The following is a 115,343-nucleotide window of genomic DNA, read 5'->3' as shown; positions in this document are numbered from 1 at the left end:
TTTGACCACGCAGCAACAACGCCCCAGCCTGCAGCGCCGGCACCTGAACCGGTTACAGCTGCACCTTCAATAGCAGCTGCCCCGCCTGTGCAGGAAGAGCCAAAAAGGGATGAATTAACGGAAAAACTCAAAAAGCTTCGCACTTTGTTCGACCAGGGCCTTATATCGCAGGATGAATACAACGCCAAGAAACTGGAGTTGCTGAGCGATCTTTAATAACTACTGTCCTACCAACCTGTCATCAAACCTGAACGGGGCTTTATTGATGATCTTCACTTTGGCTGCCTTTGGATGCAGCGGGTTCATCAGGTAATTGAATTCCTCGGGCACCAGTGCCGAAGGCACTTTTAGCAGCAAATACTCATTCCTTTGCAAAAATGAATTGCCTATTTGTTTCACAATATGCTGTTCCGGGTATTCATTCCAGTTATCGGGCAATATATTTTCAGGTATGTCCAAAAAATCGTCAGGAGCCTCGATAGTCAGCATCAAAAAGTCATCCGGTATATTCGTTGCTACAAAATGAGCTAAAGATTCCAGCACAGCCAATGATCGGGACGACGCCAGGTATACCATGGGTTTGCCTTCGCTGTTCCAGCGCCCGCCATATAAACGCGCACCATTACCGCTAAGGTCATCAGCATATTTGGCATTGGTTATACGGTAAAGGATCATCAGGCAAAAATACCGTGCTCGATACGGCCCAACTCTTTAAAAACCATATCGAAGCCAACGGACGAATCCAAAAGAGAAACGGGTGTTTCACCCTTGAAGACATGAAGCGGGGTTTTCATCCAGGTTTTAAATTTATCAAGCGAGCCGAATACTTCCTCGCCGCGTGTATACAGGCGGGCAAGCTCAACAGCTTTTTCAGCGTATTCGGTTTTGATAATGGCATTATCATCGTAACGCTGCAAAGTGCGTTCAGAAATGTGCATAATATCCGCAAACTCCTGAATGGTAAGGGATATCCGCTTGGCTAAAGACAAAAGTAAATGCTTGGGCAAGCCACTGCGGGTAAGCTGCAGCATGTCGAAATCAGTCATCGCGGCAACCTGTTTGGCATTACTGCCGAACAGGTTATTGAATAAACTTCCACTGCTTTTAGTTACATACAGAGCCATTGGCTCGTTAACGTAAATTTCCGGATTATGTTTCTCTTCGTACGACATTTATCCAAAAATAATTACATTTTGTCTAAAATCCAAATTATTCCCCGACAATTAAAAAATAATTCTTCTTCCCTTTTTGAGCGACAAGGAATTTGCCGCCTACCAGGTTATCGGCGGTGTAAGTATCATCCGGCGAGGCCACTTTGCTTTTGTTGATAGCTACCCCTCCCCCCTGTATCATTTTCCGGGCTTCGCCTTTTGACGGAAACACTGCGGTATTTACCGCCAGCAGGTCAGTAATATTGACCCCTTGCTTTAGTTCTGTCAACGAAACTTTAAAATTGGGCACACCCTCAAATATCCCCAGTACTTCAGCCTCACTTAACTCCCCAAGAAATTCGATACCGGTATTACCAAACAAAAAATCGGATGACTGCACGGCTTTATTGTATTCCGTTTCGCCATGGGTGCGTATGGTAATATCCCTTGCTAAAGCTTTCTGCAAAGCACGCTGATGCGGTGCCAATGCGTGTTCGGCTTCTAAAGCCTCTATCGCTTCGCGGTCGAACAAAGTAAATATGCGGATATATGATTTTGCATCCTCGTCGCTGGTATTGAGCCAAAACTGGTAAAACTTATACGGCGACGTCTTCTCTGGGTCCAACCATATATTTCCCCCTTCGGTTTTACCAAATTTGGAACCGTCCGCTTTTTTTATCAATTGAGTAGTTAAAGCAAAAGCCTCACCCCCGTCCTTACGGCGTATCAGTTCGGTACCGGTCACAATATTGCCCCACTGATCCGAACCTCCCATTTGCAGCACACAATTGTTATGCTTCCATAAATAGTAAAAATCGTAGCCCTGCACCAATTGGTAAGTAAACTCCGTGAATGACATTCCGGTATCGCCGCTAATACGGTTTTTCACCGAATCCTTGGCCATCATATAATTTACCGTGATATGTTTGCCCACATCGCGTATGAAATTCAGAAAAGTATAATTCTTAAACCAATCGTAATTGTTCACCATCTGGGCGCTGTTGGCGCCGCGGTCAAAATCAAGAAATTTCTCCAGTTGCTTCTGGATGCCCTGCAGGTTATGCTGCAAAACATCTTCAGATAATAAATTACGCTCGGCCGATTTACCCGACGGGTCGCCCACCATACCGGTTGCGCCGCCAACCAGCGCAAACGGCTTATGCCCGGCACGCTGAAAATGTATCAATGTCATTATCTGCGCCAGGCTGCCAACATGCAGCGAATCTGCCGTCGGGTCAAAACCGATATAGCCAGAGGCCATACCTGTATTCAGTAATTCTTCAGTTCCGGGCATAATATCGTGCAGCATACCCCGCCAGCGTAGTTCTTCAACAAAATTCATTTATCTAATTCTAAAAAGCGCAAAGATATACGAAAATCGGCGTAATCGTTCTTAATAAACCGTGTAATCATTCCATCAAATCGGTGTAATCATTGTATAAAATCGGCGCAATCAAAAAAAAACTGCGTATCTTGAAAAATAAAACTATCCGGAAGTGAACATATATGAATTTTCTATCGCATTTTTATTTCGACCGGGACACCACGAACTGTTACCATACACTGGGAACAGTATTGCCCGATCTTTTGAAAAATGCGGATAAAACGATCGTCATCCACCCCGAAAAACTTGTCCATCCGGATACCCAGATAAACGACATTATACTTGGCTGGCGCAAACACCTCCTGGTCGACCGTTTTTTTCATTCTTCTGTTTTTTTTATCACACGCTCAAGCGAGCTTAGAAAATTGCTGACCCCGGCTGTCCAAGGCTCACCGGTAAAACCTTTTTTCCTCGGGCACATCGCCCTGGAGTTAATACTGGATAATTTACTTTTGACCACCGATAAAGTATCCGTCGACGATTTTTACAGCCATCTCCGCTCCTGCCACCTGGATACTATAAAAGAGTTCCTCAACTTTTCTGGTCTTGCAGAAACGGCCAAATTTTTCCGCTTTTATGATAACTTCAAAAAAAGCCGATACCTGGAAACCTATGCCGATACCCAGCAGATATCATACGCCCTTAAACGTATCTGCATGCGTATCTGGAACGATCCTTTTACAATAGAACACGAAGGGCGGATGAATGCGGTATTATCAGCTTATCGCGATGGCTTGCAGCATAATTTTATGTCGATATTTAAGGAGATAGATTTAAAGCTGAAGGCCGAAAGCTAAAGACAAAAACCTGCAATCGGTGTAATCTTCTTACCCCCATCGGTAAAATCATCTCAATAAAAACCGTGCAATCCTCATCAAAATGCTTCAAAGCCAGTATTTAACATTAAAATATTTTTTATTACAATAAAATATATCCGTACCTTTGCAGTCCCAATTGCATTGGGAAAAGGAGAAAATTTATTTTGGCAAAAAAACAAGAAGCAGAAAAAGAATTAAAAGCTAAGGAAGCAGAACTCGATGTAGTTACCGCGACCAAGGAAAAAGAGAACATTGAATCAGAAGCTGATTCATTGTCGATCGAAGAGATCAAATCAAAAATTGCAGCCGCCGCAGAAGATTTCGACTGGGACGCTGACGACAAAAAATTCGGTAATTATAATGATGCCGACCGCGAAAAATTCGAGAAAATGTATGATGGAACTTTCAGTTCTATCAACAAAGGCGAGATCATCAGCGGCATTGTTGTAAGTATCAACAGTAAAGATGTGGTATTGAATATCGGCTTTAAATCCGACGGTTTGGTATCTGTGTCTGAATTCCGTGATACACCTGATCTGAAGATCGGTGATTCGGTTGAGGTTTTTGTTGAATCGCAGGAAGATGCTAACGGACAGTTGGTACTTTCGCGTAAACGTGCAAAAACCCAGAAATCATGGGAAAGAATAAATAGTGCATTGGATAACGACGAAATTATCACCGGTTTTGTTAAGAGCAGGACCAAAGGTGGTTTGATCGTAGATATAATGGGCGTTGAAGCCTTTTTACCAGGCTCGCAAATTGATATCAAACCTATCAGGGATTACGATATCTATGTGGGCAAAACAATGGAATTCAAAGTTGTTAAGATCAACCACGAGTTTAAAAACGTAGTGGTATCGCACAAAGTGCTGATCGAAGACGATTTGGAAAACCAAAAAACCGAGATCGTGGCCAAACTCGAAAAAGGCCAGGTATTGGAAGGTACCGTTAAGAACATTACCGACTTTGGCGTATTCATCGACCTTGGTGGTGTTGACGGCTTACTACACATCACCGATATTTCATGGGGCCGTATCGAGCATCCGCGCGAAGTATTGTCGCTTGATCAGAAGATCAACGTGGTTGTACTCGACTTTGATGACGAGAAAAAACGTATCGCCCTTGGCTTGAAACAATTGACCCCGCACCCTTGGCAGTCGCTTGACGAAAACATCCAGGTGGGTTCAAAAGTTAAAGGCAAAATTGTTACCGTTGCCGATTACGGCGCGTTCCTCGAGATCATCCCGGGTGTTGAAGGTTTGATCCACGTATCAGAAATGTCGTGGTCTCAAAACTTGCGCAACCCGCAGGAATTCCTGAAAGTTGGCGACGAGGTTGAAGCACAGGTATTGACACTGGACCGCGACGAGCGCAAAATGTCACTGGGTATCAAACAACTGACTCCCGATCCATGGCAGAATGCTGCTGATAAATATGCAGTAGGCACCAAGCACGTTGCCACAGTTAAAAACATGACCAACTTTGGCGTGTTTGTTGAACTGGAAGACGGCATCGACGGCTTGATCCACATCTCTGACCTTTCATGGTCCAAGAAAGTAAATCACCCTAACGAGTTCACCAAAGTTGGTGAGAAATTAGACGTGGTTGTACTTGAACTGGATGTTGAGAACCGCAAGCTTAGCCTGGGTCACAAACAACTGGAAGAAAACCCATGGGATACTTTCGAAACTATCTTCACCCTGGATTCTATCCACGAAGGTACCGTATTGAAAGTAACCGATAAAGGTGCAGTTGTTGCTTTGCCTTACGGTGTTGAAGGTTTTGCCCCTACCAAACACATTGTGAAAGAAGATGGCAAGAGCCTTAAAGCTGAAGAAGCTGCCGAATTCAAGATCATTGAGTTTAACAAGGAAAGCAAACGCATCGTAATTTCACATGCACGTATCTGGGAAGAAGCCCGTAACGAGGTTAGGAACCAGGAGAACGACAGCCGCAAGAAAGAAGCAAAAGCTACTGTAAACGCGGTTAAGAAAGTGAAAGACTCGGTTGAGAAATCTACTTTAGGCGACCTGAGCGTGCTTGCCCAGCTGAAAGAACAGATGGAAGGCGCTGAAAGCAAGGCCAAAAAGAAGAAATCAGAAGAAGAAGCCAAATAAGCTTAAATAAATTAAATCCTTTAAGCCCTGCCCGGAAACGAGCGGGGCTTTTTAGTAGTTTTACTTTTAATATGGCCGGGGAAACTAATATCAATTCTTTATTAAAAAACATGACCCCTAAACTGAATGAGGGTGAATATGTTTTTTGCGCTGTGGCATCACTGGCTGAGATAAAACCCGAAGATATAATAGGACTATTCAGAGAGGCTGAGACTATAACCGTTATCCTCAACAGGCATACAGCGGACCGGCTTAATTTAATTTATTCATACACTGCTGCATGGATAACGCTGGCCGTTCATTCGTCGCTTGAAGCTGTTGGACTAACAGCCGCGGTTTCGGCAGCGCTGGCCGAAAATGCAATAAGTTGCAATATGGTCGCAGCTTATCATCATGATCATATCTTTGTAGCCCATGCCGACGCCGGCAAGGCTTTAAAAGTACTGGAGCAGTTATCGGCCGATGTTGAATAAATGAAACTATTATACGCCGCACCCTACATATCTTGCAGCAGCAAAGTCAGTGCCACTCTTCCATCTTGTAGGGAGGCACATCTAAGCATTGGGCTTTTCAAATTGAAGTAGTCTATCTTGGTCTACGTGTCTCAAAAATTCAACTGCAATGACGCCCAAATTTTCAAAATTCCTTTTTACATCATCCAGTGTCATTTTATTAACGCTGCTATACCTATTTGCATCACTTCCACTTAAACCATCATCTTCCCAATAGCAAACCATACAAATATCATATTCACTTCTCGTGGGCAATGTCTTATACCCACAGCAAGGGCAAGATATTAATTGGGGACTTTTACCAATTATTTCAATATCAAGCCTTAAGTAATTTGACATCAAAGCCTTTAAATAATCATTATGATACAAATTAAATTCAGATTCGACGTACTTTCTGCCATAATAATTGGAGATATCCTCTGATAATTTTCTGTCGATTCCTGATTCCGCTAAAGCATTTTCAATCATTCGTTCCCTTTCTTCCGCGGAAGAATTGAGGAACTTAAGAAAAGATAATAAAACTATCGCCTCTTTCCTTTTTAATTTCATTTAATTTTGCGTTTACAATTCCGCAGTCGCTTTCCGGCACGAGACAACGCACGCCTCGTCGTCAGCTTCCCCACTGACGACAGTCCCTACTTCAACTCCGGAAACCGCCCCATATCAAAAACACTTTTCTCCGCTACAGTCTTTTCAACGTCCTGCCATTTGCGGGGCGCATCGCCTGATAACAGTATCCCGTGGTCTTTACCTATCTGAACATCGTCCTCGATACGCACGCCAATGTTCCACCATTTTTTATCACAATCGCTGCCGGCAGGGATATAAATACCCGGCTCAACGGTTATCACCATATTCTCTTTTAACGGCCCACCGTATGCACCTTTATCATGAACGTCCAGCCCCAGGTGGTGCGAAACGCCATGCGGGTAGTACTTGCCTACATCTTTCGCATCCTTGATCAATCCTAATTTTATCAGCCCGGCTGAAAGCACTTCCCTGGTTTTTACTTCCAGGTCACTGTAAGGCACACCGTCCCTGCACAATTTAAAAACCTCTTCCTGCGCATCGTACACCAGTTGGTAAATGGCTTTTTGCTCTTCCGTAAACTTGCCGTTGGCAGGGAAAGTCCGGGTCACATCGGCCGAATAGCCGTGATATTCCGCACCTACATCCATCAGTACCAGTTGGTTTTTTACCTGGGTGGCATTATTTTCTTCGTAATGCAGGATACAGCCGTTCGCTCCTGCCCCTACTATCGGCGGATAACCCTCATCCTCTGCACCGTAATGTTTATGCACATAAAGCATAATGCCCTCCAGTTCTGTCTCAGACATTTGTGGTTTTACTGCACGCATGGCTTCAGCATGGGCAAGGCTGGATATTTTGACGGTCTTCCGCATCAGATCCATCTCTTCAGCAGTTTTCACACCCCGCAGTTCGTTCGTAAAGTCACTGTAACCGGTCACTCCGCCAAATTGTTCGCTGTATTTCGCCTTAAATGCAACCAGCGAAACCGAATCATGCTTACTGATAACCGACTGTAACAACTCGTTATTCTTAAAATCAGGGTCATCCTGTTTTCCCTTCGCATAAAAATCCAGTATCCTGTCGATATTTCGTGGCGAACCGTATTTGGCAATTATCCCTAAAGTTTGTGATACCCCCGGCGCGATACTCTGTACTTCGGCCTTAGCCCTGAAAGCATCGAAAAGTGGCTTCATATTACCTTCATCAATTGGGAAATTATCATAAAACAATTTATACTTTTTTAAGTCGACCGCGTATTTGGCAAACTCTTCGCTGTTATAAACTTTAGCAAAACCCAGTTGATTTTTTACACCTTCCACGCCCAATCGCCTGCCTGTCCACTGTTCCCGCCGCGGATCACGGCTTTGCACAAAGAATAATTCATTATAATCTCCGTCGGCTCCATGCTGCATTTCTTTAAAAATAAGCAGCACAGCGCTGGTCTCCTTGTACCCCGAAAAATAATACAGATCGGGATTAGGGTGATAGACATAATTCACATCATTTGAAAATACCCGCTCGGGATAAGCAAATACCACAGCCACCGAGTTGGCAGGCATCAGTTTGCGCAGCGCATCCCTGCGCCCGGCATGGAACTCTTTTGTAAGGTAGTCTTTTGGCAGGCTCTCCGCCGCATTCTCCTGCGAAAAGCATTGAACAGAGGCCATACAGGCAATTATTGCCGCAAACAGCGCTTTATGGATAAATTTCATTGTGATGTATGATTAGTTTTATTAAGGTAAATATATCAGCTAATTGCCGTATTTGATGCAGAAAAAATTGAAAGGTGAGTTTACCCTATCGTATGTATTTCTGAATTTCGAATGTTCGATTTCGAATTTACCTTAACCATTGTGCAGCAAACAATCTCAAATCTCCTATCTAAAATCTCACATCTAAACTATATCTTTGCCCAAATCCACCCAACGATGCAAAACCTCACGCTGCTCGACGGTCCGAAGTTCCAGATAACCATACAGCGTTTATGTCGCCAGCTTATTGAAAATCATGACGATTTTTCAAACACCGTATTAATAGGCACACAACCGCGTGGTATTTACCTTGCCCGGCGCGTTGCCGAAGAATTACGCAAAATATTACCCGGCAAAACCATTTTGCAAGGCGATATGGATGTCACTTTTTACCGCGACGACTTCCGCCGTGGCGAAAAACAGCTGGTGCCTAATCAAACAAGAATTGATTTCATAATTGAAGGTAAAAAAGTGATACTGGTTGACGATGTGTTGTGGACAGGCCGCACCATTCGTGCAGCCATGGACGGCATGCTTTATTTCGGCCGGCCGGAAAAAGTGGAATTGCTGGTGCTGGTAGACAGGCGGTATTCGAGGCACCTGCCTATTGAAGCAGACTATGTCGGCATCGAGGTGGACTCTATCGCATCACAAAAAGTAGTAGTAAGCTGGAATGAAACCGACGGGGAGGATAAAATTGTCTTAGTATCAGAAAGTAAGTGAATTTGAATATCGAATATCGAACACCGAATATCGAATGATGAAGTTTTATAACAATGAAAGATAATAAGTACGATTTAGAAGAAAGACTGATAGATTTTGCAATTATAGTATCTGACATTGTCGATAATTTACCCGGCACAAGACTTGGAAACTACATAGGAGGCCAATTGGTGAGATCGGGGTGTTCGCCATCTTTAAACTATGGAGAGGCGCAATCTGCAGAATCAAGAAATGATTTCATCCACAAAATGAAAATCATACTAAAGGAATTGCGCGAGTCACTTATCTCTATAAAAATCATCGAAAGAAAAAATTTGCACGATATAGATAAAGTATTGACTGCCAAAGACGAGTGTAATCAACTGATAGCGATTTTCGTCAAAAGCATTGAAACTGCAAAAAAGAATAACTTGAAGTAACTTAATGAAATTTTGAACGCCGGCTAAATAATAAAGCGGTACTTCATTATTCGACATTCGATATTCGGTGTTCGATATTAATAGACGGTGTTTAACATTCAAAGAATATAATATGGCAAAATTAAGCACAAGGCACTTATTAGGCATCAAAGATTTAAATCGTCAAGATATTGAACTGATTTTCGAAACCGCGGATGAGTTCAAGTCGGTATTAAACCGCCCGATAAAAAAGGTGCCTTCGCTGCGTGATGTGACTATCGCCAATATCTTCTTCGAAAACTCGACCCGCACACGCTTATCTTTTGAACTGGCCGAAAAGCGCCTGTCTGCTGATGTGGTAAACTTTGCTGCGTCGTCATCGTCCGTAAGTAAAGGCGAAACGCTGATCGATACAGTAAATAACATCCTGGCCATGAAGGTAGATATGGTGGTAATGCGCCACCCCTATGCAGGCGCAGGAATATTCCTCTCAAAGCACGTCAGGGCACAAATAGTAAATGCAGGTGACGGCGCACATGAGCACCCAACCCAGGCGCTGCTGGATGCTTTTTCTATCCGTGAGAAATACGGCGATGTTGCCGGCAGAAAGGTGGCCATTGTAGGCGATATCCTCCACTCGCGTGTTGCGCTTTCGAACATACTTTGTTTGAAACAATTAGGCGCCGAAGTTATGGTTTGCGGACCGACAACCCTGATACCAAAATATATAGGCGCACTGGGTGTTAAAGTTGAACACGAGCTGCTGAAGGCCCTGAACTGGTGCGATGTGGCCAATATGCTGCGTATACAATTAGAGCGCCAGGACATCAAATATTTCCCTTCGCTACGCGAATACAGCATGCTCTACGGTTTAAACAAGCAAATACTCGACTCACTGGATAAAGAGATAACCATTATGCACCCGGGCCCTATCAACCGGGGCGTTGAAATTACCAGCGACGTTGCCGACAGCAAGCAATCCATCATCCTCGACCAGGTTGAAAACGGCGTGGCCATACGTATGGCGGTATTGTACCTGCTGGCGGGGCAAACACAATAAAAAATGAACAAGATTTTAAAATTCGTCATGAATAACTTGCTATCGATAGCTGTTGTTCTTGGCGTATGTTCATTTATACATGATGCATTGCTTCATTTCAGGAACGATTTCACGTTGACTAAATATTCAGGAGCATTTATCGTATTAACTGCTATTTACACCAGGTATAAAGATTATGCACTGTTTTCCGGCAAAAAGAAAAAAACGGTCCTTAATAAAACAGGCGTTTTTGTTTCCTTATTTCACCCGTTTACTGGTTGATTAGTATCTTTATGCTATGAATCTCGACCTTTTTAAATTATTTTGGAGACATGCTTATAAAGGACTGATTATATATTTCAGTATCTCTCTCTTACTTTCTTATTTTGTTGCCTGGTACTGGATAGTAATATTTCTAATCGATGTAATAATCTCTTTATTTCGTTTCCCGGAAAGACTTAAACAGATCAAAAAATTAAAGGCCAAAGGGCTCACCCAACAAGATATTATCAATATTGAATTTACCAAAAAGTGGGGAGAGACAAGGAGTTACGGTATATGGCGATATTGCATCAGGGACGGCGGCATTATTACCGGAGCCGGTTTTTCCCTGGCATCAAGCCTGGTATTTGCTGTATGTTTTTCATCGCTCTTCTGGAAAATCTTGTCTGAACCGGGCAGTATGTTTGCCTATATTGGATATTCTTATCTTTCCGGTATTATTACGGGGATTATTTTATTTAGAATTTTGTGGGTTTTTAAAGAAAAAAGATTTGCCCGGTTGACCGATCCTCTGAGCACTGATTTTATATCAAATAAAATTTCGTTTGATGACCTGATATGATAAAAATTCAAATTGCTGTTTTGCTTACACTGTTTTCTGGGTTAGCTGCATCGGCCCAAAGCGTTCAGCAGTATAAAACAGATTCTGTATTTAATCTTGTAAAAAAATATTTTAACGCCAAACAGCCGGATTCTATTTACGCTTTTGCCGGCGAAAAATTCCGGGAGGCGCTAACTCCTGACGCCTTTCGGTACGTTTGTACCAGCCAATTGTTCCCGCTCGGCCAGATAAAAAACTCCTCGCTGATCGCCTTCGTCAATAATAAAGATGCCCGCTACAAACTTACATTTGATTCCATGGCCCTGCAGCTTTGGATGAATCTGGATGACAAGGGCAAGATCGGGCTCTTCCTTTTTCAGCCTTACAAAGAGGAAGCCGGTAACAAGCCAAAACCGGTTGCAACTACCAACCTGATGAGAAATCAAACCGACAAAAAGGTTGATTCGGCCGTAAGGCCATACATCCAGAAAACCAACACGGTTGGCCTGAGCATCGGCATACTACGCAATGGGGCGATCACTACCTATAACTACGGCGAAACAAAATGGGGGAACAACCAATTGCCCGGTGCGAATACTTTATTCGAGATCGGGTCCATCACCAAAACTTTCACCGCGACTTTGCTGGCTTATTATGCAAACGAGGGAAAAGTTAAATTGGACGACCCGATAACCAGATACCTTCCCGACTCGGTATCGGTCAACCCGGAACTGAAAGGGATCACGCTGCAAATGCTGAGCAACCACTCCTCGGGTTTGCCCCGGCTGCCCGATAATTTGGATAACCACGATCTTGACCCGCTGAACCCGTACAAGGACTACGAAAAGCAACACCTGTTCACCTACCTGAAAACCTGTAAGCTGGCGGGCAAACCGGGCGAGAAATATGCGTATTCTAACTTAGGAGTTGGGCTGCTTGGGACCATATTGGAGCAGGTTAGCGGCAAGACTTTTGAGCAAATGGTTGAAGAATTGATCTGTAAGCCACTTGGCATGAATAGCACCGCACAGCATCTTACCCTCGCGCTTAAACAACGATTTGTTGCTGTGTACAACGAAAACGGCAAGGAAACCCCTGCCTGGGATTTTGGCATATTGGCCCCATGCGGATCGCTGCGGTCAACTGTTACTGATCTGCTCATCTACGCCAAAGCAAACATGACGGCAGCAAATACCAGGTTATCCAAAGCGTTTGAATTAACACATAAGGTTACGTTTGATAAGGATATTAAACTCGGCCTTGGCTGGCATATTATCAATATAGGTGGGGCAGAATATTATTTTCACAATGGCGGCACTTATGGTTGCAGCAGCTTTTTGGTTTTCAATCCGGAAGGGAAGCTGGCTGTGGTGGTGCTTTCAAATTCAGGGGCAAGTATTGACGCCGTTGGAGGAGAGATCGTTAAAAGTCTGCAATAATATTTCGATCCGGGTACTTTGGTTCAGTAATCATCGTTTGAGTTCTATGCCTTTCAAATATTTCCCGGCTATTTTAGTTCTATTATCCATCAGCATCATTGCAGGGGCACAACAAGCGGCTAAACCCTTTCCCCAGCATGTTCCGTATCACAAAGGGGTAATTAAACCAAATCATATTTCACAGCAGCGATTAGACGGGCTTGCACTCGATTTTTACAGGCAGTGGAAGCAACGCTACATTAAAACAGGTTGCAATACCAATGAATATTATGTGTGGTTCGAGCGAAAAGGCGAAAAACAATGTGTGTCCGAGGGTCAGGGTTACGGTATGATCATTACTGCTCTTATGGCAGGCGCCGACCCTTCTGCAAAGGCAACTTACGATGGTCTCTTTAATTATTACAAGGCACACCGCAACAATCACCATTACCTGATGGCCTGGGCGCAAAATAAAAGCTGCCGCGACATTGACCAAAGTTCGGCCACCGACGGCGACATGGATATTGCCTATTCCTTGTTGCTGGCCAATAAACAATGGGGAAGCAAGGGCGCCATTAACTATCTGAAGGAGGCCCGATGGATGATCAATGCAATAATGAGGTACGAGATCAACCCAAACACCTGGTCGGTGAAGTTAAGTGATGCAGTTGAGTATGACAGTAAGGATTACTTCGATATGCGCTCATCCGATTTTATGCCGGCAAACTATAAGGCTTTTGAAATAGCGACAGGCGACGCCCGATGGAAAAATGTTGTCAATGGTAATTATAATTTATTTGCTTACATGGCGCAAACGTATAGTGCCGACGCGGGACTGATACCTGACTTTATCATCAACATCAACAAGAAAGCCGAACCGGCTAAACCGCATTTCCTTGAATCAAAATACGACGGTTATTACAACTACAATGCCTGCCGCGTACCCTGGCGCATAGCTACGGATTACCTTTTGACAGGCGACCCAAGGGGCAAAGCCATCAACGACAAGATAAACCACTGGATACGCGAGACCACAAGCGGCAACCCGGATAATATTTCGGCAGGATATACTTTAGCAGGGAACGATATCAAGGGCCGGTATTTTGAAGCACTCAGCTTTATCGGTCCGTTTGCGGTTTCTGCAATGGTGGATAAAAAGAACCAGCAATGGTTAAATGCCGTTTGGGATTACCTGGTACATTTTAAGTTGAAAGATTATGATTATTACGATAATAGCATCAAATTATTGGATATGATCATCCTGTCCGGAAATTACTGGGAGCCCCGTTAAGGCAACCTGCTTAGGATTGTTCGAGCTTTTTTACCACATCCAGCCCGCTAGACAGGGCGGCCTCCACAGTACCCATAGCCGGACCTTCGTACAAATATTCACCGGCAAAGTAGACGACATTTTCAACAGGCTGTTCTAATACTTTGCGTGCTGTACGGGAGTTTACCATATCATAAGCATACGAGCCACAAGTGAACGGGTCGGTGGTCCAATTCACAATTTTCCAGGAAACAAGTTCGTTTTCCAGGTCTGCCGGCTTACGTTTGAAAATATTAGCGAGCGACCTGATGCCCAAACGCAAAAATTCAATTTCCGACAGATCCTTCCTTCTTTCAGCAGGCGGCCCGCCCAGCCAGCCGGTAATTACAGTGGAATGGGCTGGATATTGTGTCCACCAGGTGGGGATATCCTCCTCTGATAAAACAAATCCTAAATGAGCAGCTTCGCTTGTTTCCCAAAACCGGTCCTTAAATTGAAACAACAGCTTTACAATTGCCCCAAACCCTATTTGCTTTAAGGCTTCCGTATGCGCATCGATCCCAGGGCTAAATGTGATCGCGTCGTTGTGCAACACGCCCAGCGGTAATGCGATGATCAATTTAGCAGCGCTATATTTTTTCCCATCCGTCGTCAACACTTCAGCTGTACCGTTACCCCATCTTATTTCTTTCACAGCGGCGTTCAACAATATTTTCGCGCCATTCGTTTTACTGTCATCCGCCAGGAAATCCATTAACTTCCCGTACCCGCCCGTTATGCGGTATTGAGCCCCTTCATCCTCATTTTCCCATTCCTCGCGCAAGGCAAAGGTGCTTGCCATAAACGGGTCGGCTGTGTCATAGCCCGAAACGTACCTGCTTACCGAATCCCTTAATGCCGCATATTTATCACCGCTAAAATTATCCTGAAGAAAATTCCCTATACTCACATCATGATCCAGGTGGCTTAACTTCTCCATTACCTTATCCCAGCCATCTATGTCCCACGCTCCTTTGACAAGTTTCCCGTTGCCGTAATGCCACATTTCCCCTTCTGCCGAAATATACTCGATACCTGCTTTTTTTAGCAAATGCAAAGTAACCGGCAGGTTACCGTGTACAAATTCGGCCCCGAGCTCGGCATGTTTAAAGAAAGACACATCACTTATGGTATGAATGCGGCCGCCTATCCTATCCCGCGCCTCCAGCACAGTCACCTTTTTGCCGGCTTTTGACAACGCATAAGCCGCCACCAGGCCCGAGGCACCCGCGCCGACAACGATCACATCAGCATTTTTCATATAAGCGGCAAGTTAAGCGGTATTTAGCTTGATAATATCTTTTAAATGCAAAAGGCCCCGGTCAAACCGGGGCCCTGTTACCAGAGATGACCGTTTGATCGCTATTTTGTTTTAACCAATGAATTGATGGTTTGTTTCTCAATGTTCCAGCCTTCTACAACAATCGCAGGTGTATTACTTCCCAACTTAACTGCCGGTGCGCTTACCGAGACTGTTATATCACCGTGTGGGGCCAGTGTGAAATAATTTGAACTCCAGTAAGCCGGCATCACTTCCTCTCCGTTAACCATGAGCTGCGGCCGTACAAAGAACGCCAGCTTATCCGAATTATTTGTGACCTGCAATATCCACTTATCTTCATTTTTCCCTTTTGACGCGCCCAAAACTTTGACGGAGACTTTCGCATCGGGCATATTGTTCAAAGCTTTCAGATCGTTGCCCGGCGATAGCCAATAGCAATTATGGGAAACTGCTTTCCCGGCCTTATCCTTTAGATCCATCACCACGAAAACCATTTCGTTTATGCCCTGCATGGCTTCTTTTAGCGGCATGATCTGTTTTGTTCCGGCCGAATCGAGCTTCACACCACCAGCATTAAATGTTTTGAGCAGTTTGCTATCTGCATTATAGATAGAGACGGTCGCTCTCAGATCGGCTGTCGGATGATGGTATCTGTTGATTACCGCCACAGTTGAATCGTCCTGGTTAAACTGCATATGAACCGGCTCGCATGCGTTTTGCATGGCATAATATCCGGCATTCGGCTCCAGGTACCAGTCATATATCTGCCATACAACGCTCGGGAGCGCGGCATTCAACTTCCACAACATTACGCCACCCGTTTCATTAAGCTTGTGACCGGCGGCCTCAAATATGCCCTGGTAGCCAACGTAATTCATCAGTTGCATTTTGTCCGAAAAGTTCACCATGGTCGCAGGCTGGCCATAGCGTTTTACCATTTCTTCGATATATTTATCGTATTGTGCCGCTCCTGTTGCCGCATCGTGGTAACCCCACGAATTATTGAGCGGAAACGGCAATTTGGTGTCCCATACCAGGTTAGGTATTACTTTGGCCAAAGTATTATAAGGCGGTTGCGAGGGTATGCCGGTTTCGTCCTTAAATACCCAATCACGACCGGCATCGGCTAAACGGTAATATATTTTAGGATCGCGCCAGGCGTATGGTCCGCCACTGTAAACTCCCGAAGGCATATTGTCCGGGTAAGAACCCTCCCACCCCTGCGGCAGTTTGGCGAAACCCGATGAACTCGGAATAAATGGCCGTGTACCATCAAGATTGATAATATTATTGCGCATTGCATCATACAGCTCCCTCCGTGCATGCCCCTCGTTGCCACCTGTCCAAACTAACAGGCTTGGGTGGTTTCGTATGCGGTAAATGGTGCTCACCACATTAGTAACGAACACATTTCCCTCAAGCGGCCAGTCCGGCGATCCTTTGAATTCGCCCTGGGTATCACCGGTTACCCAAAAATCCGACCATACCATCAGGCCATATCTATCTGCGGCGTTCCAGAAGGCATCGGGAGGCGTAACACCTCCACCCCAGATACGGACGAGGTTTACGTTGGCATTGCGGCACAAATGCATCTCATAATCGTACCTGGCCGAATCGCGGTTTACCATCATATCGGGTACCCACGCGCCGCCGTCAAGGTGCACGCGTTTGCCATTAACATAAAAGTCGCGGCGGACAAAGCCCTTTACTGTGGTCGTTTTTGAGCCGACCGTCCGCACTCCGAAAACAAAAGAAGTATCGTCAGCTACCGACCCATCCCTGTTCACATATTGCAGGCGGACTCGGTACAGGTTCGCCCGTCCGTAGTTGTTCGGCCACCATAGATGCGGATTGCTAAAAAGCTTATTTAATTTAACCCCTTTCGATTCATGGCCCCCCACATTTACATCTTCAGTGTATTGTACCGGGGCGGCACCTGTGAAATTTTCGGGAGCGATGTTGATCCTCAATTTACCGGCTTCAGCACGGGCGCTGTGATTGGCTAAAGTAAGATTCAGTTTCAGGTTAGCAACCGACGTATCGGGCAATTTGGGTAACTCAGTTATCAGTTGAGGGCGGCTGATGGTTACCGCGCTTGTCGTTCTCAAAAAAACGGGCTGCCAAATTCCCATATTCCGGTCGCGCACGGGCGGTATCCAATCCCAGCCTGCGGAACAAAGCATAGTAACATTTTTACCTATATCACCAGTGGGGCCGCCGTTCTCATAAAAAGGGCCCAGCGCCTGTAATTGCTCCTTGGATGGATAACCGGGGTAATCAAGCGGATATATTTTGACAGCAAGCGCATTTTCTGCACCTGCCTTTATTTCACTGCTGACATCCAGGTTATGTTCGGCGAACATGCCTGCCATTTGGGCCGAGTCGGCTATCAGCTTACCATTTAGCCAAACGGCTGCCCGGTAATTGATTCCCTTGAATATCAGCTGAAAATAATGCCCTTTATCAGTAGCTGGCACTTTAAAAGTGGTGCGGTACCAATAGGGTTTTTTCCACGGATTAGGCTCATTGGGCAAATAACTGTATTGTTCCAGGTTGTATTCTTTATTGAACTGATCCGACGCATCGGGTATCAGCATGTTGTTCAGGCCCTGGTATGGATCAGGATAAATATGATTCGCGACAAGACCTGTCAGTACCGTCGAGGGTACTTTTACCGGGAACCAGTAAACGCGGGAATGATATGCAGGGTTGGATATTTCGCTACCCGGCTCTTTTACCAGGGCCGATGATTGCAGATCGAAGTTTGTCAGTTTCACTTGTTTGACCACTCCGTTCTGCGCAAGGGCATGACTGGTAAAGATCAAACTAATTGTGAACAGGAAAGCCGGGATACATACAAGTCTTTTCATCAGTATAATATGGTTTGTAAAACTACTTAACAAACAGGCCTGGCAAATTGTACTAATTTACCCTTTTGTTATACTATTTTTTAGAACTGAGCGGGCTGGTGAAATCATCACAAAAGCTTTACATAAAGTCTTTCTCAAAAAACAAGTTCAGCGACCCTCAATCGGCACTTTCCGCCCTGGTAATAAAGTTTTTACACGATACGGCGCCTTAACTTCAGGCCACCGGGTTTACATTCGTTTACCCTTAATCAAATACTGCTGATGTGTCTTAAATGAATAATCGCAAATCATTGCTTATTTGTCCTGTTTTCAATTTACCACCGGTACATCAACTCAAATGTCTTATTTATCCCTCAAAAAGGGCTCTTTATCTACATAATATGGGCGTACGTCTATCGGTAAAAATTAAAAACTAAAAAAGCAGTTATTTTACTGCACAAGCAACTAACCGTGTTAATATGATGTAGATGTTATAACAGACAACACATCACCCTCTGCCGCCTATGTCCAAAACTAAACTTATATTATGTGTAGCTGTCCTTATTCCAATGGTTATCGCCTTGTCCGAATGTTTAAACACAAAAAAAAATGCGGACCCTCGGGGCGAAAATTATGCAGGATCGGCAACATGTGTAAGTTGTCATAAAAGTATTTACGATTCGTACCTGCATACGGCCCATTTTATTGCGTCACAACCGGCAGATTCAAATACTATCCAGGGCAGTTTCGTTAAATGGGAAAACGAGCTGGCATTTAACCTGCATACCAAAGTTGTTTTGGATAAACGTAAAAGCGGGTATTACCAAATAACTTACCGGGATCAAAAAAAAGGTGAGTCGGGCCGGTTTGATATTGTTTTTGGGGGTATAAAAGGGCAGACTTATGCTTACTGGCTTGCCAACGAATTATTTCAATTACCGGTATCATACGTTAGCAATGCTCACAAATGGATCAACAGTCCGGGGTATCAGAATACTGAGCCCGACTTTGAACGGATGATCACCTCCCAATGCCTGGGATGCCATATGTCCTACGCCAAAGTGGAGCCCGGTAAACTTCCTTTATTTGTGCAAAATCCCGAAGGCTTCGACAGGAATACAATAATTTACAATATCGATTGTGAAAGGTGCCACGGCCCGGCGGCGCAGCACGTGAAATTTCAAACCGAAAACCCGGATATAAAAGAGGCAAAGTACATCGCCACTTACAAATCGCTTACCCGGGAACAAAAGATAAGTATGTGTGCGGTGTGCCATTCAGGCGCAAACAATGTTATGTTAAAACCGACATTTACTTTTAAGCCTGGCGATACTTTGAGCAAGTTTATGAAGATATTGCCGTCAAATTTGTCCTCTAACTACAAAAATATAGACGTTCATGGCGACCAGGCCGGTATGCTTGCGACCAGCAAATGTTATATAAGCACAAATATGAGTTGTGCTACGTGCCACAATACCCACGAGAACGAACGGGATAACGTAACATTATTTGCTGCCCGTTGCATTAACTGCCACAACACCGGCAAAGACCATATTGGTAAATTAAGCGATCAGTTGGATGCCCCCACGATAGCCAAAAATTGCATCGCGTGTCACATGCCCGCCTTTGCCTCAAAACTGATCGTAGCCGGAAAATCAGGCGCCATGGTTCACACACATCATATTGCGGTTTATCCCGGGGAGACGCAAAAGATATTGGACTATTTGAAGGTGACTGCCAACGGCACCCGTTAAAAAACATTTTCGGAGCCGATCGGGAAAAAATTTCCTAAAATGCCGAGGTACCTGAACTTTATCATATGTGTATTTCGGGGCGAATCGATGTGATCGCCAAAATTCGAGTATAGCGAGAATATAAAGAAATTGGCATCCCTCCCCGCAGGATCATTATCCCGATTTTCGTGTAAATATGACTTAAATTCACGCAAACCGGGATTAGTCACTACCAGTAGCAGCAAGGGGATTGCCACCACATAAACAATAGTCCTTCTCATTGTAATTAGGTTACTACACGAATATAGTAATATTCGTGTTACAATTACAAGAAGAAAATTTCCATCGCGTAGCGACGATAATAATGGCAGACAGGTGGCGCTTTCCTATTTCCGGGTATGATTTTCAAGAACAATGAAAGGCAGATGCTGGTCCCAGGATGGTTTAACATCTTCTATCATAAATCCATTTGAATAATTACCCAGTACGATATCCAATTTGCCATCATGGTTCATATCCGCCGCTTCCAGGGTCATCCAGCGCCCGTATTTATTCACAGGTATAGCGTGAGGCTTAAAATTCATTGGCTTATCCTGCTCAAAATAGATAAAACTTTCTGCCGGGTTATTTTTAAAGTCTGCAAAAAAAGCAACTGTAGCTAAATCGATATCTCCGTCACCATCAAAATCGGCTGCAACTACTTTTGTACACCCATTGATGGGGTAAAAGTAAGATCGCTTTAATTTCCAGTCACCTTCGTTGGTGTAGATATATAAACCGTGGTAAGGTTTAAAGATCCGCGAATTGTGATAATTATAACCGCATGCAAGTACCAGGTCAGGCTTGCCATCATGGTTCATGTCGGCCAGTTGAAAGCTGTTACAATCATAAGCCGGCGGAAGCTCCAGAATAACCTTGGTTGTAAACCCTCCTTTTTGATCGTTTAAAAACATCCATACGCCTTCATCCCCTCTTCCGAATAAAACCATCAGGTCAGGCCAGCCATCATTATTAAAGTCTCCGACAATACCTTGTGCCGCACCTGCTTTATCCGAGATTGTGTTTTGCGTAAACGTATGATCGGCGTTCTGTTTCAATAAATAAACGCCGCCGATAGCATTGCCCTGCCCTAAGATCACCCAATCTGCCAGGCCATCTTTGTTAAAATCGCCTCCAATGGTTTGCACCGGCCTGGCCAGGTCCGACTGAACCAGTGATGGTTCGATGTTGGTCTTTTTTGAATCCAGGTCAACTTTCATTACCCTGCCGTCAGGAAAGTCCATCGGCATTATCTGGCCCACACATGAGAAAATTCCCTGGCGAACGCCATTTTCAGTAGCGAAAGCAGCATCCAGGGCCGCCGAGGGAAGGTCGGCTACCGTACGGCTTTTAAGGTTTGCGTCCCATTCGTATAGCTTTGTTGTAATGACATCGCTGGTGTATAATTTATTTGTGGACGGATCTACAGCGGTCAAAGTAGTATATGCGATATTCTTCGGGGCCTCTGGCTTTCTCAGGCTGAATCCTACCCAATCGCTAACCAACGGTGCGGGCTTGTTGGCAGCATGTAGTTCCGTTGGGGCCGCTTTAACGTAATATGCTACTATCATCTGCCATTCGGGTAATGAAATACCACTGGTGTCGGGCGCCTTTTTATAATAATCGATACCATAAGTCGATAATCCCAGGTAATGCGACATAGCAGGCAATGTATGGAACTTCCACACATCTTTTGTCAGCGCATCCGGTTGAACTGCCTGGTGGCATTTGGTGCAATATTTTTGAGCCAGCATCTTACCATCGGCTAAGGTGTCCCCTGTTGGTTTATAAAGGTTGGTCGTATTATTCTTGCAGCTGTTAAATAGCATGCTGCCCGTTATAAGGAAAACAAAAAGCAGCAGGTAAATTGTATATAGCCCTGTTTTGTTAAGTTTCATAATTAATATCGGGAATATTATCAGTTATTGAGTTTTAGTTTTTGCCAAATGAGTTCCCCTACCTGTTTACCTTGTTTGGCCCCCAGCAGCGAACTGTTCAGGTAGTGTATGCCGCCATAGAACCGGCTCATTGCCGTCTCGTCCGAGGCCTTGATGAACGATTTGAAGTCCCGCTGCAGGCCGATGTATTTCAGGTCGCTGGTGTCATGAAAAGCATAGTTGTCGCCAAATTCATGCGTCAGTACCACTGCCGATGCTGCTGATATGGTGCTGTGCCCTGCCGTGTATTCCGGGAAGGGCGGGGTTTGCAGCAGCGGCAGCCAGTTGTGGTCCACCTTTTCGTTGATCACCGTTACCGGCCTTACATAGGCATAGGTGTATTTTACTTCCCAGCAGGTGATGAACGATTCGAACAGGGCGATCGAGGTCAGGGCATAGGCCTGGGCCGTTTTGGTGGCGCTGGCCTTGCTTTGCCTGCACGCTATCGTGGTGATGCCGATCCAGTGGCCTCCCGGGGTGATCTTCTTGTCGGCAAACATCATGTGCCCGTTGTGCATTACCACAAAGGGGTTATCGTCCCAGTAACGGGCTATCGTTTCCTGTTCTTTGGTCAGGTGTTTGTTGGTGTCGTAAACCTGTTTGGCCTGTTTAAAGAAGGCGCTTGTCGTATCCTCGCTGTAGGGCGGCGGCGGTGGCGGCATCAGTATTTTGGATGATTCGACCAGCAGCGGGTGCATATCGCCCCAGCAGTATTCTACCCCATCCATATAATCGGGTGGTGTGGGGCGCCATTTGCCCGGGCTGTTGCTGCCCAGGTATTTGGGTTTGCCACGGGTTTGGGGGTAATCGTCCTTCATGGCCCGTTTCAGTACCGTGTTGCCGATCTGTTCGCCCAGCTGCATCGAATTGGTATAGGTGGAATCGGGCAGGGCGTCTTTATATTCTCCGTATACCTTGTCCTCGTATCTTTTCAGCGTATCGATGGAGAAGGTGACCTTATGAGCAACGGTGAAAAAGGCTTTAGTGGCTGCCAGCACATAGTTGTAGCTTTTGCCTTTCTGTGGTTCGGGCATTTTCTCAAAGTCGCGCAACTGTGCGGTGATCGAGGCCAGTTTCGGGTCGGCATAACGCATGGCTTCGTAGCTGGCCAGGTTGGTATAGCCGTAAATCCGGCTGGCTACAGGCGGGGTGAATACATCGTAGATGATCACCTGTGTCAGCGCATCTTCATTGGCATGCAAAACATCGGCATCCGGCGGTAAGGTGCTCTTGCGGGTGCAGGAACTGAGGAGCAATACGAAAGCAGCAGCTAAAATCAGGTTTAAACGTTTCATTTTCTTAATCAATTAAGAGGAATATTTCTTGAATGACCATCGTTATCGGTTACGGTTACCGATGCCATTGAGCTATCAATGCTGAGGTACCTGCCCGACTGGGACAAGAAAGAATCACCGTAATAAAACTCCTGCCTTGCTGTCTTGCCATTCTTATATTTGATAATAGCGAACATATCCATCGGCTGTAATTTTACTATATGTACGGCTCTTTTTAATTCAAATATCTTCATCGGCCCCCTGTTTTGACTTGCCGCAAGCAGGTAATCGCCTTTTGCCCCCATTACCTTAACAAGGGCCTTCCCGTTTGCAGGAATATAAATACCGCTTTGCATAATAGTAAGCGGTTTAAATGCGCCTTTACCATCCCCTTTCAGCATCAGCCCATTCAAGGCATCATAACGGCCGGTAGTAAGTTCTGTACCATAATCATTACCATTCATTACGACATCCAGGTTACCATCGCCATCAAAGTCGTCTACAACCATGCCGCATAACTCCGAAGTCTGCGCCTCCAGCGGCAATGGTATCATAGTAAACTTTCCATTTCCGTCATTTCGCAGGTAAACCGACTCCTGTATATTCGCTTTCAAACGCAATGCACCCTTGCGCATGTCAGGTGGCAACACATCGTCCATCGTAGCCGTGGCAAACGATTTATAGTTCTGATATTTTGTGCGCATCATCAGCACCTGTTTTATAATGTCGTCCCGTGTGTGCACCGGAAACTCCTTCATTTCGCCGTTTTCATCTTTTAAAAACACTGATGGAAATGCATCATAACTTCCGTTATTATCAAAATCTTTCGCCGTAATATAAGCGGGGTACTGGTCGCTTGCCGTGAAGAATGTATTGAGGCCGGTATTACCAACTATATAGTCGATATCACCATCATGATCGAAATCGCCTGCTGCAATGGTGTTCCACCAGCCCAATTTATTTTCAATACCAGTATTAGCAGTTACATTTTTAAAGACACCATGGTCGTTTTTCAGAAAGGTTACCGGCATCCATTCTCCGGCCAGGATCAGATCGGGCCAACCGTCGTTATCGAAATCGGTGAATTCCGCATCGCAAACAAGTCCGACATTAACCAGACTCTTTGCGACAGAGGGGGTAACATCGGTAAACTTTGCATGACCGTCTTTGCTGTCATTACGAAGAATAAAGCTGGAAACAGGCTTTGGATAATTCCACGGATCAACCCTGCCGGATACGAACAGATCAAGCTTTCCGTCCTTATTGTAATCAACCGCGCGCACACACAACTTACTTGTAAAGTTTTTGGGCAATGCATCAGTGGCTTCGGTAAAGTTGCCTTTTCCGTCGTTGATGTAAAGCCTGTCCTGGTAAGGGGGCGAACCGGGCTGGTTTTCGTATCCCCCGCTGGCAACATACAGATCAGCCTTTCCGTCTCCATTTGCATCAAACAGGATCAGTCCTTCGTCCTTGAAATCATCACCAGGCTTAATTTGACCAGATGCCAATAAATTTCGTTGTGTGAATTTGCCATCAGCGCCTTGCAAAAATAATTGGGATGGGTGCTTCGAGGTCCCGCCGACAATTATATCGTCCAAACCATTACCGTCGACGTCTCCCACGGCCAGGCCCGGTGAATATTCTGATAGTTTATGAGGTAACAACTTCTGGATATTAAAATCGATAACATCTTCGTCCTCATGTATATAATTAACCCCAAGCATTCGGGTCACTTCGCTAAACAATGTCTTTTTGTCGATTGCCGGCTGTGTGAAGGTATATGGTTCACTGGCATCCTTTATGCTTACCTGTAACACCTGGTCGGCTTTCACGTTTCTTAGAACCTGTTTTTTCCAGTTCTGCCAGCGTATCACTACCGAATCGATAGCCGTAACATTACCCAGACCAAAATGAGCTATATTCTGAATAGTTGAGAGGTATCCCCTGAACGGGGTGTTTTCATATACCTGGTGTTTGCCGTGGTCATAATAAATGTCGGCCCACGCACCAATGCCATCCCTGTTGTTGGGCCCGCCGGCGAACTTGATATGAAGGTAATGACTGGTATTCGGATCCTTCTCGCGCGACGTATTTTTATAGATCATGGCCTCATCATTGGTATTATTGATGATAACATCCATGTCGCCGTCATTATCCAGGTCGGCATAAACCGCGCCGTTTGAAAATGAAGGCGTTCCCAATCCCCAACTTTTTGTTACATCGTTAAATTGAAGATGACCTGTATTTTTGAAGGCAAAATTTGATATTTTAACTACCGGTATCTGGTCCAGCACCTGCTTTTTACTGGCGATAAAATAAGACTGTGCCCTGAAATTCATAAAATCATGGTCCGTAACATCGCGCGGGTAACCATTTGTAATGATAAGGTCGCGATAGCCGTCATTATCAAAATCGGTCAATAACGGCCCCCAGCTCCAATCGGTTTGTGAAACACCGGCCATGAAAGAAATATCGCTGAAAGCCGGATCTCCGATCGAATCATTTTGCCCCATGCGCGGCCCCTGGTTTATCTGGAGGACGTTACGCGAATACTGGTACTGGTATCCATACCGGTCCATGTTCTGAAAAGCCTGGTAATTATTGGGGCTCATAAACATCTTCTTCCTGTAATTATCGCCCGGGTTCATATCCAGCTCCACAACATCGGCAAGGCCGTCGTTGTTAATATCTTCGATATCCTGCCCCATGGAGCTTAGCGACGTGTGCTTAAAATATTCTTTCGACTTGTCGGTAAACGTACCGTCGTGGTTGTTGATGTAGAGTATATTGTCTGGCAGGAAGTCATTGGTCACATAGATATCCTTCCATCCATCACGGTTAATATCTACCGTACTGGCAGCATGACCAAAACCTTCGATAAGGATACCGGCTTGTTTGGAAACATCATGAAATACCGGGTGCTTCAAAACCGGGTCCCAGTCATTGCGGTAAAGATGCCCGGTACTGTGCCCGGTACCATCTTTTATAATTGGTTTAAACAAGCTTACATTATCCGTCGACTCCGCATCGTTAACGGCCAGGTACATATCCAGGTCGCCATCATTATCATAATCAAAAAAAGACGCCATGGTTGAATAAAGATTAATATTCAAACCGTATTCTTTAGCCATTTCCTTAAAATGCGGAACGCCATTTTTATCGGGCCCTTGATTGATGTAAAGAAGGTTGAGCCGTTTTGTGGAATCGCTTAATAAAGTATTGCATACATATATATCAGGCCAGCCATCATTATTGATGTCAACCACCGAAACGCCCCGTCCCCATCCTCCTTTACCGCCAACACCGGCCTCAGTAGTAACATCTTTGAATTGCATATCGCCTTCATTGATATACAGCTTGTTTGAAACGGCATTACCGGCAAAATAAATATCCTGCAGGCCGTCGCCGTTAAAATCACCTACGCCTACACCTCCGCCATTATAGATGTTTAATTTATCAAGCGGGTTTATCGTGTCGTTCTCGACAATAAGATTATTAAAAGTTACACCTGAATGTGATGAAGATATCTTTTTGAATAATGTATTATTCTTGCAAGAAAACAGAAAAACAGGCGCGAGTAAATAAAAAAGATAGGAACGGTATCTCATTAAGAAATGTAAATATTGGTCAGTTAAAACTACAAAAAAAAGGGGAGGAGATAAAATCTCTTCCCCTTTTTTTAACACCCGATATAAATCACGGATAATTTGGATTTTGTTTTAAAGCACCTTGCTCTGAGCTGATTTCACTTGTCGGAATAGGATAGATCTCATTCCTTCCTGCGGTAAAGGTTGCATTCTTTAATACTGTGTTTGCAAAGAACGCTGTTGGGTAGGCTGTATTTTTTGCGATATATGCATTTAATACTCCGGCCATATAACCCGCAGGCTCAGGACCACCGTATAAGCCGTCATAACGTTGCAGGTCAAAGAAACGTTTCCCTTCCATTGCAAGTTCCAGTCTTCTTTCAAACCATACGGCCTGACGGGCAAATTCTTTTGAACCCGTTGCGATTTGAGTTGTATATAAACCAATTTTGTAGTTTGCTGCATTCTGAGAGTTGTCTACAATTGGTTTGCCTGCATCGCCGCCGGTGTAACCGGTCAAACGACCTTTTACCCAGTTCTCAGGATGATCAGCCATACGCGAGCGTACCATATTTACATAAGTTTGTGCCTGTAGTTGGCTACCAACCTCAACCTCGCATTCAGCAGCCCATAACAACACTTCCGAAAAACGGATCATGTTAAAGTTCATAGCTGACGCCTGGCCAGGGGCCCAACCACCATAAGACTGGCTCGCTGTAGCAGCCTGGCTTTGTTTGTAGACATTTTTCATGTTGATATACGGACCAGCATCGCCCTGGGCACGAGCCCAGCTTGCACCCGGCATAATACCGTAATCAAGGAAAGGGATACCTCTTCTACCTGCTGTCCAATCCAAACGTGGGTCAACAGGGGTGGTTTGATCTGGCATGTATGTAGCATCCTCTGATAAAACACCCTGGTCTGACTTTAACGGGGTCGTGTCAAAATTACCCATGCTGCCATCGGCATTTATTAACGGAAGCCCGGTAACGGCATCAACCTTAAATGCGTCAACCATGGTGAACGAAGGCTGATAGAAACCGCAACATCCGGTAGGACCTGCTGCCGGCCAGTTAAGTACGTCGCCGGGGTTACCGTTTGCTCCGCTTGAACCATCATTCACTGCCATCTGGATAGCGAAAACTGCTTCCGGACCATTTTTCATGTTGGCATTAAAGTTATCATTGAAGTTGGCGTTTAAAGCATATTTTACGCCAGCATTTGTTTTACCATTGTTTATCACATCTGTCAATGCAGTTTTCGCTGCGGCGTAATTGTGATCAAACATATATGCCTCACCTAAAAATGCTTCGGCAGCATATTTATTAGCACGGCCGGCCTGAGCTTGAGTTTCAGGCAAATCAGCAACAGCAGCGGCAAAGTCGGCTTCTATCTTATCCCATATAGGGCCTGGGTTACCAACATTATAGTTACCGGCTGAATAAGTTACCGATTCGTCAACATAAGGAACATTCCTGAATATTTTTGCTAATTCAAGGTTCATTACGCCGCGGATAAATTTAGCTTCGGCGGTTGCCTCTTTAGCATACTCAGCGCTAACTGAACCGTCCTGTACTAAAGGAAGCTCGCGGATAACGTCATTTGCACGCTGTACGCCTGCCAAACAAACCGTCCATTTTTCCAAAACATAGTGGTTTGAACCGTCAACGCTGTGGTTCATGATCTGAGCAGCATCGGGCTGGTCAGTTGCGTTTGATCCCTTGTTAGCGTCGTCAGAAGCAATGCCTCCAAAATGCCAGTTACTTGGCGAAGCGCCCCATGTACCACCTACAGTAATGTTGGAGTTCATCTCCAGGGTAGCATAGGCGCCAATCAGTAAACCGTCCACACCGGCTTTGGTTGCCAGAACCGAAGGGCTTAGCTGGTTTACCACCGGCTGGTTCAGTAATTTCTTACAGGAATAAGACACCGTAAGAAAGACCAATGCAGCCGGGATAATAAATTTAAACATTGAATTTTTCATAATTTAAAATTTTAAAATCCTATATAATTATATCTTTTTTTTAGAATGTTAAACTAACACCTACTATATATTGCCTTTGGTTGCTAGGGTAGTTACCATAATCAATACCAAAATCATTCGCACCACCAGCTGCAGGAAGCTCAGGATCCAAGCCCTTATATTTGGTAATAGTGAAAGGATTGGTTGCCTGCACATATAAGCGCAATTTGTTAACACCTACTGCTTTTATCAGCTTTGGATCAAATGTATAACCTATTTGAGCAACCCTAACTTTCAGGAACGATCCTGAAGATACGTAAAACGAACTGGTTTGGGTTGAGCCCATTGTATTGGTATAAGTTGCAATTGGCAATATCGGGTTAGTTACACCCGGAGCACCGTATGATTTTGTCAACAGGTCGTTCGATTTTGCACCATTAAACGATCCGTAGAAATCGGTCCAGTACAAAGTGTAGTTGTATACATCGTTGCCATAAGAACCGTACAACACAGCTGAGAAATCCCATTGCTTGTATGTTGCACCCAGGTTGATACCGTAAGTAAAATCGGCATTAGGGTTACCAATGAAAGTACGGTCAGCATCGGTGATCTGGCCATCGCCATTTACGTCAACATATTTGAATGAACCTTCTGCAGCGCCTGCATATTTAGGCACATTGGCATTGGTTATATCAGCAGCACTATAGAACCCGTTGGTTTTAAATCCATAGAAGGCACCAATTGGGTGGCCTGGTTGCTGGCGAACGATCGGCAGCACACGTGTGCCTGCTTCGTCCTGGAACGCTTTAGGCATACTAACAACCTTGTTTTTGTAAGCGGTAATGTTAGCACCAACGTTAAACCTAAAATCGTTACCAACATTGCCATGATAAGCAACGGCCAGGTCAATACCTTTGTTCTCAACGTTACCATTGTTAACTGAAGGCGGGTTTGAACTTGGTGCGCCCAAAGTACCCGGTAATGATGCTGGGAACAATAGACCGCTAACGGTTTTCTTATAAATATCAAGTGTTACTTCCAAATGATGGAACAATGATGCATCCAAACCAAAGTTTAAGGTTTTATCCTTTTCCCAGCTTGTTTTTTCGTTACCGTCAAATGATGCAAAGAAACCCTGTGAAGTTACACCGGCTCCATTGATGGCATAATAACCATTGCCCGGATCAGAACCATAAGCATTGTAACCATTGGCACCACCGGAGTTAAAGTCGCTACCGGCAACACCATAACTGGCGCGGATCTTCATGTCATCAATCCAGGTCACTGATTTCAGGAAGTCTTCCTGGGATATTCTCCAGGCCAGTGAAAGCGCAGGGAATGTACCCCACTGATGGCCGGGATAAAACTTCGAAGAACCATCACGACGTACTACAGCGCTAACATAATATTTACTGTTGTAGTTATAATCGAGTGTAGCAAAAAAGGATTGAATAACTTCCGGCTGATTTTGCCCGCTAAAATAAGTTTTATCAGCAGTTGCTGCACTTAAGCTGGCGTATGCCGGGTCGGTAGAGAACAAGTGTGTTCCATTGCCGCCTACATACCTGCCCTGACGAAGTTTCTGCTCGAAACCAACCAAAGCATTAACGGTATGCTTGCCAAATATCTGGGAATACTTTATTGTATTCGTCCAGTTGTAATTGCTGAAGTAGCTGGCGCCCTCGTAAACAGAGTTACTGCCGCCGTGCGACTCATAATCCTGGTATTGAGGTGTGCCGAAGCCATAGTAATAATCGTTCGCAACATTACCACCCATACTCATGTGTGCGGTAAAGTGCTTCAGGAAGTCAACTTCCGCAAATACGTTACCTTGTATATTCCAGGTTTTATGATGTTGGTTTAAAAGTTGTGCAGCCTGTGCTACAGGGTTTGATGCATTACCCAAAGGTTCACCACCCGGGCCGTCGTAACCACCGCCGTAGTTTACACCGCTGATATCATAAACAGGTATCTGAGGAAATTCGCGATAAACCATTGAGATTGGAGCGCCTTCATTCTGGTTTGACAATGCGCCTTTACCACTTGGAGTTTCAGAATAGAATAAGTATCCAGTCTCACCTACACGTATATTATGAGCGATATTAAAGTTAGTATTAATACGTGCTTCATAACGCTTGAAATAACTGAACTGCTGTGTACCCTGCTGATCAAGAAATCCTAACGAAAAATAGTAGGCATTTTTGTCATTCGCACCGCTGGCAGTTACGGTATGATACTGCTCTGGAGCGGCTTTAAACAATTCGTGGAACCAATCAGTACCTGCCTGGTTGAATTTTTGGATCAGGAAGTCCTGGCTATGATCGCTCGCATTGAAGTTATATTTCGAAAGCAGATCGCCAACTGCCGGAGCACCAGTGCCGCCGGCTACGCCGGCTACACCGCCCGGGCCCTGGTAGCCATATTCAGGCACTGTGCCTGGGCCGCCCGGATAAATTTTCTGCTGAGCAGTAGCGTCACCTGCAAGGTAAGCGATCTTTGACTGACCAGCAGGCGAAGCGATGTTGAACACGTTACCGCCTTTAGGTACCTGCGTACCATAATATGCGTCGTAAGTAAGTGTCGAAGCACCTGCTTTACCGTGCTTGGTTGTTATAATAATAACACCGTTACCACCCGAAACACCATAAATAGCTGCGGAGGCATCTTTCAGTATCTGGATACTTTCGATGTCGTTCGGGTTCAGATCCGACATAGAGCCTGTCTGAACACCATCGATAACATACAGCGGCTGAGAGTTACCAAGGTTTGATATACCACGGATCAATACCGAGCTACCACCACCAGGTTGTCCGCTTGTTACTACGGAAACACCTGCTGCCTGGCCCTGCAGTATCTGATCTGTACTACCACCTGTAGGGATCTTCTTAGCGTCTGTCAGGTCAACAACGGCAACAGCGCCGGCGATATCCTTTTTACGCTGGGAAGAGTAACCGGTAACAACAACTTCATTCAGTGTGCTGTTGGTCACCTCAAGGGTAATGGTACCAAGGTCGGCGGAATTTACGGTAACCGACTTGGGTTGGTAGCCAATGTATGATACGATCAATACATAGCCTACTTTTCCGCTGAGCGTAAAGTTACCATTAACGTCCGTCACAACACCTGTGTTAGTACCTTTGATTTTGATGGTAGCGCCAATTACAGGTTGCTTGTCATCGCCGCCGATGACTTTACCTGTAATCTTTGTTTGGGCTGTAACTACCAACGAGGAAAGGGTGCATAGTACCAGCAAGCACATCGTCCTTCCTTTTTGAAGTAAACTTTTAAACATGAGATTGAGATTTAGTTGATTAATTTATTGATTTAGTTGATAATTGAATTCAAGAGAGAATTGACCGCAAGCTACTGGCTTGAATCAAATAGATTTACGCGATGCCCCATAAAGTGAGAGTATGGGGTACGTGAAAGACGGCCTAAAAGAAAAAAATGTAAAGGTTTTATCATCTATATTTTTTTATAACAGATATTAAAAAACAATCGCTGTCCTTTTTATTCTAACATGCCAAACACGTCCATATGTCGGGAATATTAAATTTCTATTATGTTATAATTATATCAGGTTCTATTAACCTTTCCACTACCTGGAAAAGCTAAAATTGGCATTCCTCTAATTTAAATAGAGTGTATTGTTTACACAAGAATTATTTTCAGATTTATCAATTAATTATTTTTAAGGCATAAAATCAAAAAAAATATCAACATTACACAGATATGACGATAAAATGGGCAATAAAATTGGCCCGTCGTTAACAAAAATGCAATACAAAAACGAGATGTATAGTAGAGTTTCGCTCCAAAAATTCATCATTCATATCATAATTCATTATTTGGTAATAAATATTTTACCCGGCGCTATTGGTTGAAACTGTAAATCCTGATTTATAAAAGGTACAGAAAATGTTAAAATATCATCATACCCCTGCCAGGGGTGTCGTAACAGGTTTATCGTCCAATAAGGGAAAATCGCCCCTCAAAGTCAACGTAAAATCAAATAAAACAGCTGATAAAAAAAATAGCAGGCGCTGGCCTGCTATTTTCCTGATAAAATAATATCAGCTCGTTTACTTTGTCCACTGTACTGATGCCGAGCGGGTTTCAGCAGAATTCGTCCCGATTTCGACAACGAACTTACCTGGTTCCCAGTCGTATTTAAGTTGAGTATTGTAAAATTTCAGGTCGTCCGGAGTGATGGTGAACGATACCTCTTTTTGTTCGCCGGGCTGCAGGCTTATTTTTTTAAATCCTTTAAGTTCCTTTACCGACCGGCTGATACTTGCCACCGGATCGCTGATATAAAGTTGTACCACCTCCTCGCCGGCAACTTTACCTGCATTGGTTACAGAAACCGTTGCGGTCAGTTTTTCATTTCCCTTCAAATTGGTCTTGCTAAGTTTTACGTCGCCATAACTAAAGGAAGTATAACTTAACCCGTAGCCAAAAGGATAAAGAGGATCGTTTGAAATATCCAGGTAATCCGACTTAAATTTAGCAGGGCCCTTTCCGTCAAATGGCCGGCCTGTATTTTTGTGGTTATAATATATAGGTATTTGCCCCACACTGCGCGGGAAGGTTGCAGTTATTTTGCCGGCCGGGTTATAGTTACCAAAAAGCACATCGGCAATAGCATTACCAGCCTCAGTTCCGGGTGCCCAAACGTCCAAAATAGCATCAAACGTTTTATCTTCCCAGGTCAGCGCCAGGGGCCGTCCGTTGAACAGCACGATAACAACAGGTTTTCCCGTTTTGGCAAGCGCCTTCAATAATTCCCGTTGGGTTTCCGGTATAGTTATATCCGAGCGGCTTGATGACTCACCCGACATATTGGCCGACTCCCCTACCACCGCGACAACCACGTCTGCTTTCTTTGCCGTTTCAACAGCTTCGTCTATCATCTCCTGCGCGGGGCGTTTGTCTTTTATCTGCCTCATGCCAAAAAACCACGAGCGTTCATTCAAAAGGGAATCATCAGTAAAGTTCGAACCTCGCGCATATAATATATTTACATCGTTACCCACCACATTCTTTATGCCGTCGATCACGCTTACCGATTTTCTCGGGTCGCCGGCCACTACCCAGGTACCCAGCATTTCGGAGTGGTTATCGGCCAGCGGCCCTACCAGCGCGATAGTGCCCGATTTTTTGAGTGGTAATATGTTGCCTTTATTCTTTAACAGTACAAACGAATGCTCAGCAGTTTCTCTCGCCGCCTTGCGGTTTGCATCGGTCATTTCTGCTTTTGCTTCAACATCTGCACTGATCGACTTATAAGGATTGGCAAATAATCCCAATTTATATTTAGCTTCCAATACCCGGCGGCACGCCTGATCGATCTCGGCCTGGGTGACTTTACCCTCTTTTAATGATTTTTTCAATGTGGTAAGGAAGCCCTCGCCTACCATATCCATATCCAGCCCGGCTTTTAGTGCAAGCGCGGAAACTGTTTGCAGGTCGCCCAATCCGTGTGCGCTTAGTTCGTTAACTGCGGTATAATCCGAAACAACAAAACCTTTAAAACCCCATTGCTTACGCAGCAAGTCTGTTAGCAGCCACCTATTAGCAGTAGCCGGAACACCGTTGATGGTATTGAACGAACTCATGAAGCTTCCGGCCCCTGCGTCAAGTGCGGCTTTGTAAGGTGGCAGGTAATCCTGGTACATTTTGATCAGGCTCATATCAACCGTATTATATTCGCGGCCGGCCTCGGCGCCGCCGTATAGCGCAAAGTGTTTTACGCAAGCCATTACCGCATCGCTCTTGGTCATATCGTTGCCCTGGTATCCCTTTATCATGGCCCTGGCTATTTGTGAGCCCAGCCATGGATCTTCCCCCGACCCTTCCGATATGCGCCCCCAGCGTGGATCCCGGGCAATATCAACCATGGGCGAAAAAACCCAGTTGATACCCTCGCCGGTCGCTTCTGTAGCTGCGATACGCGCAGATCGTTGTATCAGCGCCATATCCCAGGTTGCCGACATCCCCAGCGGGATTGGAAAAATAGTGCGGTGGCCATGTATCACGTCCAGCCCGAATATTAAAGGTATATGCAGGCGGCTGTTATTAACTGCTATTTCCTGCGCCTTTTTGATATAATTTGTTCCCCACACACCAAATATGCCGCCGATATTGCCCTTGCCTATCTTGGCTTCGATATCCTTATTGACAGCCGACCCGGTGACACTTTGCCCACCCGTTACCAGGTTAAGCTGACCTATTTTTTCGTCGAGCGTCATTTTACTCATCAGGCCGTTTACAAAAGCTTCCATCTTTGCATCGGAAGTTTTTAGTTGCGCAGATACAAAGCTGAAGGGCGACAACATTGCGGCTAACAAAATTACTTTTTGTACCGAACGGTATATAAAATTATTTTTCATCTTTGGATATTGAATTGGATTTTAAAAACGCAGGCAGTTCATGGAAAAAATATTTCTGAGCGAAATAATAAATCCTGTTCCTGATGTATTTATAAAATTATAAGTTTAAAAATTGGTTCAACACCAAAGCCGTTGGCCTCTTGGTGTATTTTGAACACAATACTATTTATTATTATTGGGATAATCAAAGTATTTTTGTACTATAGCGTAAAATGTTTAATAAACAGGAACTTATAGACTTTTGCAATACCGCCAGGGAGAGCTACCTAGCACATATTTCTATCGATTGTGTGGTATTTGGATTTCATGAAGGGCAGCTGAAAGTGCTCGTGCTTAAAATGAAAAACGAGCAGTCGTGGTATTTGCCGGGGGGATTTGTATTAAAAAACGAGCCCATTGAGGAAGCCGCCAACCGTATTTTGAAGGACCGGACCGGGCTCGACGAAATATTTTTACAGCAATTTCATGTATTCGGCGACCCCGAACGTTCGAGGCCCCACCGCGAAATGTACGCCAACATGTTGCCACCATCTGAAAATTGGTTTGCCAACAGGTTTATGACCATAGGTTATTACGCGCTGGTTGATTTTATCCATGTTACGCCAACCCCTGATAGCCATTCAGAGGCCTGTACCTGGTGCGACCTGGCTGATACCCCTCAACTGGAACTTGACCACGGCATTATATTGAAATCGGCCCTTGATACCCTACGGCTGCAATTGAACTACCAGCCCATAGGCTATAACCTGATGCCCAAGGAGTTTACCATGCCCGAACTGCAGAAGCTATATGAGACTATTCTTGATAAGAAACTTGACAGGCGTAATTTTCAGAGGCGCATGCTTGGGTTTGGCATACTTACCCGGTCGGAGAAACCACGGAAAGGCGGGGCGCACAAAGCACCCTACCTCTACTCGTTCGACCTGGCCAATTACCAGAATGCCCTAAAGGAGGGGTTAAAGGGCGGCTGGTAATTGATCGTTCAGTTTTGCGAATGCAGCCCGATCGTGTTCCCCTCGCTGTCTATAAAGAAAGCCATGTAGCCAATGTCATCGCTGATCTTGCTTTTTGGCATGGTCACCTTGCCACCGGCAGCTTCTACTTTCAACAGTACCGTATCCAGGTCGGGGTTGCCGTTGAAGTACACCTTTACCCCATCAGCGCTGGGTTTGTGCATGTCGCTTTGGGCCAATCCGCCTGATAGCTTACCGCTCATCGGGTCGTATGGGAACATGGCCATTTTCATACCCATCATTTCCATTTCGTCCATAGTGATGGAAAAAATCGTCTCGTAGAATTTTTTAGCCCTGGCAATATCTGCCGCAGATATTTCAAACCAGTTTAAAACGTTTACTGTGCTATCCATAATATTGGTTTTTGAGTTTTATGATCCGATCTTTAACGCCATGCGGTAATTGTTAAGTTATGGTTCACTTCATTTAAAGGAATAATAGTATACTATTTATCACAAACCTAAGCCGAATATCTGCGGGCGATGGTGGGTAAATACGACAACCTTAGGGGTTGATTGCGCCAAATTGTTAGTTTAACTTTGATTTCTACATTTAGCAAATTTTACCGAGATCCATGAAACACGTATCAATAGTAATTCCGCAGGGGCCCATTATACTTAGCAGCGTCATCGGCACGTACAAAGTTTTTAATTTTGTTAATGGATTTATGATGTCCAAGGGCAAAAACCCTCCTTTCGATATTCATCTTGTAGGGCTAAGTAAGGAGACTGAATTATATGGCGGCCTGTTTGCCATACGCCCGGATTCTCTCATCAGCGACATTAAAAAAACCGATCTGCTGATGATACCGGCGTTTTCGGGCGACCCATGCGCTGCTATGGAGCGTAACCAGGATTTCATTCCCTGGATAGTGGAGCAATATAAACACGGCGCCGAGGTAGCCAGTCTTTGTACCGGGGCGTTCCTGCTGGCATCGACCAACTTACTGAAAGGAAAAACATGCACCACCCATTGGCTGGCTGCCGATGCTTTCCGCCAGATGTTCCCTAACATTACCCTGATGCCCGAAAAACTGATCATCGACGAACTGGGTATATATTCAAGCGGGGGGGCCTATTCGTTCCTTAACCTTGTTATTTATCTTGTCGAAAAATATTGCGGGCGCGATGTGGCGGTACATTGCTCAAAGGTAATGGAGATCGAGATCGACCGCGAGAGCCAGTCGCCCTTTGTTATCTTCAGCGGTCAAAAAGAGCATAGCGACGAACCTATTAAAAAGGCTCAGATATATATCGAACGCAATGTGGGCACCCGGATAACCATCGACCAGTTATCAGAAATGTTTGCCATAAGCCGGCGTAATTTCGAACGGCGCTTTAAAAAGGCCACGTCAAATACACCTGTCGAATACCTGCAGCGCGTAAAGATAGAAGCCGCCAAAAAGAGTCTTGAATCAGGTCGCGAAAACGTGAACGAGGTGATGTACGCGGTAGGGTATTCAGATCATAAGGCTTTTCGTACTATATTCAAAAAGATAACCGGGCTATCGCCGATTGAATACCGTAACAAGTACAACCGCGAGGCTGTGCTTAATTGAGGGCGTAAACAGGGGACTCCAAGCCCGTGGTGAGTGCCAACCTATTTTCGGAACTGACAGGTAATTCTGCCAGCATTATCGGTCCGTAGCCAACATAATTCTTTATATTTTTGCCTGTGTTATAATGTTTAGGCGCCGAAGTAACATCGTAAGTCAACGATGCAGCTTTATAACCATTTGAATTTCCCGCAACCAATAACCGGTCGGTTTTATTTGCCCGGCTGCGATCATCAGCCCCGCTTACGTAATTATGTTTTATTTCACGCCCACCGGCTGGTTTATATCCCTCGTCGTTAACTATTTTCCATTTGCCGGCTGCGGTGATATTTATCTGCGATCTGTTAACTGATTTGTCCAGGTTAAGGAGCATTGCAGTATTAATATTTTTTTTGACCGCTGTTTTAACAACAGCTTTAGTAAATGATAACGCCAACATGGCTACGCCAATAAATGATAACAGGAGTGCGATAATTTTCATGTGAGAGATTAGTTGCACGTTCTACGCAGCAACTACAGGCTAAGTTTCAACGCTGTACAAATACTATCTAAACAAAAAAGGCCCGCAGCAAGCGGGCCAGTCAACTTCACACTCCTCAACTTAATGGGGCACGCTATCGCGCATCGTTTTAATTTCGTCATGGGCCTCCAATATGCCCTGTAGCTGTGCATCCAGCAGATCAATAACATAAGCCGGAAGCACCTCGCCCATCAGCGCATCTTCGTAAGCTTTCTTTATCGCATCCTCGCCCCGCTCACATTCTTCCAGCAGGCTGTGCAAATCATGGCCGGTAAAGGTTTCTTTTACAGCTATCCAGGCACGGTGCAGTTTACCGCTGGCACTTGTACCCTGCTCAATGTCTTTACCCAGCGCCTGAATCTCGGTACCTATCTCCATCTTGTACCGCCGGCTGTCGTCGATAAACTTCAGGAACACCGGTTCAAGGTTCAACCCCTCGCCGCTTTCCTTCAATTCTTTTATCGCGCGTTCAAAGCCCTCTATACGGTCGTTGTTGATCAATACCAGGTCGTTCAGTAACTCCAATGTTTCTTTCGTAGTTTCCATGTTTTTCTCTTATTTAGTTTCTTTAACAACCCTGTTTTTATCGCATTGTTTAATTTTTTTTCGTTCTAAGGAAAATCACAATAGGCGTTCAAACCTCTCTCCGTTAACAAAAAAGGCGGCCTGATAAGCCGCCTTTTTTATGCTTTTTTCAGTTTAAACCGTTGTTGACGGCCGGATAAGCGCCAATACAAAAGCGATGATAGCTATCACCAGCAAAGCGTGAATTAATCCTGTTGCCGAATAGGCAAACACACCGACGAGCCACCCGATAACGAGGATGACAGCGAGTATATACAATAATGATCTCATAACGATAAATATTAGTTTGTTTAAGTGATTAGTAGTAAAACCGTGCCAGAATGATCTTAAAGGCTACAAAACTCTGTTGTGTGCGATATTATGTACAGAATAGTATAATTATCACTAAACGAAAATTTTTTGCGTCCCGTGATGTTGCAAAGGGAGTGTTGTTTCAATTATACAGGATTAATCCTACTACTAATTTAAACGGCCCGCCCCGCCAGGTAAAACCGGCGGGGTTTTTTATTTTTTGCGCTTTCCGGCATAGTTTGGCATTGTTTTTGGTTGTCTTAAAGAGTAATTTATTATAGTTTAAATTAATTAGGGGAAAAAGAAGCCGGCATGCGAACCGGCTTCTTTTTTTTATATACCCCCAGTCCTGTTCCAGCTAAATGCCGCTTGACTTTTTATATTAAATGCACGTTCCGCCATAACCCGCACAGGTTCGCAAACTTAGCCACTGCGCTTAGGTCGTTATAGATATTACCTATTAAGTATAGAATTAATTGATTGTGATTATAACTATTAAGGTGATAATTTTATGCCACTTAGTAACGTGTACCTGCACGTTGCTACAAACCTGGAACAGAAACTTATAGCTATGGAAAAAGAATCGAATGACATCAGCAAATGCCCTTTTCATAACGGCACGATGAAAAACAATGTTGGCGGCGGCGGTACGCGCAACCGCGACTGGTGGCCAAACCAATTAAAATTAAGCATCCTGCGGCAAAATTCGTCGCTATCCGACCCGATGGGAAAGGGTTTTGATTATGCCGAAGCATTTAACAGCCTCGACCTGGAGGCCGTGAAACAAGACCTGCACGCGTTGATGACCGACTCGCAGGACTGGTGGCCGGCAGATTTCGGGCACTACGGAGGTTTATTTATACGCATGGCATGGCATAGCGCGGGCACTTACCGCGTAGGCGATGGTCGTGGCGGAGCAGGGGCCGGTATGCAGCGTTTTGCACCACTTAACAGCTGGCCCGATAACGTGAGCCTGGATAAAGCGCGCAGGCTGTTGTGGCCCATCAAACAAAAATATGGCAACAAAATATCATGGGCCGACCTGATGATACTGACGGGCAACGTTGCACTGGAGTCGATGGGTTTTAAAACCTTTGGCTTTGGCGGCGGCCGCGCCGATGTGTGGGAGGCTGATGAGTCGGTTTACTGGGGCGCCGAAAACACCTGGCTGGGCGGCGACTTACGTTATGCACACGGTTCGCCGGGCGTAGCCGACGATGGCGGCGTACTGGTTTCTGACGATGATGCCGATGGCGATGTGCATAGCCGCAACCTTGAAAAGCCGCTTGCTGCTGTACAAATGGGCCTGATATATGTGAACCCCGAGGGACCCGACGGCAACCCCGACCCGGTGCTTGCCGCTAAGGACATACGCGATACGTTCGGCCGTATGGCTATGAACGACGAAGAAACCGTTGCTTTGATAGCAGGGGGGCACAGCTTTGGTAAAACCCATGGCGCCGCTCCAAGCACCAACGTGGCCGAAGAGCCTGAAGCTGCGGGTATCGAAATGCAAGGCTTTGGCTGGAAAAACGCTTATGGGTCGGGCAAGGGCGCCGATGCCATAACCAGCGGCCTTGAAGTTACCTGGACAAAGACCCCTACCCAATGGAGCAACAACTTTTTTGAAAATCTTTTTGCCTACGAATGGGAGTTGACCAAAAGCCCGGCAGGCGCCCACCAATGGGTTGCCAAAAACGCCGAAGCTATTATTCCCGATGCATTTGACGGAAGTAAAAAACGTTTGCCAACCATGCTCACCACCGACCTGTCGTTAAGGTTCGACCCGGCGTATGAGAAAATATCAAGGCACTTTTTGGAAAATCCCGACGCATTTGCCGACGCTTTTGCGCGGGCATGGTTTAAACTGACTCATCGCGATATGGGTCCTAAGGCTCGCTACCTTGGCCCTGAAGTACCCCAGGAAGAATTGCTGTGGCAGGACCCTATCCCGGCGGTTGACCACGCATTACTAGATGAGGGTGACGTTGCGGCCCTGAAAGCGAAGATATTGGCCTCGGGATCTGGCGTTGCTGAACTGGTTTCGACAGCATGGGCATCGGCATCTACGTTCCGCGGTTCCGACAAGCGGGGTGGCGCCAATGGTGGTCGTATCCGCCTCGCTCCGCAAAAATACTGGCAGGTGAACAATCCCGTGCAACTGCAAAAGGTATTGAGCGCATTGGAGGGTATTCAACAAGAATTTAATGGTGCACAGCCAGGCGGCAAAAAAGTCTCGATGGCAGATTTGATCGTACTGGCGGGCTGCGCCGGTGTTGAAAAGGCTGCCAGCGATGCGGGGCATAATGTAACCGTACCATTTACGGCCGGACGGGCAGATGCCTCGCAAGAGCAAACCGACGTTGAATCATTCGGTTACCTGGAGCCTCTTGCCGATGGTTTCCGCAACTACCGCCAGTCGAAGGTCAAAGCCTCGACCGAGGAATTGCTTATAGATAAGGCTCAATTGCTCACGCTTACCGCGCCGGAGTTAACCGTGCTGATAGGCGGCATGCGTGTGTTAAATACCAATTTCGATGGTTCCAAACATGGGGTTTTCACCTCGCGTCCGGGGCAGCTTACCAACGATTTCTTTGTGAACCTGCTGGATATGGGCACCGAATGGAAGGCAGCATCTGCCGACAGGGAGGTGTATGTTGGCAGCGACCGTGCTACCGGCAACGTAAAATGGACAGGCACTCGTGCCGACCTGGTATTTGGTTCCAACTCGGAACTTAGGGCCATTGCCGAAGTTTACGGAAGCGCAGACGCCGGTGAAAAATTCGTTAACGACTTTGTAGCTGCCTGGACCAAGGTAATGAACCTTGACAGATTTGACCTGAAAAAGCGTTAAACGACAGTCAAAATAATACCATTAGAACCGGTAAAAAGCAGCGGGATGCCCCGCTGCTTTTTTTATTTCCGGGAACAAATTAACGGGGTGAATATGGCCGGGCAATTCATACAAATGGCTATTTTATCAATTTTTGCAAACATTTAGCCCTTTTCCGGGTTGTATATATAGTAATTTAATAGTTTTAAATTAATTAGGGGAAAAGAAGCCGGATCGTGATCCGGCTTCTTTTTTTATCCACACGCGGGAATACCACTGTTGCGACTTTCCAGGGTGAAGCCTTATCTTTCGCTCAAATACCGATCTCATGAGCAATATTCCTTTCCAAACCGTCGACTGGAGCGCCATCCCGAAAACCGAGCATACAGGCGAAACAGGCACCTCATTTTGGCAAACGCTGCAATACCCCGGCCTGCGCGTCCGCATAGTGGAATACTCAGCCGGCTACCTGGCCGATCATTGGTGCCAAAAGGGGCATATTGTACATTGCCTTGATGGCGATTTCGAGAGCGAACTGCAAACCGGCGAAACCTTTTCGTTAACGGCTGGTATGACGTATATCGTATCGGATAATTTGAGCTCGCACCGTTCCGTTTCTAAGAACGGTGTTAAATTGCTGATCATCGACGGCGATTTCTTGAGGAATGAGGGTTAACATGGTTAACACAATTTAATTTGTTTTACCGTTAAGTATCTGACTATCAAATACTTAAATATATTGCTAAAAAGATGTGTTAACCATAAATACTTGCTGCTTATTGAAGTCGCCAGTAAGGGCCGGTACCGCCTCAAAATATTTACAATTAGCCGTCCCTCCTTTTTTAAATTATCCCTACCTTGGTTTCACAATTATTAACCGCAATTGCTTTGTGCCCCCACACACAAGCATCATATTTAAATTCATCATGAAAAAAAACAGTCTTCTTAAACTCTCCTGCCTTATTACTTTCATTTGCCTGGCTTTTTATGCACAGGCACAGGATTCCATCCCCAAACCACCAAAACTTGACGAGAAAGGCTGGCGCCAGCTTTTTGACGGAAAGGACCTTAACGGCTGGAAGATGGTCGGTCCCGGCAGCAGGTATGTTAAAGACGGCGTAACGGGTAGTCATGGTGGCATGGGCCTGCTTTACTGGACGAAAGAGAAATTCAGCAACTGTAAGATCCGCATCGTTTACCGGATGCAGAAATCCAACAGTAACTCGGGCGTATTTATCCGCATACCTATCGAACCCCGCGAACCCTGGATGCCGGTATATTACGGCTACGAGGTACAGATAGATAACCATCCCGAAACATCAAACGAGGACGATCACCACATTACCGGAACGCTGTATTCGCTTACAACACCACTTGCAAAACCCGGCAAACCGGGTCCGGAATGGAACGTGATGGAAATTACACTTGACGGGCTGAGAACCATTGTTACTGTAAACGGCAAAAAAGTTACCGATTACACCGAAGGACAACCTGTACCCGAGCGTAAATTCGATTTTGAGCCTTATCACGGCCCGCGCCCTTTAGCCGGTTATATCGGTTTGCAAAATCATGGTGATGATGACGTCGTGTTCTTTAAAGAAGTAGCTGTTAAACCGCTTGCAAAAAAATAAGGATGGCCATGGAAGATCAAACTGAAAATAAAAAAGGAATATCCCGCGGCGAGTTTATTAAAAAAGCCGCTGTGGCAACCGCAGGGTTCTATATCGTTCCGCGTTATGTTTTGGGTGGCAAAGGTTATGTGCCGCCAAGCGATAAGTTATATATTGCCGCAGTAGGTTGTAGTGGCGAGGCTGAAAATGATATTCACCACTATGCCACCGCGCCCAAAAAGAACGCTGAAATTGCTTTCCTGTGCGATGTGGACGACCGCGGCGCCGCGCCACGCATCAAGGAGTTTCCAAAAGCAAAATTTTACCACGATTGGCGCGAAATGTTTGAGAAGGAACACAAGAACTTTGATGCCGTTACGGTAGCTATTCCTGATCATAATCACGCCATAGTGGGCCTTAGCGCTATGCAGCTGAAGAAACACCTTTACCTGCAAAAACCGCTTACGCACGATATTTATGAGGCCCGTGTATTAACCCAGGCATCAGAAAAATACAAGGTGGTAACTCAAATGGGCGACCAGGGCGCATCATGCGACGGCATGCGTACCCTGCGCGAATGGTTTGAGGCCGGGCTGATAGGCGACATCAAAAAAGTATACTGCTGGACCGACCGCCCCGTATGGCCGCAAGGCATTTCGTGGCCGAAAACTGGTCCGGCTATCCCCAAAGAACTAAACTGGGACCTGTGGCTGGGCACTGCGCAGCAAACCAACTATATTGATAACCTGGTGCCTTTTAACTGGCGCGGCTGGTGGCAATTTGGTACAGGGGCGTTAGGCGATATGGGCTGCCACATTATGGGGCCGCCGTTCAAACTGCTCGAATTAGGCTATCCTACCGAAGTTTCGGGCAGTGCCAGCACGGTTTACCAGGGTATTTTTAAGGAAGGCATTTATCCCGAAAGCGGACCGGTTTCGAGTTCGATCAAGTTCAAGTTCAAACTAAAGAATGGCAACGATCTTGACCTTTACTGGATGGACGGCGGCATTACGCCTGAACGCCTGGAGGAACTTGATCCTGATGTCAACCAGAATGAAGCTTTAGGCGATATTCCAAGCGAAAATGATTTTGAGGGCTGTACGCTGTTCGTCGGCACCAAAGGGAAAGCGTCTTGCGGCTGGGGTGGCAGCCACCCACGGTTATTACCACTTTCGCTGAACAAGGATGTGAACGTACCAAAAAAATACCCGCGTGTTGAAGGCGATATGGACGGTCACTGGTGGCAATGGGTGGATGCGGCTATTGCCGGTTATGGAAAAATGGAGGTCGATTCGCCGTTTGTTGGCTACGCCGGGCCATTGACCGAAACTGTGCTGATGGGCAACCTGTTGCTGCGCACCTTCGATATACAGGAAAAGATAAAGTATAAGGACCCCGTTTACGGCGAACAGGAGCGTTACCAGTTTAATGGCCGTTACAAGGCCCTGCAATGGGATGGCGCCAATATGAAAGTGACCAATTACGAACCTGCAAACCAGTTCATTCGCCGCGAATACCGCAAAGGCTGGGGCGAAGTGAAATTGTAAAAATATGATCTAACCCTCTTTACCGCCCGCGGTAAAGAGGGTCGACGAGTGAAACGATGTCGGGGTATTCTAGGTTTACCATATATGCAAATTTATCAGAAAAAAGTTCTTTTTATGCTGCTCTCTTATAGTTTTGCGCATACAATTCACCTCTTTTCACTAATGAAAACATTCTAAGGATCAGCTTGAATTTAACGTTGTTTAATACTAATGGGTAACATTTATTTTCAAGCTTTCTTTCTGCATAAGCCTTGAGTTCCGGATCGTGAGCTATTGCTGTTTTGGCTGCCTGGTTTAACTCATTTTTTAACCCTTTGTGGGCCAGATGACTTACCTGCTTTCGTCCTTTGATACTCGTGCCTGAAGTGTGCTCAAACGGAATCACTCCCACATATACTGCGTATTTCCGCGCATCTGTAAAGCTGGTAAAGTTCTCGGTGTAGGCTATGGTCATCCATGCATTGACCGGCCCTATGCCTTTAATACTGGTTATGATCCGGTAGGTTAATAACATCGATTCGTCGCCTTTGATTACTTTCATGATCTCCTGTTCTACCTCGATTATGTATTTTTTATCCGCTTTTATTTTGGACTGAGCAATATGAGTAACTGTATCTGCTTTCTTCATGGAATACATATGCCCTCTTTCTTTAACCGTGCTTTCCAACCCCGCCTTTTCACGAACCAGTCTTTTACGGAATGATAGCAACTGCTTCAGTTTTAATATATTGTTATCCAGTGGTTTTGAAGGCTTCAGACGTTTACTTTTTTCTTCGCCATATTGCCCGATACGGAAGGCATCAGCCTGGTCGCTTTTACCCCTGGTCATACCCATTGATTGTTTGATCTCCAAACCAGGTATCCGGCTATAAGAAATAGATAACGACTCGCAGAACTGCATGAAACGGTATTCGTAACCACCGGTATATTCCATCACCATTAGCGTTTGGTTCAGGTCTATCTCATTGGTCCTGCACCATTTTTTAAGTATGGTGAACCCTTTGGAGCAATTATCAATCTTGATGTGCAGGTTCCGTTCTGCACAACAGATGTCGAGCGTTAACTTAGACACGTCAACACCTAAAATAACATTCCAGCTTTTCATACGTTTATCCTTTAAATACGTTAATAAATTGCCTTTTGCCAATCACCTTTGTTGTCGCAAAGAAAGTATTCTAGTTGGGCCTTAGGCAATCATAAAAGGCAGGGACTATTACCCCGATAAGCGCTTAGCTAGTGAGTCGAAAAGTTCACCCTGCCTTTTATAATAACTTTCCACAATAACTCTGGTTTGCTAACACCCCCCTTAGAAACCCCCAATTTTAATAATAGCAATATCTAAGTAATTGGACATCCTTTAAACCAAAGGTGAGTCAAATATTGCCACCTATTCATCACCAAAATTTAATCCTACCTTCGCTTCAGATAAACTCGACCTATGGAATCCTATAATGATCTGAAACTGGCGGTGCTGATAGATGCCGACAATGTGCCTTACGTTTATGTGAAAGAGATGTTTGAGGAGATTGCCAAATACGGCACCCCTACTTTTAAAAGGATATATGCCGACTGGACAAAGCCAACAGTTTCGGGCTGGAAGAAGGTACTCCTGGAGAATGCCATCACACCCATTCAGCAATACAGCTACTCCAAAGGCAAAAACTCATCTGACAGCGCTTTGATCATCGATGCGATGGACATCCTTTACACTGGCAAGGTGGATGGCTTCTGCATCGTATCCAGTGACAGCGATTTTACAAGGCTGGCTACCCGCCTGAGAGAAGCAGGGATGAAAGTGATCGGCATTGGCGAGAAGAAAACATTGGCTCCGTTTATCACCGCCTGCGACAAGTTCATTTATATTGAAATTCTTAAAAAAGAGCGGGAAAGCCAGCCCGAACCGGATAACCGCGAGCCTTCAAAAACTGCACCCGAACCTGCAGCAGGTCCGTTAAATAAAATTGATCCCGCGATCATCAAACTGATATCCGACAGCATCACCGACCTTGCCGACGAAAACGGCTGGACCTATTTAGGCGACCTGGGAAGTTTGATCATCAAAAAGAAACCTGATTTTGACCCGCGTAATTATGGCTTCGCTAAAATGTCGCCCATGATCAGGAGCATCAACCTGTTCGAGATAGACGAACGGGATACCGGCAAAAAGAACGTAAAACACATTTACATCAGGAAGAAATAACACTATTACTTTAATGACTCTGGCACCAATACAAACAGACGGCCTTATCTTCGATCTTGACGGCACTTTATGGGATGCTTCAGAAGCCTGCACCGTGGCCTGGAACCTGGCTTTAGCCGAAGCAGGTGTGACCGAACGGGTTTTAACGCAGGATAATATTCGCTCCTATGCCGGTATTAAGATTGATAAACTTTTTGAAGAACATCTGACCTTCATCCCGAAGGAAAAACACACCGATGTATTTACAGCCTTCAAATACCATGAACCAGCCATGATGCGCTCCCGGGGAGGCATATTGTACCCGGGCGTAAGGGAAACACTGGTTGAATTACAAAAGTCTTACCCACTGTTCATCGTCAGCAATTGTATGGCAGGTTATATCGAAGATTTTATCGAATTCTGCCAGTTGGATGGGCTTTTTACCGATTTTGAGTCGTCGGGCAATACGGGAAAACCAAAAAGCGATAACATTCAAATGATAGTTGAACGGAACAGCCTGAAAATGCCTGTATATGTGGGCGATACCCTTTGGGACCAGCAGGCGGCGGCAGGTGCAGGTGTACCCTTTATTTGGGCCGAATATGGTTTTGGCAAAGCCGATAGCCCGGCTTACGTTATTAATAATTTCTCTGAGCTGGAAAGCCTGGTAGTTTGATCAAGCCGCCCTTCCGGCAAGTAATCCTAAATAGGTAGCCAATAGTCCGAGCAATATGCTTCCGGCCGTATAAAGGAGGAACACCAGGATATGCTGCTCACTGATCAATTCACTGCTTTCAAGTGAAAAGGTCGAAAAGGTTGTAAATCCTCCGCAAAGCCCGGTTGCCAGCAAAAGTCGCCATGTATCGGCCCGCTCACCATACCGTTCGGTATAAAATATAATAAATCCTATAAGAAAGCAGCCAGCTACGTTAACCACGAACGTGCCAAAAGGGAAGTGGGAAGTTGACAGGCTATTGATAAAACGGCTCAAAAAATAACGCATCAGGCTGCCTGCGCCGCCGCCAATGAAAATCAGGAGTATATTTTTCATGAATGATAAAACGCTGTAAAATAAAACACAAAACTCTTTATTTCGCAGGCGTCATCAGAACTGCCTTTACGGGCCGAACGGTTCAAATAGGTGGAACACCATCACCTTGATAGTGCAATTATACATAATAGGTATATGTTTTACAAATATGCCGTTCTCACCCAATCACCTATTCTTTTAGTTTTAAAAGAAATTTTGTATAATTTGGTTCTTACAATCTGGTAAATAACCTTTTATGGAAGATTTTAGCAAAATATGGCGGGCGTTCTTCGCGCTATCTGTTATGGGGATAGCTGTTCAGCAATTCATTTTTGCTGATATGATGGCCGTTATTATGCCGCCTCACTACCCCGCATGGCTCGCTCCCCGGCTCCTGTGGACATCAGTTAGCAGTATCGGCCTTATCGCTGCTTCCATTTGTATCCTGTTCGAATTTAAAGGGCGGACGGCGTCGCTCCTTCTCGCATTTGTGTTGTTTTTATTTGTGTTGATCTTTCAGGTACCGGGCACGCAATACCCCGGTCATATAGGATCGTGGATAAATGCCTTTAAGGAATTTACGCTTGCCGGCGGTGCATTAGTTGTAGCCGGTTCGCTCCCGCCGGACAATAACATGCCTGTTTTTTTAAAATTTGTCGAAAAACTGATCCCTGCAGGAAAATACATGCTGGCGATAACGCTGGTTACTTTCGGATCGACACATTTTATTTACCGCGATTTTTGCGCCTCGCTGGTACCCAACTGGATACCGTTCCACTATTTCTGGTCGGATTTTGCCGGGGTGGCGCTTATTTCCGGTGGAATTGGTATTATCCTCGGGATATTTGGCACATCATTATTGCTCTTTAAACATCTATCCAAACTGGCTGCAAGGCTGGTTGGTATCATGATATTTTTGTGGTTTATTATGTTGCATGTCCCTCGTGCCATAGCCGACCCGCACACCGGAAATGGCAACGAGTGGACAAGCGTTTTCGAGGCGCTGGCTTTTAGCGGCATTGCGTTTTTGATAGCGAGAGAAAAAAAACAAAATAAAGAAGTGTTAACATGAAAACTTATGCTGTCATTTTGTCGTCTGCATTGGCCGGGCTTCTTTCAGAAGCGCCCTTCCCTCCCCTGCAGACCGACCCGGTTTCGGGCACGTGGACAGGCACATCGCTGTGCCAGGTAAAAGGATCGCCCTGTCACGATGAGATCGCGGCCTATCATGCTACAAAGCTGCCGGGGGGCAAAGCTTACCGTTTCCAGATGAATAAAGTCGTCAATGGCAAAGAGGAGGAAATGGGTGTGCTCGATTTTGTCTACGATGACGCTTCAAAAACGCTTACCGCCACCAATGTGGGCCGCGGTGCTAAAGGCTCGTGGCGTTTTAAACTCGACGGTAAAAATATACACGGCACCCTCACCCTTGGCGACAGTACGCTTTACCGCATCATTGAGATCCACAAAGCCGATTAAACAAGCTAACCGCCCCCCGCAATAATCCTGTTACAACGCAACAGGCATATTGATTTTAAGCCAAGTACTTGCTACTTTTAAAAAATGAAGAAGTGCTTGTTTTTATTCCTGCTTTTCCCTTTTGCGGTACAGGCGCAAAGCGTAACCAACCAAAATCTGTTCGATACCATACCGTTCATACCCGAGCATACCCCGCAACGCATCGCGCAATTTGCAAAGGAGCCCATTGTAACCGGCAAGATCATGTTCCTGGGTAACAGCATTACCGAGATGGGCAACTGGAAAAAAGTATTAAATGACACCACGGTAATTAACCGGGGCATCGGGGGCGATATTACCTATGGGGTATTGAAACGCATGAAGGATATTACCGACCGGCAGCCTTCGAAGATATTTATTTTACTGGGCATAAACGACATCGGCAGGGATATACCCGATGTGGTTATTGCTTATAATTACCTGAAAATAGTACGTGAGATACACGCAAAATGCCCGCAGACAAAAATTTATGTGCAAAGCGTGTTGCCGGTAAACCCTACCCTGCCGCGCTTTCCGCAACATTATGATAAAGAGGAACATGTATTGGCTTTGAATAAATTATTAAAAGCGAACGCTGTTTTGGGCGGTTATACTTATGTAGATATTTTTCACCTGTTTGTTGATGAGAACCAGCGGCTTATTGCCAAATACACATACGAGGGTTTGCATCTGAAACCCGAGGCTTATGTAATATGGACCGACTACCTGAAAAAGGAAGGATACCTTTAGTTAATAACCCGGGTTTTGTTTCAATTTTCCTCCGGATGCGGTTATTTCTATCAATGGTATCGGGTACACCTCGCTTCTGCCGGCGGTAAACTGTGCAGAGGTTAGTTCCGTAGGAGTTTGCGTGCCCGAGCCAAGCGAATTCTTTTCATGGGCTATGTAGGCATTTAATACGCCCGCCATATAACCATGCCCGGCCGGTCCGCCATATAATCCATCCCAGCGCTGCAAGTCGAAAAAACGATGCCCTTCCATGCCAAGTTCTATCATACGCTCAAAATAAACAGCTTTGCGCGCATACGACTGCCCACCTGCCGTAAACCCGGTTGATGGGTTGCCGCCTGCGGCGCCGTAAAGACCAACTTTATAATTAGCGGCCGGTGCGCTGGTATAACCATTCATCGGGTTCGACGGGTCCTTATAGGTGTGCACCCAGCCTGTCGGGTCGGCGGCACGTGAACGTACCATATTCACATAATCTTCGGCCTTTTGAAGGCTGCCTGTTTCAACTTCCACTTCGGCGGCCCACAACAGCACATCGGCAAAACGTATGGCATTGTAGCTGTTGGATGTTGCCTGGTTGGTTGCCCAACCGCCGTAGCTTTCGGTTGTTGCAGCTTGCGCAGCCTGGTAGTACACTGTTTTGATATTGACATATGGGCCCGACGTCCTCTGGCTGGAATTTGCACCGCCGCTCCACGTATCACCCGGCATAAGGCCCCAGTCAAGGTAAGGTATGCCGCGGCGCCCTACCGACCAGTCAAGGCGGGAATCAATTGCAGCAGTGGTCGGCACAAAAGCGTCGGAGGCAGCGATACCCTCGTCGTTTTTCAGGTCGGCAGCATCGTAAGTATCCAGTAAGGGCAAACCTGTACTTGCATCGGTTTTAAAAGCATTAGCGAAACTGAACGAGGGTTTAAAAAATCCGCAACAGGCGGCAGGGCCCGCCGTAGGGAAATTGAGAATATCCCCCGCATTACCATTTTGCCCCTGCGTTCCGTCGTGCACGTAGGCCTGTATCACAAAAACGCCTTCAGGTCCGTTCTTGGTCGACGGATTAAAATTATCGGCATATCGCCCCAGTGCATATTTTGCCCCGCTTGATGTAACACCATTAGTTATCAGGTCGGTCAAAAGCGGCTGAGCCTGGTTGTATTTATGATCGAACATGAATGTTTTTGCCAGGAAGGCTTCCGCGGCATATTTATTGGGGCGGCCCGGCGATAGCTGCGTAGCGGGCAAAACATCCTTGGCTGCGCTGAAATCGCCTTCAATTTTATCCCATATTGCCCCGGTATTGCTTATATTTTTATAGCCCTTGTCATAAACAACAGTTTCATCTATATAGGGCACATTATGCCATAATTTTGCCAGTTCGAGCTCAAAAAAACCCCGAAGGAACCTTGCTTCAGCTGTAACCTGGGCCGTTTCAGCCGCACTAAGTGAGCCGTCCTTAACCAGGGGCAACTGCTTAAGTACGGTATTGGAGTAATATATCCCCAGCATAGTGGCCTGCCATTTAGGATCAAGCCATGTATTATCGGGCGTTTCGATATAGTTGTTAAGCGTAAAGGCGTCCCCCTGGTCGGTTATATTGCTGCCGCGATAAGCGTCGCCGCCGGCCACACTGCCATACATCCAGTTATCGGTGCCGGTGGTCCAGGTGGCTGTTGGCTGTCCCGAATAAGTACCGTCGAGCAATCCGTAGGCATTAAGCAAAAGATTCTCGACACCGGCTTTGGTCTTTGGCGTATTGTTAAGCAGGGAATCCCCCTGGTTTGGATCGGACGGCTTTACATGTGGTTTCTTACAGGTTATTACGCCTGCGGCGATAGCAAGCAGGGCAAGAAAAAGCAGTTTGTTTTTCATAACTAAGTTGACTGGCCATCAACGATTTACAATTGAACAAAGAAAGGTTTACCTATCAAATATAACAATTTTAGCTGACTTCCAAAAGCTGTTTTTCGTGTAACATAAGCCATCGCTCCGGGTCTAAATAGAAAATACGACCATGACGAAGGAATCATTTTCGCTAAACGGGGAAAACCTGTTAAAAAAGGTAAAGGAGCTGATCGCGGAAGGGAATGTCCGTAAGATCACGATCAATGATAAATCGGGTAAGGAACTGGCCAGCTTCCCGCTGACAGTAGGCGTAGTGGGCGCGCTTTTACTGCCAACCATGGCCGCTGTAGGAGCTATTGCGGCGCTGGTTACAGAATGCACCATAACGGTGGAACGTGACGATGAACCTGAAGCAGGTAATTGATCGGGTTGATTAAGTTGAATTAAGTTTTAACCTGATCAACCATTAAACTTAGTCAACTCAATCAACCCTTAAACTCAATCTGCTGGCTGCATCCTGCTGCTTATCGCCAGCCTGTTCCACGCGTTAATGACAATAATGGCCGCTAAAACCTGGGATAAATATTTCCTGCCTAACAGCGCTTCTGCTTCTTCATAAGTTTTGTCAGATACTCCGTGGCCACTGATCAGCGTAACCTCCTCGGTCAGGGCTAAAATAGCTCTTTCTTCAGGTGTATAAAGCGACGTTTCGCGCCACGCGTTCAGCAAATAAATACGCTGCTCGGTCTCCCCTGCCTTCCGGGCATCTTTGGTGTGCATATTGATACAAAAAGCGCAGCCATTGATCTGCGACGCCCTTATCCTGATCATCTCGGCATGTATCGGGCTGATGTCCGTAGTTTCCAGGTACTTTTCAAAACCCATCATAGCCTCGTACGCTTTAGGTTCTATTCCAACTCGTTTGCTCATTACTTTTAAGATTAAATGTTGAGACAAAGTTCCCCGGTTGGCAGGAAAAAAAAGTTAATCAGGATTAAGAAATGGTTAGAATCGGAAAGTCCGGAAGTCCGCATAAGTCCGAAAGCAATAGTTTATTAGCTTCTTGTCTTTCAGACTTTCGGTCTTACCGACTTTCGGACTTCTTAGCACGAATCTTACTCAAAAACTGTGGAGTAAATCCCAAATAAGATGCCAGCATGTATTGCGGTATGCGCTGTATAAAACCGGGAAACAGCGATGCAAAGTGGCGGTAACGCTCCTCGTCCGTTTGATCGCGAAAATATTCGAAGCGGCGCATAGTAGCCGTGAAGGCTTTCTGGAGTATTAACCTGAAATACCGTTCGAGCCCGGGCACTTGCTGGAACAATCCATCCATTGTTTTTTTGTCGATGCTGATGACCTCGGAGTCCTCTATGGCTTGCAGATAATAATTCGATGGCTTACCGGTCTCAAGGCTGCTGTAATCAGTTATCCACCAGTTCTCGATCCCGAACATAGTTATCTGCTCCTGCCCGTTCCTATTGATAAAATACAACCGCATACAGCCTTTACTTACAAAATAATTGGCACGGCATATTTCATCCGGCCGCAGCAGGAATTGCTTCTTTTTAACGGCAATCGGTTTAACTGCTGCTGTTACTATTCCAACTTCGGCTTCTGTTAACTGAACAAACTTATTGATATGGGTTATCAGGTTATCTGTCATTGCTCAAATGTAAAATATAAAGTCCCTCTCCGTTTGCAGAGGGCTTGGGGTGAGGCTGTAACAAAACTAATACATTCTGCAATCCTATACTTATTTTCGTGATCATGAAGATCACCACATTACCCATTGGTTTCGCCGCATGTTTATTATCGGCGACATTGTGCTCCGCCCAGGGCACCATGCAGACAAAAGATCCTATTATCGAACAGATAGTTAAGGAGGAAACTGACAATTCGCAGCTCGAAACACTGGCCCACCAATTATTCGACGGAATAGGACCGCGATTGGTCGGGACGCCGCAGATGCAAAAGGCAGGCGATTGGGCGGTAGCTAAATACGCCAGTTGGGGAATAAGCGCCAAGCAGGAAAAATGGGGCGACTGGCGGGGCTGGGAACGCGGCGTTTCGCATATCGACCTGGTTTACCCGCGTGAGAAATCATTGGAAGGAATGCAACTGGCCTGGAGCCCGGGCATGGGCAAAAAAACGGTTACAGCGGAGTTGGTTATCATCCCGGATCTGGCCGACAGCAATGCTTTTAAAGCCTGGCTGCCCAATGTAAAAGGTAAATTTGTGATGATATCCATGTGCCAGCCAACCGGCCGGCCCGACTATAACTGGACGGAATTTGCCACCAAAGAATCCTTTGAAAAAATGAAGAAGGAGCGCACGGCTCAAACCGAAGCCTGGCGCGACCGCCTGCGTAAAACAGGGCTCACCAACAAAACCCTGCCGGTAGCCCTGGAGAATGCCGGCGCTGTTGGCGTGGTGATCAACAACTGGTCGAACGGCTTTGGGGTGGATAAAATTTTCGGCGCCTATACCAAAAAAGTGCCTACTATCGACATCGGGCTTGAAGATTATGGCATGCTTTACCGCCTCACCGAATCGGGCGATAAGCCAAAGATCAGTGTACATTGCGAATCAAAGGAGCTTGGGCCGATGCCTACCTTCAACGTGGTCGGCGAAATTAAGGGAACTGAAAAACCAGATGAATATGTCATACTTTCGGCGCACTTCGATTCGTGGGACGGCGGCACCGGCGCCACCGACAACGGAACAGGCACCATAACGATGATGGAAGCCATACGAATCCTGAAAAAGGTTTATCCGAACCCTAAACGAACCATTTTAATATGCGATTGGGGCAGCGAGGAAGAAGGGTTGAATGGTTCGAGGGCATTCGTGGAAGATCATCCCGAAATAGTTAAAAATGTTCAGGCCCTGTTTAACCAGGACAACGGCACCGGGCGCATAGAGAATATTTCGGGCCAGGGATACCTTAATTCGTACGAATATATCACCCGCTGGCTGTCAAAAGTGCCGTCAGAATACAAAACCGACCTCAAAACAAGCTTTCCGGGCGCGCCCGGCCGTGGCGGGTCCGATTTTGCCTCATTCGTGGCGGCAGGCGCACCGGCATTCTCGCTTAGCTCACTCAATTGGTCGTACGGAATTTATACCTGGCATACCAACCGCGACACTTATGATAAAATTGTATTTGATGATGTGCGCAACAACGCCATACTTACTGCGATCTTAGCTTACGAGGCTTGCGAAGATCCGGCAAAAACATCAAACGAAAAAAGCATATTACCCATCGACCCCAAAACAGGAGAGCCGGCCAAATGGCCCGAACCTGTTAAGGCCAACCGCCACGGCGGGTTTGATTGATGGCCTGCTTCATTTACCGGCTGATATTCAACGACTAATAAATGGCTAGCGGCACAAAATAAATGGTGATTGATGACCTGCGTCATTACACTTAGTTTTAGATCATGGGCGCTTCGGCCCATGATCTAAAACTTAAGCCATGAAAAAAAATATGCTCTTTTCCCTGCTGCTGGTCATAACTATAAGTTCTGCCGGCATGGCCCAATCTGGCAGCACGGCATTCAGTAACGGTGACAATCTTTTGAACGCCGGGCTTGGCTTCGGCAGCCCGTTTTTCGGGGCGGGGTATACGACTTCGCTACCCGTAAATCCGATCGTATCTTTCGAACATGGTGTTACTGATGCCATAAGCGTAGGCGGCACATTATCGTTCGCCAGTTCAAAGTATAAATACAACCTTGTGGGTGCAAATTATACGTTTAAAGAAAATGCCATTTACGTAGGCGCCCGGGGTTCGTACCATTTTAACCAGCTTTTGGAGCTTAATAACAATATCGATCTTTATGGCGGCGCCAGCCTGGGGTATGTTATAGTAAGTGTAAGCGATAACCAGGGATATAGCGGAAGCGCAGCAAGTGCGGCAGGGTTTGGGCTATTCGGCGGAATACGGTATTATTTTCAGCAGAATATCGGGGTTTACGGCGAACTGGGCTACCAGAGCCTGTCAGTGATCAATGCCGGTATTACGTTTAAATTTTAAGCTTTATTGAAGCAAGCCTATTTCAGGCTTATATCCAGCGCGGCTGCCGTTAAGGCGCTCACTTCGCCGTCGGGGTTAAGCCCCACCGAATCCTGGAACTGCTTTACAGCATTGAAGGTGCATTCGCCAAAAATGTTGTCGACACCATCGGTGTCGAAACCCCGGCGGTTCAAAGCGGCTTGTATCTTGCCTACATCCGGCGACACCATATAAGGGTGCATCAGCCTGTAAATAATAATAGACGGCGGTGTATAAGGGATAACGGGGTTGGGTTTGTACGTTACACCGGGCACCAGTACGCCCATATCCCAGCGGCGTCCGTCGACCACCGAATTTGTTATGCCGTCGGCCTTTCCGTGCGCCTCGACGGTTCCGCCGTTGCCGTCCGACACCGCAATATGGCCCACATCGCCATTACCTGCAAAGCGGATAATAGCTGCGCCCGGAGTAGCCTTAGCTTCTTCTACCGTAATGATGCGTCCGAGCGTATTAGCATCGCGCGCCCATTGGCCGCTGTAAGTTTCGTAGGTGTGCGGATCGCCCTGGTTATTTTCACAACCATAAAGGATACCGAAAACCTGATAATAAAGCCACGATACGAACTCGGTGCAATCCCAGGGTCCTTTGTATGCAGCATCATCCTTAGACACATGCACGCCCAATTGGTAGGGTTCGCCAACATGCTTGTCACCTAACAAAATGATATCGTCGCCAGTCATTAAGTATGCTTTACCTAATAAAGATAAATATTTTTTATTTCAGGTGGCCAAAATACAATTTCTGACCCTTTCAAGTCAAATCGCGGCGACATTCAATAAATATTTCCCATTAAGTAAAACATTATATCAGCATTAAATATTAGTTAATGATAGATTATTTTACTGTGCCGATACAAATTTCCGATGCCATGATACCAACAGAAGATCCCCCGTTTTATTTTTCGGTTAATCATATCATTAAACCGCATGCCTCAAAGCTTATTTATGGAATTCGTTATCACGAGGTGGAATATTTTATACTAAAAACCCATGGTATAAACGATTGCGAACAACTGGATAGTAATGCGGCTTTAAAACCGGAAATAATGGAAAAGATATGCGGCGTAATTTCGGCGATTGAACAAGACTACAAAAAAGCCCCGCCTTTAGAGTTCATCAATATCGAAATATTCAACATTCTGGCAAGGGACAGGGATAGTGACAATTCTGAAGATACAGACAGGTATCTTTAACGTTTACTTTAGCTCAATATCTCTGCTATTTCGGCAAATCCTTTCTCCCGGGCAAGATCGGCCGGAAGTTTGCCGCCTTCCATACGTGCCTCTGTCGATGCACCATGTTCAAGCAATAATATCAGCAGCTCAAGATTACCGTTTTGTGCAGCAGAGTGCAAAGGTGTGGCGCCTGCCTGCTGACGCACGTTTACCTGTGCACCATTGTCAACCAGCATGCGGACAATATCGGTATAATTCCCCGCAGCGGCCGAATGGATGGGGAACACATTAAAACCGTTATTCGAGGGTAAGTTTACATCGGCGCCTTTCAAAACAAGGTAACGTGCCACTTCAAATTGCCCGAAGTAACAGGCCAACCCCAGCGGGGTAAAACCGTCGTCGGCATAATCGTTTACCGCTTCGGGATGGGTATAAAGCAGGTGCGCTACGACATCGAATTTACCCGCAGCAGCAGCTTCGAACAGGCTGATGTCCTCAATATATTTAAGCAGCAAAGCCGTAACATCGGGTTTTTTATAATAACAGGATAACATCAGGGGCGAAACCTGCGCCGAGGTCTTAGTCCTGGCAAGCGCCGGATTTTGCTGCAACAGGTTAACCAGGCTGTTCAGGTCGGCTGCAGCAATATATTCTTCCAGTAATTCCACGCTCATACTCCAATATTACTAAAAAATCAAGCACATATAAGGCAGGCGTTAATAACTTGGCAAATGTGGAAAAAATTAAAAAAAGTCGCTGACACACGGCTGCTGTTCACTCACCCCCCTGCCCCCTTTTCTGCCGGGCAAAGAGGGGGCTTGTTTATTAAGGAAAATACCAAAGCCTCTTTATTGATTGCAATAGAGAGGATGACCCGGCGAAGCGCCGGTCGGGCGAGTTAATTGGCGAAGCGACCCTTCTTGAACCCCGACAAATTCTTTCCCTTAAACCGTTTCCAATGTTTGTTTAATCTGTTAACTTTACAGTTGCGTAATAACGCGCTTATGTAAGGATGCCGGCTAAAGGAAACCAGTTCAAAACAAACACTTTAAGGGACGATACCAAACCCGACCGTTCCACGTCAAAAAGCGAAAAGGAAAAGCCATCTAAGCAAAAACAGGACAGGCAGCCTCCGTTTAACTTCAAAGACGGGCGTGCCATCAAGATCCTGGGCTTGTTTTTACTGATACTATCGGTCTTTTTTCTTATCGCCTTTACATCGTACCTGTTTACCTGGCAGGAAGATCAAAGTTATGTATCCGTTGCCAACGGCGGCTGGCACAACCTGTTCAAGACCCAGCAGGAGCTCATTGATAATGGCATAAAAAACCCGGTTGTCGAAAACTGGCTGGGTAAATTCGGCGCGCTGCTCTCCAACCAGTTTATCTTCCAGTGGTTCGGGATAGCTTCATTCCTGTTTGTATTCGTGTTTTTTATCATCGGTTACCGGTTGCTATTCAAGGTAAGGCTTTACCCTGTTGGCAAAACGCTGGGGTATTCTCTTTTTCTACTCGTATTTGTATCTATCACACTCGGCTTTTTTCATGCCTTTGTTAGTGATGTTCCGCATTTCCTTGAGGGCAACTTCGGGTTTTGGAGCAACAGGCTGCTTGATGCCCAGGTTGGCGAAGCCGGAACAGCGGGGATACTTGTATTTGCTGCGCTTACCGTATTGATCATAGCTTATAATATCGACTTCCGTTTGCCACGGTTAAGAGCAAAAACACTGAATGATGACGTAGTTGAAAACCTGGTGCCCGAACCGGTGGAATTAGAGGACGATTTCCGTTCGAGACCGGTTGAATGGCAAAAGAACGGCAATCAATTAAAGAACGAAGTACTAACCCCCGACCCTCAAAATAAGGTAACACCGGAACCGGTTTTCCACGAGCCTGTCGTATTAAAGCCTGACACATCGGTGCATGAACCTGAGTCTGAAGAAGAAATACCCCTTACTATCGATACTGCCAGGCCCACCAACATCTTAAATATCGAGCAGGCCGATGACGATAAAGCGAAAGGGCTTGTCGATCAGTTTGGCACCTACGACCATAAACTCGAACTGGCTTCGTATAAATATCCGTCGCTCGATCTTTTGGAGAATTATGGGTCGAATAAGATCACGGTTAATTCCGAAGAACTGGAGGCGAACAAGAACAAGATCGTTGAAACGCTGAACCATTATAATATCGAGATAGACAAGATCAAAGCCACCATCGGGCCGACGGTTACGTTGTACGAGATCATACCGGCACCGGGTGTGCGCATCTCCAAGATCAAAAACCTGGAAGATGATATTGCGCTGTCGCTGGCTGCATTGGGTATCCGTATCATTGCCCCAATGCCGGGCAAAGGCACCATCGGTATAGAAGTACCTAATCAGAACCCGGAAATGGTCTCCATGCGTTCCATCCTGGCAACGGATAAGTTTCAGAATACAACGATGGACCTGCCGATTGCTTTGGGTAAAACCATATCCAACGAAGTATTCATTGCCGACCTCGCCAAAATGCCCCACTTACTGGTTGCCGGTGCAACGGGCCAGGGTAAGTCGGTTGGTATAAATGCCATATTGGTTTCGCTGCTTTACAAAAAGCACCCGGCCGAATTGAAGTTCGTGCTGGTCGATCCCAAAAAGGTCGAATTGACATTGTTCCGCAAAATAGAGCGCCATTTCCTTGCTAAGCTGCCCGACGAGTCGGACGCCATCATAACCGACACCAAAAAGGTGGTGAATACGCTCAATTCGCTTTGTATCGAAATGGACCAGCGTTACGATCTGCTGAAGGATGCGGGCGTGCGTAACCTGAAGGAATACAACCAGAAATTTATAAACCGTAAGATCAGCGACCCGGAAAAGCATCGCTACCTGCCTTTCATCGTGTTGGTGATAGACGAATTTGCCGACCTGATGATGACGGCAGGCAAAGAGGTTGAAATGCCGATTGCCCGGCTGGCACAGCTGGCCCGTGCGGTGGGTATCCATTTGGTTATTGCTACGCAGCGGCCGTCGGTTAATATCATCACCGGTACCATAAAGGCCAACTTCCCGTCGAGGCTTGCTTTCAGGGTATTGTCAAAGATCGATTCGCGTACCATTTTGGATGCAGGGGGCGCCGACCAGCTGATCGGGCGCGGAGATATGCTGCTGTCCACCGGCAGCGACCTGATACGCCTGCAGTGCGCATTTGTGGATACGCCCGAGGTGGAAAGAGTGTCCGACTTTATAGGAAACCAAAGGGGTTACCCTACCGCCCTTCTGTTACCGGAATATGTTGGCGAAGGCGAAAGCAGCAGCAGCAAAGAATTTGACCCCGCCGACCGGGACCCAATGTTTGAGGAAGCTGCGAGGCTGGTGGTTATCCATCAGCAGGGCTCTACCTCGCTTATTCAACGCAAACTGAAGCTGGGTTACAACCGCGCGGGCCGTATCATCGATCAATTGGAAGCCGCAGGGATTGTGGGTCCTTTTGAAGGCAGCAAGGCCCGTGAGGTACTGTTCAGCGACGAATACAGCCTTGAAAGGCATCTGGAAGTTATTCAGAAAACAATTTAATATTAAACCCTGTTCACCAGTCGCGGTCTCAATTACAATTGACCATTGACTAATGACCAATAATTATGACTAAGAAAATATTTGCATCTATCCTGGCAGTTTTGTTGACCTTAAATATCGCGTTCGCGCAAAAAGACGTGGAAGCAAAGAAAATTTTAAGCGCAGTAAGCAAAAAATACAGCCGCTATAACATTATTAAGGCTGATTTCACCTTCTCCCTCGAAGATCCGCAGGCACAAGTCAATGATACCCAAACGGGTACGCTGATATCGCAGCCAAAAGCCAATAAATTTAAAGTGACCATTTACGATCCGAAGGAAAAAAAAGCTACCGTAATACAGGAAATAATAAGCGATGGCAAAAGCCAGTGGACCTACAATAAAAAGGATAAGGAAGTGGAATTAAATGATGTGGACCATAGCGATGACAACCTTAACCCGGCGCAGATATTCACCATTTATGAGCATGGCTATAAGTACGTTTACAACGGCGACGAAAAAATAGACGGCAAGTTGTGCCAAATAATCGATCTGACGCCCGAGGACACAAAAAAGCAGTTTTTTAAAGTGCGCCTGACCATTGACAAGGCCAAAAAAGCAATATACAGCGCGTTAATTTTTGATAAGAATGGTAGCCGCTATACTTATACCATTCGCAGCCTGACTTCGGAGCCGAAAATGCCGGAAAGCACATTCACTTTTGACAAAAAAGATCACCCGGGTGTGGAAGTGGTAGATCTGAGATAAACTTTGATAGATATAAGCCTTGTTGAGGAGAGAAGAAATAAGATTTAGATCTGATCCTGAACGAAAGTAAAAAACATATCCCGGAACTAAATATTTAATTTTCAAAAACTGACGCATTGGTCAGTTAATAAATATTCCGTTCCGGGATAAAAATCGAATAACCGCGCTGGCTATTTTGTAAAGGTCAGCTGCTCATAGCGCTGGCCACCGGGCGTACTCACATTTGAAGTAAGCACCATGTTATGATCGTCAATAGTAGTAACAATGAACGGGAACGAATTACTTTGACCGCTTACAACATTTCCGTTCTGGCTATAATATAAGTTGGTCCATGAAACCTGTAAATTAAGCGATGAAAGCGTATATATCGCAGTATCAATAAGATTACCCGATGTTATGTGAATATATAGGTTGCTGTATTTGGTAAACTTAAAATGGTCGCCGTCCACCCCTGTGTATACATTATTGACCCCATTCAAAAAAACGGAATCCTTCTTCAGGTTCCAGTCGCCAACTATCAGGGTGCTGCCGACAAGTGTTGTACTGGTATCCACCTTTCCGACAACGGTAGGCGTAACCGAGGTTTTCCCGCAGGAAAAAATAGTTATTGTGATAAGAGCAATGGCAACTGTTAAGAGTAAAGTTTTCATAATTTGGTTATTAACTGATTATTAACGAATAAATGTAGTTTCTATTTTGATATTTATAAAAATGTTAAGGCATATTGCGGGCTGTTCAATTTTAACTGACAAATGCAATACATCATACATTACGGCTATTATTGCCTTTATGCTACAAAAGAAATGATAAAATAATTTCTTTTAATCATTCTCAGCCTTTTTCCTCCTTTCCATCACCTCCCGCCAGGTGGTAAGAATGTAGCCATTTTTAGCCAAAAATTCCTTCAGCCTCGGGTCGAGCATGGCCATCATATCGCCTTTACGTTTTTTGCTTTCGTTACAAATGTATTTGAATGTCAGCGACGGGTTGGTACAATGCATGATCACCATTGTCAGGCCCGGGCTAAGGCGGCCTATGCTTTCAATATAATGATCGGTGTACCATTTTTGTATCTCGGCGTCAGTCTTATGCTCAATATCCGGCATCTGCCAGTCGTAGCTCGAATTATGCAGATCGTCCAATACAGGTAAACCATTTTTCCATATCATGGCGCCTATATCTTTGGCTCCGGTAAGTTCAGCCGGGTCGGGTATGGCCATACCTTCTTTATAAGTTCCCTTTTTCTTCATATCCGCAATTAATGCTGCTTTCGCCTCCGCCTTGTAAAAAAGATCATCACCGCCGGGGAACATTACCGGTATCTGCTTTTCAATACCTAACTGGATATACTTTTCCATAAAAGCCTTTTTCGCAAACAGCGTACCCATATGCGAATCGAGGTGTGTGGGCTTAAAACCCATAGCCAAGGCCCTGTCAAGCTGGGCGCGGATCTCTCTGTCAACCTCATCGCCCGATGCGCTAAAATAAACCGCCGCAACTGCCGGATAGAAACTTCCCTCTTTATCAACCAGGCCGGGCACGGCTGCTTTGCCTGCCAGCGGCCCCCAGCGGTAATTTTCCCATTCGGAAGTAAGCGTCAGGTGCAGCCCGGCATCCAGATCCGGGTGTTCTTTAATATATTTCACTATCTCGGGCACCCAGGGACAGGGCATCATCACGCTGGTTGAAGTAGCCACTCCCTTGCCGGTAGCCTGCTCCACGCCGTCGTTCGAGTCGTGCGACATGCCTGCGTCGTCCACATGCAGTATCAGCACCTTAGCGCCCTTGGGCCAGCCGAGTTTTTCGGCATAGGTTTTAGTTTCCTGCGCGAAACTATAAATGCTAAAAGCAATGAATAACAAGACTAGTAAAGACTTTTTCATAGAGGTTTGATTGGAAACTAAATATAGGCTTTTGATCCCGAAAGTTATAGTCCGTTTCCATTGGGAAGTGATATAGGGTGAGGCAAATCACACAAATTTCTTTAGCTTTATCCCGTTCATGAGCAAACTGCGATTCAAAGATAAATGGGTACTGGTTACCGGGGCGTCTTCGGGCCTGGGCGAAGAAATGGCGCGTCAGTTGGCTAACAGTCACGGCGCTAATTTGATCCTGCTGGCGCGAAGAAAGGATAAACTCGAAAGCCTGAAATCTGAACTTGAAAAACAGGCCGGCGTCAAGGTAAAGGTGATAACGGCCGACCTCTCGAAATTGGATGAAGTTGACCAGGCGCTGGATGAAATTTTGAAAGGCGGCGACCTTTATGGAGCAATTTTGAATGCAGGCATCACTTATTTTGGTAAACATGAGGAATTGACCTGGGACTATTTTCAAACCATGCTGCAAACCAACGTCAATGCTGTTGCACGGATGACCAACCGGCTTGCCTTTGATTTTGAGAAAACGGCGAAAGAAGGCGGCATACTCATCGTATCCAGCATGGCGGCGATATTTCCAGTGCCGTACCAGGCTGCATATTCGGGTACCAAAGCATTTATTTTGAGCTTTGCGACCGCACTATCGCATGAATTAACGAATAAAAATTTCTCGGTCACCGTATATACCCCCGGCGGCATTGTTACCGAAATGACCGCAGGAGAGAAATTCAACGATCTTAAAAGCTGGCTGATGCCGGTGGACCAGGCGGCAAAGGAAGGTATCGATGCCTTTATCAAACGAAAGCTCGTACACATCCCGGGCTTTATGAACCGTGTCGGCGGCTTTTTTATCAAATTTCTACCAAAAGGATTTGTGATGAAACAAATGAGCGGCGTTTACCGGAAGTCATTGGATAAGGCTGAAAAAAAATAACGTTTTCAACCTGTCGCCGTCTCGACCCACCCCGGCATTGCTTAGCTCGCCGACCCTCTCTATTGCAGGCAATAAAGAGGGTTAGAGTTTTCCTGTTAAAAGCCCCCCCTTTTTGTTGTGCGAAAACAGGATGGTTCTATCAAATAAAATATCCTCACCTCATAAATTCAAATTATTTCAAAAACTCACGTCTCAAATCTCACATCTCACATCTATTCTTGCTATTTTTGGGACACATGCTCACGCTAACTACCCATACGCTTGAAAAACTGGAAATCTTACTCCGCAGCGCGGGCTACAAGGTGCGGTACGAGAAGGGGAACTTTAAAACGGGTGCATGTATGCTACTCAGCAGTAAGGTTATCGTGGTTAATAAATTCTCGAACCTCGAAAGCAAGATACATGCGATAGTTGAGCTGGTGCGCGAACTGGACCTTGATTACGACCTGCTTGATGATAAACAGATCACCTTTGTTCAACAAATAAAACAAACCAGGCTGCAACTGTGACCATTACTTTTTTAGGAACCGGAACCTCGCAGGGTGTCCCAGTAATAGCCTGCAATTGCGAAGTATGTACATCGCCCGATCCCCGCGATAAACGCCTGCGCTCCTCTGTCATGATAGAAGCGGAAGGCAAGGTTATCGTCATCGACTCAGGGCCCGATTTCCGGTACCAGATGCTGCGCGCCAAAGTAAGGCACCTGGATGCCATCGTTTTTACGCACGAACACAAGGACCATATTGCAGGTATGGACGATATCCGCGCGTTTAACTACCGCCAGGAATCGGCTATTGATGTTTATGCCACTACCCGGGTACAGGAAGCTTTAAAACGCGAGTTCTCTTACGTTTTTGCCGAAATGAAATACCCCGGCATTCCTGAAGTGACCCTCAAAACCATCGACCTTAAGCCATTTTCGATTGGGAATATCCTGTTCCGGCCGATCGAAGTTATGCACTATAAATTGCCGGTACTTGGTTTCCGTATAGGCGATTTTACTTATATCACGGATGCCAAAACCATTTCGGAACCCGAAAAGCAAAAGATAAAGGGCACCAAAACGCTCGTCATCAATGCCCTGCAGATAGAGAAGCATATCTCCCATTTTACATTCGTTGAAGCTATCGCTTTCGCCAAGGAGATCGGCGCTGAAGAGACTTATTTTACGCACATCAGCCATCGGCTTGGGCGGCACCAAGCCATATTAGGCCTGCTTCCGAAAAATATCACCCTGGCTTATGACGGCCTGGTGCTGGAAGTGTAAATTACAGGCTCACCAAACTTACCCTGTCTATAGTTGCTTTGCAGCGTTTATGACTGCCTTTGTTGTGCACATCTATCCTGCCCCGTAGGGTTACCGACCGGTTGTTGAGCTGTGTAAACTGGCCATCGTTGTATTCAAAAAGCCCATGCCGTGTACCCGCAAGGTATAAAGGGCAATCGGGATTAAAATTAACCCAAAGGGCGTCATCCCCTGCTGCGCCGCTCAGCGTGTTGTCATTAAATAGCGCCGACAGTTCCTTACCTTCTTCGTATTTACCCGAAACCTCGATGTATTGCCGGTCGTAGTTTTCAATACTGTCCATCAGATGGTTGAAGCTGACCTTTTTAAAAGCGACGCCATCGTCGCATTCGCTTTTATACACCTGCCTTTTGTGGCTGCACGATTGCAATATAAGGACAGTAACAGCAAAAATGATAGGTAATATCCTGGCGCGCATGTAACCAAAGGGATATTGTTGTGGTTGGGGTAACGCCATAACAACTATTTTTAGACAGATGTACGAAATTTATTGCCGGATATTTTATCCCCGGGCTGCAAACACACTTAAAAGGAGAACATGAACATAATTTTTACAATAGCGGCAACTAAATGACGAAATAGGCTTTGACAAGGCTCTGAAAAAACCTGATATTGTCACCCATATCTGCCATAAACTTAACCATGAAGAAGAAATTATTGACCGCGGTATTTGCGGTCGCGGTATTTGCCGTTCAGGCTCAGCAAAAAGTAATTCAACTGTATAACGGCGCAGCGCCCGGCTCGGAAAGCTGGAACTGGGAAGAAAAACAGCTCGACAGTAATTTGTGGCACACACCGGTAGTTTACAATGTCACCCATCCGTCGCTCACTGTGTTCCAGCCCTGGAAGGATAACAATGTGGGCACAGCGGTTATCGTGTGCCCGGGCGGGGGTTCCAGGCATTATCCATAAAAAGCGAAGGTACTGATGTTGCCGACTGGCTGAGGTGGCGGGGCCTCACCGCGTTTGTGCTGAAATATCGCGTAATGCACACCCTGACGAACGACCCCACCGAGGAACAGCGGACCAAACCCGTAAAACAGATGGAGGAAGATGCCAAAAAGGTTATCCCGGTCGCCATTGCCGACACACGCGCGGCTATAGCTTATGTGCGGAAGCATGCGGCGGAATACGGGATCTCGCCCGACCGTATTGTTATCATCGGTTTTTCGGCAGGCGGAACGATGGCTGCATCAAGCGCCTATAACTATACGCCCGAAAACAAACCCGACTATGTGGCGCCCATCTACGCATATATGCCCCCCGAATTACAGGGAACCATACCGGCCGACGCCCCGCCTATGTTTTTGGCAGCAGCAAGCGATGATGGTTTTGGCCTGGCGCCGCACAGCGTCGACCTGTACAGTAAATGGCTCGCATCCAGGCATTCGGCGGAAATGCACCTTTACGCCAAAGGCAACCACGGTTTTGGGATGAAACACCAGGGTATACCCACCGACAACTGGATAGACCGCTTTTATGAGTGGCTGGGATTAGAGGGCCTCTTAACGCCCCTCGACCCGCAGGTTGCGGAAGCGCGGCGAATAGCCAGCCAGCCCGACTGGCCCAACCTGAGAAGGTATGCAGAAGCCAATAGCAAAGTACCGCCGCCGGCGCCGAACGAGAAACGCGTGGTGTTCCTGGGTAACTCGATAACCGACGCCTGGATAAATACCGATTCTGCCTTCTTTGCAGGGAAGCCCTATTATGACAGGGGCATCAGCGGGCAAACCACACCACAGATGCTGGTTCGCTTCCGCGAAGATGTCATCGAGCTGAAACCATCGGTGGTGGTTATCTTGGCTGGTATTAACGATATTGCCGAAAATACCGGGCCCAATAAGCTGGAAAATGTTTTCGGTAACATAGTTTCCATGGTTCAGTTGGCACGTAAAGCTGGTATAAGGCCCGTTATCTCGTCGGTTCTACCGTCCAATCATTTCCCCTGGAGGCCCTCTATCATCCCCACAGAAAAGGTCATCGCCCTTAACAAAATGCTAAAGGATTACGCCGACAGGAATGGTGTGGTTTACCTGGATTATTATTCGAAGATGGTAGATGCGGAAAAAGGCCTGCCAAAAAATCTTTCTCATGACGGCGTACACCCAACATTGGAAGGTTACCGGGTAATGGAGCCATTGGCTGAAAAGGCCATTGCTGAGGCGTTGAAAAGGAAGCAATAAGCCCAAAAAGACCTGTCATTTCGACGAGGAACGAGGAGAAATTTTATACATGCGCAAAGCAAACTATGCAGCGTGAATAAGATTTCTCCTTGCGCCAGCACATAGCCCGGGCTGGCTCGCGTTCGAAATAACATTAGTTATTTTTCAGCACCGGCAAAACAACCTTCGACTGGTCATGATAAACATTGACCGTCTCCTTCACAAAGTCCGAATCTTTCGCGTGATAAATATCCATAAACTGCTGCGGGTTGCGGTCGACTAAAGGGAACCAGCTGCTTTGAATTTGTATCATAATACGGTGCCCTTTTTTGAAGGTATGCGCCACATCAGGCAACGTATACTTTACTTCAGTCTGCTTGCCGGGTACAAATGGCTCAGGTTTTTCATAGCTGTTCCTGAATTTCCCGCGCATGATCTCGGCCCTTACCAACATTTGGTACCCACCCATGGGATAGGGCCCTTTCTGGTCCTCTTCGGCGTAAATATCCACATTATTGTACGACCCATTATCCGGGTAAACATCTATCAGCTTAACCACGAAATCGGCATCGGTATTGGATAAGCTTACTACCAGGTCGGCAATTACAGGTCCGCCAAGGGTTACATCCTTATCCAGTATCCCGGTTTGGTAGCTTAATACATCTGTCCTCCGCGAAGCAAAACGCTGATCGTCGGACATATAGGTACGCGTGCGGTTAAAATGTACGCCCTCATCATAAGGAACCGGTTTTGCCGGGTCGCTGATGTAGCTGTCTGATGTGTTCTTATCATTCCCCTCTGCACTGAAGGACAGATTTCCTTTTGGCTCTAAATAAACCGGTGTCGGTGTCATATCTGCAGGCGGCCACTGCGGTGAGCGGTGCCATTTGTTTTCGCCGGTAAAGTAAATAGTGGCTTTCGTAATGCTGTCAACCGACCCCTTTCCCTTCAGATAATAATTAAAAAACGGCACCTCGATATAGTTGGCATACCACTCGCTGGTATTGCTGCCGAACTGGATATTGCCGTGGTGCGTCCCGTCGTTATTTTCCCACTGGCCATGGTACCAGGGTCCCATCACTAGCCTGCTATTGGTAGCAGGGCTTTGTTTTACCAGCGCCTGGTATAAGTTCCACGCACCAAAGCAATCTTCAGCATCAAATTCACCGCCCACTATCATTATTGCAGGTTTTACATTCCTCACCCCAACCCTTGCATTTCGTGCCTGCCACCATGCATCGCGGTTTGGATGGTTCATCATTTCATTCCAGAATTTAAGGCTGTCACCAACCAATTTTGTCAAATTTGGCAGGGCGCCGGCACGCAAATAGAACTCGTAATTATCGTGTACGGGGTAGTCGTATTTCTTAGCCGGCAAAGGTGTTGGTTTGGGATGCGGCTGACCGAAGCCACCGCCAAAATAAAAGTCAAATGCGTCCATCACAAAGAAAGCGCCGTTATGATGAAAATCATCACCCACAAACCAATCAGTTACCGGCGCCTGGGGGCTAACCGCTTTTAACGCCGGGTGCCCGCTCAGCGAGGCCATATTGGAATAAAATCCGGGGTACGAGGTACCCAGGACACCTACATTCCCATTATTATTTTCCAGGTTTTTCACCATCCAGTCGATCGTATCATAAGCATCGGTCGACTCGTCAATATCCTGCTTTGTTTTCTTGTTTGGGTTGAAGGGCCGCACATCCACAAATTCGCCCTCGCTCATCCATCTGCCGCGAACGTCCTGTATCACCATGATATACTGCTCTTTGCAATACTGCATCAGGTGTGTTTTCCAGAAAGGCAGGAACGCGGTTCCATAAGGCTGACAGCTGTAAGGCGTGCGCTCCATTAAAATCGGATGCTTTTCAGCCTTGTCCTTCGGCAGGTAAACAGAAGTAAAAAGTTTGATGCCATCACGCATGGGTATGGTAACCTCCTTTTTGGTGTAATGGTTAACAAACCAAACAGAATCGGCATTTTGGGCGCTGACAAAAAAGGGGATCAACAGCAGGGCAAGCAGGCAGGTTCTTTTCATGACGATCAGTTAATAATTTTAAAGATGTGGAATTTAAATGATGATTGAAAATCGCCGGTTCCGGGCTTGGATTATCGCATAAAGCTGATAAATTGCATCATGAAATTTTTTATAAAAGCTGTTATCATTCTTTTGATCCCTGCCGCGTCGCTTGCGCAGGATACGGTAAAACTTAAACACCAGGCGCAAGCTGTGGCGGATGCCCTTGTAAAGGGCGACTATGCAACAGTGGTAGATCACACCTACCCCAAAATAGTTACACAGATGGGCGGCAAAGAAAAGATGATGGCCACCATTAAACAGGGAATGGAGCAGATGAATGCCCAGGGATTTTCCTTCGCCGATGCGGCGGTTGGCTCGCCGGGCAAGTTTTACAAAGCCGGTACCGAGATACACTGTCTTATCCCGCAGCGGATAGCGCTTAAATCGCCTAACAGCCGCATAGTTAACAACAGCTATTTGCTGGCCGTTACAAAGGATGGCGGGAAGTTTTGGTATTTTATTGATATTAACCGGGGTACCTATAATAAGATACCTCAATTATTCCCGAACTTTAACAAAAAGCTGGTGATACCAGAACCAACCCAGCCCTCGATGGAGTAACCGAACTTTTTTGAATTCGGATTGTTAATTTACCAAACAACCAAAGCCTATGAACGAGATAAAAGAACAATTCGGAAACGTTTCAAAGAGATACGATTCGCAGCGCGAATTCCTGATCCCTTGTTTTCAAGATTTTTATACGGCCTGTATGCCGCTGGTAAGGAGTTTGACCCATGCCAAAACTGCATTGGATATTGGTGCGGGAACCGGCCTCTTCTCGCAATTTATTCACCGCGAAAAACCCGACCTGAAATTTACCCTGCTCGACGTTTCGGGACAGATGCTGAACGTGGCAAAAGAACGTTTCGAAGGTGAGAGCAATTTTGAATACATAGAACTGGACTTTGGTAAAGACGCGCTGCCCGGCAAATACGACCTCATTATTTCGGGTTTGGCCATTCATCACCTGGAAGATGCGGACAAGGCCAAACTGTACAAGAACATTTACAAGGCACTTAACGACGGCGGCCTTTTCATCAACGCCGACCAGGTAGCCGGGCGAAATTTATTGTTCGACAGCCTGTACAAATACAACTGGCGTGAAACGGTGACCCACTCTGGTCTGGACCACGAAGCTCTTATCCAGGCTTTTGAACGCACTAAACTGGATAAACTGGCCCCGCTGGAAACTCAATTGCATATGCTGGAAAAGGCAGGCTTTAACGACGTAGATTGCATCTACAAGAACATGAATTTTGTAGTCTTCGGCGGGTTTAAAGACGAGAACGTGGAAACGGCGGTGATTTGATAATAGTCCATGGCTTATAGACGAAGGTCGATGGCCGCGATTGCAAAATCAAACACTATGGTCTATCGACTATCGTCCATTGACTAAAGTTTCTTCTTCGCCTCAATATTCGGCAAAAACCCTGTCAGTATCCCTATCAGCGGTAAAAAGGCACATACCTTAAATACATAGTTGATACTGGTATGATCGGCCAGGTTACCCAATAATGCCGAACCTAATCCGCCCATGCCAAACGCCAGGCCGAAGAACAGGCCGGCCACAAGGCCTACTTTGCCGGGTATCAGTTCCTGCCCGTAAACGAGGATGGCCGAAAAGGCGGAAGAGATGATCAACCCGATGATAACAGATAGTGCACCCGTCCAGAATAAATTGGCATAAGGCAAAAGCAGCGTAAATGGCGCAGCGCCGAGGATAGATACCCAGATGATATATTTCCGCCCGAATTTGTCGCCCAAATGCCCGCCGGTAATAGTACCCACAGCTACTGCCACAAGGAACAAAAACAGGAAATATTGCGAATGCTGAACGGAAAGATGGAACTTGCCGATAAGATAAAAAGTATAGTAACTGCTGATACTGGCCAGGTATACAAATTTTGAAAAGATGAGCACCAGCAGGATGAACATGGAAAACATAACTTTTTTCCTTGAAAATTCGGGGTGCCCGGCACCGGCTTGTTTTCGCGCGGCAAGCCTGTTGAGCATTTGCTTTTTATACCAGCCGCCTACTTTAAATAGGATAACAATGGCAAGCAGCGCCCCTATTCCGAACCAGGAAATACTTTTTTGGCCCTGCGGAACGATGATCCATGCAGCCAGCAAAGGCCCTAAAGCGCTGCCGGCATTACCACCCAACTGGAATATGGACTGCGCCAGCCCGCGCCTGCCGCCCGACGCCAGGTAGGCCACCCTTGACGATTCGGGATGGAAAATAGACGAGCCCATACCGATCAGCATAACCGACACCAGTATCATAGCGTATGACGGCGCCTGCGACAAGCATAATAAACCGATGAGCGTGAGACCCATCCCAACGGGTAAGGAATAGGCATGCGATCTTTTATCGGTATACATGCCGACCAGCGGCTGTAATATAGAAGCCGAAAGCTGGAACACAAGTGTAATAATGCCAATCTGCGAGAAATTAAGATGAAAGCTATCCTTAATGACAGGGTATATCGCCGGCATAAGCGATTGCACCATATCATTCAGCAAATGGGAAAAGCTGATGGCGAATAAAATGAGGAACACCGTATTTTCGACAGGAGCCTCGCTGGTTGTGACAGACCCGGTTTTCATGCCGGTAAAAGTAATAGTTAACCGTTATCGGGGTAATGAAAATTTAACACATGGCATTTCCATGATACTTATCTACCATAAGTGTCCCATGCCGCTTTGGCAATTTTTGCTATGACGGCATCACGTGTTGCTTCGTCGGCTTTGGAATTGCAAACCATTACGACTATGGCCAGGTGTTTGCCGTTGGGTAGCGTTATAATACCTATATCATTCGTTGCCGGGCTTAGTCCTTCGGCATTTGTTGGCGAGGTGCCGGTTTTGTGAGCTATCACGGCATCCTTAGGCAGCAATCCTCTCAGCCGGTGCGGACCGGTAGTGGTAGCCAGCATTGCCTGCATCAAAAAATCGTTGCTCTGCTTAGATAAAGCTTTACCATGATAGAAAATATCGAGCAAGTACACCAGGTCGGCAGGTTTGGCCCAATTGGTGTACTGCACCTCCCAGGCCGAGGCCATATCGGCCTCCGAAGCCTTTATAGCAATCCCCTTTACACCCAGGCTATGAATATATTCTTCCACTACTTTTGGGCCTCCTATTTTCTTCAGCAAAAAGTCGCAGGCAGTATTATCGCTTTGCGAAACCATATAGCCAATTATTTCACTTAACGGCAATTCGGCGCCATCAGGGTACTTATCGCGCATGGGGCTCCAGGTATTGGGGTGCATATCACCCTTCCCAACTTTCATTTTTTTATCAAGCTTGTATTTGCCCTTATCCACCAGGTTAAGCACGGCCATTGCTATCGGGAACTTAAATACACTGTGCATCACCAGCCGCGACTGGCCGTTGTAATTAAGCGTATCGTGGCTTTCAAGTCCGAGGATGGACACGCCGACGATCCCTTTAGATTCGGCCGAGATAGTTTTAATTCGGCTTAGCAGTTCCTTATCCTGGGCCCGGGCCGCACTAAGGAATGAAAGAATGAATAAAAGGCAGGATGAAAAAATCTTAGGCATAAAAAAGGGCTTTAACCTTTAAGATTAACGCCCTGCAAATTAAAAAATTTCTTACTCTTCTGTTTTATTTGGATGATGGCTTTTGAAATACCTGTACGAATAAATAACAGGTATAATAATAATAACAAACATCACGCTCATAAAGGCGATAAGACTAATTGTGACAGGCAACAGCAGCACAAGCGCTGTAAGTATCAGCCCCCCTGCAAACCAGAGCTTCCCGGCGAGGCGGTGTGTGGCACGCCAGTTATCAGGGTCTTCCAGCGTCCAGGGCGTGCGCAGGCCGGCAAAGTAATTGGGTTTGATGCTGTGCATCAGGTTGCCCATAAAGGCAAAAAACAGACCGATGGCCGGCAGGATCACTTTATCGATCCTGAAGCTTTTGTCGACAGTTGCCACCGTGATACCAATAGATAGAACCGCCATCAGTAATACGATACCTAAACCGATCTTTTGAAAAGTCGAGTCGCCATATTTTACCAGTTTTTTGGGATCGATGGCAGGAAGGAACTTAAACAAAAAATAAACAAGGCACGACATACCCATTAAAATAAGCGGGCCGATGAGGGATTCGTTCTTACTGCCGTACCTGTCCGGCGTACCCCGGATACCGAAATGAACGGGAACCGTGTCGGGCAAAGCAGGAAAAACATATAGCAGGTAAGCCAATGGCAGCAGCCATATTACCAGCGCAGCCACATCCATTTTGTTAAATCTTTTCATTGTTTTTATCTTTTTGTGGTGATTTAAATTGCATTATCCATTTCAGCATTTCGTCCATTACCGTGGTATTTATGGAATAAAAAATAAACTGGCCCTCTTTTACCGACACCACCAGCCCTGCCTGCCTTAACAGATCGAGGTGATGCGATATGCTGGGCTTGGATATGTTAAACTGGTCGGCTATATCTCCGGCCGTCATATCCTTGTCCTTCAGCAGTTCCAGTATATCCCTGCGGGTCTGGTCGTTCAATGCTTTAAATAATATATTCAATTTTTTCTATTTATATATTTAGACAAATGTCTAAATACTTTGTTACAAAAACAACTGCTAAATTATTTTTCCTATAATCAGCCTGTTATCTCAGTTCTTACAAAATTTCGCAAGATTTTGAATAGCTTCAACCTGTCCAAGGCCGGCAAGTACACTCCAATCGGCGCAGGCCTCTTTCTTTTTACCCAAATTGGTATGAATAAACGCTTTCAGATTATAAGCGTTTAGGTTGATACTATCGACCTGGAGGCATTGATCGAGCAATTCCAGGGCCCTGTCATAATTACGATTGTTTGACTGTTTAATAGCCTCATTAATGGTCTGTTGTACGGCATCAAATTCCTCTTGTGATAACGGGCCGTAGGGAGAATGAGGTATAAACGGGCAATCGACACTTAAGGTGTTTACGATGTCAGTAGTGCCCTTGTATAGCCTATGGTCTGTTTTAAACGTAACTTGCACCAATGTGTTAACGGGCATATCGTTCTTTCGTGCAGGTATCCAACTCAGGCTCCCTAAAGCGTTGCCCACGGTTTTTGCGAAACCATTTGAAATACTATCTGCCTCTAAAACGGTAAAGTTTTTCACCCTGCCTTTTTTATCGACAATAAAACTTGCTTTTAAAGTTCCCTCGTCATAACGTACGTTGATCCATGACATCAGGGCACCCAAAGTACCCTTACACACAGGGAAAAAATCATTGGTAGCCTGGTAGACCGAGTCTTTCAGAACTGCGTTAAATGTGGCGGTAGTCTTTACATTTTGCACGGGTGTTTTGACGAAATAATAAACCGGCAACTGCTTGTCCTGAACGCCAAATGGGGCAAAAAACGAAAGTTTCAGCGTATCTTTTATCGGAGCCAGTATATTGTATACCGTCCCACCTATAATTAGCGAGTCTCCCAAAATTTTTGTTTGCATCCTAAACCCATCGAAGAATACCTCATTACTCATATCGACAAAACCATCTCCGGTGAAGTCGTACTTCAGGAAATCCATACCGCAGCCGTTGTGGTCAACAATGCGGCTGCCATCTTTCATTTGTGCTTTTACTTTAACCCAAAGGCCTTTTAATGCCTGGTCGGTTACCTGCCCAAAAGAAAACAAGGGCAAAAAAATTAGGAGTAAAAAATATTTCATTTGTAATAAGTTTAGGTTATCAATATACTAAAAATCAGGATAAGAACAGGTGAGTGCGATTTAATCAAACATTCCCTTTTCTCTTTCGATAAACTGCGGCCGGTGCAAACTGAGGCCGAGCGCCTTGTTCAACTCGTCCACTACATAATCGCAAAGTTCGGGCGAGTAGCGTTCGTCGTGCTGGTGCATAAAAAACCATACCGATTGCAGTCCCTGCTCTTTCCAGTCCTTTATGCGGGCAACCCAGTCGTCAACGCGTTTATAATCTGTCTTATCAAGACTGTTGCCAACAAAACGGATAAAGGCATGCGGCGTGGGCAATTCCATGTGCACGCAGTCGCGCCGGCCCGATGCATCTGTTATCACTGCACCAATATTCAGTTCGTGCAATGTATTGAATAAGTTATCCCTTACTTCAGGCACAGCATACCAGTCTTTATGGCGCACCTCAACAAACACCGGCACATCTTTCGGAAGGTGTTCAAGATAAGACTTCAGTTCAGGAAAACTCTTTGGCGTATAATTGTCGCCGACCTGCAAAAACAGTGGACCGAGCTGATCGCCGAAGGCCATAATGCCATTATAATATTGCGTAGTTAATTCATCAGCATTTTTTAACCTGCGGATGTGTGTAATGGATTGGGAAAATTTAGGGCAAAATTTAAAGCCCGGGTTTGCAGCGGCTTTTTCCTTCCACTTACTAATGGTTTCGGGCCCGTAAACCTGGTAAAAGGTGGCGTTCAGTTCGATACAGTCGAAATGCTTTACGTATTCGTCCAGGAAATTTGCTTCCTTGGTTTTCGGCGGATATATCTTTCCCAGCCATTCCTTTCTTCCCCACTTGGCGCAGCCTACGTGCACCTGCAGTTCGCCTTTGCCTTTGGCTGCTTTCAGGGTTTTTATGGTCAGCTCCGGATCGGCCGGAAGAGTGTAATCGATCAATGCTAATTCGTGGGGGTCAACGCGGCCAAATTCCATGTTCAGATAATTTTGAAGCAAGTTAATATTTACCCGCGAACCCTTAAAAACTTTCGTTGAAAAAGTAATTCAGCATTGCAAAAAGCGGCCAAAAACCGTCCGCCAGTGCACGGCAGGTGTACGGTTGCGAACAGTTAATCCTTTCATTTAAAAATTTTCCTATTGACTATCAATTATTTACAAAACAGGTATCAATTTTGGCATAGGGGTGTAAACAATTAATATTTAAAACAGGAATCAAAAACATTAAATAAAATGAAAACCTCAATTTTAACTCTCACAATTGCATTACTGGCCTTATCAGGCGTAAGTCAACGGGCCGGCGCCGCAGCTTTTGATAAAGACGCAGTAACCACTTTAACGCAGGTTGGCCCGATCAACAAGATCGAAGTACACGGCAATGTAGAACTTTATGTATCGTACGCTACAACCGACCAGGTAAAAGTTTATAACAATTATTATGCGGAAAGCGCCATGGTGCAGGGACAGGACGGCGTGCTGCGCATAGCGTCTTATAAAGATCAGAAACTGGTGGTTTGGGTTAGCGCTGTTAACCTGCAAAAATTGTCGGTATACGACGACGCCGTAGTAAGATCATTCGGAAAGCTTTCCGCGCTCGGACTGGATGTAAATTTATACGACCGTGCATCCGCTCAATTAAATCTTGACGTGTTTGCGGTAAGTTTTAAACTAAATGGTCGCGCTAAGGCTGATCTGTCAGGTTCGGCTTACAGCGCCAATTTGCGCTGCGAATATTCCGCAACGCTGAATTATGCGATGCTGGACAGCGAACACCTGGTTAAAAAAGTAAACCCTGACTACTTAAACACAGAAAAGGGCCTGGTATCAATACAGTAATTATCCTCTTCGAAATTGATGGGCATGAAATTCAAGCTTTCATGCCCATTCTTATTTTAAGCCAAAAAAAAATTCCGCGCAGCTATTTGATTTTTAAAATAAAGTATCTAAACTTGCGTAAGCACTTACGTAATAATTAGAAAATGGACTTTTACAATAAAGTTGGCAAAATGGCAATCGGTTCAAGATTAAGGGGTTTAAGTGACATGATAACAACCGATGCCGCACAATTGTATCACATTTATGGTGTGGATATACAGCCGCGCTGGTGGCCGGTATTTTATGTACTGACGCAAACCATTGAAAATTCGATAACCGTTATTGCACGCGAGATAGGCCAGAGCCATGCGTCGGTGAGCCAGGTTGTGCGCGAAATGGTGAAATGCGGCTTTGTTACCGAGCGCAAGAACAAACACGACCAGCGCAAGAACTTTGTATCGTTAACCGAAAAAGGAAAGGCAGCGGCCATGAAATTAAACGACCAGCACCAGGATGTTTCGGCAGCCATTAACCAGGCTTTCAGCGAAAGCCAGTACGACCTGTGGAAAGCCATTGAAGAATGGGAGTATTTACTGGAGCAAAAGAGCCTGCTGCGCCGGGTGCAGGAGGAAAAGAAAAAACGCGAGGGGGAGAAAGTACAGATAATTGATTACACTCCTGCTCATAAGCAGGCGTTTAAACAATTGAACGAGGAATGGATAACCCAATACTTCCGTATGGAGGAATCGGACCATAAGGCACTGGATCACCCGGACGAATACATCGTCGATAAAGGGGGCCATATTTTTATGGCAGTTTACGAGGGTAACGTAGTTGGCGCCTGCGCCATCATCAAAATGGACGATAAAAAGTACGAGCTGGCGAAAATGGCGGTGTCGCCTAAAGCGCAGGGTAAAAGCATCGGTACGCTGCTTGGCCAGGCCTGTATCGAAAAAGCAAAGGACCTGGGCGCTGATACTGTTTACCTGGAAAGCAATACGATGTTGAAGCCAGCCATCAATTTATACCTGAAACTGGGTTTCGAAAAAATAACCGGTCCGCCATCGCCCTATGAACGGTCGAATATACAGATGGAGTTGAAGGTGTGAGATTAGTTGATTAGTGATTAGTTAATTTGTGATTAGTCAACTGGTGATTGGCTCACCTGGTTTACTTACCCCCTCTTTGCGTCGCAGAGATGGCTTTTTGAACACAGGAAACTATAAACCCTCTTTATCGCTTGCGATAGAGAGGGTGGCCGAGCGAAGCAACGACCGGTTGAGTCAACTGGGCAAAGGGATAAACAAATCACCAATCAACTAATCTCCAACTCACAAATTCATCCCCCCGAGGCTTCGATACGCTGCGCATTTATCCAGCGGGCATCCTCGGTACAAAGGAAGGCTGTGATGCCGCCGATATCATCGGGCATGCCGGGGCGACCTAATGCTGTTATTTGTGATACGCGTTCCTTCATACCCGGATTGGAGAATGCCTCGCTGGTAAAATCTGTTTCGATGATACCCGGGGCGATAACATTCGCCGCTATTTTCCGCGGACCAAGTTCTTTGGCCAGGTAACGGGTAAACACCTCGATGGCGCCTTTCATAGAAGCGTAGGCAGCATACCCCGGCGTAGAGAAACGTGCCAACCCGCTTGAAAAGTTGATGATCCGCCCGCCGTCAGCGATTACCGGCAGCAACGTTTGGGTAAGAAAGTAAACCCCTTTAAAATGAACATTAACCAGGTTATCAAAATCCTCCTCGGTTGTTTTACCAAATGGCGAGGGCGCATTAATGCCTGCATTGTTTACCAGGAAATCGAAATGTTCCCTGCCCCATTTTTCTTTCAGGATAGCGGTAAGCTGCTGCGAGAAGGCGTCGAAAGATTTGACAATTCCGGTATCTAACTGCAGCGCGGCCGCCTTTTGTCCGCTTTGCTCAATTTCAGCTACTACGTCTTCGGCTTCGTCCTTTTTGCTGCGGTAGGTAATAATAACATCGATACCCTTTTTTGCAATATGCAATGCAGCGTTCTTGCCCAGTCCGCGGCTGCCGCCGGTGATGAGCGCTATTTTATTTGTTTGTTCCATGTTTCTGATCGTTTAAAACGATACAAAGTTCCGCTTTAAACAACACCCCGGCATGGTGACTGTTTCAGAAAAAATGGTGAGCAGTTCAGTTTTTTTGTGAATGGTGAATGGTCAGTGGTGAATGGTGAATTGGCCGGCCGTTGAAATGATATGCATTCACTACTGACTATTGACCATTCACATTGAACTCATAAACATTTCCTCGCGGTACTGTTTTGGGGTCACCCCTTCAAAGCGTTTGAAGAATTTGGTAAAGTTTGATGGGTCGAAGGTGAGTTTTGCCGCGATGTGCGCGACAGGGGTATTGGTTTCGCGGAGCATAAATTTGGCGATATCCATTATCCTTGCCTCGAAAAAACTGCAGGGTGATTTGCCCGTAGTTAGTTTGATGGTATTGCTAAGGTGTGTTGGGTGAATATGCATGATATCGGCAATATCCCTTATCTCGTACATATCCATAGCACGCCCCTCTATAATATCGGCCAGGTGTTTGTCTACCTCCTTTAAAAAATCGGAGGTGATCTCGTGCTGGCGGGATAATATTTTTTGGGGGATCTTCGCGGGCATAGTCAAATTTACACAATAACCTTAGTAAACTTCGGCGGCACCCTTTTTTTCGAGGCCTGCTCATAAGCATAACCCAGGGTGATGATACCCGCCTCGTCGTAGGCCGTACTTACGAAGGATAACCCGATCGGCAATTCATGAAAATAACCCATAGGTACGGTGATATGCGGGTAACCGGCCATTGCTGCCGGACCCGAGAATGAATAGCCATTATCATAATCGCCATTTACCAGGTCAATACAATTGGCGAAGCCGTTGGTTGGGGCGATGATGGCATCCAACTTGTTATCCTGTAATATTTTATCAATTACGCCGCGGGTGATTGACGTTGTGTTTTTCACAGCGTCAAGATATTCTTTAGCATCGAGGCCATCTTTTTTCTGGGCCAGCTCCAGGGTCTCCTGCTTAAAGTATGGCATAGCCCTGGCCTCATTCTTTTTATTGAATTCGATCACATCGGCGAGGGTCTTCATTTTGCAATTAGCGTTGCTCAGGTACTTGTTCACTCCATCCTTAAACTCATAAAGCAGTACGGTAAACTCATCGTGCCCGGCCTGCTTTATTTGCCCATAAACATCTACGTCCACCATGGTGGCACCCTTGCTTTTCAGCACGGCAATAGCTTCCTCAAATAATGTCTTCATAAATGGGCTGGTTTCCAAAGCCGATTTTTCCACACCGAGGCGTTTTCCTTTCAGTCCGTTTGCATCCAAAAATTTAGTGTAATCGGCAGGCGCTTGAGTCTCAGCCTGGATCATGCCGCTATCGTGCGGATCATACCCGGCAAGCGCTCCTAACAGTATCGCAGCATCCTTTACTGTACGCGCCATGGGCCCCGCGGTATCCTGTGTTTTGGATATGGGGATAATACCCGACCTGCTCCATAAACCCACTGTCGGTTTGATACCCACCAAACCATTCACGGACGATGGCGATACAATAGAGCCATCCGTTTCGGTGCCTATCGCAATAGCGCATAAATTTGCCGAAGCTGCCGAGCCCGACCCTGCGCTTGAACCGCTTGGGTTACGGTCGAGGACATAGGGGCATTTGGTTTGCCCTCCCCTGCTGCTCCACGCGCTGGTGGAGTGCGTCGACCGGAAATTGGCCCACTCGCTCAGGTTAGTTTTTCCTAATATAACGGCCCCCGCTTCACGCAATTTATGCACAATGAAAGCATCCTGCTTGGCAAAGTTGCCTTCCAGTGCCAGCGCACCCGCGGTCGTCATCATATTATCGCCGGTATCAATATTATCTTTGATCAGTACCGGGATGCCATGTAAGGGGCCGCGTACTTTGCCGTTTGCCCGCTCTTTATCCATTGCATCGGCCATATTCAGCGCATCAGGGTTTACTTGTATCACCGAATTCAGCTTCGGCCCGGCTTTATCAATGTCATCTATCCTTTTCAGGTATTTTTCCGTTATCGACCTCGAAGTGTGCTCCTTAATGCGCATCTTCTGCTGCAGCGTATCAATGGTCACCTCGTTCAATTCAAAATCATCAAGGGAAGCATCCTCGCTCCCGGTGGTTTTTTTGTCGGGTGTAGCCGTGTTGCAGGATGCTGCTACAAGCGTAGTGATACCGGCGATGGAACCGGTCTTAATAAAATCTCTTCGTTGCATATTGATCGGATAGTGTTGTATAAAGCCCTTACAAGTAACGGAATTTTGGAGAATTAAGCAACCGGCACCGTTAATAATCCGACACGTCGAATTTCCTGTTCTTATAATAATATTCGTGGTCAGCTTCGGTAATAACGCGCATTACTTTACAGGGGTTGCCTACGGCGACTACGTTGGCGGGAATATCTTTAGTAACCACGCTGCCCGAGCCTATAACCGTGTTATCGCCGATGGTAACACCGGGATTGACCACCGTTTGCCCGCCTATCCAGACATTATTACCAATAGTGATGCCGATGCCATATTCGTAACCCGAATTTCTTGATTCATGATGAACCGGGTGCCCGGCCGTAAGCAAGGAAACATTCGGGCCGAACAGTACGTTGTCGCCGATGGTCACTTTGGCAACGTCCAGTATAACGCAATTGTAATTGGCCATAAAGTTATCCCCAACCTCGATGTGTTTGCCATAATCGCAATGGAACGGCGCCAGTATCATTACATTTTTACCCGCTTTTCCAAGGATTTCGCGGATCGATTTGTCGATCTTCCCGCTTTCATCGGGCCGGCAAAGATTGTAGTCGTAAATCTTTCTTTTGGTCTCTATTTGTTCTTCCGCAAGCCCATCCATCCAGGCCTTATAAGGCAGTTCGGCCAGCATTCGTTCTTTCTGGTTCATTTGATTTCTCGTTGGTACTACTAAAGATAGCTTTTCAAATCAAATTGCCGGTGCCTCGCTGTACGCTTTCCACAATTCATCCACCGTTTTACCGGTCAACTGTTTCCAGCTGTTATCGGTGTAAGTGTGTTGACGTAATTGCGCATCCAACGTTTTAACTATGCCGGGTTTAACTTTAGCTTCGAGCCACGCCAGGAAACGTGCGGTAATGCGGTAGGCGTTGTCATAATTTTGCGTTGACTTATAATCAGGCAGTGCCCATTTGGCGGCAACGTTATTTACCCCGAATTTGTACCGGGCGTAATCGGCGATACCCTCTGTGAGCCAGCCGGGACCAACACTCTCGCCATAATCCTGTACAATGTGCATCACCTCGTGGGTTATCACATCAATATCCTCCGGGTGCTTGTGCATCCAGGCCGCACTGATGGTCACTTTGCCATTATCCGTTTCGGCAACGCCTTTATAGGCGGTATCGATCACCATGGTCACTTCTTTTAAAGTATTTGGATTATACTCTTTGGCCAGTTCGGGATAAACTTTATAAAAAGTATTGATCATGCGTTGCTGTAACGCAGCATCGAGCGTGGCATCCTGGTTAATGAAGGTTAGCTTGTAGCCATCTTTATCTATCACTTGCATTTGCTGTGCGTTTGCCACTACCGCAATTGCAAGGATTGAAAGCGTTAAGAGTATATTTTTCATAATAAGATATAAGCCGCAAATATAATTTTTGAAATGGCTCCCGATTGTAAAATTACCGTATACAATACGCGCTTGTGGCCTACTTCCCGAAAAACTTTTACTTTTACAACGGGTTTTCCCGTTTATCCATGACAGACATCAACTTACTATATTCCCAGGCAGTGGTATTGCTGCAGCAACTTATTATGATACCGTCCTTTAGCCGGGAAGAGGCCCTTACAGCCGACCTTATAGAGAAGTATTTAAGCGATAAAGGGGTTGAAACGCATCGCAAGATGAACAACATCTGGGCCTTCAATCTGCATTTCGAAGAGTCAAAGCCTACAATATTGCTCAATTCGCATCATGATACAGTTAAACCGAATTCGGGCTATACCCGCGAACCATTCGACGCAAAAATGGATGAAGGGAAGCTTTATGGCCTTGGCAGTAACGATGCGGGGGGTTGCCTGGTCTCGCTGATACATACCTTTCTTTATTTTTATGAGCGGGAAGACCTGAAGTATAACTTTTGCCTGGCCACGACAGCGGAGGAGGAAATTTCCGGCGTGAATGGGCTGGAATTGATCATACCCGAGCTTGGTCACCTTGATTTTGGCATCGTAGGTGAACCAACGCTGATGCAACTGGCCATTGCCGAAAAAGGTTTAATGGTGTTGGATTGCGTAGCTCACGGAAAATCGGGGCATGCAGCGCGGGAAGAAGGGGTGAACGCCATTTACGAAGCGATGGCGGATATAGAATGGTTCCGTACCTATCGCTTTCCAAAAGAGTCGGAAGTATTTGGACCGGTTAAAATGTCGGTGACGGTTATCAACGCCGGCTCGCAGCATAACGTGGTACCTGCAAGCTGCAATTTCGTGGTGGATGTGCGGGTGACCGATGCTTACCGCAACGAGGAAGTACTGGAGATCATCCGGCAGCACGTAAAATGTGATGTTACCCCACGGTCTATCCGGTTGAAGCCATCGAAGATTGCAAAAGAGCATCCAATTGTACAGGCGGGCATTGCTTTGGGCCGGACAACTTATGGTTCGCCTACCACATCCGATCAGTCATTATTAGATATACCATCGCTGAAAGTCGGACCCGGCGATTCGGCACGCTCCCATACTGCCGATGAGTTTATTTACCTGGAAGAAATCAAAGAAGGTATTGAGCTTTATATCAAAATGCTGGAAAGCATTGTTTGATTTGTGGGCGGCAATTTGTAATTTCGGGGCAGCAATTTAAAATAGACCTGGCCTGTCAAATGAAACTCATTACGATTTTTCTTGCCTGTAGTATGCTCTGTGGCATACGTAAGCCTTACCACGAAATAAACCTGTACAATTCGTCGGGCAGCGCAACCGCCTATATTGATGATTACCTTACCGACCAGGTGGTTTATTTATGGGACGGCACACCTGTCGCTTACCTTCATCAAAATTTCACTAACACCGATGTTTATTGGTTCAATGGCAAACACCTGGGATGGTTTGAAGATGGCCTTTTGAGAAATAACGAGGGTTACATTATCCTGGCTACCAAACAAGCAGCCGGCAAGCTTACCAATGGTGAAACATTGAAAGGATTAAAAAGTACGCCGCCTGACAAAAAATACCGCGAACTGGAGCCCGTAAAACCTTATTTCGGAACTTTATGGGCACCGGCAAGCGCCGCCGAATATTTACAGGCGGGTACGGGAAATTGATATATATTTGGTAACAATTAACCTTTTCATCAATCCAACAATAAACAATTAAGAAAATGGACCACACATTTGTTACCACCAGCACCGGCTTGGAAGGATATAAAGTAACCAAACAACTGGGCCTTGTACGCGGCATTACCGTACGCAGCCGCAGCGCCCTGGGCAATATTGCAGGCGGTTTCCAGTCGCTGTTTGGCGGCAGGCTTTCTATTTATGTTGAACTTTGCGAGAACGCACGCGAAGAGGCTTACCAGCTGATGCTGCAGCACGCCAATGTAATGGGCGCCAATGCCATTATCAACATGCGTTACGATGCCAATGAAGTGATGCAGGGTGTTACCGAAGTTTTGGCTTACGGCACCGCTGTAGTTGTAGAACCGGCTTAATATTGGAGTAGCAGTGGCAGTTGCAGTAAGATTATTTCAACTGCCACTTACGAATCAAAACAAAGGCGACAATAGCCTCGCTAACTTTTCAGGAAATTGGCGCATGAACGGGCGCCTTTTCCACGAAGTAGGGTTTATCTTTTTTGCATCCTTTATATCGTTGAAAAAAACAGCGCGCAGTTCTTCTGCTGTAGCTGTATCATAGATCATGCTGTTCACTTCAAAATTCAGCTCAAAACTGCGGTGATCCATATTGGCGGTACCCACAATACAAAGCTGGCCGTCAGATACCAGGGTTTTGGCGTGGACGAATCCTTTCTGATACATATAGATCTCGACGCCGGCGTCGAGCAGTTCGCCATAGTACGACCGGGCGGCAGCATTAACAAGCTTCGAATCAGATTCGCCGGGCACTAATATTTTTATTTTTACGCCGCTCATGGCGGCTACATGCAAGGCATCCATAATGTTGCTGCCCGGGATGAAATACGGCGTTGTGATGAGCAATTCCTTTTCGGCCAGCCCTATGGTTTGCGCCATGGAGAACATTAATGAAGGGAAGTCTGAATCCGGACCGCTTGCCGCAATTTGTACCGTAGCCTTGCCCCGTGTAACCGGTTGCGTGCAAAAGAAATCTTTTTCGAGTTTCAGCCGCTTTCCCGAACAAAAGTTCCAGTCGCAGATGAACAAGTATTGCAGATAGTAAACGCCGGGCCCTACTATCTTTACGTGCGTGTCCCGCCAAAACAGCTGGCCGGATTTATTCACATACCGGTCGCTTACATTAATACCACCTGTGAAACCGGTGCAGCCGTCGATAATGATGATCTTGCGGTGATTGCGATAATTAACCCGGTTTGCGAGTAAAATGAAATGAACCTTATAAAAAGGGTAAGCCTGCACGCCTGCGTCCTTCAATTCATCTACAAGTTCCTTACGGATAGAACGGCTACCAAAATCGTCATAGATAAACCTGACATCAACACCCTCCCGGGCCTTTACGATCAGCGCATTTTTTATCTCCTCTCCTATTTCGCCGTCCTCAAAAATGTAATACTGGATGTGGATATGGTGTTTTGCCTTTTTGATGCACTCCAATACTTCCGGGAATTTATTTTCACCGTTTATCAAAAGTTTCACCTCGTTACCGCCGGTCAGCGGGCTCATGCCATCGTTTAGCAGATATAGCGCCAGTTTCTTATGTTTTTGGATAGCCGGCTCATTGGTATCCCATGCCTTTTCCGACTCCAGCCTTACCTGTTCGCGCAGCCTTTCCCGCGCCGACTTATCGGTGACGATCTTTTTATTATACAATTTCTCTTTGCGATAGCTGATGCCGAAGGCAAAGTAAATGGCTATGCCGATGACCGGTAAAAACACGGTTACAAGCAGGTAAGCAACCGCCTTATCGTTCGACCGCGTATCGTAAATAATACGCAGGCATACGGCTACAACTATAATAATGTAGATAACGGCGCCTATGAGCACCCAATCGACCAATTCGGTTAAGTTGGATAAATGTTCAGCCATAATTCAGCTGTATAAAGATTATAGCGTCAAATTGTTTTCGCCGGGCTTCAGCGGGTATATTTTCCCCTTCCATACCAAACTCCCGGGGGTACCCGAAGGCAGACTAATCGCTATCTTCCAGTTGCTTCCCTGCTTATCGTACCGCGCGCTTACCGTTCCTGCGGGATGTGGTATCGACCCGCCGATATGCGTCAGAACGCCCAAATGCGGTTCTATCTTCACTTTTTTAAAGCCGGGGGCTGCGGTCTCTATCCCCAGCACAGTACGAAAAAACTCGATGTTGGGGCTCGAACCCCAGGCATGGCAATCCGACCGCGACGCGCTGATGTCCGACATTTCGGCCCAGGTAGTCATTCCCATTTTAATGTTTTGGCGCCATATATCCAGCCAGTTCACATAATCGTTGCCCATGCCGGTCTTCACCAGCGCCTGGTAAACGTAATATTTAAAGTAGATAGACGCCTGAACCAACGATGTGTCAGTCAGCAATTTACCGCTGATGGTTTTTGCCTGTTCGGGCGTTGCCACCCCGCTAAGTATCGCTAAAGCATTGGCGTGTTGCGAAAAAACATCTTTTTCAGGTCTGTCAGCATAAAGTCCCCTGGTTGCAACCCAGTATTTACTACGGATGGTTTGTTTAAGCTGCTCCGCCAGCTTTTGATATTTCGCGGCAAATTCCTTGCTCCCCAACGCGTTTTCCAACCCGGCGGCTGTTTGATAAGCCCACAGCAATTGCATATCCAGTACCGACGAATTTCCGTCTGCGCCTACAGGCGCTACGCCGGCATCCCAGCACTTGCCGTTTGCCCAGTCGGTAAACTCCCAGTAAGGTGCGTTTTTCAACGACCCGTCGGGCTGCTGGTATTTGCCAAAAAAGTTGAGTACCTGTTCCACACCCGGAAGCTTGTCGGCAACGAAGCTGTTATCATTCCGGTACATATAATAGTCATTTATCATGGCTATCCACCATAACGAAAAAGTTGGTATCTGCTGCGGTATGGCCGTAGGGTAACGGCTTTGGGTAATACCCTCAGCAAGGCGCGAATGATCGAGTAAGGTTATCGCATTTCGTCCCAGCTTATCATCGCCACTGTCATAGTACGATACCATGGCCTGTATACGGGTATCGCCCACGTATTGTAACTGTTCGTAATACGGGCAATCCATATAGGTTTCCCACGAACATAGTTTTGCTGTGTGCCAGCCAATTTGCAGGATGGTATCCAACTGCTTATTTTCCGATTCAAATTCAGCCTTGTATTGAAAAGGATAGCCGGTGGCTGTTCCGTAAATATCGTTGATCAGCAATGGCTCATCTTTTGTCTCAATTACCAGTTGCAGATAACGGTATGTGCGCCAGTTAAACGGTGTAAATTCCTGTTTGTCGCTGCCATCACTTATCAAACTATCCTTGCGCCCTACAAATCGTTTGCCTTCTATCTCGTTCCGGTTTCCTTTACGTTCCTGCGCACGCCAGTTTTTGTTGCCAGGTTCAATAATATACAACCCTTCGGCATAGCTCATGGATATGCCTGCATCTTTCCCCTTGCTGAATATGATGGTAGGGTAAGCATTTGTCAGGTAGGTTTGATCGAGCAATATGGTCGCTTTGGTGTTGGCCGGTATGGTAACCGGGTTTTGTTCGGATGGGAAAGTTGATGGTAAATTAATGCCGGTTGCGCACCGCATGACTTTCAACCGCTGCGGGATCATCTCCCTTGCAGCTATCGGCGAGGGTACCAGCATCCAGCCATCGTTAAACGACATTTGCCCTTTGGGCCCGCCTACCGCCATTTGATTAGCCTGCGGCCACGTGGCATCATTAAAACCGGCCGACTGCCAGTTTTTTGGCTGATGATTCATGCTCACCAATTCGCCCGGGCCCGCAACGTAATAGCTGTAAACAAGTTCAACAGGTAGGGGCGTGTAGGCGGTATCGCGCAGGCATTTCCAGCTTTTATTGGTGTTCACTTCCTCTTCGGCCGCTGTAGCACCCTGCAAAATAAAGCCCGTACCGTACGACATTTGCGCCGCCGGTTTCCACGAACCTTCATTTGCTACTACGGCGCTTATTACATTTTTCCCTGCAACCAGGTAAAACGCCAGATCGACAGTTTCATAGTTCCAAAAGTAAAAATCGCTGCGTGCCGGACCGACCGAAACCAAATGACCGTTCACATAAAGCTTATAACGGTTATCGCCTGATACGAAGACTTTATAGCTGGCGGGTTTACTTTCAAGGTTCACAACTTTTCTAAGTAAGCAAACCTGGTAATCCGGAGCGGGCCCGGGAACGTTTATCCAATGAGCGTTCCATCTTTTGGGGTCGATGGTATTCTTTTGAGCGAAAGCGGTATTTGCAAAAATGAAAAAGCACAGCAACAAGGCTGCAGGCAGCGTGGCGTTAAATTTCATGGCAATGGTTTATACCTGAAAGATAGAAAGTTTTTCGGCTAAAGCGTAAAACTTAAGCCAACCTCCCGAAAAGGGCAGTCGGCAAGCCGTCCAGGCTGACCCGGTTCTTCTCTTTTTTATAGCTCTCCAGCCCGTCGACGCCTTTGGATGCGGCCCATTTTTGGGCATGATCGCGTTCGCCCACGTATTCGTACAGTGGCACGCTGAAACCACAGGATGTTTGCACTTTATCTATTTCGGCAACAATGATCTGCCTGGTAGCTAATTGCAATTCAAAAAGCCCCGACAGGTTTTCCCATTCTGCGTCGCCGGGCAAAACCGTATATCCCTTGCCGTATAGGCGCAAAATGTTTGGCGGCCCGTCGTAAGCGCAAAACATAAAGGTAACGCGCCCATTTTCGAGCATATGAGCTGATGTTTCGTTACCGCTGCCGATAATATCCATGTATGCCACTTTATTGGGCGACAACACGCGGAAGCTATCAATCCCTTTCGGTGAAAGATTGACATGGCCCCCGGCATTAAGCGGTGCGCTGGCTACAAAAAACATTTTTTGCTTATCAATAAATTCGCTGTGCTGCGGAAGAATACCGTCTGAAAACTTCGCCATAAATTAAAAATAGATAGTAACCAAAGTTACTATCTATCATTTATAAAGCTAATTGTTGAGACAATTTTATTGTGCAGGAGGATTATTTCCGCCTTGAGGATTAACGCCACCAACCGGGTTACCGCCGCCAGGAGCGTTTCCCCCCCCGGGTTGATTATCTTTATCGCCAGGCTCGGGCTGCGGCTGTGGTGCAGTGTTTTCCTTAGTTTTTACACCCAGGTATGCGGCAGAGCTTATACCCATAAGCCCCAGCAATGTATTGGTGATCACTTTATCATCCGGCAGTTTACAATTTGAACTTACAAATGCTATATACACCACACCTACCACAAGTGTCCAGATAACATTTTGCAGCCTGTGAATGCTCACACCTGTTTCGTCAGAAATGATATCAACGAAAAAGAAGCCCGTGCCCGGGTGGTTCTGTTGTTTATCAGCAGGATTAACAGTGGTATTTGACTGCTGGTTGCTATCGATAGCTTTACCCACAATGGTTGTTCCGGCCGCTATGCCGAGTAATGTAAGGTTAACGGCACCTATCTCTATATTAAATCTGATACCGTTCAGGCCGGGAGTAAAAAAGGCGACGTAAAAATAGGAACCTATTATAATTACGGACCAAAACGCGAGCTGCGTCTTCGCCAGGCTAAAGGCAGGGCGTTCTTTTTTCCCATCTCTTTTAGCCAGTCCGGCAATGGTGGCCAGGTTAAATACGGTGTTCCGGAGCATATCTGTGTATAACGATATGGCAATAACAATAACCGTTAGAACAAGCAAAATTACAATGTAGGGCGTTGGCATGACAGTGACTTTAGGTGAATGATAGGCAGGAAGTTAATTAACACTAAGGTAATTAACATGCACCCTTCTGTCAACCCGTGTTTTTACGGTATTTTTTGCGGAAATTACGCTTACTTAAAATAAGACAGCGGTATTTCCTTCCACATACCATGCGAAAGGTGCCCGCTCAACACTTCATACAGCAGGTAAATGGGCCAGAATATATAGCAGATAATAAGCAGGATGATAGAATGGTTAAAATACCAGCTTACCATAAGAGAATATATCCCTAATAACATGTAAGCTATCCCCGAATCGCGTTTGGTATTGCTCATGGCTAATGTTTTTCTTATACAATATTAATAAAATAACCCGTGTATTTCACCAAACCGGATTGCGTAAAACCCGTGGTTAAATTGGGTGTTAACACTGCCATTTGCAAACAGGGTGCTTTTTACCTTTAAACCAAAATAAATTAAACCTGTCAGATGGTTGAAAGTTACCAGGATATACCTTTCTTTATCGTGAGAAAATATTTTACCACAATATTTGTGACCGGCATAATTGCGTTGCTTCTATTTGTGCTTTACCGCAACTATATGCAATTCAATTCTACAGTTTCTGTTACAAACTCCCGCTGGCAAAAAGTACACATCCAGGTAAAAAAGGCGCTTCGATCCGGGCCGGATCGTGCCGGTATCATCTTCGACCAGTACCTGGTAAAAGGACAGTCGCGGTCATTCACGGTTGACGACAGTAACGATATTTTATACCGGCGCGACCTGGACCCCGATCATGCCGACGGCATACATTTTACTAACTGGACCCACGCAAACAACGACGGATCGGCCGTATGTACTATTAAAGACCCCTGAATGACGACTTTTTTTATCTTTCTAACATATATTCTAAACAAAAACCTATTTTGTGGGTTACCTTTAAATTAAAAACAAACTTATCATGGCAAACGAAAGTGGAATTACCGCCTACTCGGTAAAAACAAAAACTAAAAATGTTCCAATGATCGATCCGGTGATCGACGTAAAATCAGGCAGATATATTGCAAGCGGTAAAGACGCTGCAGGCAATAAAATGTCGGCTATCATGAGTAAAGCAACTGCAGAGGGTCACATCTCGAGCGGCGCTGCTAAAAAAGGCACAGGCTGGAGTTAAAAAACCCGCCACCTGTTATTCTCGCTACACAGACGCGGGTACTTAAAATAGTAAGCCCCACGGTTACAAAACCGGGGGCTTACGTTTTTCAGCCAACTTTGATATAATTTTACAAAAAACCAAAGGCGTTTTAATTACCAACCACCACAGTGGCATTCGCCATCATCGAATGGATGGTGCAGTGGTAAGTGTACGTACCGGCAGTGGCAAACGTCTTTTTGAAAGTCTGGTCAACGGCCAGGCTGCCACTGTCAAACGCTCCGCCGAGATCGGTAGCCGTATGCGGCGTCGCATCTTTGTTTGTCCAGGTAACCGATCCGCCAATTTTGACATGAACGGTTGCGGGCGAAAAAGCAAAGTTTTCGATACTCACATTTGCAGCAGCCACCGGCGTGTTTCCCGATGATGTAGGATTTGTTGAATTACCAGACTTGCCACAGGCCCCTAAAAATAAAACACTTGCCATCAGCAGGATGGCCGCACATACCATTTTCGTTTTCATAATAAATGTATTTGATATAGTTCTCATACCTACATCACGGCAAAAAACGCAGAATGGTTGCCTTGGCGCGGCGGAAATTACCACCCGCCATGTTCATAAAAAATGCAAAAACGGGGCGCTTTTGACGACGTCAAAATTTCAAATAACTGAAAATAAGCCAATTGATCCAAAGAACGACGCGGCAAGCGGTAGCGCCGTGAACTCTAAATGTATCGGTAAAAAAAACGAAAACTGCCTGAATTTTTATTGCTTGCTTGTGCCCAGATTATCTACCCGGTCATAAAATTCGTCCTGCAACTTAATTGTTGTGGTGTCTGCTTTTATTTCCTTCAGTACTTTAATGAATGATGCGATCTCGTGGTCAGTTATAAACTTGCCAAAGTCGGCAGTAGCTTTTGCCCCTTCGCCTGCATAGTGATTTGGGAACGAAGCATACCACCAGATAGGCGTATAAACTCCCGGCAGGCTCAGCCGTTTCTGGTCGGCACCTGACTGTGATGTAGCCCTGTCCATGCGCATCAGGTCGGGGCGGTAATACATCAATACAGACGTTTCACTTTCACCTGCGTGCTCATCGCCGCGCATATCCGATTTGTGCATCTTGCGGTATTCGGCCTGGAAGGTGGGGTCGTTCTCGGGGTCGTAAAAATAGATGGCGTAATTGTGTCGTTTGTTCAGGAACGATTGCATGAAGAACCGAATAAATTCGGGGTTACCACCATGTCCGTTCAGTATCACTATTTTTTTAAAGCCGTTGCGGGCGATTTCGTCGCAGGTAGCTTCCAGCAGATTATAGATCAGTTGGGCAGGAAGCGCGAAGGTACCGGGCTGCTGCCGGGCCTCGTTGATCTGCCCGTAAAAGTAATCGGGAAATACCACGGCATATTCCTGTTTGGTAGCGCGTGCGGCCCATTCGCGCACATGGATCAGGTCGGTTCCGATCGGCGAATGAGGGCCATGCTTTTCTAGTATCCCAAACGGGAGTATACAGGTTTGAGACGATTTATCGAGCGCTGCCTGCCAGTCGGTAGCGGTTAGCTCGTCCCAACGAGCGGGCACTTCCTGCGCATAAACAGTGCTGCACAGCAAAAACGAAGCAAAAAATAAAAAGAGTTTCATGATCGGGTGAATTGGTTAATGCAATGAAGTTATGAAAAAAGCAACATTCCGGTTTACTGCGCCTTTTAAAACTTCGTAAATCTTATGTTACCAATCTTTAAAAGGGTGTTTAGACAGCGCCGCGTTGGTGTACCTGCCATCGTCGGTAACTTCAATAGTTACCCATTCGGGCCTTTCAAACTGTTCATCTTCACTTTCGAGTTCTATTTCCGCCACTATTAACCCTGCGTTATCCCCGCTGAAAACATCCACTTCCCATAACTTACCCGCAAAGTGGATGTTGTATCTTATTTTCTCGGTCCCGTTGGTCGTAAATTTTTCAAGTATCTCCAAACCCTCGTCCAGCGGTATCTCATATTCATACTCGCTGCGCGACATATGTGACGAACCCGACTTGCTTTTCAGGTTCAAAAAAGCTTTCCTTTCCGAAACCCGTATGCGCACCGTCCGGCCGCTATCGGCCACAATATAGCCCTGCCGGTAGTGTGTTCCTTCCGGCTTGCTTACCTTTTCCCATTTATCATGGTCGACCAAAAATTTCCGTTCTATTTCTACACCCATACCCTTGCTTCCTGTCCGTTATCAATGGTCTGGCCCGCAAACGTCGCTTTCTTCCAGAAATCAGCGGCCAGGTTGCTTATCGACTTCCGCTGCCGGGTATTTTGCCGCTTTATTTTGGCGACAACAGTTTTGGCATTTATTCCCGCCGCCGAAAAAAGGGCTATAGCCAGCAGGCCATCGTGCCACTGGCCTATGCCTTCCTGCAATTTATCCAGGTAATCGTTATCAATTCGCAGGCTGCTTTGCAGGGCTTCGGCGGCTATCTTACGGTTATATAAAAGTGTTTTTATTCTTTTACGGCATTCGTGCAGGCCCTCGTTAAATTCAAGCTTATTCAGCGTAACAGTTATTTGCTCTAACTGGCTTTTGTAAAATTCGCTTATATGTTCGTCCTCAACAGCCTTAAGGCCGTCTTCAATTCCGGCATGCACCGCCCTCACCGTCTTCAGGTATTGTTTCGAATTATCCATGAACGCCTTGATATCTTTATCCATGTCATTCACCTGTTGCAGGATAAAGTCATCGTTTTTCAGGCCATATTTCGAGCTCAATTGCAAGTTAAGGTAAGCTTCGCGTATTTTGCCGCCGTCCTTAAATATCTGCCTGATGGGTTTAAAGGCCTTCAAAAGCTTACTATTCGGCAGAGTATGATCGACCAGCAACAAAAAGGCCCGCAACTTTTTTACCTGTACCCTGAAATGATGGAGTTTTTCCTGGTCGCCGGTTTTAATAAAATCGCGCAGATCGCTTTTCATCTGGTACCATAGTTCGTTAAAATAAGCTTTCCCGGCTTTTCGCTTCATTTATTATACTGGATTATAAAAATCTGGTTACTTAACTGCTTCTTACACTTTTACAGCTATGTAAGCCGTTGTAACAATCAATGGTTTGTTTTGAACGAGGGTAAGTGTAAAAAAATGTTAAAGACTTACTCCTTTTCGGGGCTGTATTCAGAAATAACTATATTTAGCCCGTTCCTTTGATGCAAATAATTTGATGAATCTAAGAAAATTTTTATTCGCTTTATCCATTTTACTTACTATCATCCGTTTATCGGCTACAGCCCAACGCGATAGTGTAGCCCTGACCACAATAATTGAAAAGACCCAGAATTATACGAGCGGCCACCCTATCGAAAAAGTTTTCTTACAATTTGACAAACCCTATTACGCGGTAGGCGATACCATCTGGCTAAAAGCCTATGTAACTGTGGGCCTGCACATGCCTTCGCCGCTGAGCAAGATCCTTTATATCGATTTCATAAACCAGCAGGGTGTGTTATTGAATGAGCTTAAGCTGCAACTGGTTAATGGTATGGCAAACAGCTTCCTGGCGCTTGCGCCAAATAGTTATAAACGAGGCGACTACCGCATACGTGCCTATACACGCTGGATGCGCAATTTCGACCAGGCGTATTTTTTTAACCGCACGTTAAGCATTGGCAGTACCGAAAGCAACCAGGTTATCCCGCGCATAACATTTAAAAATTCGATCTCGGAAAAAACGGCCCGTATTGTGGCCGACATCGTTTATAAAGACCAGAACGGCAACCCTTACGTCAATAAAAAGGTGAACTGGCGGGTTATGAGCGACGACCAGACCATTGAAAAAGGCAGGGATCAAACCGATGCGAACGGGAAGCTGAACATCAATTTCCTGACGGATAAAGTTTCGGCGCTTAATACGGCAACTGTCCAAACCGATCTGGAGCTGGATGACAAAAAACTCATAAACAAGGTTTTTGCGCTCGAGACGACACCACCCGATGTGGACGTACAGCTTTTCCCCGAGGGAGGATACCTGATAGATGGCATACGCTCGCGTGTCGCTTTTAAGGCGCTCAAACCCGACGGCCGCGGCATCGACGCTAAAGGCAACGTGACGGATAATACCGGTGCGGTAATGGCAAGTTTCGATTCGCAGCACCTGGGTATGGGTGTATTTGCCGTACAGCCGGAAAACGGGAAAACCTACAAAGCTAATTTTACTTTTGCCGACGGTACAAAAACCAGTATCGACCTGCCCACACCACGGGATGAAGGCATCAATTTATCGTTGAATAACTCTGATGCTGATACTCTGGGCATAAAAATTGCCGCGAACGAAGCCTTTTTTACAAGAAATCAGAATAAACCTTTCTATGTAATTGCGCAAAGCAACGGCGTTATATGCTACGCGGCCCAGGCAAGTTTACGAAGCCCGGTGTACGCAGCAAGCATCCCAAAAAATAAATTTCCGACGGGAATAGTGCAGGTAACTTTATTTTCGGTGAAAGGATCGCCGCTTAGCGAGAGGATCGCTTTTATAAGGCACGATGACCTGATGAGCCTCACGCTACGCTCGGACAAACAAAATTACGGGCGCAGGCAAAAAGTAAAGATGACGGTCTCTGCAAAAAACAAAGAGGTGCCGGCTGAAGGCAGTTTTTCCGTTTCCGTTGTTGACGAGACGCTTGTCCCTTATGATGAGAACGACGAAACGACCATCCTGAGCCACCTGTTGCTGACATCGGACCTGAGGGGCTTTATTGAGAAGCCGAATTACTATTTTAATCATCCGAACAGTAAAACCGAGGCCGACCTGGATGTGCTGATGCTGACGCAGGGTTACAGGCGCTTTTCTTACAGAAATATTGTTAGCGACAGAAATCCCCCCATATCGTTTTTACCCGAACAGGGCATTGAAATTTCGGGTATTTTGCGAAGCAATACAGGCATACCGGTATCAAAAGGTAATGTGCGGCTGATAATACCTGATAAAAGTTTTTCGACCCAGACGCAAACCGACATGAGCGGCAATTTCAAGTTCTCCAATGTACTCGTATCCGACTCGTCGAAGGTGACACTGAATGCACGCGATAACCCTGGCGGCAGTAATATGGTATTAACCGTTAATCCTTTTGTGCTGCCCCCGACAAGCATATTTAATAACTAAACGGGTTATGTTGCCAATATTGACAGTACCATACGTCCTTACCTCGAAAATAGCTTAAAGCAGCAAAATGCTTTAAACAAAACCCACACCCTGGAGGAAGTGGTTATTAAGGATAAGGCAGGACCAAAAAAGGTCAGTCACTCCGATTTCAGCACTTTGCAGGGCTTAAATATTGTTGCCGACCATACCATTAATGGCGAACAGTTTAAGGGTTGCCCGGTGTTCTTTCAGTGTTTGGCGGCGCAAGCCATCGGCCTGACTTCGGATGGCAATAACCTTTATATCACCCGCGACTATAATTCCGGTGCGCGCACGCCGGTTGCGGTGTATGTTAACGGCATGGCAACTGACTATAATTATTTGCAGAATATCAATTCGGACGCTGTTGAATCGGTTGAAATATTTTTGAACGATGGATTATCGGGTATAAACCGCGCTACCAACAACAAAGGCGTTATCGAGATCAACCTAAAAAAACAGCCCAAAGGAGAAAAAATAAGCAAGGAGCAACTGGCCGATCTTTTGCCAAAGGGCTACCTGGTTGAATTTGTGCCGGGCGGGTATGATGCAACGCGTGTATTTTACGCTCCCAAATATGACAATCCTGCTGCCCCACGGGCGGGGGCCGACCTGCGCAGTACGATCTATTGGAACCCTTCCGTTATAACAGATAAAACCGGCGCGGCATCGTTCGATTTTTTTAACGCCGATGGTGCCGGCACGTATAAAGCGATAATTGAGGGAATAGATAAGGACGGCAATTTGGGCTGGTATATTTACCGCTATAAGGTTCAGTAGTTTCAAAATATTTTCTTAGATTTATTTAACTAAGATTAAACCTGAAACACATGAATCCTTCATCAATTAACTGGCTGGCCGTAATTGCAGCCGGTATCTCAGCATTTGCCGTTGGCGGCATATGGTATTCGCGCGGTATTTTTGGTAACGCCTGGATGACCGATAGTAAACTCACCGAAGACGATATTAAGCAAGGCAACAAAGGAAAAATATTCGGTTTTACAGCTATTTTCTCTCTTTTAATGGCAGTAAACCTTGCCATGTTCCTTGCCGATAGTCCCGGTCACATCACCGATGTAAGTTGGGGTGCAACGGCCGGATTTCTTGCCGGTATCTGGACGTTTTGTGCCATAGCCATCCATAGCTTGTTCGAACTCAAAAGCTGGCGCCATATTTTTATCAATGGCGGCTACAGTATTGTATCGCTTACGCTGATGGGCGCTATAATAGGCCTGTGGCGGTAGATAATCCGCCAAACCAAAATATTCTTTAAATATGCAATTTGAACCGGCTTCGGTCAAAATCCGGTTCAAAATTATTGTCTCCGGGCGTTGGGCGCCACGCCGCGTATTGTCTGCGCAAAATAATATACTTTTGTAACAGGCGCGTTACATTTAAATGTCAGGTTAGTTCAAGGGATTAAACCTATTGTCCTGTTCATAATCATACCTGTATAATTGATAACAACGCTAACCTTATATTGAGATGAAAAGAGCATTTTATTTGATCATACCCGCCGCCACCCTGCTTGCAGGCTGCGGCGCCTGGGTGCAGAGTACTGTGTACGAGCCTGCACCAGTATACAATGATTCGCAGACTGGTTATAACCAGCCTCCGCCCGATTACCAGCAACCGGGCTTTAACGATAATTACCCTGATTATGACGACTCGCCGCAAACCGACCAGGTGTTTTACGACGAGTTAAGCCCTTATGGCCGCTGGGTAGATTATCCTGACTATGGTTATGTGTGGATACCCAATGTCGGTAACGACTTTCGGCCTTACGCAACAAACGGGAATTGGGTTTATAGTGATTATGGCTGGACCTGGGCCTCCAATTATGATTGGGGCTGGGCCACGTTCCACTATGGCCGTTGGTTTTATGACGGCTATTACGGCTGGTGCTGGCAGCCGGGCGATGACTGGGCACCGGCATGGGTTACCTGGGGCACTTCGGGCGATTACTTTTGCTGGGCGCCGCTCCCTCCGCGTGTTAGTATAAAAGAAGCCGAACTGGGCTGGTGGAAACCTGCACCATATACCTGGAACATGGTACCGGCCAGGCGGTTTAACCAGGTAAGCGTTCACAACTACATTGTTTATAATAATATAACTATCGTTAATAATATTAGGGTGATCAGGAACAGCAACACCGGGTATACTGACTCCTATCATCGCGGAGCTAATTATGGCGGCATCAGGACGGCGAGCGAATACAACCGCGGACCGCAGGTGTACGACGTGGAAAGGGTTACCAACGACAGGATACAACCGGTTACCATTACCGACAGGACAAAACCCGGCGCCGTAGTAGTAAATAATAATCATATTTCTGTTTATCACCCGGTGATAAAGCCGGGCAATCAACCCGATCACAGGCCGGCACCGCGGAAATATGATCATTTCAGATTAGGCGTTCAAATGCCGCAACGGGATAATGGGAATAACGGGCAAAACCAAAATCCGGGTCAGTACCAAAACCCCGGCCGTAATAATAACGGGCAGAGTCAACCCAACCGCCCCAACGGGAACCCGAACCAGGGGCAAGGGCAGAACCAGGGGCAGCATAACGGACAGGGACAGCCTAACCAATCAAACGGGAACCCGAACCAGGGACAAGGGCAAAACCAGGGGCAGCACAACGGGCAGGGCCAGCCAAATCAGCCAAACGGAAATCCGAACCAGGGACAAGGCCAAAACCAGGGGCAGCATAACGGACAGGGACAGCCTAACCAGCCTAACGGAAATCCGAACCAGGGGCAAGGGCAAAACCAGGGGCAGCATAACGGACAGGGACAGCCTAACCAGCCTAACGGAAATCCGAACCAGGGGCAAGGGCAAAACCAGGGGCAGCACAACGGGCAGGGACAGCCAAATACAGATCCCAATGCCGCGCAACCGCAACGGCACCGGGGAAATCCAAATCCCGATAAAAATTTTTCGCCGCAGCAAACCGGGCAACAGCCTAATCAACCAAACGGAACAAACCCGGCTCAGCAGCCTGCTAATAATCAACCTGCTCCGCGCCCGCAGGCAAACCCTGCTCTGCGCCCGAATTTGCAGCCGATCCATAACAACAAAGGGAACAATCAAAACCAGCCGGGCAATCAAAAGCCGGATACCACCAAACGCAGGCCTAACATCCGGTCTTAACAAAAAAGCATCCCCGTGGATAATTACGGGGATGCTTTTATATCTTCATCAGGTTCCGCTTCAGGCCCGGTGATGATCGGCCCTCCATTGAACGACAGCCTTTTTTATTTCTTCAGAACTCATGTTTTCAACTGCGGCCTTACCGGCCAGTTCGGGAAATTCCTCATCGGGTGCAAAGCGCAGGGCAATGGTTTGTGCCATGCTTAAACGGGCGTCCAAAAGCTTGCCGGTAAGCACATAGTGCCTCAGGTTCTCTTCGGCCCTGATGGCCCGGTCCTGCGCTCTCAACGCGAACTGCCGTGCGTACCAAAACAAAAGCAGGCCGGCAATAAACATTACCTCCAGCAATACAGCGCTTACAAAGCCCCCTGTGTAGGGCGGATGCCTGAATATATTTACTATTGCGGCAATAGCGCCCAGGAACAGCAACGAACTTGCTAAAAAATGAAAGCCGGGTACAATCCGTTTGTGGGTGGCATAGGTTTGTGTTTTCTTCATGTTCAGGATTTTAAAACTAATGTACTATTTCCCTGTCAAGAGATTCTGATATGCAGTTGTTTTTACAATCTAATTGCAGAACATTTAAGCGCAGGCCGTGTTAAACTTTTGGTTAAACTATTTTGATATGGCAACTGCAACAACATTTGAACAAACATTCTCCATTGGCGGCGACCTGACCGTCAACCGCCTTGGTTACGGAGCAATGCGCATTACCGGCAAAGGCATTTGGGGACCGCCCGACAGTAAAGATGAGGCTTTGAAGGTATTAAAACGGGCTGTCGAACTGGGTGTCAATTTTATCGACACTGCCGACAGCTACAGCCCCTACGTATCCGAAGAATTGATAGCCGAGGCCCTTTACCCCTATACAACCGGACTTGTAATTGCAACCAAAGGAGGATTAACCCGCACCGGCCCCGATCAGTGGCCCGTCAACGCCCACCCCGACCATTTAAAGGAAGCGCTGGAAGGCAGTTTGAAAAGACTAAAGCTTGACCGCATAGATCTGTATCAACTGCACCGCATCGACCCAAAAGTACCTGCGGAAAAAACTTTTGAATTTTTGAAGACAGCCCAACAGGAAGGCAAGATCAAGCATATTGGTTTATCGGAAGTAAGCGTTGCGGACATCAAAAAAGCGCAGCAATACTTTGATGTGGTTTCGGTTCAAAACAAATACAGTGTTGATAACCGGGGCTGGGAACCTGTGCTTGAATATTGTAAAGAAAATGATATCGCATTTATTCCATGGTTCCCCCTAAGCGCCGGCAATGTCGATGCGGACGAGAAAATAAAACAGGTTGCCGATAAACACAATGCAACTGCTCACCAGGTGGCCCTGAGCTGGCTTTTGCATCATGCCGACAATATTCTGCTGATACCGGGGACGTCGAGTGCTGAGCATTTGGAAGAAAATATGAAAGCGAAAAATGTGGAGTTAACCAGCGGTGATATGGAAATATTAAATGGTATTTCATCACATTCGTAAGATTATCAGCGCTTTGCGCGATTCATGTAATGCCGCCGATAGTTTTGTATCTAATAGATTATCAGCAAGATAGCTTAAAAAATGTTAATAACTTTTAATACTTCAGCATAACTTTCATCTAAGGTATTGCGTAAAACACGATACATAAGTTTAATTAGTAATTCATAGGTGTAAGGTTAAATTCAGTTTGAGCCCCTGTTAAGGCAGGGGCTTTTTTTGAGCCCTTATCCCTTTTAAAATAGCTAAAGGTTAACACAGACGAAAAAAGTGAAGTACATTTTATCCACCGATTAAACCATTAGATCATCGCAAAGTCATATCCAGGCAAACAACATTAAACCCCCTTTAAAAAATGAAAACATTCAGACTATCTATTATCGCGCTTTTGATGCTGGGCGCGTTCTCGTGTAAGAAAGACAGCACCTCTGCATCAGGCAATTTAACAAGTGACCAGGCTGCCGACATGGCGGCAAGCGCATTCGCATCAAATTCGGGTGGCGTGGCATCCATGAGTGACGCAATAGCAGTAAATGCACAGGGTCTTGCATCAACAGGCTCACAAACAGTCAATTCACTTGGTGTTAACGATCATCACCAGGAATGTGGTACCACCCAAACCGATAGCGCCACTTATACAGGTTCAAACAGTTCCGTTTCGTATGATTATTTTGTAAAATATGCTCATACACTAAATTGTAATGCTGAAAATCAGCCCGATAACCTGGTAAACGCGCTTACTTACCATGGTACTTTTGACGGTCCGCGCGTATCTACCACGGCTGAAGGCACGGCTACTGCAACTATCGCGGGCCTAACCCAGGCTGCTCCAAATTATGTGATCAACGGCGAATATAAAAGACAAGGTTCGTTTGTGTCAAAGGTTGGCAATAAGGCTACCGGCAACAGCAATATTGATATTGTGATCACTAACCTTACCCTGGCAAAACCATCAAGGGCCATAAAAAGCGGCACAGCGACAGTTACGGTAAGCGGAGTTGCCGGAAAATACACTTACAACTATACCGGCACAGCAACGTTCAATGGCGATGGCACGGCTACCCTGGTTATAACAGGTGGCGCTACTTATAACATCAATCTGCTGACTGGCGGATATACCAAACAATAAAAAAAAAATTATCCGTAATTTTAAGCGGGCAGCTAAAAATAGCTGCCCGCTTTTTTGTGCCAAACAAATCGGCCTAAAGGTATTTTCCATTGATTTTCAGCAGTTTAAAAATAAAAAGCAGGAATAACTGTAAAAATTACAATATTTGTTTTCGCATAACATTTTGAGAATGAAGAAAGACCTTTACGGGGAGTATAAAAAGATATTTAATAAAGACGCTGAGAATGCCTACTTCTCGCCCGGCCGTGTAAACCTTATCGGCGAGCATATCGACTACAATGGAGGGTTGGTGATGCCCTGCGCCATTACCTTTGGCACTTATGTATTTGTATCCGCTAACAATGACAACGTTTTCCGGTTCAGAAGCCTGAACTTTAACGACAAATTAGACATCCCGGTGCAGGACGGGTACGGGAAGACCGGTGAAATATGGTTCAATTATCCATTGGGAATTATTGACTATTTCCTGGCTGAGCATAATAAAATAACGGGGCTTGACCTGCTTTATTACGGTGATATTCCCATCAGTTCGGGGCTGTCATCCTCGGCTTCAATCGAAGTGGTTACAGCTTATATGTTGAATGACCTGTTCGAATGTGGCTACTCAAAACTGGAGTTGGTACAGCTATCTAAGCAGGTTGAGAACGTTTTTATCGGTGTCAATTGTGGTATTATGGACCAGTTTGCCGTTGCGTTCGGCGAAAAGGATAAGGCCCTGATGCTTAATTGCGATACACTTGAATATAAAGCAGTGGATAGTAATTTAGGCGAATATGTGCTTGCGATAATCAATACCAATAAACCCCGCAAACTAGCTGAGTCGAAATATAATGAACGGGTAAGCGAGTGCCAGGCAGCATTGAAAGCGCTGCAGCAGGAACTGGATATACAAAACCTATGCGATATTGATAGTGCCGAATTCGAAAAATACAAACATTTAATAACCGACGAGATTGTGCTAAAACGCGCAACCCATGTTATACAGGAAAACGACCGTGTGAAATTAGCGGCCACCGCTTTGGCAACCGGCGACCTGGGGGAATTTGGCCAGTTAATGTTTGATTCGCACAATTCGCTTAAAAACCTATACGAAGTAAGTGGTAAAGAATTGGATGCCGTTGTTGAATACAGCCAGACCAATCCTGATGTTGCCGGTGCGCGCATGACCGGTGCAGGCTTTGGCGGATGCGCCATAGCGCTGGTTAAAGAGAGCGGTTTTGACAAATTCAGTAACGAGGTTAGCGAATATTACACGTCGAAGATCGGCTACGCACCTTCGGTTTATAGTTCGCTTATCGGCGATGGCGTGGGAATACTGAAACAAACCGTAAATTTGTAGTTGTTTCACTAATCACAGATCTCCAACATTGAGGAAGCTAAAACTCGACGAGCTTAACCGCGCCTCCGTCCCAGAATTTAAAGCACAGGAAAAACTCCCCGTAGTTGTGGTGCTCGATAACGTGCGCAGTATGCATAATGTTGGCTCGATATTTCGCACCTGCGATGGTTTTGCGGTCGAAAAAATTTGCCTTTGCGGTATCACAGGTCAGCCGCCACACCGCGAGATAGAAAAAACGGCGCTCGGCGCCACACAGTCTGTCAATTGGAGCCACTATCCTACCCCCCTGCAGGCTGTCGAAGAATTGCGAAACGAAGGTTATTCCATTATTGCCATTGAACAAGCCGAAAACAGCATTATGCTGAATGACTTTGAGGCAGAAACTAATAAAAAATATGCCCTTATTTTTGGTAACGAAGTTAACGGCGTAAGCGATGAGGTAATGAAGGAGATCGACGCCTGTATCGAGATACCACAATTCGGCACAAAACACTCATTTAATATCGTAGTATCTGCAGGTATTGTACTTTGGGATTTCTTTGGAAAGATCATGGTTAATAATTCATAGCAAATTATTAATCGCAATTTCCGATAAGTGGGATTCAAAGATTTGTCAGATATTTATAGAAATTAAAATCTATTGAACCGTGTCCACCATTGCCAAAAAACTCCAGATGAAGCCGGGCCAGTACTGGCTTTTGTATAATGCCCCGTCAGGCTACCTAAGTTTGCTCGAACCCCTTCCTGAAGGTGCGGCCGTTTCTTATAATACAGCTGGCGATTTTGATGGCGTTCAATTGTTTGTAAAAAGCAGCCACGAACTGGCGGACAGCCTGGAAATCGTGATGCCTTTATTAAAGTCCTTGTCCGTATTTTGGATCATGTATCCCAAAAAAACCTCCGGCATTGAAAGCGACCTGGAGATGATCAGCAGTTGGGACGAGCTGGGCAAATATGGTTATGGAGGCGTTGCTGCGGCTGCAATAAACCATACCTGGACAGCATTACGTTTTCGTCCTAAAGAACTAACCAAAACATCCGACACCCGCAACGACGAGCTCAAACAAAACGAATACAGTCAATGGATAGACGTAGACAACCGAATTGTCCGGCTGCCCGATGAGATCAAAACCGTTCTCGAAAAAAGTCAGCAGGCCCTGGCCAATTACGAAAAACTCTCTTACTCCAACCGAAAAGAGTATGTGCTTTGGATATTAACCGCGAAGCAGGAAAAGACCAAAGGGGAAAGATTAGTAAAATTGATTGAGAAATTAGAGGCAGGGAAAAAGAATCCGTCGGATAAATAAATCTGTTCACGTAAATAACAAAGCCGGGCCACTTTCGCGGCCCGGCTCATCCTTAGGTTTATTAACTGAACTGTATTAAAATTCTAGTCCGAAAGTCCGGAAGTCAGTAAAGTCCGAAGACACATCCGGTAAAATTGTGCAATCATTTGCACATCTGCACATTTACATATCTGCACATCAAAATACCTGCTCAAACTGGTTCACTGCGTCTTTGCTCTCCAGTATCGAGTGGCCCATCAGGAACTCGTCTACCTTGCGCGCACATTCGCGGCCCTCTGATATGGCCCATACTACCAATGACTGGCCACGGCGCATATCGCCTGCCGCAAATACCTTGCTCACATTGGTGCGGTAGTTGCCCTCTTTCGCTTTCACGTTCTTGCGGTCGTCCAAATGCACATTCAGGCTGTTGATCATGCCTTCGTGCTGCGGATGTAAAAATCCCATGGCCAGAAAAACGCGCTGGCATTCTATCTCACGTTCCGAGCCTTCAACTTCGTTAAATTTGATCGGGCGCCCCATTACATCAAGCTCCCAGCTTACGTCGGTTACCTTCAAAGCGCGCAGGTTCCCCTTATCATCACCTAAAAACTCCCTGGTATTGATACCCCAATGCCGTTCACACCCTTCCTCGTGGCTGCTTGTCGTCTTAAGCACCATCGGGTAAGTTGGCCATGGCATGTGCTGTGTGCGCTGTGCAGGCGGCTGCATCATCACCTCAAATTGTTTGATGGATCTTGCGCCCTGCCTGTTAGAAGTCCCTACACAGTCGGAACCTGTATCACCGCCACCGATGATCACAACATCCTTACCTGTCGCCAGTATATCTTCGGCGTCAAAACCGGTATTGCTTACACGCTTGTTTTGTTGCTTCAAAAAGTCCATTGCGAAATGGATACCTTTCAACTCCCTGCCGGGTATCGGCAAATTACGCGGGATGGTAGAACCCCCGGCCAATATAACCGCATCATTATTGCGGGTCAATTCATCTGCCGGGATATCTTTACCTACTTCCACGTTACATTTAAATACTACGCCATCCTCTTCCATTACCTGTACACGGCGCTCAACAACCCATTTTTCCAATTTGAAATCGGGGATACCGTAACGAAGCAAGCCTCCCGGTTTGTCGTCTCGCTCGTAAACTGTTACTGAATGCCCTGCTTTAGCCAATTGCGCGGCCGCAGCCAGTCCTGCAGGACCTGAACCAACTACCGCTACTTTTTTACCAGTTTTGATCAGCGGCGCTGTCGGCTTTACCAAATTCTTTTCGTAGGCTATTTCGATAATATGCTTTTCGATCTCCTCAATAGCAACCGGTGGTTTATTGATACCCAGCACACAGGCCGATTCGCATGGAGCAGGGCATATCCTTCCTGTAAATTCAGGGAAATTATTGGTAGACGCTAATATTTTGTACGCCTCTTCCCAATTCTTCCGGTAAACAGCGTCGTTAAACTCCGGTATAATGTTGCCAAGCGGGCAACCTGAATGACAGAACGGTATGCCGCAATTCATGCAACGTGCCGACTGCTCGTTCAGCTTCTCTTCGGTGTAAAGACTTTCAAACTCATTGTAGTTTTTTACGCGCTCGGCCGGCGCCACTTTTTCGGGAAGCTCCCTGTTATACTCTTTAAATCCTGTTGGCTTTCCCATTAGCTTACTGTCTGATATTCTGCCCTTAATAAAACCTTTTTATATTCCTGCGGGAACACTTTTATGAATTTGGTTGATGCCTCGTCCCAGTTCTTCAACAGGTCCTTAGCCACTTTACTGCCTGTAAGGCTTGCGTGTTTCTTCAACAGGGCTATGATCTGCTCCGAGTCTTTATCGGTCAGCGGATCAAGATCCACCATTTCCTTATTGCAGTTATCGGCAAAAGTGCCGTCTTTGTCATAAACCCAGGCAATACCACCGCTCATACCCGCGGCAAAGTTTCTGCCTGTATTACCTAAGATCAGCGCGCGGCCGCCGGTCATGTACTCGCAACCATGGTCGCCCACGCCTTCCACAACAGCCGTTGCGCCCGAGTTGCGCACTGCAAATCGCTCGCCTGCCATGCCTCTTACAAACATTTCGCCTGATGTGGCGCCATACATGGCCACGTTGCCGATGATGATGTTATCTTCCGGCGTAAAAGTAGCTTCCGCCGATGGGTAAATGGCTAACTGCGCACCCGATAATCCCTTGCCTACATAATCGTTGGCTTCGCCTTCCAGTTCGAAAGAAATACCCTTGGTTGTGAATGCGCCGAAACTTTGACCTGCCGAGCCTTTGAATTTATAATTGATAGTGTTATCAGGCAAGCCTGCCGAACCATATTTTTTTGATATTTCGTTCGATAGCATGGTGCCGATGGTACGGTCGGTATTTTTTACATCGAACGATGCAAACACCGGCGTCTTATCCTCCAAAGCAACTTTTGCATGCTCCAGCAACTGCCAGTCTATAATAGCGTCGATACCATGATCCTGGCCTTCGCTGTTATACAGGGTTAAACCTTTGGCGTTGGTCACCGGGTGCAGCATGCCTGAAAGATCAATATGCTTAACCTTCCAGTTTTGCAGGCCATCCTTAACTTTCAGGAACTGAACCCGGCCCACCATTTCGTTGATGGTACGGAAACCCAGTTCGGCCATTATCTCGCGCAATTCCTCGGCCATAAAGCGGAAGAGGTTGACGACATGTTCCGGTTTGCCGGTAAATAATTTCCTTAATTCGGCATCCTGCGTGGCAACGCCTACCGGGCAGGTATTCAGATGGCATTTACGCATCATGATACAGCCGCCGGCAACCAATGCCGCTGTAGCAACACCCCATTCCTCGGCGCCCATTAAACAGGCTATAGCCAAATCGCGGCCAGTTTTTAGCTGCCCGTCCGTTTGCAGCACCACGCGGCTGCGCAGTTTATTGCGTACCAATGTCTGGTGCGCTTCGGCCAGACCAAGTTCCCATGGCAAGCCGGCGTGTTTTATAGAGCTTATTGGCGATGCACCTGTACCACCATCGTATCCGGCTATCAGGATCACATCGGCATGTGCTTTGGCAACGCCTGCGGCGATAGTGCCGACACCTGCTTTGGAAACCAGCTTAACATTAATACGGGCAGCGCGGTTGGCGTTTTTAAGGTCGAAGATCAGCTGCGCCAAATCCTCGATAGAATAAATATCGTGGTGCGGAGGCGGAGATATCAAACCTACGCCCGGAGTTGAGTGACGCACCTTGGCGATCCAATCATCCACTTTATGGCCGGGCAATTGCCCGCCTTCGCCGGGTTTTGCACCCTGCGCCATTTTTATCTGCAACTCATCAGCGTTTGTAAGGTAGTTCGATGTTACCCCAAAACGCGCCGACGCTACCTGTTTGATAGCTGAGCGCATCGAGTCGCCATTTGGCAGTTTTTCGTAGCGCAGTTCGTCTTCGCCTCCCTCACCTGTGTTGCTTTTCCCGCCGATTCGGTTCATGGCGATAGCCAATGTACTGTGCGCCTCGTGCGAGATTGACCCGAACGACATGGCGCCCGTTGCAAAGCGCTTCATGATCTCTTCGGCCGGTTCAACCTCTTCCAGTTTCACTGATTCGCGGTGATGCGCAAAATCGAGCAAACCACGTATGGTATAATGTTTTTCGCCCTGCTCGTTGATCAGCTTAGCGTAGTTTTTATAAACCGAATAATCGTTGTTGCGTGTGGCATGCTGCAACAGGTGCACGGTTTGCGGGTTGAACAAATGCTCTTCGCCCCGGCGTTTCCACTGGTAGATACCGCCTTCAGGCAGTAAACGGTCTGCTGATTTGGAACTGCCGAAGCCGATCTTATGCTTGCAAAGCGATTCGCGGGCTATTTCATCCAAACCCAGACCGCCGATGCGCGTAACCGCGCCGTCAAAGTAGCGGTTGACAACGGTCTTGTTCAAACCCAATATCTCGAACACCTGCGAGCCGTGGTACGATTGCAGGGTAGAGATACCCATTTTGGAGAATATCTTAAGCAAGCCATCATTAATGGCTTTTACATAGTTTTTACGGAGTGTTTTATTATCCAGGCTGGTTTCAAGCGTCCCATCATTCTTTATCGTTTCGATGGTCGACAGCGCCAGGTATGGGTTAATGGCTGTTGCGCCAAATGCCAGCAAAGTGGCGAAATGGTGCACTTCCCAGGCATCACCCGCTTCGGATACCAAACCTACTGCACCGCGCAAGCCCTTGCGCACCAAATGGTGATGAACGGCTGATACGGCTAATAAAGAAGGTATCGGTGCGTGTTCAGAATCGATGGCACGGTCGGACAATATCAACACTTCAAAGCCTTCGCCAACAGCATCTTCCGCATAGCGGCAAAGTCTTGCCAAACCTTTTTCCATTGAACCCGGCATACCATCGGCTACAAAATAAGTTTGCAGCGTCTTGGCGTGGAACATGCCGGTATCTATACTGCGCAGTTTCTCCAGGTCGTAATCAACCAGGATAGGATGTTTGAGCGTAACGCAATGGCAATGCATTTTATCCTCGTCGAGCAAATTGCCATTGTTGCCAATAAAGGTTGCAAGACTCATCACCAAACGTTCGCGTATTGGGTCGATTGGCGGATTGGTTACCTGTGCGAAGAACTGTTTAAAATAACTTGATAAATGCTGCGGCTTATCGGACAGGACAGCCAGCGGCACGTCGGTGCCCATTGAACCGATAGGCTCTTTCCCATCTACAGCCATTGGCTTAATGATAGTATCTATATCCTCGCGGGTATAGCCGAACACCTGTTGGTAACGGAACACCGCATCGGGCGAAAGGCTGGCGAAAGCTAAACGTGGTTCGGCCAGGTCCTCCAGTTTTATCTTATAATTCTCGAGCCATTGGCCGTAAGGCTGGCGCGATGCCACCTGGTGCTTGATCTCGTCATCAGTAATGATCTTACCTTTCTGGGTATCTATCAGCAGCATCTTACCGGGTTGCAAACGTCCTTTACGCAACACATTAGCCGGATCGAGCTGCAACACACCGGCCTCAGATGCAGCTATTGCCCTGCCATCTTTGGTGATAACAAAGCGCAATGGGCGTAAACCGTTACGGTCGAGCAAAGCGCCTATCAATTTACCGTCGGTAAAAGTAAGCGCAGCCGGACCATCCCAGGGTTCCATCAAAGTAGCATGATATTCATAGAAAGCCTTTTTGATCGGGTCCATCTGTTCGTTACCATCCCATGCTTCAGGTACCAGCATCATCATTACGTGCGGTAACGAGCGGCCCGAATGGAGCAATACTTCGATGATATTATCTAAACATGCCGAATCCGACTGGTTATTATCAATAACCGGGAGCAGCATTTCCATCTCTTCGGAAGTGAAATATGAAGATGCAAACGAACGCACACCCGAGTAGAACCAGTTAAGGTTACCTGTTAATGTGTTGATCTCGCCATTATGCGCCATCAGGCGGAAAGGCTGTGCCAGTTTCCATGATGGGAACGTATTGGTTGAAAAACGGCTGTGTATCATAGCCAGGCCCGACGTCATTCGCGGGTCGGACAGGTCAGCAAAATACTGGCGTAATTGATAGGTGGTTAGCTGACCTTTATATACGATCGTTTTGCACGACAGCGAGGTGAAATAAAAATGCTCGCCGGCGCCCGGTATAGTTTCAACAATGGTTTTATTAATATAACGGCGCAAAACGTAAAGTTTGCGCTCAAAATCGTCTGCATTGGTTATGCGGTGCGGCCTCAGAACAAAAAGCTGCTCCACGTCAGGTTCGGCCTGCCTGGCGGTTTCGCCTATTACCGATGAATTTACGGTTAGTTTGCGGTAACCCAGTTTCTGCATGCCCAGTTTCTCTATCGCGTTTGAGATCACCATGCGGCAGGCCTTTTTCAGCGAAGGGTCCTTGGGTAAAAACATCATGCCCACGCCATACTCGCCCGGTTCAGGTAAACTGATCTCGAGGTTCGAGCATTCTTCCATCAAAAATTCGTGGGGCAACTGGATCAAAATACCGGCACCATCGCCTGTTTCAGGATCACAACCGCAGGCACCGCGGTGTTCCATGTTCTCCAGCATGGTAAGGGCATCATCTATGATCTGGTTGCTTTTATGGCCGTTAATATTGGCAATAAAACCGGTACCGCATGAGTCGTGTTCAAATTCAGGCCTGTAAAGGCCCTGCTGGGGGCTGTCCGTCTGATCCATCATAATCTCTCTGTTACGTCAATTTATAAAAGGTGCGTAATCACGAAATTACAAAATATATATCTTTTTTATAAAATATTCATAAATTTTTCCGATTCTGTTAAAAAATATCATATCTAAAATTCTAAAATTACCATTTTGTTAATAAATTGATAATTACAATACGATTTTCACAATCACGCTTTGCAATTTGATATGCTTACATAATATTCAAATTGTACCTTATTGCAATATTTAAGTTCAAATCGTGTGTAGAATATACACTATGCCCGATATTTTAAGGAATTGTTACCTTTGCGCCGATGAATGATTCTGCCAAAAATAAAGCCGTTTTCCTCGACCGTGACGGGGTACTTAATAAGGAAATGGGCGACTATGTATGCCGTATTGAAGACTTCGAGGTGCTTGAATATAATATAAAGGCCTTAAAAGAATTGCAGGACAAGGGGTATCTGCTGATCGTAGCTACCAACCAGGGCGGATTGGCAAAAGGATGGTACACCGAAGATGAGCTTGCCAAAATGCATGAGAAATTGCGGAGTATTTATAAAGATGGCGGTGTCGAATTCACCGACATTTTCTATTGCCCGCATCACCCTGATTTTACCGGCGACTGCGATTGCCGCAAACCAAAACCGGGCCTGTTGCTACGTGGAATTAAAAAATACAACATCGACCCTGCCCTATCCTATTTTATAGGCGACCGTGAACGCGACGTTATAGCCGGAACGGCAGCAGGTGTAAAAGGAATTTTAATAAACAGCGATCAGCCGATAAGTGAGGTACTGGATTTGATCGACTAAAGTTGTAGATGTTGAAGATGTTGTAGAAGTTAACCATATTTTAACTTCGAAAAACTTTATAAACTTACAACCTTTACAACTATTACAACATCTGCAACTAAACACGCATGAAACTTAACCGCTACATAACCAATCTCGATTCCTTCATCTTCGCCTGTATCGGTTTCTATGCTATTTACTTATACACTTCATATAGCGGCGTTGGGCTTTCGCCCGATTCGCTGATGTATGCCAGCGCTGCCGACAGTTTTAGCGCGCATGGCAACATGGTTACATTTACCGGCACACCGATTACCTTTTTCCCGGTTTTTTACCCGTTCTTTTTAGGCATTATACAGCTATTTTCGCGCACTAACGCGGTGCAGGCGGGTTACATCATCAACTGTTTCCTGTTTGCGGCGGTGGTGTTTACCAGCGGATGGATAATGGAGCGTTTTATGTCGCACTCGCGTATTTACAAAATACTGATCCTGATAGCTATTGTGATCAGCCCCGCATTGCTCGAGATCTATTCGTTCTTGTGGTCGGAGACCTTATTTATATTGGAGATACTGCTCTTCATCATTGCCTACTGGAAATACACGCATGGGCATACCTTAAAAGCACTCGTAATAACGGGTATCATCACCGCTATTGCCTGCATTACCCGTTACGCAGGTATCGCCATAGTTGGTACGGGATGCCTGCTGATATTGCTTGATTTTGAATTGCCTGTTAAAAAGAAGATAGGTCACCTGTTCCTTTACGGAACCCTATCCATATCGCTACTGGTGGCAAACCTGGTCTATAACAGCAGCGTTACCGGGCTTAGCACCGGCACGCGCGAGCCATCGATAACCCCGTTCAGTCAAAACCTGTTCCGCGTGGGCACTGTCATTAACGACTGGGGCGCGCTGAGCAGCAAGGCCGATTCGTTTGCCATACTGGTTACCTGCGTCATCGTGCTGTCGCTGATAGGCGTGCTGGCCTGGAAAACATTTAAACAGCGCATTAACAGTTACGAGAACGTGGTGATCGGTTTTGCCGTGGTTTACGGTTTGTTCATGATCATTTTGGCTACGTTCTCCCGGTTCGAGCCTATCAACAGCCGGCTGTTGTCGCCCATGTTTATACCCTTGTTAATAGCTTGTACCAGTTGGGTGCCCGATGTATTAAAGATGGCTCATTCGGCGGTATTAAAATATAGCCTTGCTGTAATTGCCGTTGCTGCCATGCTGATGTTTGAATATTCCACGGTGAAAATAGACTACCAGCGCTATGATGATGAACTGGATTACGGGGTACCCGGTTATAGCGATGACAGTTGGAACAAGTCAGAATTCGCGCCTTATTTGAAGAAACATAAAAGTATTTTTCAGCCGGGCGTACCTGTCTATTCCGACGCCAACGAGGCCGTGTGGCTGTTCACGGGCCTGTCATCGCAATTGGTGCCGCACAGTTTCTTTAAAAAGGACGTGGAAAAATTTTATAACCAAAAGCGTTTCTACCTGGTTTGGTTCGACTCACTATACAACAGCGAGCTGGTACCGCTAAAGGACATTATGGCCCACCGCAAGCTGGTAAAAATTGGCGGTGCGAAAGAGGGCAAAGTGTACTTGTCGGACGAAAAAAAGTAGCTTACTTTTTTATTTATAAACGAATGAAAAGGAGAAAATTTTTGCAGAATGCAGGAATGCTTGGCGTAACTCCTTTAATTCCGTCTATCGCTCCGCAAAAACCATTGCCGGAGGACAATCTCAAAATAAACACACGGCAGGTTTGGTTAAATTATCTCGAAAAATTGGCGTCGCCTGTATTGAATGCCCTGGCAGCAGATCGGCTTAAAGAAAAAATGCCTGTCGAAACCCGCGAACCGGCGCTGGCAAAAGACAGGGCAAAATACACTCACCTGGAGGCTTTTGGCCGTTTATTATGCGGCATAGCGCCCTGGCTCCAGGCGGATCATGAGGATGGCGATGAGAACCAGCTGCGGGAAAAACACTTCCACCTTTCGCTGAAAGGGATCAAAAATTCAGTTGATCCTGAAGCGAAAGACTATATGAACTGGGGCGAAAAGGGTGGTCAGCCGCTTGTGGACGCCTCGTTTTTTGCCTATGCCTTGCTTCGCTGCCCAAAACTATGGACAGGCCTCGATGACCCGACACGGCAGCAAGTTGTTAGATGTTTACGAAAAACCCACGATTTTAAACCGCCTGAAAATAACTGGCTCCTGTTCGCCGCTATGATCGAGACGTTTTTTATGACGATAAATGAACCGTTCGATCAAGAAAAAATCACCTATGCTATCAACCGCCATATAGAATGGTATAAAGGCGACGGCTTATATGGCGACGGGGCCGAATTTCACTGGGATTACTACAACAGTTTTGTCATACATCCTTATTTATACGACATCTTAAAAATAAACGCAACCGGCGAACCTGGACTGGAACCTATACGAAAACAAGTGCTCGAACATAATCGCCGTTATGCAGTTATCCAGGAACGCCTGATCGGCACGGACGGGTTGTATCCGCCAATTGGCCGCTCGATAACTTACCGTACCGGGGCGTTTCATCACCTGGCCAACATGGCCCTTCACCACGAGTTGCCCGGAGAGATACCCCCGGCGCAGGTGCGTTGCGCGCTAACGGCGGTTATTGATCAATTGACCGGAGCAAAAGGCATGTTTGATGATAACGGCTGGCTGCAAATAGGCTTGTACGGTCATCAGCCGTTATTGGCGGAAAACTACATATCAACCGGTAGTCTTTATTTATGCTCGGCTATACTTCTCCCGCTTGGACTGCCTGCGTCCGATCCTTTCTGGAGTATGGCGGATGAGGGTTGGACGTCGACGAAAATAGCGAAAGGG

107 protein-coding genes and 1 riboswitch (2 of these 108 only partly in view) are annotated in these 115,343 nt (G+C 46.2%); of the genes, 55 read left to right on the top strand and 52 right to left on the bottom strand.

Annotated features, from left to right (window positions below; genetic code table 11):
- A protein-coding gene (locus FRZ54_RS14245; protein WP_228462493.1) for a PH domain-containing protein crosses the window boundary here: on the top strand, positions 1–216 show its 3' portion. The gene continues 441 nt to the left of window position 1, outside the view; only the last 216 of its 657 coding nucleotides appear in the window; the start codon falls outside the window, past its left edge; its stop codon occupies positions 214–216.
- Positions 217–219: 3 nt separating this feature from the next.
- Here FRZ54_RS14245 and FRZ54_RS14240 read toward each other — a convergent pair whose 3' ends face one another.
- Genes FRZ54_RS14240 through tyrS form a run of 3 tightly spaced genes read right to left on the bottom strand, consistent with a single transcriptional unit; the run spans position 220 to position 2,493 of the window.
- Positions 220–675, bottom strand: coding sequence for an RES family NAD+ phosphorylase (locus FRZ54_RS14240; RefSeq protein WP_147032260.1), 456 nt, complete (start codon positions 673–675; stop codon positions 220–222).
- On the bottom strand, positions 675–1,172 hold the full coding sequence (parS, locus tag FRZ54_RS14235) for a type II RES/Xre toxin-antitoxin system antitoxin (RefSeq protein WP_228462492.1): 498 nt from the start codon (positions 1,170–1,172) through the stop codon (positions 675–677). Before parS ends, FRZ54_RS14240 begins: the two co-directional genes overlap by 1 nt.
- 37 nt (positions 1,173–1,209) lie before the next feature.
- Entirely contained in the window at positions 1,210–2,493 is a 1,284-nt protein-coding gene (gene tyrS, locus FRZ54_RS14230) for a tyrosine--tRNA ligase (RefSeq protein WP_147032259.1), read from the bottom strand.
- A gap of 164 nt (positions 2,494–2,657) precedes the next feature.
- Here tyrS and FRZ54_RS14225 point away from each other — a divergent pair, with 164 nt between their 5' ends.
- The 3 genes from FRZ54_RS14225 (at position 2,658) to FRZ54_RS14215 (ending at position 5,943) form a co-directional block, all read left to right on the top strand.
- Positions 2,658–3,332 carry a hypothetical protein gene (locus FRZ54_RS14225; protein WP_147032258.1) on the top strand — a complete coding sequence of 225 codons (675 nt, stop codon included), beginning with the start codon at positions 2,658–2,660 and terminating at the stop codon, positions 3,330–3,332.
- A gap of 185 nt (positions 3,333–3,517) precedes the next feature.
- Positions 3,518–5,470 carry a 30S ribosomal protein S1 gene (rpsA, locus tag FRZ54_RS14220; RefSeq protein WP_147032257.1) on the top strand — a complete coding sequence of 651 codons (1,953 nt, stop codon included), beginning with the start codon at positions 3,518–3,520 and terminating at the stop codon, positions 5,468–5,470.
- Positions 5,471–5,541: 71 nt separating this feature from the next.
- Positions 5,542–5,943 carry an ACT domain-containing protein gene (locus FRZ54_RS14215; RefSeq protein WP_147032256.1) on the top strand — a complete coding sequence of 134 codons (402 nt, stop codon included), beginning with the start codon at positions 5,542–5,544 and terminating at the stop codon, positions 5,941–5,943.
- Positions 5,944–6,024: 81 nt separating this feature from the next.
- Here FRZ54_RS14215 and FRZ54_RS14210 read toward each other — a convergent pair whose 3' ends face one another.
- A complete protein-coding gene (locus tag FRZ54_RS14210; RefSeq protein WP_147032255.1) occupies positions 6,025–6,531 on the bottom strand; it encodes a CPCC family cysteine-rich protein in 507 nt (168 codons plus the stop codon).
- A gap of 86 nt (positions 6,532–6,617) precedes the next feature.
- A complete protein-coding gene (locus tag FRZ54_RS14205; RefSeq protein WP_228462491.1) occupies positions 6,618–8,225 on the bottom strand; it encodes an aminopeptidase P family protein in 1,608 nt (535 codons plus the stop codon).
- A 216-nt stretch (positions 8,226–8,441) separates the two neighbouring features.
- On the opposite strand from FRZ54_RS14205, the gene pyrR reads away from it, so the two are divergent.
- From pyrR to FRZ54_RS14170, 7 genes are all read left to right on the top strand, one after another.
- Positions 8,442–8,987, top strand: a complete 546-nt coding sequence (gene pyrR / locus FRZ54_RS14200; protein WP_147032254.1) for a bifunctional pyr operon transcriptional regulator/uracil phosphoribosyltransferase PyrR — start codon at positions 8,442–8,444, stop codon at positions 8,985–8,987.
- Positions 8,988–9,040: 53 nt separating this feature from the next.
- Positions 9,041–9,406: a four helix bundle protein gene (locus FRZ54_RS14195; protein WP_147032253.1), complete on the top strand. Its 366-nt coding sequence runs from the start codon at positions 9,041–9,043 to the stop codon at positions 9,404–9,406.
- A 112-nt stretch (positions 9,407–9,518) separates the two neighbouring features.
- Entirely contained in the window at positions 9,519–10,445 is a 927-nt protein-coding gene (locus FRZ54_RS14190; RefSeq protein ID WP_147032252.1) for an aspartate carbamoyltransferase catalytic subunit, read from the top strand.
- A gap of 3 nt (positions 10,446–10,448) precedes the next feature.
- The gene (locus FRZ54_RS14185; RefSeq protein ID WP_147032251.1) at positions 10,449–10,706 is read left to right on the top strand and encodes a hypothetical protein; all 258 of its coding nucleotides are present in this window, start codon (positions 10,449–10,451) and stop codon (positions 10,704–10,706) included.
- 16 nt (positions 10,707–10,722) lie between these two features.
- Complete coding sequence (locus FRZ54_RS14180) at positions 10,723–11,268, top strand: hypothetical protein (protein ID WP_147032250.1); 546 nt, start codon at positions 10,723–10,725, stop codon at positions 11,266–11,268.
- Positions 11,265–12,686, top strand: a complete 1,422-nt coding sequence (locus FRZ54_RS14175) for a serine hydrolase domain-containing protein (RefSeq protein ID WP_147032249.1) — start codon at positions 11,265–11,267, stop codon at positions 12,684–12,686. The genes FRZ54_RS14180 and FRZ54_RS14175 overlap by 4 nt, the downstream gene beginning before the upstream one ends.
- Before the next feature lie 46 nt (positions 12,687–12,732).
- On the top strand, positions 12,733–13,956 hold the full coding sequence (locus tag FRZ54_RS14170) for a glycosyl hydrolase family 8 (RefSeq protein WP_187359629.1): 1,224 nt from the start codon (positions 12,733–12,735) through the stop codon (positions 13,954–13,956).
- A gap of 10 nt (positions 13,957–13,966) precedes the next feature.
- On the opposite strand, the gene FRZ54_RS14165 is transcribed toward FRZ54_RS14170, so the two are convergent.
- Together FRZ54_RS14165 and FRZ54_RS14160 are read right to left on the bottom strand one after the other, a co-directional pair.
- Entirely contained in the window at positions 13,967–15,235 is a 1,269-nt protein-coding gene (locus tag FRZ54_RS14165; protein WP_147032247.1) for a flavin monoamine oxidase family protein, read from the bottom strand.
- 101 nt (positions 15,236–15,336) lie between these two features.
- Positions 15,337–18,126: a glycoside hydrolase family 2 protein gene (locus FRZ54_RS14160; protein ID WP_147032246.1), complete on the bottom strand. Its 2,790-nt coding sequence runs from the start codon at positions 18,124–18,126 to the stop codon at positions 15,337–15,339.
- Positions 18,127–18,629: 503 nt separating this feature from the next.
- Between FRZ54_RS14160 and FRZ54_RS14155 the strand changes: the two genes are divergently transcribed.
- Entirely contained in the window at positions 18,630–19,859 is a 1,230-nt protein-coding gene (locus FRZ54_RS14155; protein ID WP_147032245.1) for a multiheme c-type cytochrome, read from the top strand.
- Here FRZ54_RS14155 and FRZ54_RS14150 read toward each other — a convergent pair.
- The 7 genes from FRZ54_RS14150 to bglX form a co-directional block, all read right to left on the bottom strand.
- Entirely contained in the window at positions 19,856–20,119 is a 264-nt protein-coding gene (locus tag FRZ54_RS14150; protein WP_147032244.1) for a hypothetical protein, read from the bottom strand. The two genes, FRZ54_RS14155 and FRZ54_RS14150, sit on opposite strands and share 4 nt — an antisense overlap.
- 105 nt (positions 20,120–20,224) lie before the next feature.
- Positions 20,225–21,775, bottom strand: a complete 1,551-nt coding sequence (locus FRZ54_RS14145; RefSeq protein WP_147032243.1) for an FG-GAP repeat domain-containing protein — start codon at positions 21,773–21,775, stop codon at positions 20,225–20,227.
- Between the two features lie 20 nt (positions 21,776–21,795).
- Entirely contained in the window at positions 21,796–23,109 is a 1,314-nt protein-coding gene (locus FRZ54_RS14140) for a vanadium-dependent haloperoxidase (RefSeq protein ID WP_228462490.1), read from the bottom strand.
- A gap of 8 nt (positions 23,110–23,117) precedes the next feature.
- On the bottom strand, positions 23,118–26,696 hold the full coding sequence (locus FRZ54_RS14135; protein ID WP_147032241.1) for a VCBS repeat-containing protein: 3,579 nt from the start codon (positions 26,694–26,696) through the stop codon (positions 23,118–23,120).
- Positions 26,697–26,784: 88 nt separating this feature from the next.
- The gene (locus tag FRZ54_RS14130; protein WP_147032240.1) at positions 26,785–28,659 is read right to left on the bottom strand and encodes a RagB/SusD family nutrient uptake outer membrane protein; all 1,875 of its coding nucleotides are present in this window, start codon (positions 28,657–28,659) and stop codon (positions 26,785–26,787) included.
- Between the two features lie 40 nt (positions 28,660–28,699).
- On the bottom strand, positions 28,700–31,930 hold the full coding sequence (locus FRZ54_RS14125; RefSeq protein WP_147032239.1) for a SusC/RagA family TonB-linked outer membrane protein: 3,231 nt from the start codon (positions 31,928–31,930) through the stop codon (positions 28,700–28,702).
- A 790-nt stretch (positions 31,931–32,720) separates the two neighbouring features.
- Positions 32,721–35,030, bottom strand: coding sequence for a beta-glucosidase BglX (gene bglX, locus FRZ54_RS14120; RefSeq protein WP_317131581.1), 2,310 nt, complete (start codon positions 35,028–35,030; stop codon positions 32,721–32,723).
- Positions 35,031–35,242: 212 nt separating this feature from the next.
- Between bglX and FRZ54_RS14115 the strand changes: the two genes are divergently transcribed.
- Positions 35,243–36,004: an NUDIX hydrolase gene (locus FRZ54_RS14115; protein WP_147032238.1), complete on the top strand. Its 762-nt coding sequence runs from the start codon at positions 35,243–35,245 to the stop codon at positions 36,002–36,004.
- Positions 36,005–36,012: 8 nt separating this feature from the next.
- Here the strand turns inward: FRZ54_RS14115 and FRZ54_RS14110 are convergent, their stop codons facing one another.
- On the bottom strand, positions 36,013–36,396 hold the full coding sequence (locus tag FRZ54_RS14110; RefSeq protein WP_147032237.1) for a VOC family protein: 384 nt from the start codon (positions 36,394–36,396) through the stop codon (positions 36,013–36,015).
- 221 nt (positions 36,397–36,617) lie between these two features.
- Between FRZ54_RS14110 and FRZ54_RS14105 the strand changes: the two genes are divergently transcribed.
- Positions 36,618–37,601, top strand: a complete 984-nt coding sequence (locus FRZ54_RS14105; RefSeq protein WP_147032236.1) for a GlxA family transcriptional regulator — start codon at positions 36,618–36,620, stop codon at positions 37,599–37,601.
- Here FRZ54_RS14105 and FRZ54_RS14100 read toward each other — a convergent pair.
- The 3 genes from FRZ54_RS14100 to FRZ54_RS14090 form a co-directional block, all read right to left on the bottom strand.
- Complete coding sequence (locus FRZ54_RS14100) at positions 37,594–38,079, bottom strand: hypothetical protein (RefSeq protein WP_147032235.1); 486 nt, start codon at positions 38,077–38,079, stop codon at positions 37,594–37,596. The genes FRZ54_RS14105 and FRZ54_RS14100 overlap by 8 nt on opposite strands.
- Positions 38,080–38,199: 120 nt before the next feature.
- Positions 38,200–38,664 (bottom strand): PA2169 family four-helix-bundle protein, encoded by a 465-nt coding sequence (locus FRZ54_RS14095; RefSeq protein WP_147032234.1) that lies wholly within the window; start codon positions 38,662–38,664, stop codon positions 38,200–38,202.
- Between the two features lie 153 nt (positions 38,665–38,817).
- Positions 38,818–38,973, bottom strand: a complete 156-nt coding sequence (locus FRZ54_RS14090) for a lmo0937 family membrane protein (RefSeq protein ID WP_147032233.1) — start codon at positions 38,971–38,973, stop codon at positions 38,818–38,820.
- A 592-nt stretch (positions 38,974–39,565) separates the two neighbouring features.
- On the opposite strand from FRZ54_RS14090, the gene katG reads away from it, so the two are divergent.
- From katG to FRZ54_RS14070, 4 genes are all read left to right on the top strand, one after another.
- A complete protein-coding gene (gene katG, locus FRZ54_RS14085; RefSeq protein WP_147034496.1) occupies positions 39,566–41,848 on the top strand; it encodes a catalase/peroxidase HPI in 2,283 nt (760 codons plus the stop codon).
- Between the two features lie 307 nt (positions 41,849–42,155).
- Complete coding sequence (locus FRZ54_RS14080; protein WP_147032232.1) at positions 42,156–42,503, top strand: DHCW motif cupin fold protein; 348 nt, start codon at positions 42,156–42,158, stop codon at positions 42,501–42,503.
- A gap of 250 nt (positions 42,504–42,753) precedes the next feature.
- Positions 42,754–43,458 carry a 3-keto-disaccharide hydrolase gene (locus FRZ54_RS14075; protein WP_147032231.1) on the top strand — a complete coding sequence of 235 codons (705 nt, stop codon included), beginning with the start codon at positions 42,754–42,756 and terminating at the stop codon, positions 43,456–43,458.
- An 8-nt stretch (positions 43,459–43,466) separates the two neighbouring features.
- Positions 43,467–44,984, top strand: coding sequence for a Gfo/Idh/MocA family protein (locus FRZ54_RS14070; RefSeq protein ID WP_228462489.1), 1,518 nt, complete (start codon positions 43,467–43,469; stop codon positions 44,982–44,984).
- A 112-nt stretch (positions 44,985–45,096) separates the two neighbouring features.
- Here the strand turns inward: FRZ54_RS14070 and FRZ54_RS14065 are convergent, their stop codons facing one another.
- Positions 45,097–46,089 carry an IS110 family transposase gene (locus FRZ54_RS14065; protein WP_147029980.1) on the bottom strand — a complete coding sequence of 331 codons (993 nt, stop codon included), beginning with the start codon at positions 46,087–46,089 and terminating at the stop codon, positions 45,097–45,099.
- Positions 46,090–46,422: 333 nt separating this feature from the next.
- On the opposite strand from FRZ54_RS14065, the gene FRZ54_RS14060 reads away from it, so the two are divergent.
- Positions 46,423–47,184, top strand: coding sequence for an NYN domain-containing protein (locus FRZ54_RS14060; RefSeq protein WP_147032229.1), 762 nt, complete (start codon positions 46,423–46,425; stop codon positions 47,182–47,184).
- Positions 47,185–47,197: 13 nt separating this feature from the next.
- Positions 47,198–47,839, top strand: coding sequence for an HAD family hydrolase (locus tag FRZ54_RS14055; RefSeq protein ID WP_147032228.1), 642 nt, complete (start codon positions 47,198–47,200; stop codon positions 47,837–47,839).
- Here FRZ54_RS14055 and crcB read toward each other — a convergent pair whose 3' ends face one another.
- Complete coding sequence (crcB, locus tag FRZ54_RS14050; RefSeq protein ID WP_147032227.1) at positions 47,840–48,214, bottom strand: fluoride efflux transporter CrcB; 375 nt, start codon at positions 48,212–48,214, stop codon at positions 47,840–47,842. It abuts the gene before it with no gap.
- Between the two features lie 38 nt (positions 48,215–48,252).
- Positions 48,253–48,329, bottom strand: a riboswitch (Fluoride riboswitch).
- Between the two features lie 120 nt (positions 48,330–48,449).
- Between crcB and FRZ54_RS14045 the strand changes: the two genes are divergently transcribed.
- The 3 genes from FRZ54_RS14045 to FRZ54_RS14035 all read left to right on the top strand — a co-directional run bounded on the left by FRZ54_RS14045 (position 48,450) and on the right by FRZ54_RS14035 (position 50,440).
- Positions 48,450–49,265: a DoxX family protein gene (locus FRZ54_RS14045; protein WP_147032226.1), complete on the top strand. Its 816-nt coding sequence runs from the start codon at positions 48,450–48,452 to the stop codon at positions 49,263–49,265.
- Positions 49,262–49,672 carry a hypothetical protein gene (locus FRZ54_RS14040; protein WP_147032225.1) on the top strand — a complete coding sequence of 137 codons (411 nt, stop codon included), beginning with the start codon at positions 49,262–49,264 and terminating at the stop codon, positions 49,670–49,672. Before FRZ54_RS14045 ends, FRZ54_RS14040 begins: the two co-directional genes overlap by 4 nt.
- 84 nt (positions 49,673–49,756) lie before the next feature.
- Complete coding sequence (locus FRZ54_RS14035; protein ID WP_147032224.1) at positions 49,757–50,440, top strand: GDSL-type esterase/lipase family protein; 684 nt, start codon at positions 49,757–49,759, stop codon at positions 50,438–50,440.
- Here FRZ54_RS14035 and FRZ54_RS14030 read toward each other — a convergent pair whose 3' ends face one another.
- Positions 50,441–52,306 carry a RagB/SusD family nutrient uptake outer membrane protein gene (locus FRZ54_RS14030; RefSeq protein WP_147032223.1) on the bottom strand — a complete coding sequence of 622 codons (1,866 nt, stop codon included), beginning with the start codon at positions 52,304–52,306 and terminating at the stop codon, positions 50,441–50,443. It abuts the gene before it with no gap.
- 142 nt (positions 52,307–52,448) lie between these two features.
- Here FRZ54_RS14030 and FRZ54_RS14025 point away from each other — a divergent pair, with 142 nt between their 5' ends.
- The gene (locus FRZ54_RS14025; RefSeq protein WP_147032222.1) at positions 52,449–52,703 is read left to right on the top strand and encodes a DUF4342 domain-containing protein; all 255 of its coding nucleotides are present in this window, start codon (positions 52,449–52,451) and stop codon (positions 52,701–52,703) included.
- Positions 52,704–52,777: 74 nt separating this feature from the next.
- On the opposite strand, the gene FRZ54_RS14020 is transcribed toward FRZ54_RS14025, so the two are convergent.
- Together FRZ54_RS14020 and FRZ54_RS14015 are read right to left on the bottom strand one after the other, a co-directional pair.
- Positions 52,778–53,209 (bottom strand): carboxymuconolactone decarboxylase family protein, encoded by a 432-nt coding sequence (locus FRZ54_RS14020; RefSeq protein WP_147032221.1) that lies wholly within the window; start codon positions 53,207–53,209, stop codon positions 52,778–52,780.
- Between the two features lie 154 nt (positions 53,210–53,363).
- Positions 53,364–53,945, bottom strand: coding sequence for a Crp/Fnr family transcriptional regulator (locus FRZ54_RS14015; RefSeq protein WP_147032220.1), 582 nt, complete (start codon positions 53,943–53,945; stop codon positions 53,364–53,366).
- Between the two features lie 104 nt (positions 53,946–54,049).
- Here FRZ54_RS14015 and FRZ54_RS14010 point away from each other — a divergent pair, with 104 nt between their 5' ends.
- Positions 54,050–55,618, top strand: coding sequence for a M20/M25/M40 family metallo-hydrolase (locus FRZ54_RS14010; protein ID WP_147032219.1), 1,569 nt, complete (start codon positions 54,050–54,052; stop codon positions 55,616–55,618).
- 139 nt (positions 55,619–55,757) lie between these two features.
- The gene (locus FRZ54_RS14005) at positions 55,758–56,318 is read left to right on the top strand and encodes an outer membrane beta-barrel protein (RefSeq protein ID WP_147032218.1); all 561 of its coding nucleotides are present in this window, start codon (positions 55,758–55,760) and stop codon (positions 56,316–56,318) included.
- Positions 56,319–56,335: 17 nt separating this feature from the next.
- Here the strand turns inward: FRZ54_RS14005 and FRZ54_RS14000 are convergent, their stop codons facing one another.
- Positions 56,336–57,037, bottom strand: a complete 702-nt coding sequence (locus FRZ54_RS14000; RefSeq protein WP_147032217.1) for a C40 family peptidase — start codon at positions 57,035–57,037, stop codon at positions 56,336–56,338.
- 146 nt (positions 57,038–57,183) lie between these two features.
- Between FRZ54_RS14000 and FRZ54_RS13995 the strand changes: the two genes are divergently transcribed.
- Positions 57,184–57,549 (top strand): hypothetical protein, encoded by a 366-nt coding sequence (locus FRZ54_RS13995; RefSeq protein ID WP_147032216.1) that lies wholly within the window; start codon positions 57,184–57,186, stop codon positions 57,547–57,549.
- An 8-nt stretch (positions 57,550–57,557) separates the two neighbouring features.
- On the opposite strand, the gene FRZ54_RS13990 is transcribed toward FRZ54_RS13995, so the two are convergent.
- Positions 57,558–58,205 carry an ankyrin repeat domain-containing protein gene (locus FRZ54_RS13990; protein ID WP_147032215.1) on the bottom strand — a complete coding sequence of 216 codons (648 nt, stop codon included), beginning with the start codon at positions 58,203–58,205 and terminating at the stop codon, positions 57,558–57,560.
- Between the two features lie 338 nt (positions 58,206–58,543).
- On the opposite strand from FRZ54_RS13990, the gene FRZ54_RS13985 reads away from it, so the two are divergent.
- Positions 58,544–61,087, top strand: coding sequence for an FtsK/SpoIIIE family DNA translocase (locus FRZ54_RS13985; RefSeq protein ID WP_147032214.1), 2,544 nt, complete (start codon positions 58,544–58,546; stop codon positions 61,085–61,087).
- Between the two features lie 65 nt (positions 61,088–61,152).
- On the top strand, positions 61,153–61,833 hold the full coding sequence (locus tag FRZ54_RS13980; RefSeq protein WP_147032213.1) for a LolA family protein: 681 nt from the start codon (positions 61,153–61,155) through the stop codon (positions 61,831–61,833).
- Positions 61,834–62,003: 170 nt separating this feature from the next.
- Here FRZ54_RS13980 and FRZ54_RS13975 read toward each other — a convergent pair whose 3' ends face one another.
- Both FRZ54_RS13975 and FRZ54_RS13970 read right to left on the bottom strand, forming a co-directional pair.
- Positions 62,004–62,483, bottom strand: coding sequence for a hypothetical protein (locus tag FRZ54_RS13975; protein ID WP_147032212.1), 480 nt, complete (start codon positions 62,481–62,483; stop codon positions 62,004–62,006).
- A gap of 171 nt (positions 62,484–62,654) precedes the next feature.
- Positions 62,655–63,716 carry a polysaccharide deacetylase family protein gene (locus FRZ54_RS13970; RefSeq protein WP_147032211.1) on the bottom strand — a complete coding sequence of 354 codons (1,062 nt, stop codon included), beginning with the start codon at positions 63,714–63,716 and terminating at the stop codon, positions 62,655–62,657.
- A gap of 118 nt (positions 63,717–63,834) precedes the next feature.
- Here FRZ54_RS13970 and FRZ54_RS13965 point away from each other — a divergent pair, with 118 nt between their 5' ends.
- From FRZ54_RS13965 to FRZ54_RS13955, 3 genes are all read left to right on the top strand, one after another.
- A complete protein-coding gene (locus FRZ54_RS13965) occupies positions 63,835–64,644 on the top strand; it encodes an SDR family NAD(P)-dependent oxidoreductase (RefSeq protein ID WP_147032210.1) in 810 nt (269 codons plus the stop codon).
- A gap of 236 nt (positions 64,645–64,880) precedes the next feature.
- A complete protein-coding gene (locus FRZ54_RS13960; RefSeq protein WP_147032209.1) occupies positions 64,881–65,153 on the top strand; it encodes a hypothetical protein in 273 nt (90 codons plus the stop codon).
- Positions 65,150–65,911: an MBL fold metallo-hydrolase gene (locus tag FRZ54_RS13955; protein WP_147032208.1), complete on the top strand. Its 762-nt coding sequence runs from the start codon at positions 65,150–65,152 to the stop codon at positions 65,909–65,911. The genes FRZ54_RS13960 and FRZ54_RS13955 overlap by 4 nt, the downstream gene beginning before the upstream one ends.
- A gap of 1 nt (position 65,912) precedes the next feature.
- Here the strand turns inward: FRZ54_RS13955 and FRZ54_RS13950 are convergent, their stop codons facing one another.
- Positions 65,913–66,407, bottom strand: coding sequence for a hypothetical protein (locus FRZ54_RS13950; RefSeq protein ID WP_147032207.1), 495 nt, complete (start codon positions 66,405–66,407; stop codon positions 65,913–65,915).
- A 185-nt stretch (positions 66,408–66,592) separates the two neighbouring features.
- On the opposite strand from FRZ54_RS13950, the gene FRZ54_RS24740 reads away from it, so the two are divergent.
- Positions 66,593–66,862: a hypothetical protein gene (locus tag FRZ54_RS24740; RefSeq protein ID WP_228462488.1), complete on the top strand. Its 270-nt coding sequence runs from the start codon at positions 66,593–66,595 to the stop codon at positions 66,860–66,862.
- Complete coding sequence (locus tag FRZ54_RS13945) at positions 66,829–68,133, top strand: GDSL-type esterase/lipase family protein (protein WP_228462487.1); 1,305 nt, start codon at positions 66,829–66,831, stop codon at positions 68,131–68,133. Before FRZ54_RS24740 ends, FRZ54_RS13945 begins: the two co-directional genes overlap by 34 nt.
- A 133-nt stretch (positions 68,134–68,266) precedes the next feature.
- On the opposite strand, the gene FRZ54_RS13940 is transcribed toward FRZ54_RS13945, so the two are convergent.
- The gene (locus FRZ54_RS13940; RefSeq protein ID WP_147032206.1) at positions 68,267–70,150 is read right to left on the bottom strand and encodes a CocE/NonD family hydrolase; all 1,884 of its coding nucleotides are present in this window, start codon (positions 70,148–70,150) and stop codon (positions 68,267–68,269) included.
- A gap of 99 nt (positions 70,151–70,249) precedes the next feature.
- Between FRZ54_RS13940 and FRZ54_RS13935 the strand changes: the two genes are divergently transcribed.
- Together FRZ54_RS13935 and FRZ54_RS13930 are read left to right on the top strand one after the other, a co-directional pair.
- Positions 70,250–70,753, top strand: a complete 504-nt coding sequence (locus FRZ54_RS13935) for a hypothetical protein (RefSeq protein WP_147032205.1) — start codon at positions 70,250–70,252, stop codon at positions 70,751–70,753.
- Positions 70,754–70,802: 49 nt separating this feature from the next.
- Positions 70,803–71,501 carry a class I SAM-dependent methyltransferase gene (locus FRZ54_RS13930; protein ID WP_147032204.1) on the top strand — a complete coding sequence of 233 codons (699 nt, stop codon included), beginning with the start codon at positions 70,803–70,805 and terminating at the stop codon, positions 71,499–71,501.
- A gap of 83 nt (positions 71,502–71,584) precedes the next feature.
- Here the strand turns inward: FRZ54_RS13930 and FRZ54_RS13925 are convergent, their stop codons facing one another.
- The 6 genes from FRZ54_RS13925 to FRZ54_RS13900 all read right to left on the bottom strand — a co-directional run bounded on the left by FRZ54_RS13925 (position 71,585) and on the right by FRZ54_RS13900 (position 76,867).
- Positions 71,585–72,799, bottom strand: coding sequence for an MFS transporter (locus tag FRZ54_RS13925; RefSeq protein WP_147032203.1), 1,215 nt, complete (start codon positions 72,797–72,799; stop codon positions 71,585–71,587).
- Between the two features lie 68 nt (positions 72,800–72,867).
- Positions 72,868–73,755 (bottom strand): class A beta-lactamase, subclass A2, encoded by an 888-nt coding sequence (gene bla, locus FRZ54_RS13920; protein ID WP_147032202.1) that lies wholly within the window; start codon positions 73,753–73,755, stop codon positions 72,868–72,870.
- A gap of 51 nt (positions 73,756–73,806) precedes the next feature.
- Complete coding sequence (locus tag FRZ54_RS13915; protein ID WP_147032201.1) at positions 73,807–74,478, bottom strand: SdpI family protein; 672 nt, start codon at positions 74,476–74,478, stop codon at positions 73,807–73,809.
- Positions 74,465–74,749, bottom strand: a complete 285-nt coding sequence (locus tag FRZ54_RS13910; RefSeq protein WP_147032200.1) for an autorepressor SdpR family transcription factor — start codon at positions 74,747–74,749, stop codon at positions 74,465–74,467. The genes FRZ54_RS13915 and FRZ54_RS13910 overlap by 14 nt, the downstream gene beginning before the upstream one ends.
- 90 nt (positions 74,750–74,839) lie before the next feature.
- The gene (locus FRZ54_RS13905) at positions 74,840–75,889 is read right to left on the bottom strand and encodes an energy transducer TonB (RefSeq protein ID WP_147032199.1); all 1,050 of its coding nucleotides are present in this window, start codon (positions 75,887–75,889) and stop codon (positions 74,840–74,842) included.
- A gap of 60 nt (positions 75,890–75,949) precedes the next feature.
- The gene (locus FRZ54_RS13900) at positions 75,950–76,867 is read right to left on the bottom strand and encodes a DUF72 domain-containing protein (protein ID WP_147032198.1); all 918 of its coding nucleotides are present in this window, start codon (positions 76,865–76,867) and stop codon (positions 75,950–75,952) included.
- A gap of 255 nt (positions 76,868–77,122) precedes the next feature.
- Here FRZ54_RS13900 and FRZ54_RS13895 point away from each other — a divergent pair, with 255 nt between their 5' ends.
- Positions 77,123–77,725 carry a GIN domain-containing protein gene (locus FRZ54_RS13895; RefSeq protein WP_147032197.1) on the top strand — a complete coding sequence of 201 codons (603 nt, stop codon included), beginning with the start codon at positions 77,123–77,125 and terminating at the stop codon, positions 77,723–77,725.
- A gap of 143 nt (positions 77,726–77,868) precedes the next feature.
- Positions 77,869–78,813: a bifunctional helix-turn-helix transcriptional regulator/GNAT family N-acetyltransferase gene (locus FRZ54_RS13890; RefSeq protein ID WP_147032196.1), complete on the top strand. Its 945-nt coding sequence runs from the start codon at positions 77,869–77,871 to the stop codon at positions 78,811–78,813.
- Positions 78,814–79,043: 230 nt separating this feature from the next.
- Here FRZ54_RS13890 and FRZ54_RS13885 read toward each other — a convergent pair whose 3' ends face one another.
- The 5 genes from FRZ54_RS13885 to FRZ54_RS13865 all read right to left on the bottom strand — a co-directional run bounded on the left by FRZ54_RS13885 (position 79,044) and on the right by FRZ54_RS13865 (position 83,372).
- Positions 79,044–79,796 (bottom strand): SDR family NAD(P)-dependent oxidoreductase, encoded by a 753-nt coding sequence (locus FRZ54_RS13885; protein WP_147032195.1) that lies wholly within the window; start codon positions 79,794–79,796, stop codon positions 79,044–79,046.
- 177 nt (positions 79,797–79,973) lie between these two features.
- The gene (locus FRZ54_RS13880; RefSeq protein WP_147032194.1) at positions 79,974–80,363 is read right to left on the bottom strand and encodes a helix-turn-helix domain-containing protein; all 390 of its coding nucleotides are present in this window, start codon (positions 80,361–80,363) and stop codon (positions 79,974–79,976) included.
- 8 nt (positions 80,364–80,371) lie between these two features.
- Positions 80,372–81,988, bottom strand: a complete 1,617-nt coding sequence (locus FRZ54_RS13875; protein ID WP_147032193.1) for an amidase — start codon at positions 81,986–81,988, stop codon at positions 80,372–80,374.
- A 70-nt stretch (positions 81,989–82,058) separates the two neighbouring features.
- Positions 82,059–82,667, bottom strand: coding sequence for a sugar O-acetyltransferase (locus FRZ54_RS13870; protein WP_147032192.1), 609 nt, complete (start codon positions 82,665–82,667; stop codon positions 82,059–82,061).
- Positions 82,668–82,706: 39 nt separating this feature from the next.
- Positions 82,707–83,372: a basic secretory protein-like protein gene (locus FRZ54_RS13865; protein ID WP_147032191.1), complete on the bottom strand. Its 666-nt coding sequence runs from the start codon at positions 83,370–83,372 to the stop codon at positions 82,707–82,709.
- A gap of 128 nt (positions 83,373–83,500) precedes the next feature.
- On the opposite strand from FRZ54_RS13865, the gene FRZ54_RS13860 reads away from it, so the two are divergent.
- From FRZ54_RS13860 to FRZ54_RS13850, 3 genes are read left to right on the top strand one after another with little or no spacing between them, the layout of a single operon-like run.
- A complete protein-coding gene (locus tag FRZ54_RS13860) occupies positions 83,501–84,565 on the top strand; it encodes a M20 family metallo-hydrolase (protein WP_147032190.1) in 1,065 nt (354 codons plus the stop codon).
- A 59-nt stretch (positions 84,566–84,624) separates the two neighbouring features.
- Positions 84,625–85,065, top strand: a complete 441-nt coding sequence (locus FRZ54_RS13855; RefSeq protein ID WP_147032189.1) for a 4-fold beta flower protein — start codon at positions 84,625–84,627, stop codon at positions 85,063–85,065.
- A gap of 56 nt (positions 85,066–85,121) precedes the next feature.
- Positions 85,122–85,451, top strand: a complete 330-nt coding sequence (locus FRZ54_RS13850; protein ID WP_147032188.1) for a YbjQ family protein — start codon at positions 85,122–85,124, stop codon at positions 85,449–85,451.
- A 54-nt stretch (positions 85,452–85,505) separates the two neighbouring features.
- On the opposite strand, the gene cls is transcribed toward FRZ54_RS13850, so the two are convergent.
- The 5 genes from cls to FRZ54_RS13825 all read right to left on the bottom strand — a co-directional run bounded on the left by cls (position 85,506) and on the right by FRZ54_RS13825 (position 91,121).
- Positions 85,506–86,981 (bottom strand): cardiolipin synthase, encoded by a 1,476-nt coding sequence (gene cls / locus FRZ54_RS13845; protein ID WP_147032187.1) that lies wholly within the window; start codon positions 86,979–86,981, stop codon positions 85,506–85,508.
- 18 nt (positions 86,982–86,999) lie between these two features.
- Positions 87,000–89,396, bottom strand: a complete 2,397-nt coding sequence (locus FRZ54_RS13840) for an alpha-L-rhamnosidase-related protein (protein ID WP_147032186.1) — start codon at positions 89,394–89,396, stop codon at positions 87,000–87,002.
- Between the two features lie 52 nt (positions 89,397–89,448).
- On the bottom strand, positions 89,449–90,006 hold the full coding sequence (locus FRZ54_RS13835; RefSeq protein ID WP_147032185.1) for a pyridoxamine 5'-phosphate oxidase family protein: 558 nt from the start codon (positions 90,004–90,006) through the stop codon (positions 89,449–89,451).
- A gap of 66 nt (positions 90,007–90,072) precedes the next feature.
- Positions 90,073–90,807 (bottom strand): hypothetical protein, encoded by a 735-nt coding sequence (locus FRZ54_RS13830; protein WP_147032184.1) that lies wholly within the window; start codon positions 90,805–90,807, stop codon positions 90,073–90,075.
- A gap of 110 nt (positions 90,808–90,917) precedes the next feature.
- The gene (locus FRZ54_RS13825; protein ID WP_147032183.1) at positions 90,918–91,121 is read right to left on the bottom strand and encodes a hypothetical protein; all 204 of its coding nucleotides are present in this window, start codon (positions 91,119–91,121) and stop codon (positions 90,918–90,920) included.
- A gap of 153 nt (positions 91,122–91,274) precedes the next feature.
- Between FRZ54_RS13825 and FRZ54_RS13820 the strand changes: the two genes are divergently transcribed.
- Positions 91,275–91,661: a hypothetical protein gene (locus FRZ54_RS13820; protein ID WP_147032182.1), complete on the top strand. Its 387-nt coding sequence runs from the start codon at positions 91,275–91,277 to the stop codon at positions 91,659–91,661.
- Positions 91,662–91,746: 85 nt separating this feature from the next.
- The gene (locus FRZ54_RS13815) at positions 91,747–91,959 is read left to right on the top strand and encodes a hypothetical protein (protein WP_147032181.1); all 213 of its coding nucleotides are present in this window, start codon (positions 91,747–91,749) and stop codon (positions 91,957–91,959) included.
- 130 nt (positions 91,960–92,089) lie between these two features.
- On the opposite strand, the gene FRZ54_RS13810 is transcribed toward FRZ54_RS13815, so the two are convergent.
- The 4 genes from FRZ54_RS13810 to FRZ54_RS13795 all read right to left on the bottom strand — a co-directional run bounded on the left by FRZ54_RS13810 (position 92,090) and on the right by FRZ54_RS13795 (position 94,944).
- Entirely contained in the window at positions 92,090–92,461 is a 372-nt protein-coding gene (locus FRZ54_RS13810; RefSeq protein ID WP_228462486.1) for a plastocyanin/azurin family copper-binding protein, read from the bottom strand.
- 243 nt (positions 92,462–92,704) lie between these two features.
- The gene (locus FRZ54_RS13805) at positions 92,705–93,580 is read right to left on the bottom strand and encodes a creatininase family protein (RefSeq protein ID WP_147032180.1); all 876 of its coding nucleotides are present in this window, start codon (positions 93,578–93,580) and stop codon (positions 92,705–92,707) included.
- A gap of 87 nt (positions 93,581–93,667) precedes the next feature.
- Positions 93,668–94,141 carry a CYTH domain-containing protein gene (locus FRZ54_RS13800; protein ID WP_147032179.1) on the bottom strand — a complete coding sequence of 158 codons (474 nt, stop codon included), beginning with the start codon at positions 94,139–94,141 and terminating at the stop codon, positions 93,668–93,670.
- Positions 94,132–94,944 carry a CHAD domain-containing protein gene (locus FRZ54_RS13795; RefSeq protein WP_147032178.1) on the bottom strand — a complete coding sequence of 271 codons (813 nt, stop codon included), beginning with the start codon at positions 94,942–94,944 and terminating at the stop codon, positions 94,132–94,134. Before FRZ54_RS13795 ends, FRZ54_RS13800 begins: the two co-directional genes overlap by 10 nt.
- 193 nt (positions 94,945–95,137) lie before the next feature.
- Between FRZ54_RS13795 and FRZ54_RS13790 the strand changes: the two genes are divergently transcribed.
- The 4 genes from FRZ54_RS13790 to FRZ54_RS13780 all read left to right on the top strand — a co-directional run bounded on the left by FRZ54_RS13790 (position 95,138) and on the right by FRZ54_RS13780 (position 100,246).
- Positions 95,138–97,075, top strand: coding sequence for a carboxypeptidase regulatory-like domain-containing protein (locus tag FRZ54_RS13790; RefSeq protein ID WP_228462485.1), 1,938 nt, complete (start codon positions 95,138–95,140; stop codon positions 97,073–97,075).
- 99 nt (positions 97,076–97,174) lie between these two features.
- Entirely contained in the window at positions 97,175–97,873 is a 699-nt protein-coding gene (locus FRZ54_RS24735) for a hypothetical protein (RefSeq protein ID WP_228462484.1), read from the top strand.
- A 50-nt stretch (positions 97,874–97,923) separates the two neighbouring features.
- Positions 97,924–98,337, top strand: coding sequence for a DUF1761 domain-containing protein (locus FRZ54_RS13785; protein ID WP_147032177.1), 414 nt, complete (start codon positions 97,924–97,926; stop codon positions 98,335–98,337).
- 241 nt (positions 98,338–98,578) lie between these two features.
- Positions 98,579–100,246 (top strand): DUF6600 domain-containing protein, encoded by a 1,668-nt coding sequence (locus FRZ54_RS13780; protein ID WP_147032176.1) that lies wholly within the window; start codon positions 98,579–98,581, stop codon positions 100,244–100,246.
- Between the two features lie 60 nt (positions 100,247–100,306).
- On the opposite strand, the gene FRZ54_RS13775 is transcribed toward FRZ54_RS13780, so the two are convergent.
- Positions 100,307–100,744 (bottom strand): DUF6526 family protein, encoded by a 438-nt coding sequence (locus FRZ54_RS13775; RefSeq protein WP_147032175.1) that lies wholly within the window; start codon positions 100,742–100,744, stop codon positions 100,307–100,309.
- A gap of 127 nt (positions 100,745–100,871) precedes the next feature.
- Between FRZ54_RS13775 and FRZ54_RS13770 the strand changes: the two genes are divergently transcribed.
- The 5 genes from FRZ54_RS13770 to FRZ54_RS13750 all read left to right on the top strand — a co-directional run bounded on the left by FRZ54_RS13770 (position 100,872) and on the right by FRZ54_RS13750 (position 105,507).
- Positions 100,872–101,735, top strand: a complete 864-nt coding sequence (locus tag FRZ54_RS13770; RefSeq protein ID WP_147032174.1) for an aldo/keto reductase — start codon at positions 100,872–100,874, stop codon at positions 101,733–101,735.
- Between the two features lie 352 nt (positions 101,736–102,087).
- Positions 102,088–102,861, top strand: a complete 774-nt coding sequence (locus tag FRZ54_RS13765; RefSeq protein WP_147032173.1) for a hypothetical protein — start codon at positions 102,088–102,090, stop codon at positions 102,859–102,861.
- Between the two features lie 169 nt (positions 102,862–103,030).
- Positions 103,031–104,200, top strand: coding sequence for a galactokinase (locus FRZ54_RS13760; RefSeq protein ID WP_147032172.1), 1,170 nt, complete (start codon positions 103,031–103,033; stop codon positions 104,198–104,200).
- A 28-nt stretch (positions 104,201–104,228) separates the two neighbouring features.
- A complete protein-coding gene (locus tag FRZ54_RS13755) occupies positions 104,229–104,768 on the top strand; it encodes an RNA methyltransferase (RefSeq protein WP_147032171.1) in 540 nt (179 codons plus the stop codon).
- 79 nt (positions 104,769–104,847) lie between these two features.
- Positions 104,848–105,507: a YdeI/OmpD-associated family protein gene (locus FRZ54_RS13750; protein WP_147032170.1), complete on the top strand. Its 660-nt coding sequence runs from the start codon at positions 104,848–104,850 to the stop codon at positions 105,505–105,507.
- A 177-nt stretch (positions 105,508–105,684) separates the two neighbouring features.
- On the opposite strand, the gene FRZ54_RS13745 is transcribed toward FRZ54_RS13750, so the two are convergent.
- Entirely contained in the window at positions 105,685–107,163 is a 1,479-nt protein-coding gene (locus tag FRZ54_RS13745) for a glutamate synthase subunit beta (RefSeq protein ID WP_147032169.1), read from the bottom strand.
- Positions 107,163–111,686 (bottom strand): glutamate synthase large subunit, encoded by a 4,524-nt coding sequence (gene gltB / locus FRZ54_RS13740; RefSeq protein ID WP_147034494.1) that lies wholly within the window; start codon positions 111,684–111,686, stop codon positions 107,163–107,165. Before gltB ends, FRZ54_RS13745 begins: the two co-directional genes overlap by 1 nt.
- 302 nt (positions 111,687–111,988) lie before the next feature.
- Between gltB and FRZ54_RS13735 the strand changes: the two genes are divergently transcribed.
- The 3 genes from FRZ54_RS13735 to FRZ54_RS13725 all read left to right on the top strand — a co-directional run.
- Positions 111,989–112,489, top strand: coding sequence for a D-glycero-alpha-D-manno-heptose-1,7-bisphosphate 7-phosphatase (locus FRZ54_RS13735; protein ID WP_147032168.1), 501 nt, complete (start codon positions 111,989–111,991; stop codon positions 112,487–112,489).
- Positions 112,490–112,596: 107 nt separating this feature from the next.
- Positions 112,597–114,105: a glycosyltransferase family protein gene (locus FRZ54_RS13730; protein WP_147032167.1), complete on the top strand. Its 1,509-nt coding sequence runs from the start codon at positions 112,597–112,599 to the stop codon at positions 114,103–114,105.
- A gap of 23 nt (positions 114,106–114,128) precedes the next feature.
- Positions 114,129–115,343: the 5' portion of a DUF2264 domain-containing protein gene (locus FRZ54_RS13725; protein ID WP_147032166.1), read on the top strand. It continues 30 nt past the right edge of the window; the window shows 1,215 of its 1,245 coding nt (coding positions 1–1,215); its start codon is at positions 114,129–114,131; its stop codon lies beyond the right edge, outside the window.

Source organism: Mucilaginibacter ginsenosidivorans, assembly GCF_007971025.1.
GTDB lineage: Bacteria > Bacteroidota > Bacteroidia > Sphingobacteriales > Sphingobacteriaceae > Mucilaginibacter > Mucilaginibacter ginsenosidivorans.
This window is presented reverse-complemented; position numbering and strand designations above follow the sequence as displayed.

What these genes read in the sequence shown, in the direction of transcription:
- FRZ54_RS14240 (WP_147032260.1), bottom strand. Translation starts at nt 675, where the DNA reads ATGATCCTTTACCGTATAACCAATGCCAAATATGCTGATGACCTTAGC.
- parS (WP_228462492.1), bottom strand. Translation starts at nt 1,172, where the DNA reads ATGTCGTACGAAGAGAAACATAATCCGGAAATTTACGTTAACGAGCCA.
- tyrS (WP_147032259.1), bottom strand. Translation starts at nt 2,493, where the DNA reads ATGAATTTTGTTGAAGAACTACGCTGGCGGGGTATGCTGCACGATATT.
- FRZ54_RS14225 (WP_147032258.1), top strand. Translation starts at nt 2,658, where the DNA reads ATGAATTTTCTATCGCATTTTTATTTCGACCGGGACACCACGAACTGT.
- FRZ54_RS14215 (WP_147032256.1), top strand. Translation starts at nt 5,542, where the DNA reads ATGGCCGGGGAAACTAATATCAATTCTTTATTAAAAAACATGACCCCT.
- FRZ54_RS14210 (WP_147032255.1), bottom strand. Translation starts at nt 6,531, where the DNA reads ATGAAATTAAAAAGGAAAGAGGCGATAGTTTTATTATCTTTTCTTAAG.
- FRZ54_RS14205 (WP_228462491.1), bottom strand. Translation starts at nt 8,225, where the DNA reads ATGAAATTTATCCATAAAGCGCTGTTTGCGGCAATAATTGCCTGTATG.
- pyrR (WP_147032254.1), top strand. Translation starts at nt 8,442, where the DNA reads ATGCAAAACCTCACGCTGCTCGACGGTCCGAAGTTCCAGATAACCATA.
- FRZ54_RS14195 (WP_147032253.1), top strand. Translation starts at nt 9,041, where the DNA reads ATGAAAGATAATAAGTACGATTTAGAAGAAAGACTGATAGATTTTGCA.
- FRZ54_RS14190 (WP_147032252.1), top strand. Translation starts at nt 9,519, where the DNA reads ATGGCAAAATTAAGCACAAGGCACTTATTAGGCATCAAAGATTTAAAT.
- FRZ54_RS14185 (WP_147032251.1), top strand. Translation starts at nt 10,449, where the DNA reads ATGAACAAGATTTTAAAATTCGTCATGAATAACTTGCTATCGATAGCT.
- FRZ54_RS14180 (WP_147032250.1), top strand. Translation starts at nt 10,723, where the DNA reads ATGAATCTCGACCTTTTTAAATTATTTTGGAGACATGCTTATAAAGGA.
- FRZ54_RS14175 (WP_147032249.1), top strand. Translation starts at nt 11,265, where the DNA reads ATGATAAAAATTCAAATTGCTGTTTTGCTTACACTGTTTTCTGGGTTA.
- FRZ54_RS14170 (WP_187359629.1), top strand. Translation starts at nt 12,733, where the DNA reads ATGCCTTTCAAATATTTCCCGGCTATTTTAGTTCTATTATCCATCAGC.
- FRZ54_RS14165 (WP_147032247.1), bottom strand. Translation starts at nt 15,235, where the DNA reads ATGAAAAATGCTGATGTGATCGTTGTCGGCGCGGGTGCCTCGGGCCTG.
- FRZ54_RS14160 (WP_147032246.1), bottom strand. Translation starts at nt 18,126, where the DNA reads ATGAAAAGACTTGTATGTATCCCGGCTTTCCTGTTCACAATTAGTTTG.
- FRZ54_RS14155 (WP_147032245.1), top strand. Translation starts at nt 18,630, where the DNA reads ATGTCCAAAACTAAACTTATATTATGTGTAGCTGTCCTTATTCCAATG.
- FRZ54_RS14150 (WP_147032244.1), bottom strand. Translation starts at nt 20,119, where the DNA reads ATGAGAAGGACTATTGTTTATGTGGTGGCAATCCCCTTGCTGCTACTG.
- FRZ54_RS14145 (WP_147032243.1), bottom strand. Translation starts at nt 21,775, where the DNA reads ATGAAACTTAACAAAACAGGGCTATATACAATTTACCTGCTGCTTTTT.
- FRZ54_RS14140 (WP_228462490.1), bottom strand. Translation starts at nt 23,109, where the DNA reads ATGAAACGTTTAAACCTGATTTTAGCTGCTGCTTTCGTATTGCTCCTC.
- FRZ54_RS14135 (WP_147032241.1), bottom strand. Translation starts at nt 26,696, where the DNA reads ATGAGATACCGTTCCTATCTTTTTTATTTACTCGCGCCTGTTTTTCTG.
- FRZ54_RS14130 (WP_147032240.1), bottom strand. Translation starts at nt 28,659, where the DNA reads ATGAAAAATTCAATGTTTAAATTTATTATCCCGGCTGCATTGGTCTTT.
- FRZ54_RS14125 (WP_147032239.1), bottom strand. Translation starts at nt 31,930, where the DNA reads ATGTTTAAAAGTTTACTTCAAAAAGGAAGGACGATGTGCTTGCTGGTA.
- bglX (WP_317131581.1), bottom strand. Translation starts at nt 35,030, where the DNA reads ATGAAAAATAATTTTATATACCGTTCGGTACAAAAAGTAATTTTGTTA.
- FRZ54_RS14115 (WP_147032238.1), top strand. Translation starts at nt 35,243, where the DNA reads ATGTTTAATAAACAGGAACTTATAGACTTTTGCAATACCGCCAGGGAG.
- FRZ54_RS14110 (WP_147032237.1), bottom strand. Translation starts at nt 36,396, where the DNA reads ATGGATAGCACAGTAAACGTTTTAAACTGGTTTGAAATATCTGCGGCA.
- FRZ54_RS14105 (WP_147032236.1), top strand. Translation starts at nt 36,618, where the DNA reads ATGAAACACGTATCAATAGTAATTCCGCAGGGGCCCATTATACTTAGC.
- FRZ54_RS14100 (WP_147032235.1), bottom strand. Translation starts at nt 38,079, where the DNA reads ATGAAAATTATCGCACTCCTGTTATCATTTATTGGCGTAGCCATGTTG.
- FRZ54_RS14095 (WP_147032234.1), bottom strand. Translation starts at nt 38,664, where the DNA reads ATGGAAACTACGAAAGAAACATTGGAGTTACTGAACGACCTGGTATTG.
- FRZ54_RS14090 (WP_147032233.1), bottom strand. Translation starts at nt 38,973, where the DNA reads ATGAGATCATTATTGTATATACTCGCTGTCATCCTCGTTATCGGGTGG.
- katG (WP_147034496.1), top strand. Translation starts at nt 39,566, where the DNA reads ATGGAAAAAGAATCGAATGACATCAGCAAATGCCCTTTTCATAACGGC.
- FRZ54_RS14080 (WP_147032232.1), top strand. Translation starts at nt 42,156, where the DNA reads ATGAGCAATATTCCTTTCCAAACCGTCGACTGGAGCGCCATCCCGAAA.
- FRZ54_RS14075 (WP_147032231.1), top strand. Translation starts at nt 42,754, where the DNA reads ATGAAAAAAAACAGTCTTCTTAAACTCTCCTGCCTTATTACTTTCATT.
- FRZ54_RS14070 (WP_228462489.1), top strand. Translation starts at nt 43,467, where the DNA reads ATGGAAGATCAAACTGAAAATAAAAAAGGAATATCCCGCGGCGAGTTT.
- FRZ54_RS14065 (WP_147029980.1), bottom strand. Translation starts at nt 46,089, where the DNA reads ATGAAAAGCTGGAATGTTATTTTAGGTGTTGACGTGTCTAAGTTAACG.
- FRZ54_RS14060 (WP_147032229.1), top strand. Translation starts at nt 46,423, where the DNA reads ATGGAATCCTATAATGATCTGAAACTGGCGGTGCTGATAGATGCCGAC.
- FRZ54_RS14055 (WP_147032228.1), top strand. Translation starts at nt 47,198, where the DNA reads ATGACTCTGGCACCAATACAAACAGACGGCCTTATCTTCGATCTTGAC.
- crcB (WP_147032227.1), bottom strand. Translation starts at nt 48,214, where the DNA reads ATGAAAAATATACTCCTGATTTTCATTGGCGGCGGCGCAGGCAGCCTG.
- FRZ54_RS14045 (WP_147032226.1), top strand. Translation starts at nt 48,450, where the DNA reads ATGGAAGATTTTAGCAAAATATGGCGGGCGTTCTTCGCGCTATCTGTT.
- FRZ54_RS14040 (WP_147032225.1), top strand. Translation starts at nt 49,262, where the DNA reads ATGAAAACTTATGCTGTCATTTTGTCGTCTGCATTGGCCGGGCTTCTT.
- FRZ54_RS14035 (WP_147032224.1), top strand. Translation starts at nt 49,757, where the DNA reads ATGAAGAAGTGCTTGTTTTTATTCCTGCTTTTCCCTTTTGCGGTACAG.
- FRZ54_RS14030 (WP_147032223.1), bottom strand. Translation starts at nt 52,306, where the DNA reads ATGAAAAACAAACTGCTTTTTCTTGCCCTGCTTGCTATCGCCGCAGGC.
- FRZ54_RS14025 (WP_147032222.1), top strand. Translation starts at nt 52,449, where the DNA reads ATGACGAAGGAATCATTTTCGCTAAACGGGGAAAACCTGTTAAAAAAG.
- FRZ54_RS14020 (WP_147032221.1), bottom strand. Translation starts at nt 53,209, where the DNA reads ATGAGCAAACGAGTTGGAATAGAACCTAAAGCGTACGAGGCTATGATG.
- FRZ54_RS14015 (WP_147032220.1), bottom strand. Translation starts at nt 53,945, where the DNA reads ATGACAGATAACCTGATAACCCATATCAATAAGTTTGTTCAGTTAACA.
- FRZ54_RS14010 (WP_147032219.1), top strand. Translation starts at nt 54,050, where the DNA reads ATGAAGATCACCACATTACCCATTGGTTTCGCCGCATGTTTATTATCG.
- FRZ54_RS14005 (WP_147032218.1), top strand. Translation starts at nt 55,758, where the DNA reads ATGAAAAAAAATATGCTCTTTTCCCTGCTGCTGGTCATAACTATAAGT.
- FRZ54_RS14000 (WP_147032217.1), bottom strand. Translation starts at nt 57,037, where the DNA reads ATGACTGGCGACGATATCATTTTGTTAGGTGACAAGCATGTTGGCGAA.
- FRZ54_RS13995 (WP_147032216.1), top strand. Translation starts at nt 57,184, where the DNA reads ATGATAGATTATTTTACTGTGCCGATACAAATTTCCGATGCCATGATA.
- FRZ54_RS13990 (WP_147032215.1), bottom strand. Translation starts at nt 58,205, where the DNA reads ATGAGCGTGGAATTACTGGAAGAATATATTGCTGCAGCCGACCTGAAC.
- FRZ54_RS13985 (WP_147032214.1), top strand. Translation starts at nt 58,544, where the DNA reads ATGCCGGCTAAAGGAAACCAGTTCAAAACAAACACTTTAAGGGACGAT.
- FRZ54_RS13980 (WP_147032213.1), top strand. Translation starts at nt 61,153, where the DNA reads ATGACTAAGAAAATATTTGCATCTATCCTGGCAGTTTTGTTGACCTTA.
- FRZ54_RS13975 (WP_147032212.1), bottom strand. Translation starts at nt 62,483, where the DNA reads ATGAAAACTTTACTCTTAACAGTTGCCATTGCTCTTATCACAATAACT.
- FRZ54_RS13970 (WP_147032211.1), bottom strand. Translation starts at nt 63,716, where the DNA reads ATGAAAAAGTCTTTACTAGTCTTGTTATTCATTGCTTTTAGCATTTAT.
- FRZ54_RS13965 (WP_147032210.1), top strand. Translation starts at nt 63,835, where the DNA reads ATGAGCAAACTGCGATTCAAAGATAAATGGGTACTGGTTACCGGGGCG.
- FRZ54_RS13960 (WP_147032209.1), top strand. Translation starts at nt 64,881, where the DNA reads ATGCTCACGCTAACTACCCATACGCTTGAAAAACTGGAAATCTTACTC.
- FRZ54_RS13950 (WP_147032207.1), bottom strand. Translation starts at nt 66,407, where the DNA reads ATGGCGTTACCCCAACCACAACAATATCCCTTTGGTTACATGCGCGCC.
- FRZ54_RS24740 (WP_228462488.1), top strand. Translation starts at nt 66,593, where the DNA reads ATGAAGAAGAAATTATTGACCGCGGTATTTGCGGTCGCGGTATTTGCC.
- FRZ54_RS13940 (WP_147032206.1), bottom strand. Translation starts at nt 70,150, where the DNA reads ATGAAAAGAACCTGCCTGCTTGCCCTGCTGTTGATCCCCTTTTTTGTC.
- FRZ54_RS13935 (WP_147032205.1), top strand. Translation starts at nt 70,250, where the DNA reads ATGAAATTTTTTATAAAAGCTGTTATCATTCTTTTGATCCCTGCCGCG.
- FRZ54_RS13930 (WP_147032204.1), top strand. Translation starts at nt 70,803, where the DNA reads ATGAACGAGATAAAAGAACAATTCGGAAACGTTTCAAAGAGATACGAT.
- FRZ54_RS13925 (WP_147032203.1), bottom strand. Translation starts at nt 72,799, where the DNA reads ATGAAAACCGGGTCTGTCACAACCAGCGAGGCTCCTGTCGAAAATACG.
- bla (WP_147032202.1), bottom strand. Translation starts at nt 73,755, where the DNA reads ATGCCTAAGATTTTTTCATCCTGCCTTTTATTCATTCTTTCATTCCTT.
- FRZ54_RS13915 (WP_147032201.1), bottom strand. Translation starts at nt 74,478, where the DNA reads ATGAAAAGATTTAACAAAATGGATGTGGCTGCGCTGGTAATATGGCTG.
- FRZ54_RS13905 (WP_147032199.1), bottom strand. Translation starts at nt 75,889, where the DNA reads ATGAAATATTTTTTACTCCTAATTTTTTTGCCCTTGTTTTCTTTTGGG.
- FRZ54_RS13900 (WP_147032198.1), bottom strand. Translation starts at nt 76,867, where the DNA reads ATGGAATTTGGCCGCGTTGACCCCCACGAATTAGCATTGATCGATTAC.
- FRZ54_RS13895 (WP_147032197.1), top strand. Translation starts at nt 77,123, where the DNA reads ATGAAAACCTCAATTTTAACTCTCACAATTGCATTACTGGCCTTATCA.
- FRZ54_RS13890 (WP_147032196.1), top strand. Translation starts at nt 77,869, where the DNA reads ATGGACTTTTACAATAAAGTTGGCAAAATGGCAATCGGTTCAAGATTA.
- FRZ54_RS13885 (WP_147032195.1), bottom strand. Translation starts at nt 79,796, where the DNA reads ATGGAACAAACAAATAAAATAGCGCTCATCACCGGCGGCAGCCGCGGA.
- FRZ54_RS13880 (WP_147032194.1), bottom strand. Translation starts at nt 80,363, where the DNA reads ATGCCCGCGAAGATCCCCCAAAAAATATTATCCCGCCAGCACGAGATC.
- FRZ54_RS13875 (WP_147032193.1), bottom strand. Translation starts at nt 81,988, where the DNA reads ATGCAACGAAGAGATTTTATTAAGACCGGTTCCATCGCCGGTATCACT.
- FRZ54_RS13870 (WP_147032192.1), bottom strand. Translation starts at nt 82,667, where the DNA reads ATGAACCAGAAAGAACGAATGCTGGCCGAACTGCCTTATAAGGCCTGG.
- FRZ54_RS13865 (WP_147032191.1), bottom strand. Translation starts at nt 83,372, where the DNA reads ATGAAAAATATACTCTTAACGCTTTCAATCCTTGCAATTGCGGTAGTG.
- FRZ54_RS13860 (WP_147032190.1), top strand. Translation starts at nt 83,501, where the DNA reads ATGACAGACATCAACTTACTATATTCCCAGGCAGTGGTATTGCTGCAG.
- FRZ54_RS13855 (WP_147032189.1), top strand. Translation starts at nt 84,625, where the DNA reads ATGAAACTCATTACGATTTTTCTTGCCTGTAGTATGCTCTGTGGCATA.
- FRZ54_RS13850 (WP_147032188.1), top strand. Translation starts at nt 85,122, where the DNA reads ATGGACCACACATTTGTTACCACCAGCACCGGCTTGGAAGGATATAAA.
- cls (WP_147032187.1), bottom strand. Translation starts at nt 86,981, where the DNA reads ATGGCTGAACATTTATCCAACTTAACCGAATTGGTCGATTGGGTGCTC.
- FRZ54_RS13840 (WP_147032186.1), bottom strand. Translation starts at nt 89,396, where the DNA reads ATGAAATTTAACGCCACGCTGCCTGCAGCCTTGTTGCTGTGCTTTTTC.
- FRZ54_RS13835 (WP_147032185.1), bottom strand. Translation starts at nt 90,006, where the DNA reads ATGGCGAAGTTTTCAGACGGTATTCTTCCGCAGCACAGCGAATTTATT.
- FRZ54_RS13830 (WP_147032184.1), bottom strand. Translation starts at nt 90,807, where the DNA reads ATGCCAACGCCCTACATTGTAATTTTGCTTGTTCTAACGGTTATTGTT.
- FRZ54_RS13825 (WP_147032183.1), bottom strand. Translation starts at nt 91,121, where the DNA reads ATGAGCAATACCAAACGCGATTCGGGGATAGCTTACATGTTATTAGGG.
- FRZ54_RS13820 (WP_147032182.1), top strand. Translation starts at nt 91,275, where the DNA reads ATGGTTGAAAGTTACCAGGATATACCTTTCTTTATCGTGAGAAAATAT.
- FRZ54_RS13815 (WP_147032181.1), top strand. Translation starts at nt 91,747, where the DNA reads ATGGCAAACGAAAGTGGAATTACCGCCTACTCGGTAAAAACAAAAACT.
- FRZ54_RS13810 (WP_228462486.1), bottom strand. Translation starts at nt 92,461, where the DNA reads ATGAAAACGAAAATGGTATGTGCGGCCATCCTGCTGATGGCAAGTGTT.
- FRZ54_RS13805 (WP_147032180.1), bottom strand. Translation starts at nt 93,580, where the DNA reads ATGAAACTCTTTTTATTTTTTGCTTCGTTTTTGCTGTGCAGCACTGTT.
- FRZ54_RS13800 (WP_147032179.1), bottom strand. Translation starts at nt 94,141, where the DNA reads ATGGGTGTAGAAATAGAACGGAAATTTTTGGTCGACCATGATAAATGG.
- FRZ54_RS13795 (WP_147032178.1), bottom strand. Translation starts at nt 94,944, where the DNA reads ATGAAGCGAAAAGCCGGGAAAGCTTATTTTAACGAACTATGGTACCAG.
- FRZ54_RS13790 (WP_228462485.1), top strand. Translation starts at nt 95,138, where the DNA reads ATGAATCTAAGAAAATTTTTATTCGCTTTATCCATTTTACTTACTATC.
- FRZ54_RS13785 (WP_147032177.1), top strand. Translation starts at nt 97,924, where the DNA reads ATGAATCCTTCATCAATTAACTGGCTGGCCGTAATTGCAGCCGGTATC.
- FRZ54_RS13780 (WP_147032176.1), top strand. Translation starts at nt 98,579, where the DNA reads ATGAAAAGAGCATTTTATTTGATCATACCCGCCGCCACCCTGCTTGCA.
- FRZ54_RS13775 (WP_147032175.1), bottom strand. Translation starts at nt 100,744, where the DNA reads ATGAAGAAAACACAAACCTATGCCACCCACAAACGGATTGTACCCGGC.
- FRZ54_RS13770 (WP_147032174.1), top strand. Translation starts at nt 100,872, where the DNA reads ATGGCAACTGCAACAACATTTGAACAAACATTCTCCATTGGCGGCGAC.
- FRZ54_RS13765 (WP_147032173.1), top strand. Translation starts at nt 102,088, where the DNA reads ATGAAAACATTCAGACTATCTATTATCGCGCTTTTGATGCTGGGCGCG.
- FRZ54_RS13760 (WP_147032172.1), top strand. Translation starts at nt 103,031, where the DNA reads ATGAAGAAAGACCTTTACGGGGAGTATAAAAAGATATTTAATAAAGAC.
- FRZ54_RS13745 (WP_147032169.1), bottom strand. Translation starts at nt 107,163, where the DNA reads ATGGGAAAGCCAACAGGATTTAAAGAGTATAACAGGGAGCTTCCCGAA.
- gltB (WP_147034494.1), bottom strand. Translation starts at nt 111,686, where the DNA reads ATGGATCAGACGGACAGCCCCCAGCAGGGCCTTTACAGGCCTGAATTT.
- FRZ54_RS13735 (WP_147032168.1), top strand. Translation starts at nt 111,989, where the DNA reads ATGAATGATTCTGCCAAAAATAAAGCCGTTTTCCTCGACCGTGACGGG.
- FRZ54_RS13730 (WP_147032167.1), top strand. Translation starts at nt 112,597, where the DNA reads ATGAAACTTAACCGCTACATAACCAATCTCGATTCCTTCATCTTCGCC.